Annotated in this window: 119 protein-coding genes and 7 tRNA genes (2 of these 126 cut by a window edge); 122 read left to right on the forward strand and 4 right to left on the reverse strand. The window is 43.0% G+C overall.

Going from position 1 to position 115343, the window contains the following annotated elements; genetic code table 11:
• The 8 genes from PHG87_01725 to PHG87_01760 all read left to right on the forward strand — a co-directional run.
• Window positions 1-400, forward strand: the 3' end of a protein-coding gene (locus tag PHG87_01725; GenBank protein ID MDD5476919.1) for a prephenate dehydrogenase. The gene continues 425 nt to the left of window position 1, outside the view; only the last 400 of its 825 coding nucleotides appear in the window; the start codon falls outside the window, past its left edge; it ends in the stop codon at window positions 398-400.
• Window positions 397-1050, forward strand: coding sequence for a (d)CMP kinase (gene cmk / locus PHG87_01730; protein ID MDD5476920.1), 654 nt, complete (start codon window positions 397-399; stop codon window positions 1048-1050). The genes PHG87_01725 and cmk overlap by 4 nt, the downstream gene beginning before the upstream one ends.
• Window positions 1051-2850, forward strand: coding sequence for a translation elongation factor 4 (lepA, locus tag PHG87_01735; GenBank protein MDD5476921.1), 1800 nt, complete (start codon window positions 1051-1053; stop codon window positions 2848-2850).
• Entirely contained in the window at window positions 2847-3422 is a 576-nt protein-coding gene (gene lepB / locus PHG87_01740) for a signal peptidase I (protein ID MDD5476922.1), read from the forward strand. The genes lepA and lepB overlap by 4 nt, the downstream gene beginning before the upstream one ends.
• On the forward strand, window positions 3419-3982 hold the full coding sequence (locus PHG87_01745; GenBank protein MDD5476923.1) for a CDP-alcohol phosphatidyltransferase family protein: 564 nt from the start codon (window positions 3419-3421) through the stop codon (window positions 3980-3982). The genes lepB and PHG87_01745 overlap by 4 nt, the downstream gene beginning before the upstream one ends.
• The gene (gene plsY / locus PHG87_01750; protein MDD5476924.1) at window positions 3951-4574 is read left to right on the forward strand and encodes a glycerol-3-phosphate 1-O-acyltransferase PlsY; all 624 of its coding nucleotides are present in this window, start codon (window positions 3951-3953) and stop codon (window positions 4572-4574) included. Before PHG87_01745 ends, plsY begins: the two co-directional genes overlap by 32 nt.
• Before the next feature lie 94 nt (window positions 4575-4668).
• Complete coding sequence (locus tag PHG87_01755) at window positions 4669-5007, forward strand: hypothetical protein (protein ID MDD5476925.1); 339 nt, start codon at window positions 4669-4671, stop codon at window positions 5005-5007.
• A 43-nt stretch (window positions 5008-5050) separates the two neighbouring features.
• Window positions 5051-7780, forward strand: coding sequence for a tetratricopeptide repeat protein (locus PHG87_01760; protein ID MDD5476926.1), 2730 nt, complete (start codon window positions 5051-5053; stop codon window positions 7778-7780).
• Window positions 7781-7848: 68 nt separating this feature from the next.
• On the opposite strand, the gene PHG87_01765 is transcribed toward PHG87_01760, so the two are convergent.
• On the reverse strand, window positions 7849-11049 hold the full coding sequence (locus tag PHG87_01765; protein MDD5476927.1) for a cellobiose phosphorylase: 3201 nt from the start codon (window positions 11047-11049) through the stop codon (window positions 7849-7851).
• A 257-nt stretch (window positions 11050-11306) separates the two neighbouring features.
• Between PHG87_01765 and gatC the strand changes: the two genes are divergently transcribed.
• The 17 genes from gatC (at window position 11307) to PHG87_01850 (ending at window position 26228) form a co-directional block, all read left to right on the forward strand.
• Window positions 11307-11594, forward strand: a complete 288-nt coding sequence (gatC, locus tag PHG87_01770; protein ID MDD5476928.1) for an Asp-tRNA(Asn)/Glu-tRNA(Gln) amidotransferase subunit GatC — start codon at window positions 11307-11309, stop codon at window positions 11592-11594.
• A 2-nt stretch (window positions 11595-11596) separates the two neighbouring features.
• Window positions 11597-13024, forward strand: coding sequence for an Asp-tRNA(Asn)/Glu-tRNA(Gln) amidotransferase subunit GatA (gene gatA, locus PHG87_01775; protein ID MDD5476929.1), 1428 nt, complete (start codon window positions 11597-11599; stop codon window positions 13022-13024).
• Window positions 13021-14454, forward strand: a complete 1434-nt coding sequence (gene gatB / locus PHG87_01780; protein MDD5476930.1) for an Asp-tRNA(Asn)/Glu-tRNA(Gln) amidotransferase subunit GatB — start codon at window positions 13021-13023, stop codon at window positions 14452-14454. The genes gatA and gatB overlap by 4 nt, the downstream gene beginning before the upstream one ends.
• Window positions 14454-15734, forward strand: coding sequence for a S41 family peptidase (locus tag PHG87_01785; GenBank protein ID MDD5476931.1), 1281 nt, complete (start codon window positions 14454-14456; stop codon window positions 15732-15734). Before gatB ends, PHG87_01785 begins: the two co-directional genes overlap by 1 nt.
• A 24-nt stretch (window positions 15735-15758) precedes the next feature.
• Window positions 15759-16526, forward strand: coding sequence for a divergent polysaccharide deacetylase family protein (locus tag PHG87_01790; protein MDD5476932.1), 768 nt, complete (start codon window positions 15759-15761; stop codon window positions 16524-16526).
• Window positions 16523-17506: a tRNA (adenosine(37)-N6)-threonylcarbamoyltransferase complex transferase subunit TsaD gene (gene tsaD / locus PHG87_01795; GenBank protein ID MDD5476933.1), complete on the forward strand. Its 984-nt coding sequence runs from the start codon at window positions 16523-16525 to the stop codon at window positions 17504-17506. The genes PHG87_01790 and tsaD overlap by 4 nt, the downstream gene beginning before the upstream one ends.
• A 105-nt stretch (window positions 17507-17611) precedes the next feature.
• Window positions 17612-18058 (forward strand): MgtC/SapB family protein, encoded by a 447-nt coding sequence (locus PHG87_01800; GenBank protein ID MDD5476934.1) that lies wholly within the window; start codon window positions 17612-17614, stop codon window positions 18056-18058.
• A complete protein-coding gene (locus tag PHG87_01805; protein MDD5476935.1) occupies window positions 18048-18551 on the forward strand; it encodes a polymer-forming cytoskeletal protein in 504 nt (167 codons plus the stop codon). Before PHG87_01800 ends, PHG87_01805 begins: the two co-directional genes overlap by 11 nt.
• 13 nt (window positions 18552-18564) lie before the next feature.
• On the forward strand, window positions 18565-18876 hold the full coding sequence (locus PHG87_01810; protein MDD5476936.1) for a helix-turn-helix domain-containing protein: 312 nt from the start codon (window positions 18565-18567) through the stop codon (window positions 18874-18876).
• A gap of 11 nt (window positions 18877-18887) precedes the next feature.
• On the forward strand, window positions 18888-19553 hold the full coding sequence (gene larB, locus PHG87_01815; GenBank protein MDD5476937.1) for a nickel pincer cofactor biosynthesis protein LarB: 666 nt from the start codon (window positions 18888-18890) through the stop codon (window positions 19551-19553).
• A gap of 2 nt (window positions 19554-19555) precedes the next feature.
• On the forward strand, window positions 19556-20887 hold the full coding sequence (gene acsC / locus PHG87_01820; protein MDD5476938.1) for an acetyl-CoA decarbonylase/synthase complex subunit gamma: 1332 nt from the start codon (window positions 19556-19558) through the stop codon (window positions 20885-20887).
• Window positions 20887-22812 carry an ASKHA domain-containing protein gene (locus tag PHG87_01825; GenBank protein MDD5476939.1) on the forward strand — a complete coding sequence of 642 codons (1926 nt, stop codon included), beginning with the start codon at window positions 20887-20889 and terminating at the stop codon, window positions 22810-22812. The genes acsC and PHG87_01825 overlap by 1 nt, the downstream gene beginning before the upstream one ends.
• Entirely contained in the window at window positions 22813-23565 is a 753-nt protein-coding gene (locus tag PHG87_01830) for an AAA family ATPase (protein MDD5476940.1), read from the forward strand. It abuts the gene before it with no gap.
• Window positions 23550-24485 carry an acetyl-CoA decarbonylase/synthase complex subunit delta gene (locus PHG87_01835; protein ID MDD5476941.1) on the forward strand — a complete coding sequence of 312 codons (936 nt, stop codon included), beginning with the start codon at window positions 23550-23552 and terminating at the stop codon, window positions 24483-24485. Before PHG87_01830 ends, PHG87_01835 begins: the two co-directional genes overlap by 16 nt.
• 2 nt (window positions 24486-24487) lie before the next feature.
• On the forward strand, window positions 24488-25285 hold the full coding sequence (locus PHG87_01840) for a dihydropteroate synthase (GenBank protein MDD5476942.1): 798 nt from the start codon (window positions 24488-24490) through the stop codon (window positions 25283-25285).
• 7 nt (window positions 25286-25292) lie between these two features.
• Window positions 25293-25369, forward strand: a tRNA-Met gene (locus tag PHG87_01845).
• Window positions 25370-25664: 295 nt separating this feature from the next.
• Entirely contained in the window at window positions 25665-26228 is a 564-nt protein-coding gene (locus tag PHG87_01850; protein ID MDD5476943.1) for a lytic transglycosylase domain-containing protein, read from the forward strand.
• Window positions 26229-26240: 12 nt separating this feature from the next.
• On the opposite strand, the gene PHG87_01855 is transcribed toward PHG87_01850, so the two are convergent.
• Window positions 26241-27521: a flippase gene (locus PHG87_01855; protein ID MDD5476944.1), complete on the reverse strand. Its 1281-nt coding sequence runs from the start codon at window positions 27519-27521 to the stop codon at window positions 26241-26243.
• 110 nt (window positions 27522-27631) lie between these two features.
• On the opposite strand from PHG87_01855, the gene tilS reads away from it, so the two are divergent.
• The 67 genes from tilS to aroB all read left to right on the forward strand — a co-directional run bounded on the left by tilS (window position 27632) and on the right by aroB (window position 82325).
• Window positions 27632-28591, forward strand: coding sequence for a tRNA lysidine(34) synthetase TilS (gene tilS / locus PHG87_01860; GenBank protein ID MDD5476945.1), 960 nt, complete (start codon window positions 27632-27634; stop codon window positions 28589-28591).
• Between the two features lie 123 nt (window positions 28592-28714).
• Window positions 28715-30571, forward strand: coding sequence for an ATP-dependent zinc metalloprotease FtsH (gene ftsH, locus PHG87_01865; protein ID MDD5476946.1), 1857 nt, complete (start codon window positions 28715-28717; stop codon window positions 30569-30571).
• 2 nt (window positions 30572-30573) lie between these two features.
• Complete coding sequence (folP, locus tag PHG87_01870) at window positions 30574-31782, forward strand: dihydropteroate synthase (GenBank protein ID MDD5476947.1); 1209 nt, start codon at window positions 30574-30576, stop codon at window positions 31780-31782.
• Window positions 31769-32527 (forward strand): diadenylate cyclase CdaA, encoded by a 759-nt coding sequence (gene cdaA, locus PHG87_01875; GenBank protein ID MDD5476948.1) that lies wholly within the window; start codon window positions 31769-31771, stop codon window positions 32525-32527. The genes folP and cdaA overlap by 14 nt, the downstream gene beginning before the upstream one ends.
• Window positions 32520-32642, forward strand: coding sequence for a hypothetical protein (locus tag PHG87_01880; GenBank protein MDD5476949.1), 123 nt, complete (start codon window positions 32520-32522; stop codon window positions 32640-32642). The genes cdaA and PHG87_01880 overlap by 8 nt, the downstream gene beginning before the upstream one ends.
• Window positions 32643-32650: 8 nt before the next feature.
• A complete protein-coding gene (locus PHG87_01885) occupies window positions 32651-33364 on the forward strand; it encodes a pyridoxine 5'-phosphate synthase (GenBank protein MDD5476950.1) in 714 nt (237 codons plus the stop codon).
• Window positions 33364-33720, forward strand: coding sequence for a holo-ACP synthase (gene acpS, locus PHG87_01890; GenBank protein MDD5476951.1), 357 nt, complete (start codon window positions 33364-33366; stop codon window positions 33718-33720). The genes PHG87_01885 and acpS overlap by 1 nt, the downstream gene beginning before the upstream one ends.
• Window positions 33683-34537 (forward strand): NAD(P)H-hydrate dehydratase, encoded by an 855-nt coding sequence (locus tag PHG87_01895; protein ID MDD5476952.1) that lies wholly within the window; start codon window positions 33683-33685, stop codon window positions 34535-34537. Before acpS ends, PHG87_01895 begins: the two co-directional genes overlap by 38 nt.
• Window position 34538: 1 nt before the next feature.
• Window positions 34539-34611 (forward strand) — tRNA-Thr (locus PHG87_01900).
• Between the two features lie 16 nt (window positions 34612-34627).
• Window positions 34628-34714, forward strand: a tRNA-Tyr gene (locus tag PHG87_01905).
• A 60-nt stretch (window positions 34715-34774) separates the two neighbouring features.
• Window positions 34775-34845 (forward strand) — tRNA-Gly (locus PHG87_01910).
• Window positions 34846-34860: 15 nt separating this feature from the next.
• A complete protein-coding gene (locus PHG87_01915; protein MDD5476953.1) occupies window positions 34861-36309 on the forward strand; it encodes a PAS domain S-box protein in 1449 nt (482 codons plus the stop codon).
• Window positions 36310-36321: 12 nt separating this feature from the next.
• A complete protein-coding gene (locus tag PHG87_01920) occupies window positions 36322-36708 on the forward strand; it encodes a response regulator (GenBank protein ID MDD5476954.1) in 387 nt (128 codons plus the stop codon).
• On the forward strand, window positions 36708-37454 hold the full coding sequence (locus PHG87_01925; GenBank protein ID MDD5476955.1) for a thymidylate synthase: 747 nt from the start codon (window positions 36708-36710) through the stop codon (window positions 37452-37454). The genes PHG87_01920 and PHG87_01925 overlap by 1 nt, the downstream gene beginning before the upstream one ends.
• The gene (locus tag PHG87_01930; GenBank protein MDD5476956.1) at window positions 37455-38453 is read left to right on the forward strand and encodes an NAD(P)-dependent glycerol-3-phosphate dehydrogenase; all 999 of its coding nucleotides are present in this window, start codon (window positions 37455-37457) and stop codon (window positions 38451-38453) included.
• A gap of 12 nt (window positions 38454-38465) precedes the next feature.
• A tRNA-Pro gene (locus tag PHG87_01935) sits at window positions 38466-38542 on the forward strand.
• Window positions 38543-38576: 34 nt separating this feature from the next.
• The gene (locus PHG87_01940) at window positions 38577-39929 is read left to right on the forward strand and encodes a hypothetical protein (protein MDD5476957.1); all 1353 of its coding nucleotides are present in this window, start codon (window positions 38577-38579) and stop codon (window positions 39927-39929) included.
• A gap of 40 nt (window positions 39930-39969) precedes the next feature.
• The gene (locus PHG87_01945) at window positions 39970-40329 is read left to right on the forward strand and encodes a PilZ domain-containing protein (GenBank protein MDD5476958.1); all 360 of its coding nucleotides are present in this window, start codon (window positions 39970-39972) and stop codon (window positions 40327-40329) included.
• Between the two features lie 3 nt (window positions 40330-40332).
• Window positions 40333-41628 carry a homoserine dehydrogenase gene (locus PHG87_01950; protein ID MDD5476959.1) on the forward strand — a complete coding sequence of 432 codons (1296 nt, stop codon included), beginning with the start codon at window positions 40333-40335 and terminating at the stop codon, window positions 41626-41628.
• 1 nt (window position 41629) lies between these two features.
• On the forward strand, window positions 41630-42709 hold the full coding sequence (gene thrC / locus PHG87_01955; GenBank protein ID MDD5476960.1) for a threonine synthase: 1080 nt from the start codon (window positions 41630-41632) through the stop codon (window positions 42707-42709).
• Complete coding sequence (locus tag PHG87_01960; GenBank protein MDD5476961.1) at window positions 42699-43331, forward strand: phosphopantothenoylcysteine decarboxylase; 633 nt, start codon at window positions 42699-42701, stop codon at window positions 43329-43331. The genes thrC and PHG87_01960 overlap by 11 nt, the downstream gene beginning before the upstream one ends.
• The gene (locus PHG87_01965; GenBank protein ID MDD5476962.1) at window positions 43328-44542 is read left to right on the forward strand and encodes a cofactor-independent phosphoglycerate mutase; all 1215 of its coding nucleotides are present in this window, start codon (window positions 43328-43330) and stop codon (window positions 44540-44542) included. Before PHG87_01960 ends, PHG87_01965 begins: the two co-directional genes overlap by 4 nt.
• A complete protein-coding gene (locus tag PHG87_01970; GenBank protein ID MDD5476963.1) occupies window positions 44535-45755 on the forward strand; it encodes an aspartate kinase in 1221 nt (406 codons plus the stop codon). The genes PHG87_01965 and PHG87_01970 overlap by 8 nt, the downstream gene beginning before the upstream one ends.
• Before the next feature lie 61 nt (window positions 45756-45816).
• Window positions 45817-47379, forward strand: a complete 1563-nt coding sequence (gene cimA / locus PHG87_01975) for a citramalate synthase (protein MDD5476964.1) — start codon at window positions 45817-45819, stop codon at window positions 47377-47379.
• Window positions 47379-50033: a valine--tRNA ligase gene (locus PHG87_01980; protein ID MDD5476965.1), complete on the forward strand. Its 2655-nt coding sequence runs from the start codon at window positions 47379-47381 to the stop codon at window positions 50031-50033. Before cimA ends, PHG87_01980 begins: the two co-directional genes overlap by 1 nt.
• Entirely contained in the window at window positions 50020-50895 is an 876-nt protein-coding gene (gene nadC, locus PHG87_01985; protein ID MDD5476966.1) for a carboxylating nicotinate-nucleotide diphosphorylase, read from the forward strand. The genes PHG87_01980 and nadC overlap by 14 nt, the downstream gene beginning before the upstream one ends.
• Window positions 50896-50918: 23 nt before the next feature.
• A complete protein-coding gene (gene uvrB / locus PHG87_01990; protein MDD5476967.1) occupies window positions 50919-52892 on the forward strand; it encodes an excinuclease ABC subunit UvrB in 1974 nt (657 codons plus the stop codon).
• The gene (locus tag PHG87_01995) at window positions 52876-53613 is read left to right on the forward strand and encodes a type III pantothenate kinase (protein ID MDD5476968.1); all 738 of its coding nucleotides are present in this window, start codon (window positions 52876-52878) and stop codon (window positions 53611-53613) included. Before uvrB ends, PHG87_01995 begins: the two co-directional genes overlap by 17 nt.
• Window positions 53597-54214 carry a hypothetical protein gene (locus tag PHG87_02000; GenBank protein MDD5476969.1) on the forward strand — a complete coding sequence of 206 codons (618 nt, stop codon included), beginning with the start codon at window positions 53597-53599 and terminating at the stop codon, window positions 54212-54214. The genes PHG87_01995 and PHG87_02000 overlap by 17 nt, the downstream gene beginning before the upstream one ends.
• Before the next feature lie 101 nt (window positions 54215-54315).
• Complete coding sequence (gene groES, locus PHG87_02005; protein ID MDD5476970.1) at window positions 54316-54606, forward strand: co-chaperone GroES; 291 nt, start codon at window positions 54316-54318, stop codon at window positions 54604-54606.
• A 36-nt stretch (window positions 54607-54642) separates the two neighbouring features.
• Window positions 54643-56289 (forward strand): chaperonin GroEL, encoded by a 1647-nt coding sequence (groL, locus tag PHG87_02010; protein MDD5476971.1) that lies wholly within the window; start codon window positions 54643-54645, stop codon window positions 56287-56289.
• A 172-nt stretch (window positions 56290-56461) separates the two neighbouring features.
• A complete protein-coding gene (locus PHG87_02015) occupies window positions 56462-57166 on the forward strand; it encodes a hypothetical protein (protein ID MDD5476972.1) in 705 nt (234 codons plus the stop codon).
• Window positions 57167-57293: 127 nt separating this feature from the next.
• Complete coding sequence (locus PHG87_02020; GenBank protein ID MDD5476973.1) at window positions 57294-57680, forward strand: response regulator; 387 nt, start codon at window positions 57294-57296, stop codon at window positions 57678-57680.
• A gap of 32 nt (window positions 57681-57712) precedes the next feature.
• Window positions 57713-58978, forward strand: a complete 1266-nt coding sequence (locus tag PHG87_02025; GenBank protein ID MDD5476974.1) for a hypothetical protein — start codon at window positions 57713-57715, stop codon at window positions 58976-58978.
• Between the two features lie 6 nt (window positions 58979-58984).
• A complete protein-coding gene (locus PHG87_02030; protein MDD5476975.1) occupies window positions 58985-59986 on the forward strand; it encodes an FAD:protein FMN transferase in 1002 nt (333 codons plus the stop codon).
• The gene (locus tag PHG87_02035; GenBank protein MDD5476976.1) at window positions 59976-60569 is read left to right on the forward strand and encodes an FMN-binding protein; all 594 of its coding nucleotides are present in this window, start codon (window positions 59976-59978) and stop codon (window positions 60567-60569) included. The genes PHG87_02030 and PHG87_02035 overlap by 11 nt, the downstream gene beginning before the upstream one ends.
• Window positions 60570-60574: 5 nt before the next feature.
• Window positions 60575-62185, forward strand: a complete 1611-nt coding sequence (locus tag PHG87_02040) for an ATP-binding protein (protein MDD5476977.1) — start codon at window positions 60575-60577, stop codon at window positions 62183-62185.
• A 31-nt stretch (window positions 62186-62216) separates the two neighbouring features.
• A complete protein-coding gene (locus PHG87_02045) occupies window positions 62217-62597 on the forward strand; it encodes a response regulator (GenBank protein MDD5476978.1) in 381 nt (126 codons plus the stop codon).
• A gap of 46 nt (window positions 62598-62643) precedes the next feature.
• The gene (rpsU, locus tag PHG87_02050; protein ID MDD5476979.1) at window positions 62644-62805 is read left to right on the forward strand and encodes a 30S ribosomal protein S21; all 162 of its coding nucleotides are present in this window, start codon (window positions 62644-62646) and stop codon (window positions 62803-62805) included.
• Window positions 62806-62807: 2 nt separating this feature from the next.
• Window positions 62808-63632, forward strand: coding sequence for an AmmeMemoRadiSam system protein B (gene amrB, locus PHG87_02055; protein MDD5476980.1), 825 nt, complete (start codon window positions 62808-62810; stop codon window positions 63630-63632).
• A 3-nt stretch (window positions 63633-63635) separates the two neighbouring features.
• Window positions 63636-63977, forward strand: coding sequence for a DUF1844 domain-containing protein (locus PHG87_02060; GenBank protein MDD5476981.1), 342 nt, complete (start codon window positions 63636-63638; stop codon window positions 63975-63977).
• Window positions 63974-64141 (forward strand): Trm112 family protein, encoded by a 168-nt coding sequence (locus PHG87_02065; protein ID MDD5476982.1) that lies wholly within the window; start codon window positions 63974-63976, stop codon window positions 64139-64141. Before PHG87_02060 ends, PHG87_02065 begins: the two co-directional genes overlap by 4 nt.
• Window positions 64141-64584, forward strand: coding sequence for a type II 3-dehydroquinate dehydratase (aroQ, locus tag PHG87_02070; GenBank protein ID MDD5476983.1), 444 nt, complete (start codon window positions 64141-64143; stop codon window positions 64582-64584). Before PHG87_02065 ends, aroQ begins: the two co-directional genes overlap by 1 nt.
• Window positions 64581-65624 (forward strand): aminopeptidase P family protein, encoded by a 1044-nt coding sequence (locus PHG87_02075; protein ID MDD5476984.1) that lies wholly within the window; start codon window positions 64581-64583, stop codon window positions 65622-65624. Before aroQ ends, PHG87_02075 begins: the two co-directional genes overlap by 4 nt.
• On the forward strand, window positions 65624-66190 hold the full coding sequence (efp, locus tag PHG87_02080; protein ID MDD5476985.1) for an elongation factor P: 567 nt from the start codon (window positions 65624-65626) through the stop codon (window positions 66188-66190). The genes PHG87_02075 and efp overlap by 1 nt, the downstream gene beginning before the upstream one ends.
• A gap of 104 nt (window positions 66191-66294) precedes the next feature.
• Entirely contained in the window at window positions 66295-66750 is a 456-nt protein-coding gene (gene accB, locus PHG87_02085) for an acetyl-CoA carboxylase biotin carboxyl carrier protein (protein MDD5476986.1), read from the forward strand.
• Window positions 66751-66760: 10 nt separating this feature from the next.
• A complete protein-coding gene (gene accC, locus PHG87_02090; protein MDD5476987.1) occupies window positions 66761-68122 on the forward strand; it encodes an acetyl-CoA carboxylase biotin carboxylase subunit in 1362 nt (453 codons plus the stop codon).
• Complete coding sequence (locus PHG87_02095; protein MDD5476988.1) at window positions 68123-68476, forward strand: Asp23/Gls24 family envelope stress response protein; 354 nt, start codon at window positions 68123-68125, stop codon at window positions 68474-68476.
• A 2-nt stretch (window positions 68477-68478) separates the two neighbouring features.
• Window positions 68479-69087 carry an alkaline shock response membrane anchor protein AmaP gene (amaP, locus tag PHG87_02100; protein ID MDD5476989.1) on the forward strand — a complete coding sequence of 203 codons (609 nt, stop codon included), beginning with the start codon at window positions 68479-68481 and terminating at the stop codon, window positions 69085-69087.
• A 17-nt stretch (window positions 69088-69104) separates the two neighbouring features.
• Window positions 69105-70136: a 6-phosphofructokinase gene (locus PHG87_02105; GenBank protein MDD5476990.1), complete on the forward strand. Its 1032-nt coding sequence runs from the start codon at window positions 69105-69107 to the stop codon at window positions 70134-70136.
• Between the two features lie 58 nt (window positions 70137-70194).
• On the forward strand, window positions 70195-70773 hold the full coding sequence (locus PHG87_02110) for a D-sedoheptulose 7-phosphate isomerase (GenBank protein MDD5476991.1): 579 nt from the start codon (window positions 70195-70197) through the stop codon (window positions 70771-70773).
• Complete coding sequence (gene rfaE2 / locus PHG87_02115; GenBank protein ID MDD5476992.1) at window positions 70755-71243, forward strand: D-glycero-beta-D-manno-heptose 1-phosphate adenylyltransferase; 489 nt, start codon at window positions 70755-70757, stop codon at window positions 71241-71243. The genes PHG87_02110 and rfaE2 overlap by 19 nt, the downstream gene beginning before the upstream one ends.
• 13 nt (window positions 71244-71256) lie before the next feature.
• Complete coding sequence (locus PHG87_02120; GenBank protein ID MDD5476993.1) at window positions 71257-71718, forward strand: thiamine-phosphate pyrophosphorylase; 462 nt, start codon at window positions 71257-71259, stop codon at window positions 71716-71718.
• Window positions 71663-72331: a thiamine phosphate synthase gene (gene thiE, locus PHG87_02125; protein MDD5476994.1), complete on the forward strand. Its 669-nt coding sequence runs from the start codon at window positions 71663-71665 to the stop codon at window positions 72329-72331. The genes PHG87_02120 and thiE overlap by 56 nt, the downstream gene beginning before the upstream one ends.
• Entirely contained in the window at window positions 72332-73615 is a 1284-nt protein-coding gene (gene thiC, locus PHG87_02130) for a phosphomethylpyrimidine synthase ThiC (protein ID MDD5476995.1), read from the forward strand.
• Window positions 73606-73676, forward strand: a tRNA-Gly gene (locus PHG87_02135). Before thiC ends, PHG87_02135 begins: the two co-directional genes overlap by 10 nt.
• Before the next feature lie 11 nt (window positions 73677-73687).
• Window positions 73688-74347 carry a LysM peptidoglycan-binding domain-containing M23 family metallopeptidase gene (locus tag PHG87_02140; protein ID MDD5476996.1) on the forward strand — a complete coding sequence of 220 codons (660 nt, stop codon included), beginning with the start codon at window positions 73688-73690 and terminating at the stop codon, window positions 74345-74347.
• Entirely contained in the window at window positions 74344-75939 is a 1596-nt protein-coding gene (locus tag PHG87_02145; GenBank protein MDD5476997.1) for an ATP-binding protein, read from the forward strand. The genes PHG87_02140 and PHG87_02145 overlap by 4 nt, the downstream gene beginning before the upstream one ends.
• Window positions 75936-76442, forward strand: coding sequence for a metallophosphoesterase (locus tag PHG87_02150; protein MDD5476998.1), 507 nt, complete (start codon window positions 75936-75938; stop codon window positions 76440-76442). Before PHG87_02145 ends, PHG87_02150 begins: the two co-directional genes overlap by 4 nt.
• Before the next feature lie 2 nt (window positions 76443-76444).
• Window positions 76445-76915 (forward strand): HIT domain-containing protein, encoded by a 471-nt coding sequence (locus PHG87_02155; GenBank protein MDD5476999.1) that lies wholly within the window; start codon window positions 76445-76447, stop codon window positions 76913-76915.
• Window positions 76908-78053: a deoxyguanosinetriphosphate triphosphohydrolase gene (locus PHG87_02160; protein ID MDD5477000.1), complete on the forward strand. Its 1146-nt coding sequence runs from the start codon at window positions 76908-76910 to the stop codon at window positions 78051-78053. Before PHG87_02155 ends, PHG87_02160 begins: the two co-directional genes overlap by 8 nt.
• Window positions 78013-79086, forward strand: coding sequence for an HD domain-containing protein (locus tag PHG87_02165; protein ID MDD5477001.1), 1074 nt, complete (start codon window positions 78013-78015; stop codon window positions 79084-79086). The genes PHG87_02160 and PHG87_02165 overlap by 41 nt, the downstream gene beginning before the upstream one ends.
• Window positions 79087-79095: 9 nt before the next feature.
• On the forward strand, window positions 79096-79539 hold the full coding sequence (locus PHG87_02170; GenBank protein MDD5477002.1) for an SPOR domain-containing protein: 444 nt from the start codon (window positions 79096-79098) through the stop codon (window positions 79537-79539).
• A gap of 3 nt (window positions 79540-79542) precedes the next feature.
• A complete protein-coding gene (locus PHG87_02175; protein MDD5477003.1) occupies window positions 79543-79845 on the forward strand; it encodes a small basic protein in 303 nt (100 codons plus the stop codon).
• Complete coding sequence (locus PHG87_02180; protein ID MDD5477004.1) at window positions 79842-80612, forward strand: SH3 domain-containing protein; 771 nt, start codon at window positions 79842-79844, stop codon at window positions 80610-80612. Before PHG87_02175 ends, PHG87_02180 begins: the two co-directional genes overlap by 4 nt.
• Window positions 80609-81238, forward strand: a complete 630-nt coding sequence (locus PHG87_02185) for a site-2 protease family protein (protein ID MDD5477005.1) — start codon at window positions 80609-80611, stop codon at window positions 81236-81238. Before PHG87_02180 ends, PHG87_02185 begins: the two co-directional genes overlap by 4 nt.
• A 1-nt stretch (window position 81239) precedes the next feature.
• Window positions 81240-82325 (forward strand): 3-dehydroquinate synthase, encoded by a 1086-nt coding sequence (gene aroB, locus PHG87_02190; protein ID MDD5477006.1) that lies wholly within the window; start codon window positions 81240-81242, stop codon window positions 82323-82325.
• Window positions 82326-82340: 15 nt separating this feature from the next.
• Here aroB and PHG87_02195 read toward each other — a convergent pair whose 3' ends face one another.
• Window positions 82341-82811 (reverse strand): hypothetical protein, encoded by a 471-nt coding sequence (locus tag PHG87_02195; GenBank protein ID MDD5477007.1) that lies wholly within the window; start codon window positions 82809-82811, stop codon window positions 82341-82343.
• A complete protein-coding gene (locus tag PHG87_02200; protein ID MDD5477008.1) occupies window positions 82808-83638 on the reverse strand; it encodes a tRNA (adenosine(37)-N6)-threonylcarbamoyltransferase complex ATPase subunit type 1 TsaE in 831 nt (276 codons plus the stop codon). The genes PHG87_02195 and PHG87_02200 overlap by 4 nt, the downstream gene beginning before the upstream one ends.
• A 232-nt stretch (window positions 83639-83870) precedes the next feature.
• On the opposite strand from PHG87_02200, the gene PHG87_02205 reads away from it, so the two are divergent.
• The 30 genes from PHG87_02205 to PHG87_02350 all read left to right on the forward strand — a co-directional run.
• Window positions 83871-85031 carry a GuaB3 family IMP dehydrogenase-related protein gene (locus PHG87_02205; GenBank protein ID MDD5477009.1) on the forward strand — a complete coding sequence of 387 codons (1161 nt, stop codon included), beginning with the start codon at window positions 83871-83873 and terminating at the stop codon, window positions 85029-85031.
• Window positions 85028-86569 carry a glutamine-hydrolyzing GMP synthase gene (guaA, locus tag PHG87_02210; protein ID MDD5477010.1) on the forward strand — a complete coding sequence of 514 codons (1542 nt, stop codon included), beginning with the start codon at window positions 85028-85030 and terminating at the stop codon, window positions 86567-86569. The genes PHG87_02205 and guaA overlap by 4 nt, the downstream gene beginning before the upstream one ends.
• 26 nt (window positions 86570-86595) lie before the next feature.
• A complete protein-coding gene (locus PHG87_02215; GenBank protein ID MDD5477011.1) occupies window positions 86596-90048 on the forward strand; it encodes a DNA polymerase III subunit alpha in 3453 nt (1150 codons plus the stop codon).
• Window positions 90049-90348: 300 nt separating this feature from the next.
• Window positions 90349-90621, forward strand: coding sequence for an integration host factor subunit beta (locus tag PHG87_02220; GenBank protein ID MDD5477012.1), 273 nt, complete (start codon window positions 90349-90351; stop codon window positions 90619-90621).
• Window positions 90621-91859, forward strand: coding sequence for a histidine--tRNA ligase (gene hisS / locus PHG87_02225; protein ID MDD5477013.1), 1239 nt, complete (start codon window positions 90621-90623; stop codon window positions 91857-91859). Before PHG87_02220 ends, hisS begins: the two co-directional genes overlap by 1 nt.
• A complete protein-coding gene (aspS, locus tag PHG87_02230) occupies window positions 91853-93247 on the forward strand; it encodes an aspartate--tRNA ligase (GenBank protein ID MDD5477014.1) in 1395 nt (464 codons plus the stop codon). The genes hisS and aspS overlap by 7 nt, the downstream gene beginning before the upstream one ends.
• A gap of 45 nt (window positions 93248-93292) precedes the next feature.
• Complete coding sequence (locus tag PHG87_02235; GenBank protein ID MDD5477015.1) at window positions 93293-93832, forward strand: LysM peptidoglycan-binding domain-containing protein; 540 nt, start codon at window positions 93293-93295, stop codon at window positions 93830-93832.
• A 12-nt stretch (window positions 93833-93844) separates the two neighbouring features.
• Window positions 93845-94795: a PhoH family protein gene (locus PHG87_02240; protein ID MDD5477016.1), complete on the forward strand. Its 951-nt coding sequence runs from the start codon at window positions 93845-93847 to the stop codon at window positions 94793-94795.
• Complete coding sequence (locus tag PHG87_02245) at window positions 94776-96086, forward strand: HDIG domain-containing protein (GenBank protein ID MDD5477017.1); 1311 nt, start codon at window positions 94776-94778, stop codon at window positions 96084-96086. Before PHG87_02240 ends, PHG87_02245 begins: the two co-directional genes overlap by 20 nt.
• Window positions 96083-96496, forward strand: a complete 414-nt coding sequence (gene ybeY, locus PHG87_02250) for an rRNA maturation RNase YbeY (protein MDD5477018.1) — start codon at window positions 96083-96085, stop codon at window positions 96494-96496. Before PHG87_02245 ends, ybeY begins: the two co-directional genes overlap by 4 nt.
• Complete coding sequence (gene recO / locus PHG87_02255; protein MDD5477019.1) at window positions 96483-97241, forward strand: DNA repair protein RecO; 759 nt, start codon at window positions 96483-96485, stop codon at window positions 97239-97241. The genes ybeY and recO overlap by 14 nt, the downstream gene beginning before the upstream one ends.
• Before the next feature lie 15 nt (window positions 97242-97256).
• A complete protein-coding gene (locus tag PHG87_02260) occupies window positions 97257-98183 on the forward strand; it encodes a 2-dehydropantoate 2-reductase (GenBank protein MDD5477020.1) in 927 nt (308 codons plus the stop codon).
• 102 nt (window positions 98184-98285) lie between these two features.
• Window positions 98286-99110, forward strand: coding sequence for a 3-methyl-2-oxobutanoate hydroxymethyltransferase (panB, locus tag PHG87_02265; protein MDD5477021.1), 825 nt, complete (start codon window positions 98286-98288; stop codon window positions 99108-99110).
• A complete protein-coding gene (locus tag PHG87_02270; protein MDD5477022.1) occupies window positions 99100-99828 on the forward strand; it encodes a hypothetical protein in 729 nt (242 codons plus the stop codon). Before panB ends, PHG87_02270 begins: the two co-directional genes overlap by 11 nt.
• A gap of 29 nt (window positions 99829-99857) precedes the next feature.
• Window positions 99858-102440, forward strand: a complete 2583-nt coding sequence (gene mgtA, locus PHG87_02275; protein MDD5477023.1) for a magnesium-translocating P-type ATPase — start codon at window positions 99858-99860, stop codon at window positions 102438-102440.
• 133 nt (window positions 102441-102573) lie between these two features.
• Complete coding sequence (locus tag PHG87_02280) at window positions 102574-103878, forward strand: glycine--tRNA ligase (protein MDD5477024.1); 1305 nt, start codon at window positions 102574-102576, stop codon at window positions 103876-103878.
• Between the two features lie 26 nt (window positions 103879-103904).
• A complete protein-coding gene (gene ppdK, locus PHG87_02285) occupies window positions 103905-106637 on the forward strand; it encodes a pyruvate, phosphate dikinase (GenBank protein ID MDD5477025.1) in 2733 nt (910 codons plus the stop codon).
• A gap of 46 nt (window positions 106638-106683) precedes the next feature.
• On the forward strand, window positions 106684-107499 hold the full coding sequence (locus tag PHG87_02290) for a sigma-70 family RNA polymerase sigma factor (GenBank protein ID MDD5477026.1): 816 nt from the start codon (window positions 106684-106686) through the stop codon (window positions 107497-107499).
• Window positions 107500-108030, forward strand: coding sequence for an adenine phosphoribosyltransferase (gene apt, locus PHG87_02295; protein MDD5477027.1), 531 nt, complete (start codon window positions 107500-107502; stop codon window positions 108028-108030). It begins immediately after the preceding gene.
• Between the two features lie 3 nt (window positions 108031-108033).
• Window positions 108034-108107: transfer RNA gene (locus PHG87_02300), tRNA-Arg, on the forward strand.
• A gap of 9 nt (window positions 108108-108116) precedes the next feature.
• Window positions 108117-108770: a histidinol phosphate phosphatase domain-containing protein gene (locus PHG87_02305; GenBank protein MDD5477028.1), complete on the forward strand. Its 654-nt coding sequence runs from the start codon at window positions 108117-108119 to the stop codon at window positions 108768-108770.
• Complete coding sequence (locus PHG87_02310; GenBank protein MDD5477029.1) at window positions 108767-109231, forward strand: hypothetical protein; 465 nt, start codon at window positions 108767-108769, stop codon at window positions 109229-109231. The genes PHG87_02305 and PHG87_02310 overlap by 4 nt, the downstream gene beginning before the upstream one ends.
• 150 nt (window positions 109232-109381) lie before the next feature.
• A complete protein-coding gene (locus tag PHG87_02315; protein ID MDD5477030.1) occupies window positions 109382-110713 on the forward strand; it encodes an alginate export family protein in 1332 nt (443 codons plus the stop codon).
• Between the two features lie 73 nt (window positions 110714-110786).
• Window positions 110787-112334, forward strand: coding sequence for a glycoside hydrolase family 57 protein (locus tag PHG87_02320; protein ID MDD5477031.1), 1548 nt, complete (start codon window positions 110787-110789; stop codon window positions 112332-112334).
• 35 nt (window positions 112335-112369) lie between these two features.
• On the forward strand, window positions 112370-112942 hold the full coding sequence (locus tag PHG87_02325) for a hypothetical protein (protein ID MDD5477032.1): 573 nt from the start codon (window positions 112370-112372) through the stop codon (window positions 112940-112942).
• 15 nt (window positions 112943-112957) lie between these two features.
• Window positions 112958-114052: an AAA family ATPase gene (locus PHG87_02330; protein MDD5477033.1), complete on the forward strand. Its 1095-nt coding sequence runs from the start codon at window positions 112958-112960 to the stop codon at window positions 114050-114052.
• A 24-nt stretch (window positions 114053-114076) separates the two neighbouring features.
• Window positions 114077-114403: a hypothetical protein gene (locus PHG87_02335; GenBank protein MDD5477034.1), complete on the forward strand. Its 327-nt coding sequence runs from the start codon at window positions 114077-114079 to the stop codon at window positions 114401-114403.
• 17 nt (window positions 114404-114420) lie between these two features.
• The gene (locus PHG87_02340) at window positions 114421-114825 is read left to right on the forward strand and encodes a hypothetical protein (protein MDD5477035.1); all 405 of its coding nucleotides are present in this window, start codon (window positions 114421-114423) and stop codon (window positions 114823-114825) included.
• Window positions 114826-114927: 102 nt separating this feature from the next.
• Window positions 114928-115254: a DUF134 domain-containing protein gene (locus tag PHG87_02345; GenBank protein ID MDD5477036.1), complete on the forward strand. Its 327-nt coding sequence runs from the start codon at window positions 114928-114930 to the stop codon at window positions 115252-115254.
• On the forward strand, window positions 115238-115343 hold the beginning of the coding sequence (locus PHG87_02350) for an LAGLIDADG family homing endonuclease (GenBank protein ID MDD5477037.1). 737 nt of this gene lie beyond the right edge of the window; only the first 106 of its 843 coding nucleotides appear in the window; the start codon lies at window positions 115238-115240; its stop codon lies off the right edge, out of view. The genes PHG87_02345 and PHG87_02350 overlap by 17 nt, the downstream gene beginning before the upstream one ends.

The raw sequence follows: 115343 nt of genomic DNA on the forward strand, positions 1-115343 counted from the left end.
CCCCACCCCTAAAACCGTCAAAAAAACATTAGAGAAAATCAAACTGCTTTGGCAAAAATTAGGATCTAGCGTGGTTATTCTTTCTGCGAAGAAACACGATCGGATTTTAGCTTCTACCAGCCACCTGCCGCATACGATAGCTTTTTCATTGATCGGCTCAGTCCCGAATCAATTCTTAAACTTAAGTTCGGGGGGGCTAAAGGATACTACGCGAATCGCTTCTTCCGATGCCCGCCTTTGGAGCCAGATTTTCCTAAGTAACCGCGGTAATTTATTGGCCGCGCTTTCCTCCTTCCAGGTTAAACTCAACGCTTTAAAGCTTGCCTTAAAAAATAAGAATAAAAAACTTTTAACAAAAATTCTTGCATCTGCACAGAAAAAACGAAAGAAACTAAGATGATTATTGCTGTTGACGGCCCATCCGGGGCGGGAAAAAGCACGGTCGCCAGGATCTTAGCTAAGAAATTGGGATTTCTATATATTGATACCGGAGCAATGTATCGGGCCTTAACCTTAAAAGCGTTAGAAAATAATGTGCCCATTAATGACCAGTCGCGGATTTTTAAGCTCGCCGAAGGAGCGAGGATAGGTTTACATAATAATCCCGATGGATCATTAAGTGTTATTTTAGACGGCAAAGACGTTTCTTTAGATATTCGCAGGCCCAGAATCACCCAAGTAGTTTCTGATCTGGCTAAGATTAAAGAGGTGCGCCAGGTATTGGTCAAGCTGCAGAGAGAACTTGGCCAAAAAGGGGATTGCGTTTTAGACGGCAGGGATATTGGCACGGTAGTTTTTCCTGACGCGGCGAAGAAATTTTTTATCGATGCATCCCCGGAGGAGCGGGTAAACCGGCGCTTTAAAGAATTAAAAGGCTTAGGGCAGAATGTTTCAGAAAATGATGTTGCCAAAGATTTAGCCAATCGCGATAAGATCGATTCTACCCGCAAGGCTTCTCCATTACGTAAGGCAGAGGATGCAATTTATATTGATACTACCAAACTTTCTATAGAGCAGGTAGTAGGTAAAATGATGGAATGTATAAGGTAAATGGATAAATCTCTCTTAAGGAATTTTTCGATTATCGCCCATATTGATCATGGTAAATCTACTTTGGCTGACCGGATATTGGAGATAACCGGAGCGGTTGATCTGCGCCATAAAGGGGATCAACTGCTTGATGATATGGAACTGGAAAAGGAACGAGGAATTACCATTAAAGCTTCAATGGTCAGGTTGAATTATTTTTCTAAAAAATTCAATCAAGAGTATACTCTAAATCTTATTGATACTCCGGGGCATGTTGATTTTACTTATGAAGTATCTAAATCTTTGGCTGCCTGTGAAGGCGCTATCCTGGTGGTTGATGCCGGGCAGGGGATTGAGGCCCAAACCGTCGGCAATTACTATCTGGCATTAGAAAATAACCTGCAGGTTATTCCGGTAATCAATAAAATTGATTTGATTTCCGCGGATATCCCTAAGGTAAAATCGCAGGTGGAAACCGTTTTAGGTTTTAAGGAGGAGGAAATTATCCTGGCATCAGCAAAGGAAGGGCGCGGTATTATTGAAATTTTAGATAGAATTGTGGAAACGATTCCGGCTCCCGCAGGACAGGCGGATAATCCGCTTAAAGCATTAATTTTTGACTGCCGTTTTGATCCTTTTAAAGGCGTGGTAGTCTTTGTAAAAGTAATTGACGGGCAAATTTTCCCTAAAACCCAATTAAAAATGTTTAATGCCGGCAAAATTTATAAGATTGAAGAACTGGGGGTCTTTAAGGATTTAAAATATTCTGCGGTGGACTCCTTAACCTGCGGAGAGGTCGGTTATTTTACGGCTAACCTGCGTGACCCGCGAGAGGTGGTTATCGGAGACACAATTACCGACCCTAAAAATCCCTGCGCTCAAGCTTTACCGGGTTACCGTAAAGTAAAGCCCCTGGTTTTTTGCGGAATTTATCCGGTTAATCCGGCGGATTTTCCGGAATTACGCGATGCTATGGATAAGTTAAAACTTTCCGATGCTTCTTTTGTGTTTGAGCCGGAAAATTCCCAATCATTCGGGACAGGTTTTCGCTGCGGCTTCCTGGGGCTCTTGCATATGGAGATTGTCCAGGAAAGGCTGGAGCGGGAGTATAACTTAAACCTTATCCTCACCGTGCCCAATGTAGTCTACCGCATAAAAACAAAATCCGGAGAAGTTATCGAAGTAGATACGCCGGCCAAGCTTTGCGCTCCACAGGATATCGATGAGGCTCTTGAACCATATGCCAGTTTGCTAATGATCGTGCCGGTTGATTCTATCGAAGCGGTTTGCGATTTTAGCAAATCCCGCCGGGGAATTTTTATTTCAAATGAATATTTAGGCGAGGACCGCGTAAAGGTGGTGTTTTCTATACCTCTTTCTGAAATAATTGTCGATTTTTATGACCGGATAAAATCGATTACCCGCGGCTATGGCTCAATGGATTACGAAGTTAAAGAATATTTATCGACAAAATTAGTGAAACTGGATATACTGTTAAACGGCCAGATTTGCGACGCTTTTTCTTCCTTAATGTTTAAAGAAAAGGCCACCTCAAGGGCCCATCTTTTAGTAAGTAAATTGAAAGACCTGATTCCCCGGCAGCTGTTTGAAGTATCGATCCAGGCAGCGGTAGGAAGCCAGATTTTAGCTTCTGAGAAAATACGTTCAGTAGGCAAGCATGCCACAAGTAAGTGTTCTGGAGGGGATATTACGCGTAAGCGCAAACTCTGGGAAACCCAGAAAAAAGGCAAAAAAAGGCTAAAGCAATTCGGTAAGGTCGAGATCCCGCAAGAAGCATTTTTGGAGGTATTAAAAATATGAGTTTAAAAAAGAAATCGGTTTTGCGCGATTGGGTTGAATCAATTATCGTTGCCTTTATTTTGGCTATGGTGATCCGGACCTTTGTCGTCCAGGCTTTTAAGATTCCCACTGGGTCAATGCGCATGACCTTGTTGGAAGGAGACCTTATACTGGTAAATAAGTTTATTTACGGGGCAAAAGTCCCTTTTACTAGCCATCGCCTGCCCGCGGTACGCCAGCCAAAGCGGGGGGATGTGGTTGTTTTTATTTATCCCGAAGATAAGAAAAAAGATTTTATTAAAAGACTGGTTGGCCTGCCGGGAGAAACCATTGAGATTAAAGGCGGTTCAATTTATGTAAATGATAAACCGGCACCCGAGCCGATCTTTAATCAAATTTATTATTATAATCGGGGCGATTTTGCTTCCGAAGGCCAGAAGATCCGCGTGCCCGCTAACAGTTATTTTGTTTTAGGAGATAACTCTGTTTCTTCAAAAGACAGCCGTTATTGGGGTTTTGTGCCTAAAGACGACCTGTTGGGCCAGGCCTTGATTGTTTACTGGCCGCCGCAGCGGATCAGGTTGATTAAATGAATATAGCCAATAAAATTTCGACATTTCGTATTTTAAGCGTGCCATTTTTTATTGCCTGCTTGCTATACTATGCGCCAGAAAGGGCCTATCTAAAAGACTTGGCCTTAGTCATATTTATCCTAGGAGTAATCTCTGACGGCTTAGACGGTTTTATCGCCAGAAAAGCCAAAATACAATCAAAGGCCGGATTGATTTTAGACCCGTTAGGGGACAAGTTTTTATTAATGAGCGCATTTATATTCCTGTCTCCGATAAGCAGATTAGAGTTGAAGTTTCCGCTTTGGGTTAGTTTTATCGTGATTTCGCGGGACCTGATCATAATTATGGGGGCAGTGGTTATTTATATGGTCAAACAGTGTATTGATGTTTATCCTACAAAATGGGGGAAACTTACAACTACATTCCAGATGCTTTCGGTTATTTGTATTTTATTACAATGGAGGCTGGTTGCCTTGATTTGGTGGTTGGCGGTGATTTTTACCGTTATTTCGGGGATAGATTACGTAAAGAGAGGATTTAAAATTCTATATGCTTTGGACAATCGCCGCGTTACTGCTTAGTTATTTATTAGGCTCTATACCGACAGCTTATCTTTTTGGCAAGGCCCTGAAAGGGATCGATATCCGTAAAGTCGGTTCAGGTAATGTGGGAGCAACCAATGCCTTGCGCGTTTTGGGAAAAAGGGCTGGGATTACAGTTCTGTTTCTAGATATATTAAAGGGTTTTGTCGCCATTATTTTACTGGGAGATTTTTTTGCGGATAAACCTCATTTATTGCAAGCACAGAACTTACGTATTTTCATGGGGTTATGTTGTATTTGCGGCCATAACTGGACGATATTTTTACAGTTTAAAGGAGGAAAAGGAATTGCCACTTCTTTTGGGGTATTGCTTGGCCTCTCAATGAGAGTGCCTGGATTAAACATAGTAATGGGATTAATAATTTTAACTTGGTTTCTCGTTTTTTTTAGCTTCAGAATGGTCTCGTTAGCTTCGATCATGGCAGCCTTAGCCCTGCCAATTTTCTGCCTCTTTTTCAAACAGCCGTTTTCGCTCACATCCTTGAGCTTATTGCTTTGTATTTTCGTCATCATTCGACATTCAACAAATCTAACCAGGATATTCCAAGGTAAAGAACCCCGCCTTTATTAAAGCAAACGCTTTCTTTTTTCGGCAAAATCGTATTGATTCGGCCGAGTTTTACCTGCATACTTTTCTTACCCATCAGCCACAGAGGGAAGCAAATATGCAGGCTCTGCTTTACAAAAACCTAACTTCTTCCGACCGCAGCCGTAAAATCATTACCAGTTCAGAGGTAACTGATAAAGAAGGCATCCACAGCGTGGTGCGCCGGCATTTTGCCTGTATGGTAAAGCAATTAGAAAACGAAAAAGCGGAAAAACAACAGCCTTATCTTTATGTCTTAAAAGAAAGGAATACCAAACAGAAGCGGGAGCATTTCTTTTGCAAGATAAAGGGGGGCCTTCTGGCGGAAAACAAGGGAAAATTACTGCATATTGCATTCGTCCACACCTTAAGCGTTGAGCTTACCGCCTCGGAAAAATTAAGCGGACAAATCAGCTGATTTTTGTTGACATAAATTTCAAGTTGTATATAATAATAGCAATATGAAAAAGCTATTATTCAAATACAGTGGCAGAGCGCTAGCAAGTTTGGCGCTTTTATCTTTATCGGCTGGTTTGGTTTTTGCCCAAAGCCAGGCGGCAGATTATCTTTGTGAATTGGGTAAAACTTTCTATTCTTTAGGCAAGGTTGACGATGCCCTTTCCGAATTTCATAAGGCCCTTCTGGCGGATCCTGCCAATGAAACTGCCAAATTGTATATTAATAAAATTTTTAATCAAAACTTGAATTCTTCTTCTGAAAATATGGCCCCCGTAAGCGCTCCTGTCTTAGAAGCTAACAATTCAACTGAACCCAAAAAATATATGAGTAAAGAACAGGCTATGGATGAGGCGATGCTTAAGATGGAACCCAATACTGCCTCAAAAAAAGAGAGCAAAGGAATAAAGGCCGGGCCGCTTACCATAAGCGGACAGATGCAATTAAGCTTTGGCGTAACTGCCGATGATTTTATCTGGAAAAGGGCTAATTTTGATTTAAATGAAAAATCGAAAAGCTGGCGGATGAGTTCAGAGGCGGGTTTTAATAACCGGTTCAATACTTTTGATCCCCGGATCTACGATGGCTTAGCTGTTAATTTAGATACGGAAAATAAAGAAGGCTTCAATCTTCATTCCAATCTTACGGTTGACCCCTGGAGTTTTACCGGTAAGAGCAGTAAAACTACCATTACCAACGGTGGAGACCCCGCCGAAGTAGAATTATTATATTGGTCAAACACCGGGCTTGTGGTAAATCACACTGTTTACGGGGCGCTGAAAGGAACCACTCTTAATATTCCGGAGCTAAAGGTTGTTGATGAAAAAACTACCGCGACCACGATTAATGGCTTTAATATCCCGAGCATGAAGATCCAGCGCCAGTTTCAGCCGGTGCGTGAATTATGGATGGATTACGCAAATGACCAGATAAAATTCCGCGCTTTCCCCATGGGCCTGCAGGATCAGGCTTACAGTTCCGATGATCCTATGGGAATCAGCAATCACCATATCTGGTGGAAGGATAGCAGCTGGCTGCGTAGTTATACCCCCGGAGCGGCCCATTCCGGAAACACTCCCGTTGATTTTACCAAAGGCATTTGGGATGATTCCCTTTCATTTCTGACCAAAGATTCTACCGGCAAATACCTTACGGCTTTAAGGGGCTTTTCTTTTAGCTTTTTACCGGATGAAAAATCTTCATTCGATACAACCTTTGCCACTCCTAAGCATCTCTGGCAGGATTACGGACAAGCGGATAACGTGATTAATGCCAGCCGTCTTAAACATTATTTCACTGATAATTTTATGGCTGGGGCAACCTTTACCAGCCGCACGGGCTTTATCACTGAACCTAACCAGAAGCTAGACAGCCAGAATTATGTTGGCGGAGTAGATATTGGTTATGAAATGACCGAAGGATTAAAAGCACAGGCTGAAGTTTTATCCTCCCAATCTTTTTATGATATGAGTAATTCCGTTTTTAAGACACAGGCCCGCGGCAACGCCTATTATTTTTCATTTATCAGCCGTTACCCCCAGAAAAGTTTAATGGATTTAAAATACGGTTACGATGAGATAGCTTTGGATAAAGATGAAGATTACCTGCTGAAATCCAAATTTTACTTAAGCAGGATGGACCGCGGATTTGATTCTTCTCTTTCCAGTTACCATGAAACCCGCCAGGATACCTTTTGGTCAAGGCATATTCATTTTCGTAAACCAATGGATTATTATTCCGCAGGATTATACGATTCTACTACTAATTGGGGGGAGCTTAATTCAACACGGATTGGTGATGGCATTGATGCCGGCAGAAATACCATTGGTTTTCGCGTTGAATCATCCCTGAAAGATAAAGTCTATAACCTTTTCGACGTACGCAATGTCCATAATGTTAACGGTAAATTTATCGAGAATGTGGTGCGCGATGAAGCAACGGTAGGAGTTACGGATAAATTAAGCGCCAAAATTCTGGGTATTTACCAGAAACTTCCGCGTACCCTTGGCGGGACCGATCCGTTTATCTATGACGGCAATACCGGTAATTTTTTTCTCAATGCCGCTGTCCCCGATGGGAATAACCCGTCGATTATCACCGGATCCTTTGGCCTTAATTATGATTTCTTTGATTGGTTAAGTTTAAACGGTATTTACGAACGCACCAATGATTATTATCTGGCTTATGATGGTTTTCCGGCCAATACTTTACGCGACGATACCAATTTATTCGGTAGATTTCATCAAAATGATAACCTTTACTCATTTAAACAGCCGTTTCTTTATAGCCAAGGCGGGTTTCCTCAAGCCCCATACGAATATTATAATGTTTTTAAGACCGGCCTAAGAATAATGCCGATTAATAACCTGGAGCTTTACCTTGATTATACGCGTAATCAATTCGAGAGTGCCGCCCAAAACTCGGATGGGATGAACCATGTTGGCATTGAAATGACTTATATGCCAACTAAGAAGTTCGGAATGGCTTTAAAATATACTTACTCCCGGTGGCAGGATACTGACCGGCTGGTTGCCGGCAACACTAACCCGCTTGGCCACCATAATTTCTTCGGTGAATTTAGATATCTGCCTTCCAGGGATGATGAATTTATCCTGCAATACGGAGAGGGCAATACCAGTAATTTAGGTAACTTTTCCCTTGATCCTTACGGAGGCACCTCCCTCACCATTGATACTGCGCATATCTTGCGCGCCTATTACCGCAGAAAGTTTTAAAACTAGGGAGCGCTTCTATTTTTCTTTCAGAACTATGTAACAAAAAAAATAGAAACGGTCCCTAGTTTTTATTCAAGATAAATATCGATTTGCTTAATTTGGCGTGATCTTACTTTTTGGGCATAAAGCGGGCCAAGCGTTGCGGATTTTATTTCTATAGGGTGATCGTTTTCAAAAATGATTATTTTGGAAATTTTTGCCGCGTTTTTTCCAAAAGTATTTTTTCTTTTCGGATTATGGTAAGTTACCCGGATTTGGCTTAAGAAATTAAAAGCATATTTTCCATTCCTATCGAATAACCAGCCGGCCAGGTTTGGTTTAAATGTTAAATTAAGCTCTCCGTTATTATCTAAAGAAAATGGGCAGGCCCCGGCATTCATGATCAACCAGATATTCAGGAATTCCGCGGTTGAGCCGGAGAGCCTGGCGACAAATCCGTTTCCGTGCAATTTTTTATCGGCAAACACGCTGCTTACCAGAAAAGAGGAATTTTCAAGTATGCTGCGCCCGTATCTTTGCGGGTCCTGGAAAGGGATGAGCACGTTTTTAAATTCCGCGTAAAATTCATCAATCAACCCGCCTTTAAGCAGCTCCAGGATATATTTATACTCCATATGCAGCCAGATGGATTCATTTTCCAGCCAACCGGGAGTGAATACCCGACATCTGCCGATTTCTTCCGGCATAGAACCAAGGTTGGAAGTCACTTTATACATTCTAAGTTTTTTATCAAAAAGCGCGCTTTTCTTGGTTGATTTATGCAAAGACAAGAGATGTTTTTTGTCTTCGGTAAGCCTTAAGGCATGCATTTGGCCTTCAAGAAAGAGAGGGACTGTTTTTTGGGTAAATTTTTTCGGTTTTATACGGTGATCATCAATCAAATCATATTCGGTAATCTCATTAATAAAATATGAATTATAAATCCCTTGCCTGCTGTTAAAAGCTTTGCTTAATCCCAACTCAACTTTCTTTAATGCCGCGTCCACAAAACTAATAAGCTTGGCAACGGCCAAATTTACCGAAATCCCGGAAAAACCAAGGCGTATATTAGAACGGTATGTTTCTTTTAGCGCATTGCTCTTATCCCAATAAGTAAAATCATCCTCAGAGAACAAGAGAGAGAGCCCCTCGATAAAATTAGAGATTTCATCGGCAAGTTCAATTTCATTAATCTTTGAATTTTCTAACGCCCCTTTGATCATCTTAAGCAGGCGTTTTAGTTCAAAGGTTTCACAACTGGAGGAACCCAAAAGCGCCGGCAGCCCGTTAAGAGAATCAAACCAGTTAGGTTTATTGGCTTCCATCTCGATACCGGTACCAAAAGGGTCAAGGGAGGCCAATTTATTCGCCGCCAGGCACAGAAGTTTAGCGATAAGGGTAGTGTAATAGATTTGGCCGCTGCCGGACTGTGCCCTTAAAAGATGCGGATTATCCAAACGTTTGCGCAGTATTTCTTTTTTGGTGGCATCAAGCACAAGGGAGTGCAATTGGCGCGGCAGGCCGTTATAAAGGACGTATCTTTCGCTGCGCGGCCTGACTAATTCGGCGTTATCATAGAAGGAAAAAACTTTTCGGTGAAAGAATAATTCATTAAATCTTTCAGGGTAAATCCCCAGGTAACTGTCGATTAAGTCCAGGTTATAGGTCCAGTGGTCAGTCCAAAAGCCTTCAGCATGCTCAGCTTCCTGTGATTTTAGCGCGGAAGAGAGTATCAGATTTAGAAAATCATCATAAGAACATTTAAGTTTTATTTTATTATCTTCAATAAAGATAATTAACTCACCTGGGGTGAAGGTTTTTTTAAAAAAGGCGCTAAGTTTATCGATATCATTTTTTTCAGCCACGGCTGCCAGCAGCCTGTAAAGATCCAGGTTGTCTTTGAGCAGGAAACTTTCGCCTTTTACGATCAGGGGATTAAAACCGTCAGCCTGGATTAGATTCATGAAGAAGACAATATTTTCATCGTTTATCTCAGGATTAAACCAGGGATCATTGCGCCGGTTTTGGTTTGTATCGCGGTAATTACCGTTGCCTTGGGAAAAATAAGTCGGCTGGAGCACAAACTTATTGTAATCCCTTTCCAGGTCACCGTGTTTACGTGAATAAAGATAAAAAACCACCCCGGATTTAAAAACTTCCGGGTAGCCGCCGCGCATAATGTTATCCAGGTAAGTCTGTCCGGCGTATAAATCAAAAGCTTTAGAGCTGCTTTGAGTTAAAATATCATCTTTTAATTCCCGGATTAGTTTGGAACTTTCCTTCATTTTGGTTTCTATGTAACCGAATTTCATAATTTTTCCAACCGAACTATTTAAAGTTTTGGTGTCGCGGACCTGGCCGATTACCGAATAAAATGTTTTTTGCTCTTTGGCCCCCAGCTCAAGGCTCATTAAAAGCAAAGCGCTGGGAGTTTTACTTTTGGTCATTTGCTGGGCAGGATATTGAAATTTATGCTTGGCCAGGAATTGGGCAGGGTAAGAGAAATCGGTTACTGCCCCAAAAACAGCTTCAGGGTCGACTATTGGCCGGATAAGTTGGGATTTGGTACCATTAAAATGAAAACCCATATAAAAATTCCCGTGCTCAATATGCACTACCTCCGGCCGGTCCGAAGGGTCAACTGCTAATTTATAAAAAGGGACATCATTATTCAGGTTATCGGTATTCATCCAGGCTTCGATAGTGCGGCCGAGTTTCTTCAGGAAAAAATTGTTCGTGCCAAAAGGGACAATCTGCGGCAGACCGTCAATAATCTCCATGGACCTGGGTTTAGGCGACGTATTTTCAATAGAAACGGTCCGGCTTAAGCCGGCGTAGGTATCATTAGGAATATTAAAATATTCTACGCGTGTTTTTATCCCTAATGTCCGGTTTTCTTCTTCCAAAATGAGTTTATCCGAATCTATACGCATAGAGTTGGTTATCTGGTACTTTAAATTCAGGCAGCCGTTGTGAAACGGCTCGTAATAGAGAAGTTTTTTTGCGGATTTAATTTTAATGAAGGTGCGGAATCCTTGGGCAGAAACAAACTGCCAGGATTTATTCGCCGGAAAGAATTCTAAAATCGACTGGTCTTTATCCTTGGTGCCGAAGCTGCTGATACACTGGCCGCGGTTAACGTAGAAGACCCACATGGGGATCCCGTATTTTCCGGCAATCCCCGGAAAAAAGTTAGCGAAAGGTTTGGCGTAATTGTAATTTTGGATAACAAATTCGCCCTGTTTATTTAAATAATACTTTACTTTTGCTTGCTTAGATTTTATTTCCATTTTGGTTTAAGTTAATTAGTAGTATTTTACACATTTTAATGGATTTGTCAATCTCAAGATGTTAATACGACCCTATTTCCCGATTGGTTAGGAAATAGGGTCGTTTGATGGAATCCAGGATGTTGACTTTTAATAAAAGGGTGTTAGAATATTAAGAAATAACACCCCGCGCTACCTGGCGTTTAATTGAATTGCGCCAGTATCCGCCTCGTGGCGGATTATAATGCGGGTGTGCCCTTGTGGGCAAGGAGGTTCTGATGCCAATAGATCAAGAAACGGTTAAACATATCGCGCATTTATCGCGTATCGAATTGCAGCCTAATGAGTTAGAAAAATTATCCGGACAGTTGGATGGCATACTGGGTTTCATCGATAAAATAAGTAATTTGAATATAGACAGGGTTAACCCTACAAGCCATATCTTACCAATCAGCAATGTGTTGCGGGAGGATACGCCCCGCGCTTCTTTATCCCCGGAAAAAGCTCTGGAAAATGCACCGAGCAAAAAAGGGAGCTTCTTTAGTGTCCCAAAGATAATCGAATAATCATGGAATTAAATCAGCTGACTGCCCACGAATTATTGGATAAACTCGCAAGTAAAAAGGCTACCCCGGAAGCCCTTTATGATTCTCTTTATGGCCGCATTCAAAAGACTGAAAGCCTGGTTAAGGCCTACGTCAGGGCCGAAGTTGACAGGCAGACAATTTTTAGCTCACCGGGTGCACTCAAGGGTTTGCCGATTACCATTAAGGATAATATCTGCACCGAGGGGCTAAAAACCGAATGTTGCTCAAAAATCCTCAAAGATTTTCGTCCGCCATATGATGCCACGGTTATTGCCAAATTAAAAAAATCCGGGGCCGGGATCTTTCCTCTAAAAGCGAATATGGATGAATTCGCTTTTGGTTCATCAACGGAAAATTCATTTTTCGGGCCCACGGCCAATCCCTGGAATTTAGCATCTGTGCCCGGAGGTTCTTCCGGAGGTTCAGCGGCTGCCGTGGCCAGCGATGAAGCGATCTGGGCTTTAGGCTCGGATACGGGCGGATCAATCCGCCAGCCGGCATCTTTCTGCGGTGTGGTAGGGTTAAAACCTACTTATGGCCGCGTTTCACGTTTCGGGTTAATCGCTTTTGCTTCCAGCCTTGATCAAATCGGGCCGATTACTAAAGATGTGGAAGACGCGGCAATCCTGACTAAAATTATTTCCGGTTACGATCCTAATGATTCAACATCGGTTAATCTGGATGTTCCGGATTACACGCAAAGCCTGACTAATGATATTAAGGGTTTAAAGATCGGCATACCCAAAGAGTATTTTGTTGAAGGCATAGACCAGGAGGTTAAAGCCGTTATCGAAGAAGCTATTAATAAACTTAAAAGCTTGGGCGCTGTTTCCAGGCCGGTTTCATTGCCGCACACAGAGTACGCGGTGCCGGTTTATTATATTGTTGCTACTGCCGAAGCCAGCTCAAACCTGGCAAGGTTTGACGGTGTCCAATACGGATACCGGGCAAAGTCGGATAATTTAATCCAGATGTATAAGTTAACCCGCGCCCAGGGTTTTGGAGATGAGGCCAAGCGCAGGATACTTTTAGGTACATTTGTCTTGTCGCATGGATATTATGACGCCTATTATTTACGGGCTTTAAAAGTGCGGACATTGATCAAGCAGGATTTTGACCGGGCCTTTAGCGATTTCGACTGTATCGTTGCTCCGGTATCTCCGACTGCGGCTTTTAAAATCGGCGAAAGAACAGAGGATCCCCTAAAAATGTATCTTTCTGATATCTATACCATATCAGTAAACCTGGCCGGAATTCCGGCAATATCTGTTCCCTGCGGGTTTACCAAAAAAGGCTTACCCGTAGGCCTGCAGATTATGGCCAAGCCATTTGATGAAGAGATGCTTTTCAGGGTAGCACATGCTTTTGAACAGAACACGCAATGGCATAAACTTAAACCAAAATTATGAACTACCAGACAGTCATCGGTTTAGAAGTCCACCTGCAATTAAAAACTAAAACCAAAGCGTTCTGCGGTTGCGCCATTGATTTTGGAAAAGCCCCTAATTCCGGCACTTGTCCGGTATGCCTGGGATTCCCCGGATCGCTTCCGGTTTATAATAAGGAGGCGTTAAATTCGGCAATCAAAGTGGCTTTGGCTTTTAATTGCCAGATACAGGAACACACGAAATTTGACCGCAAAAATTATTTTTATCCGGATTTACCGAAGAACTACCAGATTTCGCAATTCGACTTGCCTTTATCGCGCAACGGCCAGCTGATTATTTTCGACCAGGATCATCAGCCCAAGCGTATCGGCATTACCAGGATACATTTAGAGGAGGATGCCGGCAAGCTTATCCACGAAGCGGATTCCAGCCTGGTAGATTTTAACCGCACCGGAATCCCCCTGCTTGAAATTGTCAGTGAACCGGATTTAAACAGCCCCCAGGAAGCTTTTGATTATTTGAGCAGTTTAAAAAGCATCCTTGAATACCTGGATGTATCTGATTGCGATATGGAAAAGGGCTCTTTGCGCTGCGATGCCAATATATCTTTGCGGCCGCAAGGCGCCAAGGAATTAGGGGTCAAAACGGAATTAAAAAACATGAACTCTTTTAAAGGGGTTAAGGATGCTTTAACTTTTGAAGTCAAGCGTCAGACGGAATTGCTACAATCAGGGCAAAGTTGGCAGCAGGAAACCCGGCTTTGGGACGCGCAGAAAGGACTGACCGTATCTATGCGCAGCAAAGAAGGGGCAAAAGATTACCGGTATTTTCCTGATCCGGACCTGGCAGTTTTTATCATCGATGCGCCGATGATTTCCCGAATAAAAGCCGGACTGCCGGAATTGCCTCAGGAAAAAATGCGGCGGTTTATGCAGGAGTATGCGTTATCCGAATATGACGCTAAAATTTTAACTTCTTCCAAGAAATTCGCCGACTACGCAGAAGAGTGCATGAAGATTTTCCCGGATAAAGACAAAAAGCCGATTGCGAATTGGTTGATTGGCCCGTTTACATCTGTTATATCCAATCTTGCCGATCAAGCCAAACAAGAATACATCCAATCAAAAAATCTTGTCGAATTGGTTGAACTGGTTGAAAAAAAACAAATTATTTCTAATCTTACCGGTAAAATTGTTTTAGAAGAGATGTTCGCAACCGGGAACACGGCAAGGGCAATAATAACCGAAAAAAACCTGGCGCAGATTTCAGATACAGGCAGTCTTGAGATAATTGTGCAGGAAGTCATTAATGAAAACCCTAAGTCGGTGAGTGATTACAGCGCGGGAAAAACAAACGCGCTGATGTTCTTAGTCGGACAGGTGATGAAAAAGAGTGCCGGTAAGGCTAATCCTAAGGTGGTCACAGATCTGATAAAGAGGAGGCTGTCTTGATGCATAAAAAAATATTCATTGGGTTTTTATTTATTGTTCTTGTGCTTATCGGTACCAGGATCTCTTTTTCCGACAACAAGAATAAAAATAACGATGCGCTGTACAAACAGGTGGAACTATTTTCCGATACCCTGGCAATTATCCAAAAGGAATATGTTGATGATACAAAACCCAAAGATTTGATTTATGGTTCATTAAAAGGCATGCTTTCTTCCCTTGATCCGCACAGCCAATTTATGGATCCGGATACTTACAATGAATTAAAGGTGGATACCGAAGGAAAATTCGGCGGTCTGGGCATTGAAATTACCATCAAAGACGGTTTGCTCACCATAATTACCCCGATTGAAGATACCCCTGCCTGGAAAGCGGGAATAAAAGCTGGCGACCATATTGTAAAGATCAATGATGCCTTGACCCGCGAGATGACCCTTACCGACGCGGTTAAGAAGATGCGCGGTGCGCCCGGAGAAACAGTTAATCTTACGATATTGCGGGATTCCGAAAATAAACTCCTGGATTTTAAAATTACCAGGGCAGTCATTAAAATTGAAGATATAAAATATGCGCGTATTTTGGAGGATGGGATCGGTTATATCCGTTTGATTGAATTCCGCGAAAATACCTTGCAGGAATTCAATAATGCTTTAAGTTCTCTTGTCAAACAGGGAATGCAGGGTTTAATAATAGACTTGCGTAATAATCCCGGAGGGCTTCTGGATGTCGCGGTGAAAATCACCGGCCGGTTCATCGCACCCAATAAAATGATTGTTAATACCAAAGGCAGGCATAAAGAGCAGAATCTGGAGTTTTATTCTGACGCCAAAAACGCGCTTTTAGATTTACCTATGGTGATCCTGATTAATGGAGGCTCAGCTTCCGGCAGCGAAATTATGGCCGGGGCCCTTCAGGATTATAAACGCGCCATAATTATCGGAACTAAATCTTTTGGCAAGGGCTCGGTTCAGACCGTTATACCTCTGGGGGATGGTTCAGCCTTACGCCTGACTACCAGCCACTATTTTACGCCATCCGGTAAGATTATTAATGGTAAAGGGGTTACTCCGGATATTCTGGTGGAAGAGAATAAAGAGCCGGATCTTCTTAAAGACCAGGATGCAAAAGTTAAGAAACCAAATGAACTATTTAATGAGATTGAAAGTAAACAGCCTAAAAATAAGCCGATAGGAGAGGTTTTTAATTATAAGGATGATCTCCAGTTGATTCGCGCTCTGAATACCTTAAAAGCCATAGTAATTTATAAACAGTCAAAGTTGTAAAAGTATCTGTAAATATTGCGGTCAATGAAAAATAAGCCTCTGATTGTTATCGCGGTAATTTTAGTTTTACTTTTATTCATTGCCCTTATTCTGACACCGATTTATAAAAAAGTGCCGGGCAAGAAAGTCTTTGCAAAGGCAAGAATCGCCATCGTAATTGATGATTGGGGTTATCATTTGGATAATCTGGCAATCATCAAAAAAATAAAGGTGCCTTTGACCTGCGCGATTTTACCGAACTTAAAAAATTCAAGCCTTGTCGCCCAAAAATTGAATGGTTTTGGTTTTGAAATAATCCTCCACCTGCCAATGGAGCCTAAAGAAAAAATCAGGTTGGAAAGCAATACCATCACCTCCGTTATGGATGCCGGCCAGATTCATGATATCCTGGATAAAGATTTAGCCTCGGTTATCTTTGCCAAAGGAATTTCTAACCACATGGGATCACGGATTACCGAGGATAGAAAGATCAGCGCAATAGTAATGGCCGAAGTAAAAAAACGTAAGCTATATTTCCTGGATAGTTTTGTAACCGCTAAATCCGTCTGCCGGGAAATTTCCGCAAAGATAAAAGTAAGATTCGCCAGAAGAGATGTATTTCTGGATAATCAGGATGATCCGGTATATATAAGAGACCAGTTGATGAAATTAATGAACCTGGCCAGAAGGCAAAAAACTGTAATTGCTATCGGCCATGATCGTAAAAACACTTTAACGGTATTAAATGAAATGCTTCCAACAATGAAAAAAGAAGGCTATAAATTTGTTTTTGTTTCGGAGATAGCTAGATGATTGTCTTAGGGGTTGAGAGTTCTTGCGATGAGACCGGGGTTGCCGTAGTCAGGGACGGGAAGAAAATCCTGTCTAACGTAGTTGCCAGCAGCCTCAAGATACACAGTAAACACGGTGGAGTAGTTCCGGAGATTGCCTCGCGTATGCAGCTGGAAAGCATCGCCGGAGTTTTCTCTGAAGCAATTAAGATCGCCAAGATAAGACCGGAGCAAATAGATTTGATATCCGTAACCGCCGGCCCCGGATTGCCGGGATCACTGCTGGTGGGGATTTCTTTTGCTAAAGCATTGGCATTAAGTTTGGACAGGCCGATACTGGGCATTAATCACATCCATAGCCATGTTTATGCCAATCTGCTTTGTCATCATAATATCAAAACGCCCTGCGTAGCTTTAGTTGTTTCCGGCGGCCACACAACTCTTTTTTATATAGAAGATTTCAGTAAAATTAAAATCTTGGGGCAAACTTGCGATGATGCCTGCGGCGAAGCTTTTGATAAAGTGGCAAAAATTATGGGAATGGGTTATCCCGGAGGCCCGCTGATTGAAAAATTAGCCAAGGGCGCAGATGGCCGTAAAATTAAGTTTGCCTGCTGCGGGACGGACAATGAGCTGGATTTTAGTTTTAGCGGCATAAAAACCGCGGTCTTATATTATTTAAAGGATAAAAAAGCAGGAAAAAAAATAAAAAAGGATCTGGCTGCTTCTTTCCAGGAAAGCGCAGTCAATGCTTTGATCAGAAAATCGCTCCTTGCCTGCAAACGTAAAGGTGTTAAAAATCTTTTAATTGGCGGAGGCGTAGTTGCCAACAGTTGTTTGCGTCAAAAATTCGCGCAGAGCTCTAAAAAAAACGGGATTAATTGTTTTTTTCCAAGCATCAATTTATGCCTGGATAATGCGGCTATGGTTGCCGGCCTAGCGGATTATCTCTATAAACAAGGTTTGAGAAGCAGTCTTAACCTGAATATGGAATTTAACTAACTAATACCCCGCGCTAAAGACACCCGACGCTAAGAGGTATTGTGTAGGTGTGCGCTAAGTAGCGCAAATTGCGCGGGTGTGCGCTTTCTGCGCAAGGAGGAGAAAATGCCTACTGATTTAGAAATGGTTACGCGTTTATTATTGACTTTAACCTTAAGCGGATTAATTGGCCTTGAGCGGCAGGTCCACCGCAGGGATGCCGGCTTGCGCACGCATATACTGGTAGCTTTAGGTTCATGTCTTATAATGTTGACATCTATATATGTTTTTGATATATATAAAGACAGTGCTTCGCTGGATCCGGCCCGTATTGCCGCCGGGGTAATCACCGGTATTGGATTTCTGGGCGCTGGCGCCATAATCCGTGAACCTGAACGGATCCGGGGGCTGACTACCGCTGCCAGTTTATGGGTAGTTGCCGGCATTGGTTTAGCGGTAGGAATCGGTTTTAATAAAGTAGCAATCTATACCACAATTTTGGTATTAATCGTTTTGCATTTCTTGCGTTACGTGGAAGGATCGCTCACCAAGGAGGATAAACATGGCATTTAAAAAGAAACTGGAGGAAAAAACTCTGGATGTGGACGCGGCAATGCAGGGGACTTTAAGCTTCAAAGATCCGGTTAATCTGCGTATTAATGGAAAATTCGAAGGAAATCTGGATACCCGCGGCAACCTTACGGTCGGACCTACCGCCATAATTAATGCCGATATTATCGGGGATAATATTATTATCGGAGGCAAGGTTAAAGGTAAAATTACCGCCCGCGAACGGCTGACTCTCTTGCCGCAAGCCGTAGTTGAGGGCCATATTTATCCGGCAAAACTTAATGTTGCCGAAGGCGCTATTCTTGAAGGCCAATGTTCGATGCTCCATGATTTTCTTAACTCCGAGCAGCTGGCAAAATACCTGGAAGTAGAATTAAGCTCGATCATGGAGTGGGCTAATTCGGGAAAGGTCCCGGCGAATAAAGAGAATGATGATTGGAAATTCGAACGTAAAGCCATAGACAGCTGGGTGGCTGCGGGTAAAATAGGAAAATAAACTTACGATAAAAATGAGCGAAGAAAAAATGCTGACAGTCAGGGATGTCTCGATTATACTGGGCATATCGGAGAAGGATGTTTTAGATCTAACTGAAAACGGAACGATTCCCGGTTATAAAATAGGAGGCGTATACTTAAGGTTTAAAAAAGAACAGGTTGAGCAGTATAAAAAAACCCAGCATCACCTGCACCCAAACGCGCTCAAACAGGAATCCGCAGGTTTTGGCAGCAAGATTTCCGATTTTTTCTATTTCCACGATTTCTATATCCTGGCCGCAATTCTTATAATCCTTTTAGGATATCTTGTTTACCGGGGCCTATAGTTTAAATGTCTGTGAAAAAAGGTTTTTGCGATTTAGGGTTTGCCAAGTTTGACATCGATAGAATAAAACGTAAAGGGTTTGCCGAAGTTATTTATTGTCCGGGTAAGGACCGGGCGCACTTAAAAGAAATTGCCAAAAAAATAACTAAGTCCAAACAAGACCTGTTGTTAACCAAGCTGGACAAAGCCACGTTTTCTTTTTTAAAGAAAGTTATTCCCGCGTTAAAATATAACCCTCTGGCAAAAATCGGCTATCTCTTAGCAAAACCTAAAATCCTCTCTAGAGGTTCGATTTTAGTGGTTTCCGCGGGCACCAGCGACATTCCTATAGCTGAAGAAGCGGCGCAAACCTTGGAAATTATGGGTAATCGCGTTGAAAGATTATACGATGTCGGCGTAGCCGGCGTACACCGCCTGATGGATAATATTGAGAAATTAAAACTAGCTCAGGTAATCATTGTTGTGGCGGGAATGGAAGGGGCTTTACCAAGTTTAGTCAGCGGGTTGGTCAAGGCGCCGATTATCGCGGTTCCGACCAGCTGCGGCTATGGCTCCAGTTTTTCCGGTCTGGCCGCGCTGCTGACGATGTTAAACGGATGCTCGCCGGGGGTCACAGTGGTAAATATAGATAACGGGTTCGGGGCGGGTTATTTTGCCAGTTTGATCAACAGGGGATAATCATGGCGTTATCGGGTTTAGATATTTATAAGTTATTACCTAAAACAAACTGCCGCCAGTGCGGATTTGCTACTTGCCTGGCTTTTGCCATGCAGCTGGCTAAAAAAGCGGTCACAATTGAAAAATGCCCTTTTATTTCGCCGGAAGCTAAAATGATTTTAGAGGCGCAAGCCCAGCCTCCGATTAAACCAATTATTTTAGGCAATAAGGAATCAAATTTTGAGGTCGGCAATGAAACAGTAATGTTCAGGCATGAAGAAAAATTCCGTAATCCGGCAGGAATCGGTTTTATTATCGAAGATAATCTAAGTGAGGCGGAAATAAAAGCCAGGCTTAAAGAAATCAATCAGTTAAAATTTGAACGGGTAGGCCAGCTGCTGGAAGTTAATCTGTTGGCTTTAAAACAAAATAAGGACGCTAAAAGTTTTCTTGAGGCGACTAAATTGTTCCTGGACAATACTCCTTTACCGCTAATGTTGATGAGCGGCGACTTAGCAGCTTTAAGGCAGGCAGCGGAAATCGCCAAAGACCGTAAACCCCTGCTTTATTGCGCCACCAAGGATAATTTCGCCCAAATTGGAGCGATTGCCAAAGAGTTTGGGCTGCCGCTGGTAGCAACCGCGCAGAATTTTGATAATCTCTCTGAACTTACCAAAGAACTTAACGCCTTAGGGGTACATAACCTGATTTTAGATACCGGGAAGAAATCCGTGACTGATAAAATCTGGGACTTAACGCAATTACGCCGCCAGGCGCTTAAAAAATCCAACCGGACATTGGGATATCCTGCTTTGGCGATCGTCGATAAAACCGATCCTTACGAAGAAGCTGTCGAGGCAACCGCTTATATCGCTAAATACGCCGGGATTGTTTTGATCAAAGGCACCGCGGCCTGGGAAATCATCTCTATTTTGACCTTAAGGCAGAATATTTATACCGACCCGCAGAAACCCCTGCAGATCGAATCCAAGCTTTATCCGATAGGGCAAGTCAATCCGGATTCCCCGGTTTTAATCACGACTAACTTTTCCTTAAGCTATTTTACTGTTTTAGGAGAAGTGGAGGCCAGCAAAATACCGGCTTATATTTTAAGCGTGGATACTCAAGGCATGTCTGTGCTTACCGCCTGGGCCGCAGAAAAATTCAACGCCGAATGTATCACTAAATCCCTGGCTGACCATGGCGTTAAAAACGCGATCAAACACAAGAATTTGATTATCCCAGGGTATGTGGCGATAATCAGCGGCGACCTTGCGGACAAGTCGGGTTTTGAAATAATCGTCGGCCCTAAAGAAGCGGCGGGGATCCCTGCGTTTCTAAAAAACCTAAACTGATGCAAAAATTCAAAGTTACATTCTTACCGGATAATAAAACTGTTTCTGTCGATAAAGACTCAACCGTACTTTCGGCGGCAATCTCGGCAGGAGTCTATATCAATTCTACCTGCGGCGGAGATGGGATTTGCGGAAGGTGCAAAGTTGTCGTAAAAGGACAGGTTACCAGCCAGCCCAATGGGATAATTACTCCCGAGGAACGCAAGAATAATATCTATTTAGCCTGCCTGACAAATGTCCATGGAGACTTAGAGGTCCAGGTTCCCGATAGTTCACGGCTTAATTTTGATAAGCTTACTCCTGAAGAATTAGAGGAGCGTTTAAACGGGTTTTATTCAAAAGCAGAAGAGATCTCTCCGGTAAAAGCAAAATTTGAAGACCGGGTTTTTAAGCATTCTCCATTTGCCACAAAATTATATCTTGAACTGCCTAAACCGACGATTAATGACAGTATCAGCGATCTGGAAAGGCTATACCGGGCCCTGAGGAATTTTGAAGAATTTCCCGTAATCCAGGCCGGCTTATTTAATATCCGCCAGCTGGGTGAATTATTGCGCGATTATGAATGGAAAGTTACCGTAACGCTGGGTAAACGCAATAATACGGTTGAGATCGTGCTCATTGAGCCCGGCGATACAACGCAGAAGAACTTCGGGCTTTGTTTTGATATCGGCACAACTACAATTTCCGGCCAACTGGTAAATCTAAATTCAAAAAAAATCCTGGGAACAAAAGCCGCTTATAATCAACAGGCGGCTTTCGGCAGCGATGTAATTACGCGCATAATTCACGCGGCAAAAAGCGATGGCTTGGAACAGTTGCATAATGCCGTTTGCGACACAATAAACCAGATTATCAAAGACCTGGTTTTAGAACACAAGGTGGATTTAAACACGGTTAACTGCATTGTCTGCTCGGGGAACACTACAATGATACATCTGCTTTTAAATATGGATCCTTCCCATATCCACAGGGAACCGTATGTTCCGACGGCAAACTTCCTGCCGGTAGTGCGGGCCGCAGAAGCCGGAATAAATATTAACCCCAGAGGCCTGCTGGCTTGCGTTTCGGGGGTCTCTAGTTTCGTCGGCGGGGATACTACCGCCGGAGTTCTATCCAGCGGGTTATACCAAAAAGAAAAACCCTGCATATTAATTGATATTGGCACAAACGGGGAAATTGTTTTAGGTAATCAAGAATTCCTGGTTGCCTGCGCGGCATCCGCCGGCCCGGCTTTTGAAGGCAGCGGGGTCACCAGCGGGATGCGGGCAAGCAGCGGGGCGATCCAAAAAGTGCGCATCGATAGAAAAGATTTTAATGTTAAATATTCCGTGATCCAGGATAAAAAACCCAAGGGGATTTGCGGCTCGGGTTATATCGACCTGCTCAGTGAAATGCTAGAGGCAAGGATAATTGATAAGAGCGGAAAAATCAAAGCCCAAAACCATCGGCGTATCCGCCAAACCGATCTTGGTTATGAATTTGTGGTTTGTTTTAAAGAAGAAACCGCTGCCGGCTCGGATATTGTGATTAACGAAGCCGACATTGAAAACCTTAAACGCTCTAAAGGAGCGATATATTCAGCCACCTCGATTTTAGTTAAACATTTGGGTTTGGAATTTGCGGCAATCCATAAGTTTTATATTGCCGGAGGGTTTGGAACCTACCTGGACATTGAAAAAGCAATCAGGATAGGGTTATTACCGGATTTGGAACGCGCAAAGTTTGTTTTTATCGGGAACAGTTCCCTGGCAGGGGCAAGAGAGATACTTTTATCAAGCCAAGCGATGGAGATGGGGGATAATCTTGCCTCGAAAATCACTTATTTTGAATTATCGGTTGAACCCGGATATATGGAGGAGTATAGCCAGGCTTTATTCTTTCCGCATACGGATTTAACCAAATTCCCAACGGTGAAATTTTAAATGGGTAAAATCATCGCGCTAGCCGGAAAAGGCGGGACCGGAAAAACCACGCTGAGCGCTTTAATTATCCGTTTGATTAAAGAAAAAAAATTGGGTTCGGTTTTAGCTATTGATGCTGACCCGAATAGTAATTTAGGGGAGGCGCTGGGGGTAAAATCCGAGGAGAGCATCGGTAAAATACTTGATCTTATATGCACTGACCCGGATAAAGTTCCAACCGGTATGACCAAGGAGCGTTTTATTCAGCATCAAGTGCAATCGGCAATCCAGGAAGAGCAAGGTTTTGACATCTTAAGCATGGGTAAGCCGGAAGGCCCGGGTTGTTATTGTTACGTCAATAATGTCCTGCGCGGAGTAATCACCAAGCTGATTCATGACTACGATTACATCGTAATCGATAATGAGGCCGGGTTAGAGCATTTGTCCCGGCGCACCACTCGCTTTGCCGACATACTCATTGTTGTTTCAGATGCCTCCAGCGTCGGCTTAAAGTCGGCCAAAAGAATCATCGACTTAGTAAAGCAGCTGAAATTTGAAGTAAAAAAAAGTTTTCTTTTGATTAACCGTTTTAACAAAAACATCGATAATGAAAAAATCAAGGCAACCGGCCTGAATTATTTAGGCAATCTGCCCAATGATCTGGAAATCGAAAATTTAAGCCTTGAAGGAAAATCAATTTTTGAATTGAAATCAAACGCGCCGGTATTTAAGGCGCTTAATTTACTGGGAGAGCAAATATGGGAACGCAATTAGTGCTCGAGAAATGGCCGGGAATTATCTCCACCGTAATCATCGGGGCCACCAAAGATGAAGGAGGTTCCCGGGCAAATACCGTAAAGATCGGCGGACAAAACAGTTTGCCTTTGTTATTTAAAGAAGGGGATCTTCCCAATAAACCCAAAATCGCTTTTGAAATCTGGGACATTGCCCCGCAAGACTGGCAGGAGGAGTTAATTTCTGCCTACGGAAAAGCGGTAAATGATCCTTTTGCCTGGGCGGAAAAATGCGTCAATGAGTTTAAAGCGGAAATACTCTGCCTAAAATTGCAGGGAACGCATCCTGATTGCGGCAACAAAACTCCTCAGGAGTCAGCTAAATTCGTCTCGGCTTTATTAAATAAGGTCAAACTCCCTTTAATAATTATCGGAAGCGGCGACGATACCAAGGATAACCTGGTTATGCCTGTAGTTTCAGAAGCGGCTAAGAAAGAACGCTGTTTGATTGGCTGCGCGGCACAGGATAATTATAAAACCTTAGTTGCCAGCGGATTAGCCGACGGCCACAGCATTATTGCCGAAAGCCCCATCGATATCAATATTGCCAAACAATTGAATATATTGATTTCCGATATGGGATTAAGCTTAGAGCGCATCGTGATTAATCCGACTATCGGAGCATTGGGCTATGGCCTTGAATATGCCTACTCGATTATGGAACGGGCAAGATTGGCCGCTCTATCCGGCGATAAAACCCTAGCTTCACCGTTTATTTGTTTTGTGGGGCAGGAGGCCTGGAGGACTAAAGAAGCCAAAGTCAGCCTGGAACAGGGAATTATGTGGGAGACAATTACTGCCACCAGCCTCATTCAATCGGGAGCGGATCTTTTGGTTATGCGCCACCCCAAAGCAGTGCAGAAAGTGCACAATTTCATTGAAACATTATATCGAGGATAAGTATGCTTGTTATTGGTGAACTGATTAATGGGATGTATCCGGAAATTGCTCTGGCAATTAAAGAGCGCGATAAGAAAATAGTGCAAAAATACGCGCTCCAACAGGTTGACTGCGGCGCCGATGCCCTCGATGTCAACTGCGGTCCGGCTTCGGCTAAACCATTATTGGATATGCCCTGGCTGGTTGAAATAATTCAAGAGGTAACCGATAAACCGCTGAGCCTTGATTCCAGTAAGCCTGAGGCCATTAAAGAAGGCTTAAAAGCCGCCAGGAATAAAACAATTATCAATTCTACCACAGCGGATCCGGAAAAGCTGGACATTCTTGTTCCTTTAGCCAAACAGTATAATTCCAAATTAATCGGGATCACTATCAACTTAAAAGGAATCCCCCAAAACAAAGACCAGCGCGTGGAATTAGCGGCAATAATCGTCGCCTATTGCCAAGAAAATGAATTCCCCATCGAAGATCTTTATTTAGACCCGATACTGTTGCCGATTAATGTCGCTCAGGGGCAAATGATTGATATTTTAGAATCTATCCGCGAATTCAAGATAATCTCCGAGCCAAGCCCCAAGACCATTCTGGGCTTAAGCAATGTTTCCCAGGGCACGCACACTCATAATACACATAGCCTGATCAACCGCACATTTTTAACAATGGCAGTTGCGTATGGCTTGGATTCTGCTATACTTAATCCTGAAGATAAAGAGCTGATGGACAGCTTGATTACCGCAGAGCTTATTTTGAATAAAAATATTTACTGTAATTCGTATCTAGAGGCTTACAGAAAAAAGTGATAGATTTGGCGGAGTAGCTCAGCCTGATAGAGCACGCGGCTCATACCCGCTTGGTCGGTGGTTTAAATCCACTCTCCGCCACCATTTTTTAGCGATTGTGTTTTGAAGTAAATCTCAGCAGTAAAATTAAATACCTAACTGTGTCACACTATCTATCAACATAAACTCTCTCGTTTGGCCTGTGGTTAGGACCCAATAGGGAAGGAACCATAAAAAATCAATATAAATTAACTTATAACTTTTTGCAGTACAATAAGTTATAATCCTCAAAAAAGATAAATTCACCCCCCACTTGAAAAGCCCTCCAGGATATGTTATATTCCTTTTAATGTGCTTTTACACTCAGCAATACAAAATAAATAGCGCAAGGAGAGCGTGTATGCAAAAAACCCTATTATTGTCGCAAATTACTAAACACTTTATAAAAGTGTCTAAGTTAGTTTTGCTGATACTGCCTATTTTCTTTGTCTCTATCTTTATTTACCAGCTGTCTTTTGCCTTTATAGATTACAAGGCAATACTGCCGGCTGCGCCTGGATATGCGACCATCGAGGTTACGCCGGAATTGCTCGAAGCTCTTATTCAGGTAGAAAGCTCAAATAACCCCAGCGCATACAACCACTACACCAAAGCCAGGGGGCTTACCCAGATTACGCCGATTGCCTGGAGAGAATTGCGTAAACATTACGGCTCTAAATACGCTAATCTTAACTTTTGGGAGGATATGTGTAAATCGCAGGTAGCCAGAGAAGCCGGAACAGACTATCTTTACCACCTGCAGAAGATTTTAAAAGCAAAACGCATTCCGGTAACCCTGGATAATTTACTTGCCGCTTATGTCTGGGGGCCCAACAACCTGGAAAAAAACGGCATACATAACGCCCCCCGTGTAGTCAAAAATTACGTATCGAAGGTTAAAAAATTGGCCCAAGCCAGCGATTAAACCGGCTGAATCTTAACTACTACTTGAGATTTCTTTGGCGAGTTTTTCAATAATCAGTGAAGTAAGAATAAATACACCTGCCTCAGTGAAGACCGTAGCTAATGCTGCCCCCACGTAAGAGAATTGATGTATAAGTATGAATATCAGCGGCAAACCGATAAGCGCGGCGGCAACATGAATCTTAGCGTATAAATCCTGTTTACCGCAGACAAGCAAAAACTGTACCTTAAAGTTATTCGCGCCGACAAAAAATACCGCAGCCAACAGCAATCTTAAAGCAAGCACTACTTCTTTATAAGCAACCCCGCAGGTAATCTGGATAATCCAGGGAGCGATAAAATAGGCAATCGGCAGGCTGACTACAAAGCCTAAGGTTATGCCGTCCTGGATCCGAAACATTATCGCTACCGCCCGCTGTTTATTTTTCGCGAACACATTGCTGATCCTGGGGAATACCGCCCGGGTAAATGAATCCATGGGGAAGGTCTGGATAATATTGGCGATCCTTTCGGCAATAGAATAGTATCCGGTAATCACGTTATTGGTAAGTAACCCCACCGCAAAAACCCGGGTAGTCGTATAGGCGTTAACCGCCAGGATAGAAATAAAAATATCCCAGCCGGTTTTAAGTTCTTGTTTTATATGAACATATTTCAGGAAAACAAATTCCAGGCGGAATTTCCTAAAAGCGATATAGAGGCCAAGAATTCCGCTGATTATGGATAGCAGAGAGTTTAATAACGGCACCAAAAGGAAATCACCGGGGCCCTTTATAAAAACAAAAATACAAATTGCGTATACTATACCGCTGATCACGTTAACTGTGGCAATATAGCTCATTTTTTCTTTGCCCTGAAAAAACCAGACTGGAAATAAAGTGCTGCCGATTACGGCGCCGAAGCTTAAAGTATAAACCAACCAATCATTCCTGAATCTAGGCACAAAATAGAGGATCGCGCAGAGGATTATAAAGCTCAATCCCGCGAATATCAGTTTTACGGTCATTACCGATGAAAATACCTTGCTGGTCTTTTCCTTATGTTCTCCGATAAGCGCGATTGTTTTAGTCGCTGAAAGGCTGAAACCGTAGTCGGTTAAAATCAGGAAATATTGCACCAGGCTCTGGGCAAAAGCGATCAGGCCGAATTTTTCCATTCCAATTACCCGGATAAGATAGGGAAGGACGACTAAAGGAAGGATATAGCTGATACCTTGAAGGGTGGTCAGGGAAATGAAATTTCCCAGGACGATTTTTCTTTCTTTATGTGTTACGATTTTTTTACGCACCATCATCCATAATTTACACTTTAAGATCCATAAAGTCAATATTTTTAATAGGGACAGCGACCATTTTTTTAAAAAAAATGGTCGCTGTCCCTATTTTCTATGGTAAAATAAGTTTTATGAATAAATTCAAGGAAACAATCAAAAAATACAACCTGATCCAAAAAGGCGATAAAATCCTGGTTGGAGTTTCCGGCGGGCCGGATTCACTGACCCTGCTTTTGCAACTCTTTAACCTAAAATCAAAATTGGGATTGGCTTTACATATTGCCCATCTTGATCACGGCTTACGGAAAAATTCCGGCGCGGATGCTCTTTTTGTAAAGAAATGGGCTAAGCGGCTCAATATCCCCATGAGCATAAAACAAATTGACCCCAAGCTCCTTAAGGAAAAAGGCTCTCTTGAGGAGCTTTGCCGAAACGCAAGGTTAGATTTTTTTATTAAAACCGCAAAGAAAATCAAAGTAAACAAGGTTGCTTTGGGGCATAACCTTGATGACCAGGCCGAAACAGTCTTAATGCGCCTGTTGCGGGGAACAGGTTTATCCGGATTAAGCGGAATATCTTTACAGCGGAAAATCAATGGGGTCACTTTTATCCGTCCGCTTTTGGAAACTTCCCGTTATGAAATTAATAAATATCTAAAACGCAGGGGAATAAAACCGCGCATCGATTCAACGAATAAGGAAGAGGTATTCTTGCGTAATAAGATCCGCCACAATTTAATTCCCTTATTAAAAAGTAAGTACAATCAAAATATCGTTAGCGTCTTGGCAAATCTGGCGGAAAGTGTTTCTTATGATTATGAATACCTTGATCAGGCCGCCCGGCGCAGCCTAAAAGGTAATACCAGCCATCTCAATATTAAGAAAATCCTTAAATTGCACCCGGCAATTTTACGCCTTAAAATCAGGCAGAGTATCGGCTATCTTCAGGGGAATACGCGCCGGATAGGATTTGTGCACATCAAAGAAATAGAGGATTTACTAAATAGCCGGCCAAAAGGATCAATTGTCGATTTGCCTAAAGGAATCTCGGTACAAAAAACCCGCGCTTACCTGCGATTTTATAAGCGTTAGAATCAGGGACCGTTTCTAGTTTTTTGGGGAAAAATAGAAACGTTCCCTAGTTTTTCCTTGATTTTACCTCCTTTAACCGCTATAATAAAAAATCTATTAACCATTTAACCTTGGAGAATTAAGATGCCCCCGCAAAATAAACCTAAATCTAATAAGAACAATAAGTTTAAACGCTTCCCTTTTGGCTGGTTGCTGGCTTTTTTCCTGTTCATCATCCTGATGAACTTTTTCAGCAATATTCCGATTACCGGCGTCCCCAAAGAAATCACCTACAGTCAGTTTTATAAAATTTTAAAGGATAATCCTGACCGCATAAAACATCTCGTTAAAACCGAAACCATTTTACAGGGCGATTACGCGGATAACTCAAAATTCTTTCTGAATATCCCGGAGAATGACCCGGAATTACTCGGCCTGATGCGGCAAAATTTAAAAAATTTTGAAGTTAAGCCGGCGCGCACATTCTGGGTTACTTTACTTTTCAATTTAGGGCCGATACTATTACTTATTTTCTTCTGGTGGATGATGGCCGCCCGGGGAGAACAATTGGGCAGTAAAATTATGACTTTTGGAAAAGTTAGATCTAAAATCCAAAGTAATAATGAGAAGGCTACTTTTGATGATGTTGCCGGAGTTGATGAAGCAAAAGAAGAACTAAAAGAAGTAATTGAATTCCTTAAAGATCCTAAGAAATTCCAAAAGCTGGGAGGCAAGATTCCAAAAGGGGTACTTTTGGTCGGGCCTCCGGGATGCGGAAAAACATTGATTGCCCGGGCAGTTGCCGGTGAAGCCAATGTGCCTTTTTTCAGTATATCCGGCTCTGATTTTGTCGAGATGTTCGTGGGAGTAGGGGCAAGCCGGGTAAGGGATTTATTCGACCAGGGCCGTAAAGCCGGGATCGTTTCCGGTAAAGGGGCGATAATCTTTATCGATGAAATTGACGCGGTTGGCCGCTTGCGTTTTTCCGGAATCGGCGGAGGCAATGATGAACGCGAACAAACCCTTAACCAGTTACTGGTTGAAATGGATGGCTTTGACAGCCAGCAGGGTTTGATCCTGATTGCCGCGACTAACCGTCCGGATACATTGGACCCGGCGCTTTTGCGTCCGGGAAGATTTGACCGGACAATTATCGTCAACCTTCCGGATATAAAAGGGCGCGAAGAAATACTCAAAGTGCATACCCGTAAGATCAAACTGGCTCCTTCAGTTAATTTAAAATCCGTGGCCAGCCAGACTCCGGGTTTCTCCGGCGCGGATTTGGCCAATCTCTGCAATGAGGCGGCGCTGGTGGCTGCGCGTAATAATAAAGAAGCGGTGGAAGAAATCGACCTGGATAAATCCGTCGAAAGAGTGTTGATGGGGCCGGAGAAAAAGAGCCATATTATGTCTAAGAAGGAAAAGGAGATAACTTCTTTCCATGAATCCGGGCACGCTTTGCTTTCTTTGCTGCTGCCCGAAGTTAATCCTTTAAAGAAGGTCTCGATAATCCCTAGAGGCTTGGCCGGAGGATATACTTTTACACCTCCGTTAGAAGACCGGCATTATTGGACCAAGGCGGAATTAATCGCCGAGATTACGATGATGCTTGGGGGCAGGGCTTCGGAAGAGTTAAACCTAAACGGGGTCACTACCGGCGCGCAGAACGATCTGGAGGTGGCCACAGCTATGGCCAGGCGAATGGTTACGCAATTTGGAATGTCGGAAAAGCTGGGAAATTTAACCTTAGGTAAAAGAGAAGGGCTGGTATTTTTGGGCCGCGATATTATGGAGGAGAGGAACTACAGCGAACAAACCGCCCATATCATTGACGAAGAGGTAAAAAAAATAATTGATGATGCTTATGGAAAAGCAATCGAGCTATTAAAAAATAATCTGGATAAGCTTAAGCTTCTGGCAAGTAACCTTTTAGAGAAAGAAGTTTTAGGGGCAGAGGATGTAAAAAAATTACTGGGGATTGAAAAAAGCGACTTAGTTTAAAAATGCGTATTTTCCGGTTTACCGACCAAAACGAAGTAAGGAAGTCTATGCAGAATATCGGAGTTGATCCGTATGGTATCAAGATCATGCTGCCCAAGGCTCTTGCCTTTACAATTCGCTTAAATGCCATAAACAATGTTACGGCTAATATCCTTAAGCAGGAGATGCTTTCTTTGGGAGGGGATGCGGCGGTTGCCAGAGGGTCGCTTACCGGAAAAACTAAAAAAACCGATATTCTTCTTTTCGGCCAGCTCCGGCAGCTTAAATCCCTGGCGGATAAATTAAAATTCCAGCCTTTTGGCCTGCGTAAACTTGGAGTTGAGCTGGATGAAAATATTGAAAATTACACCCGGGATAATTTTATTTTAGGATTAAGAGAACACACTTTGAATCTTAGCCAAAAAACCCAGATTATGGGCATTATTAACTTAACTCCGGATTCATTTAGCGGGGATGGTTTATATAAGGCAAACCGCAAAGAACATCTCAAGCTGGTTTTAGAAAAAGCGCAAAAAATGTCCGCTGATGGGGCAGATATAATTGACCTTGGAGGACAATCCAGCCGTCCGGGCGCAAAAGCAATCAGCACTAAAGAAGAACTGCTGCGTACTGCGCCCGCGGTAAAGCTATTGGCAAAAAAAATTACTACTCCTATTTCTATCGATACTACCAAGCCGGAGGTTGCCGAGGCTGCCTTAGAAGCCGGGGCGCAGATAATTAATGATATCTCGGGATTAAGAAATAAGCGCATGATTAAAGTAGCCGCCAAATATAAGGCTGCTGTAGTGATTATGCATATGCTTGGGTTACCGGTAAATATGCAGAAAAAAATCGCCTACCATTCCTTAATTGATGACATTACCGCCTATTTAAAAACCGCGATTGAGTCTGCCTGCTCCGGTGGAATAAATCCGGATAAAATCATTATCGATCCAGGGCTGGGATTTGGGAAAACCAAAGAACATAATCTTGCAATAATGCGGCATCTGGCGGATTTTAAAGTCTTAGGAAAACCTATCCTGATCGGGCCATCCCGAAAATCTTTTATCGGTAAAGTCTTAGGCACTGACGTTAAAAAAAGGACCGCCGGTTCACTGGCCGCCTCGGTAATGGCAGCTCTAAACGGAGCAAATATACTCCGCGTGCATGATGTTAAAGAAACAAACCAATCCTTAAAAATTGTCGAGGCGATAAAAAATGCTGACGCATAACCTGATTTTATACTGGAAACCGGTAGTTGAAATTTTAATCCTGTGGTTCTTTATTTACCACATCCTGCTTTTTTTCGTAGGGACACGGGCAATACAAGCTTTACGGGGAATAATCATACTGTTACTTGCTTTCTTAATTTTCCAAAAATTTGATTTTTTCGTATTAAATAGGTTATTCAAAGAACTCTTTGGCATATCGGTGATTGCGATCTTAATTATTTTTCATCCTGAGATCCGGCAAGGTTTAGCCTCCATAGGCAAAGGGCAGGTTTTCAAAACCAACCAGAAAGATGAGGGCATCGACTTTATTATCAGCCAAATTACGCAGGCCTGTGAAAATTTAGCGCAAAATAAACTCGGCGCTCTGATTGCTATTGAAAAAAACGACTCCTTATCGGCATATATCCAAAGCGGCGAGATCATCGACTCGCGCATTTGCGCCGATTTAATCGAAGCGATCTTTACCCCGAATAACCCGCTTCACGACGGCGCAATGATCATCCAAAAAAGAAGGATCGCCGCCGCCGGATGTTTTTTCCCCCTTACGGCAAACCAGCAACTAAGCCGGATTTTTGGGACACGCCACCGCGCGGCCTTAGGTTTAAGCGAAGAGAATGACGCGGTATTAATTATTGTCTCCGAAGAAAGGCACGACATATCCATAATTTTCCGCAAGAAATTTTATAAGGATTTGGGCGGAAAACAACTGGAAGCAAAAATAAAGGAGTTGCTTTTAAATGAATAAAACAGGTATTTTTTCCCGCATAGCCTCATTCTTTATCACCCACCCCTGGTTAAAACTTATCTCCTTGCTGCTGGCGGTTATTGTCTGGTTTTACGTAAAAGGGGAGAAGATTTAAAGTCAAATATGCCTAAATTGGGAGTAAACATTGATCATGTAGCTACTCTTCGCCAGGCGCGCAGGGGAATCTTTCCGGATCCCGTATACGCGGCATTTTTATGCGAAGAAGCCGGCGCCGATAGTATCGTGGCGCATTTAAGGGAAGACCGCAGGCACATTCAGGATGAGGATATCCGCCTTCTGCGTAAAAAAATCAGGACTAAACTTAATCTGGAGATGTCCATTGCTCCGCAGATTCTAAAGATTGCCTGTAAAATTAAGCCCTACCAGGCTACTCTGGTACCCGAGAATAGAAAAGAACTGACTACTGAAGGCGGGCTGGACGTGATCGGCAACCTTAAAAAAATTACCTCTGCTTTAAAAAAATTGAAAAACTGCGGGATTCGGGTAAGTTTATTTATTGACCCGGATAAAGATCAGGTTGATGCGGCAAAAAAATCCGGGGCCAAGATTATTGAATTGCATACAGGCGGCTATGCCGATGCAAAAAAAATAAAGCGGAAAAGAAAACTGCTTAATCAGATAAAAAATACTGTTAAATACGCAAAAGCCAAAGGCCTGATAGTTAATGCCGGCCATGGCCTGGATTACGCCAACGTCACAAATATTGCTAAAATTAAAGGAATAGAGGAGCTTAATATTGGCTATTCGCTTATCTGCAAGGGGTTATACGTTGGTTTATTTAAAGCGGTTAAAGAGATGCGGAGGTTGATAAAGTAATGTTTATCGGCACCGGCGTAGATATTACCGAGGTCCGGCGGATCCGCCAGGCGATTGAAAAATGGGGAAATGATTTTTTGCGCCGTGTTTTCACGGAAAGCGAGATTGAAAACGCCAAAACCAAAACTTCTTTCTATCAGCATTTAGCTGGAAGATTCGCGGCCAAAGAAGCAATTTTTAAAGCAGCGGGGGACAAAAAAATATCCTGGCAGGATATACAAATATTGAATAACCGTGAAGGTAAACCGGTCTGCCAGTTTTTAAATGGCCGGGGAAAGAATATTGCCGTGCATATTTCTATTTCACATGTTAAAACCTATGCGGTTGCCAACGCGGTTATTACGAAGAAAAGCTGATTCCCATAAAGTCAGCTATGGGCATATCTTGATTTTGGCCGGCTCAAGCAGGTTTTCCGGAGCCGGTTTGCTTTGCGCGGAATCAGCTTTACGTTCCGGAGCAGGATTAGTAACATTAGCTATACCCAAAAGTATTAACCTGGCGTTAATTAAAAATAAGGCAAATGAAATTATGACCTTACCATTACCGGAAACTAAAGAAGGAACATTGAGCCTTAAAGCTTTTACGAAGATAATTTCTTTTCTTAAAAACGCCGATGTGTTGATCATCGGCCCTGGGCTTGGAAAGAACGCGTCGACTTACGCGCTAATCAGAAAAATTATCAGAAAAACTAAACTGCCCATGGTCCTGGATGCTGATGCGCTCAACGCTCTCAATAATCACTTAGAGATACTTAAAACCCACAAAGACAGCCTTATTTTGACACCGCACGAGAGAGAGATGTCTTTGCTCTTTGGGATAGATCTTGATTTTATAAAGAAAAACAGGAAATTGGTTGCCAAAAAGTATTCAAAACATTATAATAATATAATTATCCTTAAAGGGCACAATAGCATTGTAAGTAACGGCAGCGGTCAGTGTTATATAAACAGGACCGGTAATCCCGGAATGGCAACTGCCGGAAGCGGGGACGTATTAAGCGGCATAGTTGGCGCATTCCTGGCTCAAGGCTTGGATGCGTTTAAGGCGGCAAAATTTGCAACTTATATTCACGGCTTAGCCGGTGACTTGGCAGCAAAAGATAAAACGCAAATGGGATTAATTGCCTCGGATATTATCATTAGGATTCCGGATGCGATTAAAAGATGCAGTTAGTGCCGGCGTAGCTCAGTTGGCAGAGCGGCTGTTTTGTAAACAGCGGGTCGGGGGTTCAATTCCTCTCGCCGGCTTTTGATAAATAAAATCGGGCAGGTACCCAAGTTGGTCAAAGGGGACAGACTGTAAATCTGTTGCACTTGTGCTTCAGAGGTTCGAATCCTCTCCTGCCCACCATTTTAATACTTTCGCAGCACCCGGCGCTAATAGGTATTGCGTCGGTGCGCGCTAGGTAGCGCGGGAGTAGTTCAGTGGTAGAACAATAGCCTTCCAAGCTATATATGGGGGTTCGATTCCCCTCTCCCGCTAAAAAACCATCTATTATGGATAGTGCTATAAAAGAGGTTCTGCCTAAATTAATTGAAGATGCCGACGTAATAGTGCTTTATTTAGACAACCAAGAAAATATTCTTCTCTGTAATAAAAAAGTCCGGGAATTAACCGGCCTCAAAGATACTGATATTATAGGCAAAAACTGGCTTAAGGTATTATTCAGGCATTCAGATAATAACATTAAGAGAGCTATGTTTAAAGCAGTAATGGATGATTCTCTAACTTATAAAAGGCCAAAAGATTTTGAATGCCACATTTTAGATAATTCCGGTAAAAATCGCCTCATCTCCTGGAGTATTAACCCAATCTTGGACAAAGACAATAAAGTTGAAGCAAGCACGCTCTTTGGACAGGATATTACGGAAATAAAAGGAAGAGGGGCTGCGATAAAAAATATCGATGACTCCTTAAAAAATATCTTCTCCAGCATAAAAGAATATGCTTTATATGTGATTAATCTTGACGGGAAAATAACTTATGTCGGGATGGGATGCCTTGCCATGCTGGGTTGGGATAAGAAAGATATTATCTTTAAACATGCCAACATCCTGCATAATATTGAAGGAGAACTGCCTAATTTGGATTTCATCCTAAAACAGGTACGCTTATTGGGTAAGTACGAAACAGAAACTGAACTGGTTACTAAGGATGAAAAAATTATTCCGGTTATATTGACCGTCAACCAGTTTTTGGACCCTTCAGGTAAGCTTTCAGGCTTTATTTTTATCGCTAAGGACATGACCGAAAGAAAAAAACTGGAATACCAAATCTTCCAGGCTGAAAAGCTGGCGGCCCTGGGGCAGCTCTCCGCAGGGATGGCCCATGAGATCAATAACCCTCTTTTTGTTATTTCCGGCAGGTTGGAAATGCTCAAACAGGAAGAAGTCAATCAAAAGGTTAAAGATGCCCTTAGCTTAATCGGTTCTCAAACCGACCGTATCCGTAATCTCGTTGACAGGATCCTGAGGTTTTCCCGTAAATCAACCACAACTTTGGAACCAATTGACATCAATGAGGCTATTGAAGCTGTCCTACCCTGGGTCCAATATAATAAATTGCCAAGCGCTGAAGTTGTCCTTGAGAAATCTTTTACAAAAAATATGCCTAAAATCAAAGGAGACCTCCATCAGCTGCAAGAAGTTTTTCTGAATCTCCTGATTAACGCTTATCAATCAATGCCTAACGGAGGAAAAATTAAAATTATTACCAGTAAATTCGATGACCATTATGCCCAAATCCAGATTATCGATTCAGGGGTGGGAATCCCAGCGCATCATCTCAAAAATATTTTCATGCCTTTTTTTACAACCAAAAAAGAAGGCTTAGGCTTAGGGTTATCCATTTGCCATAATATTATTAAAAACCATAACGGTTCAATTGAGTTAACGAGTAAAATTAATCAAGGGGCGTCTTTTACCATTAAACTGCCTTTTATTTAAAAGGAGGTTGGCATGCTCTATAAAATCCTGGTGGTTGATGACGAAGCACCGGTAAGAGAACTATTTGTAGATTTATTTAAAAAAGAGGATTGCCAATCTGTCGCCTGCGCAACCGGAGAAGAAGCTTTGGAAATACTTAAAAAAGAAACTTTCGATGTCGTGTTGCTGGATATCAAGCTTCCCGGGATGAGCGGCCTGGAGGTACTTAAAAATATCAGGGAGACTCATGTGGACCTTCCGGTGGTTATGATCACGGGGTTTGGGTTCGATGAGGAGCTGATCGCTAAAACCAAACAATTTGGCTGTGCCGGATATATCGGTAAGAATATGCCTGTGTCCCAAATTATAGTTACTTTCAAACAATTCGTTAAAACCGCCAAAGAAAAAGGCTGCCTCTAATGGGTGAAGAATTCTTAAAACTGGTTTCCATAGATGCCTTTGACCTGGATGATGCCTGGTTTCAATGCCTATCAGCAATATTGGATAAGGGCCATGTTTATACCATTACCCGCGGAAGCTATGAAGGACAGAAGCGCCTGGAGTTTGATTTTATTTCAGTGCGGGTGCGCAAACCCGCGCATCAGATCATTCCGATAATCCCTGAAGGCATGAATATTCCGGCTCCTACCGACATGGATTATATCCAAGGTTATTTAAGCTACCTGCTTACCGGGGCAAAAACCGAAACCGAAGATTATACTTATGGAGAAAGGTTAGTTGACCCTAAAGTCAAGATTAAACAAAACCGGGATGGCCAAGAATTGATCTTTGAGATGCCTTTAAATGTAAACCAGATTGAAGAAGTTATCAAGATGTATAAAGAAAAAGGGCATGGTACAAATCAGGCGGTTATGGAGATCGGCATGCCATCGGATATAAAATTGGCGGACCCGCCGTGTTTGAGGCTCATTGATACGCGGATACGTTACGGTAAACTGCATTTCATACTTTATTTTCGTTCCTGGGATCTCTGGGGTGGATTTCCATCTAACCTGGGAGGCCTGCAACTGGTAAAACAATATATGGCCGAAGAGATCGGGGTTGGTGATGGAGAAATTATTGCCGTAAGCAAAGGCCTGCATCTCTATGATTATGTATGGGATTTAGCCAAGTTAAGGACAAACAAAACCAAAGATTTAAAATAAATGATGAATAAATTACGCATTGGGATATTAGGCGACGGAGGATGGGGAACAACACTGGCAATCTTACTTTCTAATAAGGGGTATCCGGTTACTCTTTGGAGCGCTTTTGAAAATTACGCCAAAGAGATGGCTAAAACCAGGCTTAATCCTAAATTTTTACCGGGAATAAAGATCCCGCAAGAAATTAATATTACCGGAGACATCAAATCAGCGGTTAGCGATAAGGAGATTATTGTACTGGCAATCCCTTCACAATATAGCCAGTCGGTATTAAAAAAGGCCAAGCCCTGCTTTTCTAAAAAATCTATTTTTTTAAGCGTGACCAAGGGGATTGAAATCGGTTCACTAAAAAGAATCTCGGAAGTAATTTACGCAGAACTCGGGCAGGTCAAGCTGGCGGTGTTAAGCGGCCCGACTATCGCCCAGGAGGTAGCCAAAGGAATCCCGACTACCGCGGTAGTAGCTTGCGCTAATAAAAAAATACGCAAAACAATTCAGTCGGTATTTAGCAGTGAAAAATTCAGGGTATATACCAACCCGGACCTGGTTGGTGTGGAGTTGGGCGGCAGCTTAAAAAACGTAATTGCGATCGCCTGCGGAGTTTCCGACGGATTAGGATTTGGGACAAACACCAAAGCGGCGATCCTTACCCGGGGGCTTGCCGAGATGTCCCGGCTGGGCGAGGCGATGGGGGCAAAATTAAAGACTTTTAGCGGAATTAGTGGGTTAGGGGACCTAGTTACCACCTGCATAAGCCGCCAGAGCCGCAATCGGATGGTCGGAGAACTGATCGGGCAAGGTAAAAGCTTAAAAGAAATTTACCGGCATATGCAAATGGTTGCCGAAGGAGTACCTACGGCAAAATCCGCTTACGCGTTAAGCAAAAAATACAAGATCGATATGCCGATCACCAAAGAAGTGTATCGGCTGCTTTATATGCATAAATCTCCTCGCAAAGCGGTAAAAGATTTAATGACGAGGAAAAACAAAGAAGAATAAATTACGGCAATACGGGGCGTGGCTCAGCTTGGTAGAGCGCTTGAATGGGGTTCAAGAGGTCACAGGTTCAAGTCCTGTCGCCCCGACCAAATTTAATATTGTAATTTAAAGAAATAAATTTTAATGAACAAAAAAATCATAACCTTAATCCTGATTACGGGTACAATTCTTGTTACTGGGCTCTCTCTTCGGGCATCGGCAAAAGAATCCACTAAAAATGAAGCTCAGAAAAGGCTTTCCCGGGTTAAGGTCGCCTCGCTTTATGAAAATATAACCGATGGGGTTGCCATTAGCAGAAGCATAGACGATACGGTTGGCATTCTCAAAGATACAAAAACCGATTTAATATTCCGCGGATTTTGGAAATGGACACCGGTTGTTGATTCTCCGGACAATATCCCTGCGGAGTTACTTAAGCTGTCCGGGGATAAAAATCTTAACCCAAAGCAGATTTCTGAAAATCTTAGAAGAAACGGTCATTATTACCAAGAGCTAAAAAGATGGATTTCCGCGATAAAGAATAAACTGCCTGACATTATCTTTGTTGGAGCAATTCCAGCGCAGACCCTCGGTAGAATCGAATACAATCCGGTTACGGGTAAAGTCTATCCTATGGAAGAGACCTGGAGGATGGCGCTTAACCCTGCCAAATGGGAAATAGAACAAAATGGTAAACTGGTAACCAAAGAGCAGTTCCAGGAATGGTTTTATGGTGTCCATCCCTACGGGGGAAAAGCAGAATCTGGCTATGATTGGCGCAAAGCGCCGGCGTTTTTTCCCGATATAACCAATCCCGATTTTCAGGGGCTGCTTTTAAGTTGGGCAAAAAAACAAATAGACTGCGGCGCGGATGCCATTTGGGTTGACATGCTTTATTACCAGGCCTCCCGCCTTGCCCAAATCGCAAGAGACCTGAACCATCCTTCAGTAAAAGAATCTGTTTATGCCGCTTCAAAAATCGTGGATGAAATCCATAATTACGGAAAGTCCAGGGGAAAATACATCTACGTAGGAAGCTGGCCCGGACCTTTTGTTTTAGCGGAATTTAAAGGTCGCAAATTTCCTTATCCTCTGCCTGATCTGGATTTTATCACCATATCCCCATTGAACAAGGAGGTTACGGACAAAAAACTGGATAATGCAAGATGGGAAAAAGGGATTTCCATCATCAGAAAGAAATTTGGCGATATTCCAATTTTTGCCTTTATAGACTGGGCATTTGATGAATCACAAACGGTAATTTTCTCTCAAAAATTAAGCAAAGAGGAGCAAAGGGAAACACTAAAGACATTTGATGAGTCCTTTGCAAAAATGGGGGTGAATTTTATTTATCCTATTCATGGCGGCTATATGGGCAGGGGAAAAATTACCACCAATCTTGCCTGGGATAAATACAGGATTTACGATGCCTTAGCTCCGGAATTTGATACCTATGCGACAATAAAGGAACTTGCCCAAAAGAAAACAGAAAAATAAAAAATGGCGGGCTTCTAACTAAAAACATAAGGGAGGACATATGACAAAGAAATATGAAGGCGCGGAAAGAAGAAAATTTCCGCGGGTAGAGGGAAGGTTCATTGTTTCATATAGGATCATCCCGACTAATGATAACGCCGATATAACCCAAACTAAGAACTTAAGCCTGGGCGGAATGCTCCTGACCACCAATTGCCAGTTTCCGGTCGGAACAAACCTGGCCCTTGAAATCCGCCTGCCTTTTGATCCGGACCCGATTATGATTATCGCCAATGTCCTGGAGTCAAAAGAGATAACCAAGAATATAATCTATGATACCCGGCTGGTTTTTTTGGCAGTGGATGAAAAACACCGTAAAGTAATCGCCGAAACCGTCGGCTATTATCTTAAGAAAGGGTAATTTATGAAGAAAATTAATCTTGGCCTGATTGGTTTCGGCAATATCGGCTGCGGAGTCGTAAAAATCCTGCAGCAAAGAAGATTATTTTTAACTCAAAAAATAGGGGTTGAAATCGTAATTAAAAAAATATGCGATAAGGATATTGCCAGAAAAAGAGATGTCCGGGTAGATAAAAATTTACTTACCCGTGATGCCAATGAAATAATCAATGATCCCCAGATTGATATCGTAGTCGAATTAATGGGCGGAATCAACCCGGCAAAAGAATTTATTCTGGCGGCTTTAAAAAAGGGCAAACATATAGTAACCGCCAATAAAGCCCTGCTTGCCGAGTGCGGAAACGAGTTGTTCAGGGAAGCTGCCGAACGGGGGAAAAATATTTATTTTGAGGCTTCCGTAGGCGCGGGAATCCCCATTATAAAATCAATAAAGGAAGGGCTGGTAGCTAATAAATTCAGCTGCATTTTTGGTATTGTCAACGGCACGTCTAATTATGTGCTGACGCAGATGTCTAAAGAAGGCTGTTCTTTTGCCAACGCCATTGGCGCGGCTAAAGCTAAAGGTTTTGCCGAAAAGGATCCTACCCTGGATATTGAAGGGATTGACTCGGCGCATAAACTGGTATTACTTACTTATCTGGCCTATGGCAGGATTGTCAGCGTAAAAGATATTTTTATCGAAGGAATCTCCCAGGTCTCCGCTGCCGATATCGCTTACGCCAAAGAGTTGGGGTACGCGATAAAATTATTGGCGATTGCTAAAAAGAAGGTTGATGAATTGGAAGTGCGGGTGCATCCGACTTTTTTACCGGTAAACCATTTACTTTCATCTGTGGACGGAGTTTTTAACGCCATTTATGTTTCCAGTGACCTGGCAGGAAACCTTATGTTTTATGGGCCCGGAGCAGGGCAATTGCCCGCGGCTTCGGCGGTTGTCTCGGATATCGTTGATCTTACCCAGGATATCAAAGCGGGCCTGTTCCGGCCGACTTTAAATTCCATTGAAGACAACTCGATTAAAAGCTTGCGTAAGATAGATGAATTTGAAAATAAATATTATATCCGCATTGCGGCTGTAGATAAACCGGGGGTATTGGCTAAGGTATCGGGGATCCTGGCAAAATTTGGCATCAGTATCGCTTCAGTAACTCAAAAAGAAAAATTAAGGGCTCAGGTTGTACCGGTAGTCATGGTTACGCATGAAGTAAAAGAAAAAAATCTGCGTAACGCTTTAAAGATGATCGATCAATTAAAGGATATCAAAGAAAAATCCATTGCCATAAGAATTGAGGACGTTTAAAGTGTGTGAACAAGGCTATAAAGGGATAATCCAAAAGTACAAACGTTTCTTACCGGTCAATGACCAGACACCGGTAATTACGCTAAACGAAGGGAATACTCCCTTAATTTATGCCGGTTATTTAAGTAAATTGGCCGGTGATAATATTGAAGTTTACTTAAAATACGAAGGGCTTAATCCTACCGGTTCATTCAAAGACAGGGGGATGACCCTGGCCATATCCAAGGCCTGCCAGGAGAAGGCTAGCGCGGTTATGTGCGCTTCCACCGGAAATACATCCGCATCCGCGGCTGCCTATGCGGCACGGGCAGGAATAAAATGCATTGTACTTATTCCCAGCGGTGCGATTGCGCTGGGAAAACTTAGCCAAGCGTTAATTCATGGGGCAAAAGTCCTGGCGATTAAAGGTAATTTTGATGCGGCGCTGGATCTGGTAAAAGAAATTACTAAAAAATACCCCATCGTATTGGTAAACTCTTTGAACCCTTACCGCATCGAAGGGCAAAAAACCGCCAGCTTTGAAATATGCGACTATTTAGGCGATGCGCCGGATTTCCAAATCATGCCGGTAGGAAATGCGGGTAATATTACTGCCTACTGGAAAGGATACAAAGAATATAAAACACAAAACTTAAGCAAAAAGCTTCCGGTTATGCTAGGCTTCCAGGCAGAAGGAGCCGCGCCCATTGTCAGAGGCAAACCAATCAAGAATCCGCAGACTATTGCTACTGCCATTCGTATCGGAAACCCGGCAAGCTGGAAAAGCGCGGTCGAGGCGCGTGATGAATCCGCGGGGTTAATTGACCTGGTTTCGGATGCCCAAATTCTTGAGGCTTATAGAATACTGGCTGAAAAAGAAGGGGTATTCGCTGAACCGGCTTCGGCAGCTTCGGTCGCCGGGCTTTTAAAATTAATCAATAACGGATATTTTAAAAAAACCGGCCTGAATAATAAATACCGGATCGTCTGCGTATTAACCGGGCACGGCTTAAAAGACCCTGAGCGGGCGATTAAAACAATTAAGCATCCGAAGGTTATCCGGGCGGATTTAAAAACAATAATTAAAGAAATTGGCTACTAAAAAGATTCTTATTACTGCCGGGCCTAGCTGGGTGGCCATTGACAAAATCAGGGTAATCAGCAATATTGCTTCCGGTGAAACCGGATTTATCCTGGCAGAAAAATTTAAAAAACTTGGAGCCAAAGTTACTTTGTTATTGGGGCCGGGTTACTTTTGCGGGTCTCAAACCGGAATAAAAATAATCCGTTTTAAGTATTTTTCGCAGCTGGCGCGACTTTTGAAAAACGAATTAAAAAAAGGAAAATACGCCGCAGTTATCCATGCGGCGGCAGTTGCGGATTATACGCCCAAAAAGGTAATCCGGCATAAAGTGAGTTCGCATCGGGCTAACTGGAGGATTGATCTGGTCCCAACTAAAAAACTGATTAATGACTTGAAAAATTACGGAAAAGGATTATTTACCGTGGGTTTTAAGTTTGAACCGGATAAAGATGATGCCGGGCTTATTGAAAAAGGCAAAAAATTGCTTAAACAGGCAAGGCTGGATCTAGTAGTTGCCAATTCCAATAAAAATGCGGTTTACCGCGCTTTTATACTTGATAGTAGAAATAAATACGGCCCTTTCCCAAGTAAAATAAAAATGGCTGCTTATTTATCCAGGCTGGTGGAGAAAAAAATATGACAAAATTCATTGTACTGGTTGGAGACGGAATGGCGGATTATCCTATACAGGAGCTGGGAATGCGCACGCCTTTAGAGGCAGCGCGCATTCCCAATATGGACTTTATTGCCAAGAACGGATGCCTCGGTCAGGCCAAAACTATCCCGGATAAAATGACCCCGGCATCAGATGTAGCTAATCTTTCGATATTGGGATATGACCCCAAAAAATACTATACGGGAAGAGGGCCGCTGGAAGCGGCAAACCTGGGCATTGAATTAGAAGAAGATGATGTTGCTTTCCGCTGCAATTTGATTACGGCAACCGGCGATACCCTGCTTGATTACAGCGCCGGGCATATCAAATCGACGGAAGCTGAAAAATTGATTAAATTTCTCGATCAAAAAATAGGAACCAATAAAATGCGTTTTTATCCCGGAATAAGTTACCGCCATCTCCTTTTAGCCAAAGGCGCGGCCCAATTAAAACTCCATAATTTAAAATGCCTGCCCCCGCATGATATTGCCGGCCAAAGTATCAGCAAAAACCTGCCCAAAGGCGATAACGCGGATTTAATCATTAAACTGATGCAGGATTCCCGGGAGCTTCTGGATAACCATGAAATTAATCATGTGCGCCTGGACTTAAAAGAGAACCCGGCAAATATGATCTGGCTCTGGGGGCAGGGCAGAAAGCCGGATATGCCTAAATTTATGGATAAATTCGGCCTATCCGGAAGCGTGATTTCAGCGGTAGACCTGATTAAAGGTTTAGGGCGCATCCTGGGCTTAGAGGTAATCAATGTCCCGGGAGCAACCGGTTATTATGATACCGATTATCTGGCTAAAGCAAAAGCGGCGATTAAATCCCTGAAGAAAAACGATTTTATTTTTGTGCATGTGGAGGCCCCTGATGAAGCCGGGCATAACGGTGATCTACGGGAAAAACTTACCGCGATTGAGAGGTTTGACCAATTAGTGGTCGGCCCTCTTTTAGAATATTGTAAAACCAAGGATGATTTCCGGATAATGGTCTTACCGGACCACGCTACTCCGGTTGCCCTAAAAACGCACACTGCCGAAATTATTCCCTTTGCGATTTACGGCAAAGATATACCCGCAAAGGATTTTCTTAATTACAGCGAAAAAGAAGCGCAGAAATCCGAATTATATTTTGAAAATGGATATCAACTTATGGAATATTTTATTCAAGGGAGAATAAGCAATGCATAAGGGTTTAGTTGTTCAGAAATACGGCGGATCATCGGTTGCCAACGTCCAACGCATTCAAAAAGTCGCCCAAAGGGTGGTCGGTTACAGCAAAAAAGGTTATCAACTGGTAATTGTTGTTTCAGCCTTGGGAGATACTACCGATGAATTAATTGCATTGGCGGATAAAATCAATCCCAATCCTTCGCAGCGGGAAATGGATATGTTGTTATCAACCGGAGAGCAGATCTCTGTGGCTCTTCTAGCCATGGCAATTCATAAATTAGGAGCCCGGGCGATTTCGTTTACCGGTTCGCAAGTCGGGATCATTACCGACACCAGCCACACCCAGGCCAGGATTATCAAAATAAACGGGAATAAAATTAAAGAAGAGCTAAGAAAAGGCAATATCGTTATTGTCGCCGGTTTCCAGGGGGTAACTTTAAATCAAGATATTACTACTTTGGGCAGGGGAGGATCGGATTTAACTGCCGTAGCCCTGGCTAAAGAACTCAAAGCCGATTCTTGCGAAATTTACACGGATGTCGAAGGAATTTATACTACCGATCCGCGGATTGAACCCCGGGCTAGAAAAATAAAAGAGATTACTTATGATGAGATGCTGGAAATGGCCTCACTCGGGGCCCAGGTAATGCAGGCGCGGTCCATCGAAGTAGCAAAAAAATTTGATGTGCCCTTGCATGTGCGTTCATCATTTAGCGATAAAAGCGGAACGATGATCATTAAGGAGGTAAAAAAGATGGAAGATGTGGTGGTCAACGGCGTAACTCTAAATAAAAATGAGGCAAAAATCACTCTTTGCGGGGTTCTGGATAAGCCGGGGGTTGCGGTAAAATTATTCAAGAACCTGGCAGACGCGGGGGTAAGCGTCGATATGATCGTCCAAAATGTAAGCCATACCCGCTCAACGGATATATCATTTACGATTGCCAAATCCGAAAGCGCCAAAGCCGCTAAAATCACTAAAATGGTAGCCAGGAAAATCAGAGCAGGAGAGGTCCTGCTGGATGAAGATATTGCCCAGGTTTCTATCGTCGGAGTAGGTATGAAATCGCACCGTGGTGTCGCGGCTAAAATGTTCGGGATACTGGCAGATAATAAAATTAACATTGAGATGATCTCTACTTCCGACATCAGCATATCCTGTATTATCAAAAAAAAGAACGCCGAGATAGCGGTAAGAAAATTACATCAGGAGTTCGGGTTAAATAAATAGGTAAGGCACCCCGCGCTTAGCGGAATTGTGCGGGTGTTGTCTCCGTAGACAAGGGGTAACCATGCTTAAGGTAAAATTATACGATACCACGCTTCGTGACGGCTCACAGGCCGAAGGAATATCTTATTCGGTAATGGATAAGGTCCGGATTGCCGAAGAACTGGATAAATTCGGTATTCATTTCATTGAAGGAGGCTGGCCCGGTTCAAACCCCAAAGACCGGGAATTCTTTGAAAAGATAAGCAAGGCCAAACTTAAAAATTCCAAGATTGCCGCTTTTAGCATGACCCGCAGGCCAAATATCAAAGCTTCGCAGGATAGCAACATCGGTGCCCTTTTAAAATCAGAAGCCCAAGTAATTACTATCGTCGGTAAAACCTGGGATTTTCATGTGGTTGAAGTTTTAAAAACTACGCTGGATGAAAACTTGGAGATGATCAAAGATACCATCAGCTTTTTGATTAAAAAGGGTTTTGTCGTTTTTTATGACGCGGAGCATTTTTTCGACGCTTACCAGGCAAACAAAGATTACGCTTTAAAAACCTTGATTGCCGCCCAAGACGCAGGGGCTTCTGCCATCTGCCTTTGCGATACTAACGGCGGTTCCTTGCCAAACCAGATAACAACTACAATCAGTGAAATCAAGCATAGGATTAAAGTTGATTTGGGTATCCACTGCCATAATGACGCCGGCGTTGCCATTGCCAATTCTTTAGCGGCCATCGAAGCCGGAGCAACCATCGTTCAAGGAACGATAAACGGCTACGGAGAACGCTGCGGAAATGCCGATCTGATCCCGATCATCGCGAATTTAAAGCTTAAACTAAAAAATAACTGCATTCCTGACCTGCAGCTAAAACAATTAACCCGCCTTTCGCATTTTGTCAGCGAAATCAGTAATATGCGCGTAAAAAATGAACAGCCTTTTGTCGGGGATTCAGCCTTCGCGCATAAAGGCGGGATGCATATTAACGCCATAATGAAAAATCCCTTAACTTATGAACATATCGACCCGTCCTTGGTCGGAAACCACCGCAGGATCCTGGTTTCCGAACTGGGCGGCAAAACCGGTATTTTGTTAAGGGCAAAAGATTTGAATTATGATTTAAGCAAAGGGGACCCGCAAACCAAAAAAATCCTGGAATTAGTCCAAGACTTAGAGCATAAAGGATTCCAGTTTGAGGCTGCCGAAGCGTCCTTCCAGATATTGATGCAGAAGCATTTGAAAAAATTTAAGGGTTTCTTTGAACTTGAAGGATTTAAAGTAGTCATTGAAAAACGCCAAGATAAAAAGATCACATCGGAAGCGATTATAAAATTAAAGGTCAACGGAATCAAGGAACACACTGCTGCCGAAGGCGATGGCCCGGTAAACGCATTAGACAATGCCCTGCGCAAAGCGCTTAAAGACTTTTATCCGGCTTTGGCCAAAATGCACTTATCCGATTTTAAGGTGCGCGTTTTGGATGAAAAGGCCGGCACCGCGGCAAAAGTGCGGGTTTTAATCCAATCGCAGGATGAAAAAGACACCTGGAACACCATCGGTGTCCATGAAAACATAATTGAAGCCAGCTGGCAGGCCTTAGTCGACAGCGTTGAATATAAACTTTTAAAAGATCAATAATGGCCGAAGCGCTCTCCAAGCAATATAATCCTAAAGAAACCGAGGATAAGTGGTATAAAATCTGGGAGGAGAATAATCTTTTCAGCGCCAAAGTTTCCCCGGATAAATCACCCTACTGCGTAGTTATCCCGCCGCCCAATGTCACCGGTATCCTGCATATGGGCCACGCCCTGAATAACAGCATCCAGGACATTTTAATCCGTTATAAAAGAATGAAAGGATTTGAGGCTTTATGGATGCCGGGTACCGACCATGCCGGAATCGCCACGCAAAACGTAGTGGAAAAAGCCCTGGCAAAAGAAGGATTGAAGCGTCAGGATCTAGGCAGGGAAAAATTCATTGAACGGGTCTGGCAATGGAAAGAACAATACGGCTCAACCATAATTCATCAATTAAAAAAACTGGGCTGCTCATGCGACTGGAAACGGCTGCGTTTCACTATGGATCAGGATTATTCGGCGGCAGTCACCGAAGTTTTTGTCAGACTCTATAATAAAAAATTGGTTTATCAGGGGAACTATATTATCAACTGGTGCCCCCGATGCCAGACGGCATTAAGCGACGAAGAGGCAGCGCATGCGGAATTACAAGGAAGCCTTTACTACCTCAAATACCCGTTAAAAGATAATCCGCTTGAATTTATCAGTGTGGCCACAACCCGGCCGGAAACTATGCTCGGTGACACTGCCGTAGCCGTAAACCCGAAAGACAAACGCTATAAGAAATATATCGGCAAAACTTTGCTCCTTCCGCTAATTAAACGGGAAATAAAAATTATTGCCGACTCAGCCGTGGATATGGAATTTGGAACAGGAGCCGTAAAAGTCACTCCTGCCCATGATCCCAATGATTATGCTTTAGGCAAAAAACATAACCTGGAATTCATTAACGTAATGCGGACTGACGGCTCGATGAATGAATCGGCCAAAAAATACTCCGGCCTTGACCGCTTTAAAGCCAGAGAAGCGGTATTGGAAGATTTAAAACAATTGGGTTTGCTTGAAAAAATCGCTCCCCATACCCTTTCTGCCGGCCACTGTTACCGCTGCCACACAATAGTTGAGCCGTATTTATCCAAACAATGGTTTGTAAAAATGAAACCGCTGGCAAGGCCGGCGATTGAGGCGGTAAAAAAAGGAAAAATAAAATTTTACCCCGAGCGCTGGACCAAGGTCTATTTAAACTGGATGGAGGATATCCAAGACTGGTGCATCTCCCGGCAGATCTGGTGGGGCCACCGCATTCCGGTTTATTACTGTAAAAATTGCCACGGGAAAAACTCCAAACACGGCATCATTGTATCGCTAACCAAGCCTTCTCAATGCCCCAGGTGTAAATCAACTGATCTGGTTCAGGAGGAGGATGTCTTGGACACCTGGTTTTCCAGCTGGCTTTGGCCGTTTGCGACATTCTATTGGCCTAAAGAAAGTAAAGAACTAGAATATTTTTATCCAACATCAACTTTAGTTACCGCTCCGGAGATTATTTTCTTTTGGGTAGCGCGGATGATTATGGCTGGGTTTGAATTTAAAAAACAGGCCCCATTTAAAGACGTTTATATCCATGGCACGGTCCGCGATGTCGAAGGCAAGAAGATGTCCAAATCCCTGGGCAATGTTATTGATCCCCTGGAGATTATCGCTGAATACGGCACCGACGCTTTACGTTTTAGCCTTATCTCGATAACCTCCCAAGGCCAGGATGTATTTCTTTCCAAAGAGAGGTTTGAGCAGGGCAGGAACTTTGCCAATAAGATTTGGAACGCTTCGCGTTTTGTTTTAGCCAACCTTAAACCGGAAGAAGTAAATCTGGATCTCTGTGTTTTTTTCAAAAAAGAGCAGTTAGATATCGTTAATCGCTGGATATTAAGCAGGTTCTATTCGACTCTGGATAAAGCGGCCAAAGAACTGGATAGCTATAAATTTAATGAAGCTGCTAATAGCCTGTATTCATTTTTCTGGCATGAATTCTGCGACTGGTACCTGGAATTAATCAAACCGCAAATAGGCCAAAAACAAACCCAGGTAGTCATGTATAAAATTTTAGAGAAAACCCTAAGAATAATCCATCCTTTTATGCCTTTTATAACGGAAGAAATCTGGCAGCGCCTGCCAGGAGCAAAAAATTCAATTATGCAGCAGAGCTGGCCGCATCTACAGAAGGATTTGATCAATATTGAAGATGAGCAACAAATGCAGGCGGCTTTTGATATTATCAATACCATAAGAAATATGCGCGCGGAGCTGGAGGTTAACCCGCAAAGCCGGATTAATATCAAACTAACCTTTGCCAATAAGTTTGCCCAAAATTTAATGGAACCGCTTTTTGGCCACATAAGGAACTTAGCAAGAATCGACACCTTAAGCGTAAATGAAAAATATACCGTCCAGAATAACGAATATGTGATCGTGCTAAAGGATATGCACATAGCGATGCCGCTTGCCGGAATAGCCGAGGTTAGCGAACAAATTAAGAAAAACCGCTCAAAAATCGAAAAATTGGAATCAGAGGTTAAGAATAAAGAAGCCATGCTTTCCAATAAGAACTTTACTGGGCGTGCTCCCAAAGAAATTGTCGAAGCTGAAAAGGCTAAGCTGGATGAAATGCGCGCGCAAATTGCCAAGTTAGAGGTAATCATAAATGGCCTACGCTAAATATTTTTTATCCGAAAATAAGCCCAGGATCAACCCTAAAAGGTTAAAATCGATAATTGAACAGGCGTTGGCTGAGGATACGGGCAAAAGAGATATCACCACCGAGCTTATCATTCCTAAAAATAAAAAAATAAAAGCTAAAATTATTGCTAAGGAAGATTTCTTGCTTTGCGGTATTGACGCTGCCAGGCAAGTTTTTAAAACCGTGGATCCGCGTTTAAGTTTCATTCAAAAAATCAAAGAAGGCAAACAGGCGCATAACCAGGAGGTTATTGCCGTTATATCCGGAAAAGCAAAGAGTATCCTCAGGGCCGAACGCGTAGCCTTAAATTTATTAGCGTTACTTTCCGGGATAGCCACAAAAACTAATCAATTTGTCAGAAAAATAAGGCCCTATAAAACAAAAATTACCGATACCCGTAAGACCCTGGCCGGCTTAAGAGAATTACAGAAATACGCGGTAAGGATCGGGGGAGGCTACAATCACAGGATACGCCTGGATGAGATGGTTTTGATTAAAGATAACCATCTTAAAATACTCGCAGGGCTCACCGAGTTTCCTAAAACTCCTAAGGGCTGTAAAGTTGAGATCGAAACACAGGACCTAAAAGAATTCAGGCATGTTTTAAGCCTCAAGCCGGACGTCATTATGCTTGATAATATGCGGATCAAAGATATTAAAAAAGCGGTAAGGATCCGGAATAATACTAAATTTAAAAAGCATAAAACTCTGCTGGAGGCAAGCGGAGGCATACGTCTTGGCAACATAAGAAAATACGCCGCAACCGGAGTTGAAATCGTTTCAGTAGGAGAGCTTACGGATTCCTTAAAATCCGTTGATCTCAGCTTGGAAGTTATCTAATCAGCCGGCCAAAATTTAAGCCCATGGGTAAATTTAAACTAATTTCCGTTTTTAAGCCCTGCGGCGACCAGCCCAAAGCAATAGCGGAACTCTCCAAGTCTATCCTGGATAAAAAACCTTACTCTACTTTGCTGGGAGTTACCGGCAGCGGTAAAACTTTTACCCTAGCCAACGTAATCGCCAAAGTCGGCTTACCCACCCTGGTAATTTCACATAATAAAACATTGGCCGCCCAGCTTTATTCGGAATTTAAACAATTCTTTCCGCATAACGCGGTTGAATATTTTGTAAGTTATTACGATTATTACCAGCCAGAAGCCTACATCCCTTCCACGGATACCTACATAGAAAAAGACTCATCCATCAATGAGCGGCTGGACCGCCTGAGGCTGTCGGCAACAACCTCATTAATGAGCCGCAAGGATGTAATTATCGTGGCCTCGGTTTCCTGTATCTATAACCTGGGTTCTCCCCAAGATTACCAAAAGATGCTGGTGATCTTAAATACGAAGGAAAAAATCCAGAGGGATGAATTAATTACCCGGCTCATCCAGATCCAATATGAGCGCAATGATTATGAATTCAAACGCGGAAAATTACGGGTGCGCGGGGACGTAATTGAAATATTCCCTTCCTACAGCGAACAAGCGCTGCGTATAGAAATGGCCGGTGATTTAATCAACAAAATCTCGGTAATTGAACCGGTATCCGCAAAGACAATCAGCGTTATCGACAAAGTCGCCATTTATCCGGCAAAACATTTTATTGTCTCAAGGAACAGGATCGATACGGCGATTAAGTCTATAAGGGAAGAACTGACTGTGCAGTTAAAAAACCTGAAAGAAAAAAATAAATTACTGGAAGCCCAGCGCCTCCAGTCCCGCACAAACTACGACCTGGAAATGCTTAAAGAAATAGGCTACTGCCACGGGATAGAGAACTATTCCCGGCATTTGAATGCGCTACCCGCCGGTAGCCGGCCATATTCGATGATCGATTATTTCCAGGGGGATTTCTTAACCGTAATCGATGAGTCCCACGCAACTATCCCGCAGATAAGAGGTATGTATGCCGGAGACAGGGCAAGGAAGGAGACGCTGGTAAATTACGGCTTCCGCCTTCCGTCATGCCTGGATAACCGGCCGTTGAAATTTGAAGAATTCAACCGGCTGGTAAAACAACTGGTTTTTGTTTCAGCCACGCCTGATGAATATGAGTTAAAATTAAGCGCAAATAAAATTATTGAGCAGATTATCCGGCCTACCGGTTTAATCGACCCGGAAATTATCGTTAAGCCTTCCAAAGGGCAAATCCAGGATTTAATCCTGCAGATAAAAAAACGGGCTAAAAATAACCAAAGGGTGCTGGTAACCACCCTGACCAAAAGAAGCTCCGAAGACCTGGCTAATTATCTGGCTGAAAACGGGATAAAAGTAAAATACCTGCATTCCGAAATACAGACCATTAGCCGTTCGGTAATCCTCAAAGAACTGCGCCAGAAGAAATTTGATTGCCTAGTGGGGATTAATCTGCTGCGCGAAGGGCTGGATTTACCAGAGGTTTCATTGGTTGCCATCATCGACGCGGATAAAGAAGGGTTTCTGCGTTCAGCGACCAGCTTAATTCAGGTAGCCGGAAGGGCTGCGCGCAATATCGACGGAACAGTAATTATGTACGCCGATACTATCACCGGTTCGATGAAAAAAGCAATCAACGAAAGCAACCGCAGGAGAAAAATCCAGATGGAATACAACCGCAGGAACAAAATTACTCCCCGCTCAATTCAAAGGTCGATCAAAGAAGGAATAGAGGACCTGGAGGATACCTCTGAATTTGTGCAGAGCCTAACCGGTGAGCCAAAAGAGCAATACCAGTTGCATAAATATATATCCGAGTTAGAATATGAAATGGAGCTGGCGGCGCGGAATTTGCAATTTGAAAAAGCAGCCGGCTTAAGGGACAAGATCAAGGAGCTGCGTAATGCTACTGGCCATTGATATCGGAAATACCAACATAAAAAGCGCGCTATTTAAAGGCAAAAAAATCATCAAAAAATTCAATATCCCCGTAAAAACCTATTCCCGGAGTAAATTCGCAAAAAAACTTGCCGGTAGCCAACCAATATCGGCTGCCGCCATTTGCAGCGTTGTGCCTAAACTAACCGCCATCCTTAAGCATGACCTAAAACTCTTAACCGGAAAAACCCCCTATATAATAGGTAAAGACATAATTGTTCCCATGAAAAATTTTTACCGTAATCCTAAACAATTAGGCCAGGACCGGCTGGTGGGGGCTTACGCTGCCTGCAATCTTTATCCAACCCCTTTAATCGTCATAAATTCCGGCACCGCGATTACTTTTGATGTAGTTTCCAGGAAAAAAGCCTACCTGGGCGGATTAATATTTCCCGGAATACGGATTTCCTTGGAAGCCTTAAGCGCAAAGACCGCGCTCCTGCCAAAGATAAAATTACAGCAGCCAATAACCCTTATCGGAACCGATACTAAAAACAGCATATTAAGCGGGATTGTTTTTGGCATTGCTTCCCTGGCTAAAGAACTGGTAAATAAAATTAAACAGCGTATCGGTAAAGACGCGCTGGTTATCGGCGCCGGCGGAAATATCCATTTAATCAAGAAGTATTCCGGAATGGGAATTAAAATTGATACGAATTTAACCTTAAAAGGTATTAATCTTGTCTATGGAAATAAAATTTAAAACTGCATTTATTTTGGCAGCCGCATTCCTTGGGGCGGGGATTTTTCCCGCTTCTTATGCCGAAGAAAACAACAAACCCGCGGCTAAAGCTGAAACCGGGGTGGTTATTGAACAGGCACTCAAAAATTATGAGACGTATAAACAAAAAGAACAGGATGAATTGGCTAAAAAACTAAATTTTAGTTTAAACCAAATAATCCAAAACTGGATAGCTTCGGCTAAAGCAAATAAAGAAAACGCCCTGGGCAGCCGCCTCGAACAAAGCTGGGAGAAATTATCTTCACTCTATCCGGTCTCCCCGGTGCCTTATGAATATTATTTACGGGGATACAAGTACAGCCTGATTAAAAGTGACGTGGCTAAAACCGACTCTATTTTTGCTCCTTATAAAGCCACAGTTACCATAAATGAGGATCTTTATGTCGAAAAAAATCATTCTCCGGATATCAGCGATGCCAATCCTTATTTTTATACGGTTACTACGGCCTACAACTTAAATCTTGAATACCGGCAGGATAAATTCGTATTAATCAATAGCGATAGTAAAATCGTGGGCATAATAAATGACGCCCCCAGCGAAATAAAAAAATTCCGGTTTTAAAAAAACTCTTGACAAGAAATTTTTTTTATCTATAATTAGCACTCTGGGAAAAAGAGTGCTAGTTGTAACCAATAACTTCATATTTTTAGGGAGGTGACAAGATGGAAATTAAACCATTGGGCGACCGGATCGTAGTTAAACCTTTAGAAGCGGAGAATAAAACCAAAGGCGGTATAGTCCTGCCTGACACTGCCAAGGAAAAACCCCAAGAGGCCAAAGTTGTGGCGGTAGGCAAAGGTAAGGTGCTTGAGAATGGAACAGTGCAAGCCCCTGAAGTGAAAGTCGGGGACAAGGTGTTATACGGAAAATATTCCGGTAATGAAATTACGACCAAAGAAGGCGAAGAATTGCTAATTCTGCGCGAAGAAGATATCTTAGCAATCCTTAAATAACAAAAAAAACAGGCTTATAGACTTAAAGGAGGATTTATGGCAAAACAATTGTTGTATAGTGACGATGCCCGCCGCAAAATTTTAAGCGGCGTAGAACAGCTGGCTGCTGCGGTAAAGGTAACCTTGGGGCCGAAGGGCCGTAACGTCGTAATCGACAAAAAATTCGGCTCACCCACCATCACCAAGGACGGGGTAACCGTAGCCAAAGAGATCGATTTAGAGGATGCTTTTGAAAATATGGGCGCCCAGATGGTCAAGGAAGTGGCCGAGAAAACCTCGGATATCGCCGGCGACGGTACTACTACTGCCACAGTCTTAGCGGAATCGATTTACCGCGAAGGATTAAAAAATGTTACCGCCGGTTCAAATCCGATGGCCCTAAAACGCGGAATCGAGAAAGCGGTCACAAAAATAGTAGAGGAATTAGGTAAACTTTCCACTCCGATCAAAGATAAAAAAGAGATCGCTCAGGTTGCCAGTATTGCCGCTAACTCCGATACCAATATCGGTGAATTAATCGCCGAGGCGATGGACAAGGTAGGCAAAGACGGGGTAATCACGGTTGAAGAAGCAAAATCCACCGCCACTACCCTGGATGTAGTGGAAGGTATGCAGTTTGACCAAGGATATCTTTCTCCGTACTTTGTAACCGATGCCGAGAGAATGGAAGTACTCTTGGAAGATGCTTATATTCTTATCTACGAAAAGAAGATATCCTCAATCAAAGATATTCTTCCTCTACTGGAAAAAATTGCCCGCGTCGGCAAACCATTATTGATTATCGCCGAAGAGGTTGACGGCGAAGCTTTAGCCACCTTAGTAGTTAATAAGATCCGCGGGACTTTTGTTGCCTGCGCGGTAAAGGCTCCGGGATATGGCGACAGGCGTAAAGCCATGCTTGAAGATATCGCTATTCTTACCGGCGGTAAAGCCTTGACTGAAGACTTGGGTATCAAGCTGGAAAATGTTGATATTGAGGACCTTGGCCGCGCTAAAAAGGTGAAAATCGATAAAGAAAATTCCACGATTGTCGAAGGCGCGGGGAAAAATCAGGCAATCAATGCCCGAATCAGCCAAATCAAAAAACAAATCGAAGATACTGACTCTGATTATGATAAAGAAAAACTGCAGGAACGCCTGGCGAAATTAGCCGGCGGTGTCGCGGTAATCAACGTTGGGGCGGCCACCGAAACCGAAATGAAAGAAAAGAAGGCCCGCGTAGAGGATGCGCTGCACGCAACCCGCGCAGCTACTCAGGAAGGTATTGTTCCCGGCGGCGGCGTGGCGCTTATCCGCACCATTGCTGCTTTAGATAAACTAAAGCTGGAAGGGGATGAAAAAATCGGCGCAAATATTGTCAAGCGCGCCATCGAAGAGCCTTTAAGGCAGATTGCCCAAAATGCCGGCCTGGAAGGTTCGGTAGTCGTGCAAAGAATAAAAGAAGAAAAAACTAATATCGGATATGATGTCAGCCAGGATGCCTATGTCGATATGATTGAAGCCGGAGTAATTGATCCTACCAAAGTTACCCGCTCGGCTTTACAAAATGCCTCCAGTATTGCCGCGTTATTACTGACAACCGAGACATTAATTGTGGATAAACCGGAAAAAGATGAAAAGATGCCCGCAATGCCCGGCGGCGGAATGGGCGGTATGGGCGGTATGGGCGGAGGAATGTATTAAAAATAAGGTTTAAAAACAGGAAATAATATAGTAAAACGGCTGATCTTGATTACAGGATCAGCCGTTTTACTATTAAAACAAACCAAACACGACCTTGTTTCCCGATTGATTAGGAAACAGGGTCGTGCCCCTAAGCTCTTGCAAGAGTAGTTTTTTATGTTAATATATTTTTATGCGTTCTGATCGGCTTTTTCGGGTCACTTTTACTATTTCCCTGCTTACTCACGGGGTAATCCTGCTACAGGCCCCCAGCTTTAATCCTTTTTCTCCTCCACCCAAAAAACAAAAGATAGAAGTACGTTATATTAAAGAGAATCCGCAGGCTAAATCATTGTCCAAGGCTTCTTTCAAACCGGATTCACAAAATCCATTACCTAAGCCTGAGCCTTTTCTGAAACTTGATTCCAAAGTTATTACCGGGACTAAAGTTCCCCCGCCTTATGTTGAACAGGATAATCCATCTAAAACGGAAAAACTCCTGCCCAACAGAATGCTAGGTTTCCCCAAGCCGACTTTTGCCGCACCACAGCTAACGGCGATAAAGAGAAAAATCAGCTTGCCTCCCATCGAGATGGCTAAGATGAATAACCCAAGTTATATAAATTACTATCAGATTGTCCGGGAAAAGATCCGCCGCAGCGCTTATCAAAATTATACCCATAATGAAACCGGGGAAGTCTATATTTCATTTATTATCTCCTGCGACGGCTATATTAAAGATGCGCGTTTAGTCGAAGAGAAAACAACTGCCGGTGATTATCTAAAAAACATCGCCCTAAAGAGCGTTAGAGATGCTTCTCCCTTCCCGGATTTTCCCAAAGAGTTGGACTATTTGCAGCTTTCTTTTAATATTATAATCTCTTTTGAGGTAGAATGAACCGTTAAATTTAAATTCCTTGAAATAGAATTTAGCGCATGTTAGTATAATCTGTAATTAGAAGCGGCGACTAGCGTTAAAAGAGATCTTACATATAACTAATAATTTAAAACAGGAGTTAAATAATATGGCCGAGAAAAAGCGGATATTGATCGCTGATGACGACGAGATAGTTTTGACCAGCCTGAAGAAATTACTGGTTATGTCGGATTTTGAAGTATATGCGACAACAAATGCTAAAGAGGTCTCATCAATAGTTAAATCTTTTAAACCCCATCTCATACTTCTGGATTTACTCTTACCGGATCTAGGCGGTTTAGAAATTTGTGATATTTTAAACAAAGATGAAGAAACCCAGGGGATACCGATAATTATCCTGTCAGCCGTAGGCAACTATACCGATATACGCAAAGCCTATACCTTAGGGGTAATTGGCTATATTACCAAGCCCTATGAATTCCCGCGGTTATTAAAAGAGATCCAAAAGGCAATTGATTCTAAAGAAAAGATTTAATCCCCTTAATCTTTGGCTAACAGGAGAAAGTAATGAAGAGAAAAATAATTACTAGTATAATTATCTTTGGCTTTGTGTGTTTGCCTGCCACTCTGGTAAAGGCCGGCAATGACCTGGAAGATTTAAAAGAGCAAATTAAGCAATTGCAGTCAACCATCGAGGCCTTAAAGGTAAAAGTAGAGGATCTAGAGAAAAAACAAACAAGTGCGTCCAGCCAAGTAGCTAAAATCCCCGAAATCTCAGAATCTGTAAAACAGCTCAAAGAAGATAAGCCAAAGGGATTTTCTATCGAAGGCGCCAGGGTTGGCGGGCATCTCAAGTTGTTCCTGTTTGACCAGGCGCAAGGAAAACGTAACGGCGTAAAACAAAGCACAAATACTTCAGCCGGAATTTCCCACTTCTATCTGTATATTGATAAAGACTTAAACGATACTACAAGCATAAGCGTCCAACCGGATATTACCGTAACCGCTTCGGCCACTCCCGCGCTGGGTTCCGATATTAGCCGCGCCAAGAGCGCTACAACCACTGCTTCTATTTACCAGGCTTTTATCAAAACGCGCCTGAATAATGGCTTAGAGATAAAAGCCGGGGTGATTAATCCTTATTTTTCTGAAGAGTATGCTTCCGAGGTCTGGTGGGATGAACAATACCATTTGAATAAAGGAATCGGCGACATTGAATCCTGGCATGATGCGGGAGTGGAACTTTATAAAAACTTTGATTTTAAAAACTGGTCTCTTCCGGCTTACTTTTATTTACTCAACGGGAATGTTACCAATACCAACGGTAAGTTCGTGGATAATAATAACGGCAAAACCATACTGCTGCATATTGCCCCGGAGGTCTCCAACTTCAGATTTTTTGGTTCTTTTGGGTACGGCAAATGGGATGACGGTAATGATTATGATAGCTGGCGTTATGCCTCGGGACTTGAATACAAATATAAGAAATTTACCTTAAGAAGCGAGTATTTGTTTAATAAATTCGACAGTACGCCACTAACCGGAGGAGGTAATGTCGATACCGAAAAAAAGGGTTACTACCTAAAAGGCCTTTACCGTTTTAATCCCAAATGGCGCGCTTATATCAATTATAGCCAGGTGAGCCTTCCGTATACCGGCGGCAGCAGTTTGTTAAAGGATACTTATAAAGCGACAACTTTAGGATTGAATTATTTTTTTACCAATAGCTCTATAATTATGGGAGAAATTTCCCGTGTTGATGGAGACAGGTCTGATCGATCCGAGAAACTTGATTATTACCGTTCCACAATCGGCTGGAGGACCACCTTTTAATTTATTATGAGAAAAACATTATTATTGATCCTTATAATCGCAATGATAGTGGGCGCGGCTTTCTGGATTATACGGGGACCCGCAGCTAGTTTAGAGCAGCAGCGCAGGGTAATGATGACTACTTATGTAACCATTTATGCTTACGGCAAGAAACCGGCTGTTTCTAAAGCTATCGACCGCGCTTTTGAACGCATGCAGGAGGTTACGGATAAGTTTAACGCCCATAATCCCAATAGCCCCCTATATGCGTTTAATCAAAACGGCACTCCGATTAAAGACGAGGAGATCCTTAAGGTTATAAAAATAGCCCTGGATATCAGCAAGCAGTCAGAAGGCGCCTTTGATATTACGGTTTATCCCCTGGTAAAACTCTGGGGATTTTACGGTGAGAATTCAGACCAGATACCTGCGCCTGATAAAATCACCGAAGCTTTAAGCCACATCGGCTATCAGCATCTTATTCTTAGTAACGGTGAATTGAAAAGAGATAACGAAAATATATTGATTGACCTGGGCGGTATTGCCAAGGGGTATGTCGTAGACCAAGGCATCCAGGCATTAAAAAAGGCCGGAGTCAATTCGGCAATAATCCAGGCCGGAGGAGATGTCTATGCTCTGGGGTATAAAAATAAGAAACCTTGGAAAATAGGTATTCGCCATCCGCGTAAAGAAGGGATCCTGGGTTATATAGAAGTGGTTGATCAGGCAGTTATGGGCTCAGGTGACTACGAAAGGTTTTTTATCAAAGGCAGAAAAAGATATAGCCATATTATTGATCCTAAAACCGGCTATCCTGCTAAAGAAGCTATTGGAGTGACGGTGATTTATCCTGATCCGGCTATTGCCGATGCCTGGGGGCCGGCCCTTTCGATACTGGGCCCTGCCGGCCTTAAAATCGTCGAAAAGATCCCCGGCATGGAAGCGATAATCGTGACCGATTCCGGTAAGCTTTTATACACTTCAGGATTAGCAAGGTTACTCAATGGTTACAATAAAAATGAAAAATGATATTCTGAAAAAAATCTTGTTAATTATATTTTTTCTCCTGATCTGCGCTGATTTTTGCTTTGCCATTACGCTTTTGACTGAACAAGAAGCTTTAGACCGCTTGCTTCCGCAGGCTGATGAAATAATCACTCAAAAAATAACTGTTTCTCAAGAACAGCTGGATATGATTAAAAAAAAGCTGGGAGGCAATTTGGTCCATGAGACCGCAAGTAAAAGCGCCAAAGAACTGAATCAACAAAGAGAATTTACTTTCTATTTTGCAAAAAATCAAAACAAGACAATCGGCGTTGCTCTTATTTTGGATGAGCCGGGAAAATGGGGTCCGATTAAATTTATTGTCTGCCTGGGGCCACAGGGGGAGATTCGCAATTCCGCGGTAATGAAATATACCGAAACCCGCGGCCGGCCCGTTGCTTCAGGAAGCTTCTTAAGGCAATTTTCCGGAAAAACCCTTAATGATCCGATAAGCTTAGGTGAGGATATACAAGGAATATCCGGAGCGACGATCTCTTCCAGTGCCGCCTGTTTTACGATGAAGAAAACAATAATTTTATATAAAATACTGGTACTGGGCCAAAATTAGAAAAGATGAAAAAGTTTAGAGATATCACGGTAAGAAATAAAATTTTACTGGGTTATTTCTGCATCATAGTATTCTTTATTGGGCTGGGGGTATACTATGTTAATGCGACAAGGAAGATAAGCCAGGTAAGCCGTAAGATTGAATTGCATAATTTTACCGGAGTAGAATTGATCACTGAAATCCAAAGGAATGTGTTAATCGTCAAGAATTTACAGAGCGGTATCTACTATGCCCAAAAAGATAAGCAGTTGCTGGAAATTAAAAAACACCTGGATATCTATGCTTCCAAAATTGCGCAGCTTATATCAGAATTAGAAGAGCTGGGAAAGGATGAACCGGTTACCTTAAGAATGCTATCCAGTATTAAGGGGCTGTTCCAAGAATACCGTGATTTGATTTACAAAGAAATCCGGGCAGGGATAAAAGAAAAAGTTTATTGGGAATTCAGTGAACCGGCTGTTTTAAAGCAATTAGAAGAACAGTTGAGTGATCTGCACAATGAAGATGTTTCTATTTTTTCCTTGGCTTTAGGAAATATTGACAACCTGGCAAGGAGAATTCGTGATAGCTATATCTGGACGCTTTTAATATTGATTTTTCTTTCGATCTGGATTGCCTGTTGGATCGCCGGAATTATCGTTAAACCGATCATGAATTTAATGGCGGGAATGCGTAAACTCGGTAACGGTAACCTTGATTATAAAATAGGGATAAAAAATAATGATGAAATCGGCGCGTTGCAAACCGGTTTTATGGCCATGGCCAGCCGCTTAAAATCGGCGCACGAAGCTCTACAAAAAGAAAGAGATGGCCTGGAGATCAAGGTCAGGGAACGGACAAAAGATCTAGAACAGAGCCAAACGCATTTAATCCAGATAAATAAAGAGTTAAAACAGATTCAGGTCCAGCTCATTCAATCGGTAAAAATGGCAGCGATTGGATCGCTTGCCGGAGGAGTGGCTCATGAAATAAACAATCCGCTTACCGGAGTATTAAATAACGTGGAGTTGATAAAAATGGAAATGGCGGCAAAAAATAATTTTGCCCCTTCTGATTTTAAAGGGCTTTTGGATATTATTGAAGAATCCGCCTTACGTTGCAAGCGGATTGTCCAGGAGCTCCTGGAATTCTCCCATATCGGAAAAGGAGTGCCCGAACCTGCCTTGATCAATGAAGTTTTGGAAAAAACCATTTCTTTAGCCGATAATGAAATAAAGCTTGAAAATATCAGAATTGTCAAAGAATTAGCTAACGACTGTCCTTTGGTCCGGATTGATGTTAATCGTTTCCGGCAGGTCCTTTTAGATATCATCAATAATGCCAGATGGGCTTTACGTAACAAGCCTGAAGCGAAATTAAAGATAAAGACTTTACTCTCGGAAGATAAAAAATTTGTAATAATTGAAATCTCCGATAACGGCTGCGGTATTGAAAAAGAGGACCTATCCTATATCTTTGAGCCGTTTTTTACCACTAAAAAAGTCGGAGAAGGCAATGGGCTGGGTTTATCTATTTCTTATCAGATTATTAAAGATCTTAATGGTATCCTGGAAGCAGAGTCTGAAGGCAAAAATAAAGGGGCGACATTCAGGATTAAATTACCCGCGATAACCTAAATTAATAAAAGATTTGATTAGGGGGTGCTTGATGAATGGGAAAAAACCTCGCGCTTTGATCGTGGATGATGAAAAAATCATCCGGGATTTTTTAAACGACCTATTATCCCTGCATGGGCTGGAAGTAGTTAAAGCTGAAGATGGATACAAAGCGGTAGAGCTATCCCGCTCAGGAAGATTCGATCTTTTCTTTATCGACTACCGGCTGCCGGGTTTAAACGGTTTAGAGACTTTTCGCCAGATCCGCCAGATTGATCAGGATGCCTCAGTAGTAATGATGACCGGCTATACGATAGAAGGTATCCTCGAGCAGGCAGTGAGCGAAGGGGCGTACGGTTTAATCCGCAAACCGTTTAATATCGGCGAAATAAAATGTTTGGTCGATAAAATCCTGGTAGAAAAGAAAAAATAATGCTATACTAAATTTTCCAAATTCAGAAGGAAAGGAGATGATTATATTGACACAAGTTGAAGTAAAGAAAGATGAGTCTTTTGAATCCGCTTTGCGCCGGTTTAAGAAGAAAATTGAGCAGGAGGGGATTTTGCGGGAAGTCCGCGATCGCAAACATTACGAAAAACCAAGCGAACGCAAAAGAAAAAAAGCTAAAGCCAGAAAATAAGTATGCTGCCTCAAAATAGTATCCGTAAACCTGCTGTGGCCGGACAATTTTATCCTTCAAACGCAAAAGATATTAACGCAATGATTTCTTCTTTTGCCGATAAGGGAGCGCAAAAGAATGATGTTATCGGATGCGTTTTGCCTCATGCCGGATATGTTTATTCCGGAAAAGTAGCCGTAGCCACAATCTCAAGGGTAAATATCAAAAACACAGTGGTTCTTTTGGGCCCCAATCACACGGGCTTAGGGGCTGATTTTAGTATAATGCCGCAGGGAACCTGGCAAACTCCCCTGGGTAATGTTGAAATTAATTCGGAACTGGCAAATTCATTCTTAAGTAAATCCGCTTATCTGGAAGCTGATACCATCGCCCATCTGGATGAACACTCCCTAGAGGTAGAACTGCCCATATTACAGTATTTTAGGCGCGATTTTAAAATCGTCCCCATCGCGATTAAAATCGGCGATTTATCCGCGCTTAATGAAATTGCGCAAAGCCTGGCCGGTGGAATTAACGAAATAGGCCTTAAAAGCTCGGTTATCTTTATTGCCAGTTCGGATATGACGCATTATGAGCCGCAGAAAAGCGCGGAGAAAAAAGATAACCTGGCGATTGAAGCAATATGCGCCTTAGATGAACAAAGGCTGGAGTCGACAATTAAAAAATTTGATATTTCCATGTGCGGTTTTGCCCCGGTTGCGGTTTTGATTAAAGCCGCAAAGATCCTTGGGGCAAAAGCGGGAAAGCTGATTAAATATCAAACCAGCGCTGATGCCACCAAAGATACCAGCAGTGTTGTGGGCTATGCCGGAATCACAATCTATTAAACTATGGATGAAAAGAAGGTTGACCAAAATTGGAAAGAAAACATAGAAAAAGAAAAACAGGAGCCCAAAACTGAACAGGGGTTTGTTCCTCCGGAAGCGGATTTTAAATTTTTCATCACCACCCTCTCTCTGCAGGCCTCTATTGCTTTGGGGCATATGGAAAATCCTTCAACCGGTAAAATTCAGAAAGATCCGGCCCAGGCAAAATTCCTTATTGATACATTAGCTATGCTGCAGGAAAAAACCAAGGGCAATCTTACCAAGGAAGAAACGGATCTATTAGAGAATTTACTTTATGAATTAAGAATAGCCTACCTGGCTAAAAGCGAGGATAAACCGAAATGATCGATAAAGAACTGCTGGATATATTAGCCTGTCCTGCCTGCAAAGCCGACGTGGAATTAATCAATAATAAAATTGTTTGCAAGAAATGCGGAAAAAAATATCCGGTGCGCGATGGAATCCCGGTTATGCTAATTGACGAGGCAGAACAAGGAAACCACTCTTAATGAAGAAGATACTGGTTATCCATGGGCCTAACCTGAATCTTCTGGGGACAAGAGAACCGGCAATCTATGGCCGCCTGACTTTAGCCAAAATTAACCAGATGCTTAAAACCCAGGCCAAAAAAGCTAAGGCAGCTTTAGTTATTAAACAATCTAACCATGAAGGTGCGATCGTAGATTTAATTGGAGGAGCCAAAAAAAATAAATTTCAAGGTATTTTGATTAACCCGGCAGCCTATACGCATACCAGTGTGGCTGTGCGCGATGCGCTCGCTGCCTGCGGATTAATCGTGGTTGAAGTACACCTTTCTAATATTTATTCCCGCGAGGAGTTCAGGCATAAGTCCCTGATTAGCCCGGTTGCTTGCGGCACGATCCTGGGTTTTGGGGCAAAAAGTTATACCTTAGGATTGGCTGCCCTGCTTGATTTAATCCCAACAAAATGAATCGTCGCTTAAGAAACATACATTCTGTGCTCAAACAGAGAAAGCTTGATGCCCTGCTTGTTTGTTGGCCGGCCAATATCTCTTATCTGACGCAATCCCAAAGCCGTGATTCCTATTTCCTGGTTTCCCGCAAAGGCAACATCTATTTTACCGATTCCCGCTATACCGAAGAAGCAAAAAAATTTTTAAAAGGTAACGTCCGGCTTAAAGAATGCAACGGTTCTGTATTTAAACGGATCGCCCAAACTATACTTGAATTTAAACTAAAGAAGGTGGGTATCGAGGAGAGATACCTGCCGTTTGCCGAATTTGCCAAGATTAAAGAGTATGCAAAAGGGAATTTTGATTTAATCCCTACGCACAGCATAATTGAGGATAAAAGGCAGGTTAAAGATAGCCAGGAACTTCTAAAACTTAAAAAGGCCACCCGGATCACGGCTTTAGCTTTAGAATACGTTAAACAGTTTCTTATCCCGGGGGCTAAAGAGGTCGAGATTGTAGCAGAGCTTGAGCGTTTTATAAGGTATCAGGGGGCCAGAGCCTCAGCTTTTGACATCATTGTGGCTTCCGGGCCAAATTCCAGCCAGCCGCATCATCTTTCCGGAGAACGAAAACTTAAAGACAATGAACCGGTGCTCATTGATTTAGGAGTTGATTATCAAGGGTATAAATCTGACTTGACAAGGGTTTTCTTTTTGGGTAAAATAAACGTTCTTGAGCGTAAGGTTTATAATATTGTCCTTAAAGCCCAGGAGCTGGCGATCAAAAGAATTCGGCCCGGCGCAGAAATGGCTGAAATTGATAGGGTTGCACGGGATTACATCGCCAAAAAAGGGTACGCCAAGAATTTTACCCATAACCTCGGCCATGGTTTTGGCCTGGAGGTGCATGAGGATCCGCGGATCTCCGGTAATGAAGCCAGCGCAGTCAAACCGGGAATGACTTTTACGGTAGAACCGGGGATATATTTACCGGGAAAATTTGGCATAAGGATCGAGGATATGATTTTAGTAACAAGCAAAGGTTGCGAGGTGCTTTAGTGGCTCTATCCATAAATGAAATCAAATCAGGGGTAACGATTTTAGTCGATAACAATGTTTACGTGTGTCTTGACGCCCAGCACATCAAACCCGGCAAGGGCGCGGCTTTTGTGCGGGCAAGGCTGCGCAACATGAAAAACAATAATATCCAGGAAAAAACTTTTCGCGGTGACGATAAAATAGAGCAGGCTTTTATCGAAGAACGTAAATTACAATACCAGTATTCAAGCGCCGGTATATTCCATTTTATGGATACAGATAACTTCGAAGAAATTGCTATCTCGCAAGAGAGCGTCGGAGATAATGCCAAACTCTTAAAGGATAACCTGGAGATCCAGGGCTACTTCTTTAAGGGGGAAACCTTGTCTATAACTTTGCCTAATTTTATTGAATTTAACATTGTTGAAACCGAGCCGGGCATAAAAGGCGATTCATCCAAAAGCGGGACTAAACCTGCCACGGTTGATACCGGGGCAATTATCCAGGTTCCTTTGTTTATTAATGTCGGGGATAAAATTAAAGTTGACACGCGTACCGGCGGCACCTATGTTGAAAGAGTCAACTAAGTAACACCCCGCAGATAAGGCACCTGGCGCTTATTTGAATTGCGCCAGTGTTCGCCTTGTGGCGAAAATTACGCGGGTATGGCCTTCTGGCCAAGGAGCTTTCAATGAATATTAAAGAGATTAAGGAAATGATTAATCTGATGAATGAAAACGGCCTCTCTGAGCTGGAAGTAGAGAAGGATGATATGCGTATTCGCCTTAAAAAAACAGCTAACGGCATCGAAGGCTTTGATGGAACGGTTGTTCTGCAGGGGCAAGGTGGAGCCGCTCAACCTAAAGTTCAAAGCATACAGCAGACAGAAGAAAAGAATGTGGTTAAAACAGTGGAGATCAAGTCTCCGATGGTCGGAACATTCTATCGGGCGCCTAATCCTGAGGCTCCTGCTTATGTAGAAGTTGGCCAAACCATTGAACCGGGCCAGGTAATTTGTATCATTGAAGCGATGAAATTAATGAACGAAATAAAATCAGAAATAAAAGGTAAGATCCTTGAGATATTGGTTGATAACGCTGAGCCGGTAGAATTCGGCCAGCCATTATTCCTTATTGAACCGCTCTAAGTAATCTAAGATGTTCTCTAAAGTTCTTATTGCTAATCGAGGCGAAATCGCCTTAAGAATAATCCGCGCTTGCCATGAGATGGGCATACGTACCGTAGCCGTTTACTCCCAGGCAGACCGCAACAGCCTGCACGTACGTTTTGCTGATGAAGCAATCTGTATCGGCCAGGCATCCTCCAGCAATAGTTATCTAAACATCCCCGCGATCATCAGCGCAGCTGAAATTACCGATGTTGAGGCCATTCATCCAGGCTATGGGTTTTTGGCTGAAAACGCGCATTTTGCTGAAATATGTCAATCCTGTAAAATCACTTTTATCGGCCCTACTCCGGAGAATATGCGCCTGATGGGCGATAAAATGGCCGCCCGCACCACGATGCAGAAAGCAGGCCTGCCGATTGTTCCCGGAAGCCGCGCGATTATAAAAAACAAGGAGGAGGCGCTCAAGACCGCCAAGACAATCGGTTATCCGGTAATTATCAAAGCAGCTGCCGGAGGCGGCGGCAAAGGAATGCGTATTTGCCATAATGATTTAACTCTGGTATCCAGTTTATTGACCGCCCAGACCGAAGCAGAAGCAAATTTTGGCAATTCCAGCGTCTACATTGAAAAATATATTGAGAGGCCGCGCCATATTGAAGTGCAGATTATTGCCGACTCTTCCGGTCATATTGTGCAGCTTGGAGAAAGAGACTGCAGCATCCAGAGGAGGCATCAGAAATTGCTTGAAGAATCTCCTTCTCCGGTAGTCGATAGCAAGATGCGCCGTAAATTAGGAGAGATGGTTTTAAAAGGAATGAAATCCATCGGCTATGTCAGTTGCGGCACGATTGAGTTTTTGCTTGATGAAAAAACCGGAAATTTCTATTTTATGGAGATGAATACCCGGATTCAGGTAGAGCATCCGGTTACGGAAATGGTTACCGGTATTGATTTGATTAAAGAGCAGATCCGGGTGGCTTCCGGTGAAAAACTTAAATTCAATCAAGACAATATTCAACTGAGAGGGGCGGCGATTGAATGCCGGATTAACGCCGAAGATCCGGATAATAACTTTATGCCCTGCCCCGGAAAGATCGATTCATTAATCCTGCCCGGCGGCCCCAATGTCCGGGTAGATACGCATATTTACGCCGGATACGAAATATCACCTTATTATGATTCTTTAGTGGCTAAACTCATTGTCTACGGAAATAACCGCCAGGAGGCAATCAAAACTATGCGCCGGGCTTTAAGCGAATTTTACATTGCCCCAATTAAAACCACCATACCTTTTCATCTTAAGCTAATGGACAATCCGTTATTTAAAAAGAGCGATATCTCCACGCATTTTGTGCAGGATCTTCTGGCAAATGAAGGGAAGGCAGAGTAAATGGACCGCGATGAATCAAGGAACGAATTAGGGCTGGTCAAGATTCATAAGAATGTGATTTCATCCATATCTTCCATTGCGGCCATGGAGATTGAAGGGGTTAAATCCGTCAGCAAGGATTTAAAAAGCGGGCTGCTTGAATTTTTCGGTCAGAAATATTTTTCGGCAATAAAAGTGGATATTTCTAAAAACGAAGAAGTAAAGGTGGAAATACCTTTGGTTATCAAATACGGTTATAATATTCCGGATGTCGCCAGCCGCGTCCAGGAGAATGTACACCAGGCGTTAGAAAAAATGAGTAATCTTTCCATAAAAGATATCAATATAAATGTACGGGGAATAGAAAGGGGCTAACTATGAGATTTTTTTCCGTATTAGGGATTGTATTTTACGCGGTAATTATTATCGGAATTGGCCTGGCGATGATTGTATTTTCATTAAACCTGTTATTGCCCCAGGATATCAATAATTTGCTTATTTTTGCCCAAAGCAGCCAAAATTCCCGGATAATTATCGGGTTCTCCGGAGCGCTTTTAATCCTGATTAGTTTTTCCTTTGCCCAGATTATCTTAGGTAAATTTCAGCGGGAAAGGACAATTGCTTTTGCAACATCCAGCGGCCAGGTTACTATTTCCCTCTCAGCTGTCGAAGACTTGATCCGCAGGTTGTCCGGGATAATCCCGGAGGTAAAGGAATTAAGGCCAAATGTCGTGGCTAATAAAAAAGGAATTATTGTCGATATGCGGGTGGTCTTGCGTTCTGAAGCCAATATCCCTGAGCTTACCAGCCGCCTGCAGGATATCACCAAATCTAAAATTCAGGAGGTTTTGGGGGTTGAAGAACAGATTATTATCAGGATCCATGTAGCCAAGATCGTTCACGATGAAAAAGATAACCGCAAGAAAAAAGACTTTGAGAAAGATGACTATTCAACAATACCGTTTAGCGGTTACGGACGGGTTTAGAGGAGGAAAATAAAGAAATGGCAAGAATTGGCATTTTAACAGGCGGGGGTGATTGTCCAGGATTAAATCCGGTAATTCGGGCAGTTGTGCGTAAAGGGCTGCTTGAAGGATATGAAATCGTAGGTATTAAAAATGGTTGGAAGGGTTTAGTTGAAAACGATACCCTGCGCTTAGATATTAATGCTGTCTCCGGGATATTGCCCAAAGGCGGGACTATTTTAGGGACCAGCCGCACTAATCCATATAAAAAAGAAGGCGACTTGCAAAAGGTTAAGGATAATTTCAAGAAAATGGGATTGGATGCTTTGGTTGCCGTAGGCGGTGAAGACACTCTTGGTGTTGCTTCCAAGCTGGTTAAAGACGGCCTGCCTAATATCGTGGGAGTTCCTAAGACTATTGACAATGACCTCTCCGCTACTGATTATACTTTTGGTTTTGATACTGCTTTAAACGTGGCAATGGAATGCATTGACCGTTTGCATACTACGGCTGAAAGCCATCATCGGATCATGGTTGCCGAAGTCATGGGCAGGCACGCGGGCTGGATTGCCCTTGAGGCAGGTATTGCCGGAGGAGCGGATGTGATCCTAATCCCTGAAATCCCTATTGATCTAGATGAAGTTTGTAACGTGATCGAGAAAAGGCATGCCCGGGGAAAAACTTTTAGTATCGTCGTGGTTTCCGAGGGCGCTCAATTTAAGGACGGGTCTATGGTTACTCAGGAAAAAAAGCTGGATGCCTTTGGGCATGTAAGGCTCGGCGGTATCGGCGAAGAATTAGCCGCGCAGATTGAGAAAAAAACCGGCTATGAAACCAGGGTCAGCGTCTTAGGCCATATACAAAGAGGTGGCTCACCAACTGCCTTTGACCGTGTATTGGGCACGCGCTTAGGGGTGAAAGCAGTGGAGTTGATTAAAAATAAGAAATTCGGGAAAATGGTAGCCTTGGCCGGTATCAAGATTATTGATGTGCCTTTAGAAGAAGCAGTGAAGGCTTTAAAAACCGTGGATATGGAACTTTATGATATCGCGAAAGTTTTTTTTGGATAAGGTGTAGGCATCCCGCGCTCAATGGTATTGCGCGGGTGTCCTCCACGTGGAGGAAAAAATGCGCGAAAGAATAAAAGATATACTTTTAGAAAGTATTCAGGTTAAAGAAGAAATCTTACGCAACCAGGTTGATTCTATTCTCCAGATTGCCGTGCTGATGATTGATTGCTTAAAAAAAGACGGTAAGGTTATTGTCTTTGGCAATGGCGGTTCAGCCAGCGACAGCCAGCATATTGCCGCCGAGCTTGTCGGCCGTTTCAAAAAAGACCGTTCAGCCTTAGCCGGTATCGCCCTAACCACCAATACATCGATACTTACTTCTTTGGCCAATGATTATGGTTATGATGTAGTTTTTTCCCGCCAGGTTGAAGCCTTGGGCAAGAAAAATGACGTGGTTTTAGGGATATCTACCAGCGGAAAAGCAAAAAGCGTAGCTTTAGGGATTAAACAAGCTAAAAAGATGGGGATTAAAACCGTAGCTTTAAGCGGCGGAGACGGAGGGGATATCGTAAAGTTAGCCGACGTATCTTTAGTAGTCCCTTCTAAAGTAACCGCCAGAATCCAAGAAGCACACATTACTATTGCCCACATAATATGCGAAATGATCGAGCAAGAACTTTGCCAGGAACAAAAATAATTCCACTTTCCAGTCTTATACGTAAAGTCAAGGCTCTTAAACAAAAAGGGAAACGGATAGTCTTTACTAACGGCTGCTTTGACATTTTACATTTCGGCCATGTCAAATACCTTCAGGATGCCAAAGCTAAAGGTGATTATTTGGTGGTGGCGGTCAATAGCGATTCATCAATTAAAAAAATTAAGGCCAAAAACCGGCCGGTAATCGGACAAAACGACCGTTTAAAAACAATCGCCGCGTTGGCAAGCGTGGATTTTGTGGTTTTATTTAATGAAGATAATCCACTTAAGTTAATCAAGGCACTTTCGCCGGATATCCTGATTAAGGGCGCGGATTGGAGCAAAGAAAAAATAGTCGGGGCGGATTTTGTAGAAAGTTACGGCGGAAAGGCCGCGACCGTTAATTTAGTTAAGGGCCGCTCAACCAGTGCAATCATTGAAAAAATCGTTAGGGATTTCGCAAAAAAATAATCCTTGTCCACCTATGGCGGCCAAGGATTTCACTAAATCAAAGCATAAGGTGCTCAATATTTACCGCATAATTGATGCCAATCTTAACCGGGTTAAGGAAGGCTTGCGCGTTTGCGAAGAGATAACCCGGTTTATCCTGGATGACCAAAAATTGTCGGCGCTATTTAAAAAAGTCAGGCATCAGATCGATACTTTAGCCAGGAAAATTTACCCCGCTTCATTGTTACTTAGAGAGCGCCGCAGTAACGGCGATGTAGGGAGATTTAATTCTTATGGAGAATTCAAACGCAATAACTGTAAAGATATTTTCTGGGCGAATATCCAGAGGATCAAGGAATCTTTACGGGTACTTGAAGAATTCAGTAAATTAGTGGATGTAAAAACCTCAGCAAGTTTTAAACAGCTCCGGTATAAAGTTTATGAAATTGAAAAAAAGTCTTTTAAAAACATCGCGGCTTTACCTGATTCTAGATAGGTCAACTATTGGGAATTGTTCTTTAAAGAATATCTGTTCTATTGTTTCTAGCCGCTATGTCGATGTTGTTCAGTTACGGGATAAAAAGTCTGCTAAATCAGATGTATTAGATTTAGCAATCAAGCTTTCAAAGTGGTTAAAAAACCGGCCGCAAAGCCGTGGTTTGGCTACAGATAGCCAAAGCCAGCTCTTTATAGTTAATGATTATGTTGATGTGGCTGTAGCCAGCGGCGCAGATGGCCTGCATTTAGGCCAAAACGATTTATCCTTAAAGCAGGCCAGAAAGATTTTAGGAAAAGATAGGATTATCGGGATTTCTTGCCACAATTTGTCCCAGGCATTGCGAGCCCAAAATGAAGGAGCAGATTACCTTGGCATTGGACCGATATTTGCCACTGCCACCAAGCCCGAATATAAGCCTATAGGCTTAGAAGTCCTAGGTAAGCTAAAAGATAAAATAAAAATTCCTTATTTTGCTATCGGGGATATTCACGCGGGCAATATTAAGGAAATCACCGCTTCCGGTGCCAGGCGGGTTGCGGTTTGCCGGGCAATTTTAAAAGCGGATAATCCTAAAGAAGCAGTAAGACAATTGTATAAAATTTTAAAATAAATGACACAGTTAGAATTCGCCAAAAAAAATATCGTTACACCGCTTATGCGCAGAGTCGCCTCTCTTGAAGGATTGCATCCTTCTTTGCTTACGCGCCTTATGCGTGAAGGTAAAGCGGTTATACCCTTAAATATAAATCATAAAATAAAAAAACCCTGCGCCATAGGCAGCAGCCTGTCGACCAAGGTCAATGCCAATATCGGCACTTCAACGGATGAATCCCGGATTAGCGATGAAATAGAAAAACTTAAAGTTGCCATAAATCACGGAGCCGACGCCTTAATGGACCTAAGCGTAGGAGGAGATCTTGACAAATTAAGGCGCCAGGTCCTGAAACATTCCAGCGTTCCTGTGGGCACTGTCCCGGTTTATGAGGTGGCTGTCCGGGCCCAGGAAAAAAAAGGAAATTTCCTAAAATTTGGCGCCGATGATGTCTTAGCTGTATTGGACAGGCAGGCAAAGCAAGGGGTGGATTTTTTTACCGTGCATAGCGGAGTAACAACCAATACCCTTAAAGTTTTAGAAAAAAATAAAAGGCTGATGGGGGTTGTTTCACGCGGCGGGGCAATTATTGCCAGTTGGATTAAATATCATAAGGAAGAAAATCCTTTTTACGCGCATTTTGACCGGATTTTAGATATTGCCTATAAATATGACGTTACTTTAAGCTTAGGAGACGGGTTAAGGCCGGGTTCAATTTTAGACGCAACGGACAAAGCCCAGATTGCTGAATTAAAAATACTCGGCAGCTTAGCCAAGCGTGCCTGGAATAGGGGTATTCAAGTCATGATCGAAGGCCCGGGCCATGTACCTATGGATCAGATAGAAAAAAACATTGCTTTAGAGAAGAAATTTTGTCACGGTGCTCCTTTTTATGTATTGGGGCCTTTGGTTACGGATATTGCCCCGGGTTATGATCATATTACCTCGGCCATCGGCGGGGCAATGGCGGCAAGCTTTGGAGCAGACTTCCTTTGTTACGTGACCCCTGCGGAACATCTACGTCATCCAACAGCCAGTGATGTGGCTGAAGGGGTAATTGCCAGCCGCATCGCCGCTCACGCCGGAGATTTAGTGAAGCGCAGAAAGATTGCCCTAAAATGGGATAGAAATATTTCTATTGCCAGGAAGGCACGGGATTGGAAGAAACAAATTCGCTTGGCTATTAATCCTCACAAAGCAAAGGAATATCGATTAAGCAGCAAACCCAAGCTTTCTAAGGTCTGCACGATGTGCGGAAAGTACTGTTCTATCAAATTAATGGATGATTGCACGCGGGTGTAATTCAGTGGTAGAATGGCAGCTTCCCAAGCTGCATATGGCGGTCCGATTCCGCTCACCCGCTTATAGATTAATATGAAAAATATTATTTTGATATTTTTAGTTTTACTGATTGCCGGCTGCGCGTCTGTTCCTCCATATACAGGGCCGGCTTTACCGCCTTTAGCTCAAGGAGTTAGCGGAATTGCCCACCGCGTAGAAGCAGGCCAAACACTCTGGAAGATATCCAAACTTTATGATGTAGATATGGATGATATCCTGCGTATAAATCATCTCTCAGAGGATGCGGCTATCGAGACAGGCCAGGTACTTTTAATCCCTAACCGCAGCAGGCCGCAAAATTTTGCGGTTAGATCCAGCGGTGATGATTTTATCTGGCCGCTTAAAGGCAGGGTGATTGCGGGTTTTGGTTCAAATTACCGTAACTTAATCAATAAAGGCATTAATATCCAGGCTTCCATGGGAGAGGACATTCTGGCTACCCGAAGCGGCCGCGTAGTTTTTTATGCCGATCATTTCGGAAATTTCGGAAAAACTATAATTATCGACCATGGAGACGGTTTACGTTCTATTTACTCCAGGGTCCTGCAGGTACTGGTGCGCCCGGGAGACAATGTGCAGAAGGGTGCCCTGATTGGGCGTATCGGAACAAGCGCAAGAGACAGAAATATCTATTTACATTTTGAGATCCGCAAAAGGGCGCTGGCGCAAAATCCGCTGTTCTATTTACCATGATCAAAGAGAAATTTTTTGACCGGAAAAATTATATTCAGATACTGGAAAAACGCATCAGCAGCCTGAAGGAAGGTTACCGGCAGAATATCGCCATTATCGGCGAAGAAAACGTCGGCAAAACCAGTATCGTTTCCAAATTTTTAGCCAACTATTATGACCCTCGGATTATTACGGTATTTTTGGAGGTGCGCCCTGAATCACTGGATGGGTTTGTCAAAAGATTTATCGGGGCGCTGCTTTATAATTTCCTCTTAAATAGCGGGTTAACTTTAGAAGAAGACCTGGATTATCTGATTAATAAATCTTCCAAATATATCCCCGGTACAACTCAAAAGATAAATTCCATACTTAATGATCTTTTAAAAAGAAGAAAAACAAATATTATCACCGAGCTTTTTAGTCTGCCTGAATCCATCAATCAGGAGACGGGAAAGTTTACGGTACTTTTTTTGGACGAATTCCATAATTTGGAAAGTACCGGCGTTAAGAATTTATACCGGCAATGGAGTAAACTGCTTATCGTGCAGAAAAATACGCTGTATTGTCTTACCAGCTCAATGATGTTTAAAACCCGGGTTATCCTTTCCAAACAGCTGTCTTTACTGTTTGGCAATTTCGAGATCGTTACCGTTGAGCCTTTTGATATCCACACCAGCCACCGTTATCTTGATCAGCATCTGCCTGCTTTAAAGGCAAACCCGGGATTAAAAGATTTTATCATTAACTTTACCGGTGGTTACCCTCTTTACCTTGAGTTGATCGCCGATGCTTTGTCTAAGGCGGATACCAGCGTTGGTTTGCCGGACATCTTAGAGGACCTGTTATTCAATTCTTCGGGAATTCTTAATCAGAGATTCTCTAATTATATTAAGCGTTTCCTGGATGTCCCGGCCTGCAATGATTATATTTCCATACTCTATTTAATCGCTAGCGGCCGCAACCGCATTAAAGATATCGCCCATATTTTACATAAACAAAAAAAGGAACTCACCGCAAGGATTAATTACTTGCTGGAGCTGGATGCGATTACCCGCAGCGCGGATTTTCTCAAGGTCAGCGACCGGTTATTCGCCTACTGGATGCGTTTTGTTTACCAGGAAAAAATGCGTTCCTTATCATTCGACGCTAAAAATCAGAAGGAAAAATTCCGCGATAATATCCAGGAACTTATCCAGGAATTTTCCAGCCAATCCGTCAAGCCGCTGGCTAACCGCGTTAGCGAGCTGCTACAGCTTTTTGAAGATGACCTTATGCAGATCGAACGTAAAAAGGTCCGGCTTAATCATTTCCGCGAAGTAAAACCACTGGTATTTAATCATCGTTTTTTAAAAGAAGGCCTGCTGGGCCGTTCCAGCGACTCCCTTTGGATTATGGCGATTAAATCCGACGCCCTTACCGAGCAGGATATTACTGAATTTGCCAAAGAATGCAAAAGATACCATCATAAATCGCAGCGAAAGATTATGGTTACTTTAAAAGAAGTTGATCCAAACGCGCGCTTAAGAGCGCTGGAAGAAAAAATCTGGACCTGGGATTTAAACAACCTGAATCAGATCTTGGATTTATTTTCTAAACCCCGGGTAATCGCATGAAAATAGGCGTAATCGCAGACACGCATATTCCGGATAAATGCGAGCATATTCCCGAAACAATCTTGAATGCCTTTAAGCATGTAGATATGGTTGTGCATGCCGGAGATATGGTAGATCTGGGCGCAATTGATGAATTAAAGGTAATCTGCCCAAAAATAGTTGCCGTAGCAGGAAATATGGATTCTCAAGCGGTGACGAAAAAGTTCCCGGTAAAACAAATTTTTGAAATTTCAGGCCGTAAGGTTGGCATTATGCACGGCTACGGAGCGCCGTCGAATCTTATAAAAATCCTCAAGAATGCTTTTAAAAATGAGCACCCCGATGTAATTATTTTCGGGCATTCGCATAAATCCATGAATGAGGTTATTGATGGAATATTGTTTTTTAATCCGGGAAGCGCAACTGATCATTCCCTGGGATACGCTTCGTATGGTATAATCGAAATAAAAGATAAGCTGCAAGGCCATGGTTTGGCTATTGACGCTAAAATAATTAAAATTTAGATATGGATAGGCTTTGGGCGCCATGGAGGATTAATTACGTAGGTAAAAAGAAAGAACAGAAGGGCTGTATTTTTTGCCAGGCAAAAAAGAGCGCCCTTAATGATTACGTGATTTTTAAGACGGCAAAATCCATTTGTTTGCTCAACAGGTATCCGTACAATAACGGCCATATAATGATTTGTCCGCTAAGGCATGTTCCGGACATATCCAGGCTTAAGGAGGATGAACTCCTTGATATTTTTAAATCTTTGGAGAAGGCAAAAGCATTGTTGCAAAAAGTTTTAAAACCCCGGGGTTATAATATCGGCCTTAACTTAGGCAGAGCTGCCGGAGCCGGAATCACCGGGCACCTGCATTTACATATTGTGCCTCGCTGGTTTGGGGATACCAATTTCATGCCCGCAGTTTCCGGCAACAGGGTGATTTCCCAATCCCTGGATGAGTTGGCTAAACGTTTAAAGAAGCATGCATAAAATTAACGAATACGAAGAAAAATTTCTTGCTCCTTACGCCAGCAAGAGCTTTAATTCACGGGGCCGGGTGCATAAAGAAGAGGAGCATCCTTACCGCTCATGCTATCAGCGCGACCGGGACCGGATTATCCACTCCGCGGCGTTTAGAAGATTGGAATATAAAACCCAGGTCTTTGTCAATCATGAAGGCGACTATTACCGGACCCGCCTGACCCACAGCATCGAGGTCTCCCAGATTGCCCGCACGATTGCCTACGCCTTAGGTTTGAATATGGACCTGACCGAAGCCATTGCTTTGGCGCATGATTTAGGGCACACTCCTTTTGGCCACTCCGGGGAAGAAATACTCAATGAATTAATGGCTAAATCCGGAGGTTTCAACCATAATCTCCAGGGCTTAAGAGTAGTGGATTACCTGGAGGAGCGTTATCCGGAATTCCCGGGATTAAATTTAAGCTGGGAGGTAAGGGAAGGAATAGTAAAACATTCATCCGTTTTTGATATTGCGGTAAAGATTAAAGAGTTTTTACCCCGCTTGATGCCTTCACTGGAAACCCAGGTGGTTGATATAGCCGATGAGATAGCCTACGATAACCATGATCTTGATGACGGCCTGACTTCAGGGCTGATAAAAGAAAGCGACCTTGAGGGTCTTGGGATCTGGAAAAAAATAAATCGCAAAATCGACCAGAAATATGCTAAAATTAATTCCAATTACCGTAAGTACCTGATTATCCGCGGCCTAATTGATTTACAGGTTACCGATCTTATCCAGCACACGCAATCAGAGCTTACCCGGCTTAAGATTAAAAAATACACCGATCCGTATAAGGTGGGTTTTAAAATAGTAAATTTCAGCAAAGAGGTCAAAGAGCTAAGAAAACCGCTTCGGCAGTTTCTCATGCAAAAGCTTTATCACCATTACCGGGTAATGCGCATGAGCATAAAAGCCAAACGTTTTATCCGGGAGTTGTTCAATGAATACATTAAACGCCCGCAGCAGATGCCCGCTGAAATACAGCTTAAGATCCCTAAAGAGGGGGTAAAACGGGTAGTTTGTGATTATATCGCCGGAATGACTGACCGGTACGCCTTGGATGAATATAAAAAACTATTCAACCCCTACGAAAAAGTATAGGTTTTTAATCTCGGCGGTGCACAGTATTTACCGCCTGCTCAATTCTACTTATACTGTTAATGATTTGATCTGCCGCATGGGCCGCTTGTTTTGCCAATTTTTTAACGCCCAATATTGCCAGGTTATCCTATTAGATTCTAATAAGAAATATTCTATTGTTAAATGCACAATTGTCGATAATAAGAAATGCGATGTCCTTAAAAAGACCAGGGTCAGCGGCAGGGTCGAAGAAAAAATCCTTAAGCGCGCATCCGTAGTCAGGGAGAGCAACCTTTTGGGTATCCCGCTTATCTGCGAAGACCTGATCGGGCTGATTATTATAAAACGCTCCAAAACCAGCCAGCCGTTTGACATATTCGATCAAGAGATGCTGATGACCATGGCCGAACAGGCGGTTGTCGGGATCAAGAATCTGCAGCTTTATGAAGAGCAGCAAAGAATAGTTTTTGGCAGTATCAAATCGTTAGTTACGCTTTTGGATACCCGGGTTTCCAGGGAATACACGCATTCGCCGCATTTTAGCAAGTTGGTTTGTTCCCTGGGCTGCGAAATTCATTTGAATGAAAAACAGTTGGAAAGCCTTAAATATGCCAGCCTTTTGCACGATGCCGGAAAAGCGGGCATACCAGCTGAAATTTTAACCAAGACCACCAAACTTACAGCTGAAGAATATGATATTATTAAAAAACATCCGGTTAAGGGAGCGCAGATTTTAAGGCCTTTACAGGTTTTACGCCCGGTTATTCCGATTATTATGTATCATCATGAAAAATATAACGGAACAGGTTATCCGTCGCGCCTCAAAGGAAACCAGATTCCGCTTGGGGCCCGCATTATGGCGGTAGCCGATGCTTTTGAAGCCATGGTTTACGGACGGCCTTACCGGCAAAGAATGAACATCCAAGCGGCGATAAGGGAAATAAAGAAAAAGAGCGGAACGCAATTTGACCCTAAAATCGTTGATGCTTTTTTGAAGGTAATCAAAAAGTTTAACAAAAGAATCTACTTGAAACAGGATAACCCTAAGTTATAATATTAGGTTATGGCAGAAAAACAGGATTACTCGCAATCCGAACTTTTTACCCAGTCTTTAGATAACGGGCATTATAAGCCGCATATCCCAAAGAACCCTTTTTTTTTACGTATCCGAGGGTATGAAAAAGCTATGCTTTTGATAATGGGGCTGGTTTTAGTAAGCATTATTTCTTTTTCCATGGGAGTAGAAAACGGGAAAAGGGCGGCTTTTGCTAAAAACAGCGGGCAGGATCAAAACGGTTACACGATTCAGGTAGCATCTTTTAAAAACAAAGAACTTGCTTTGCGCTACGCCCAGTCATTAAAAAGTGACGGGTTGGCTCCGATGGTTTTTGCTAAAGGAAATTACATTATTTTGTGCGTAGGCAAATTTTCTAATCAAGAGAACGCGCAACCTTTACTCATTCAGCTGCAGAGGACCTACGCTGGTTGCCGCATAAGGAGGTTATAAAACATGTCAATACATCCGTCGTTAACTATTTCGGAAAAGGACAAAAAGGTCCGCTCAGTATTATCGCGCACCGAGCGCATAAGACAGATGCAGGAAAAGAGCAAATGGAAACAAGGGGATTCAGTCTACGGCTTACCGAAACTTAAAACCCTGAGGATTAAAATTAAAAAGGAGAAGGTCGAGAAAGCTGAGACTGCAGCAACTCCCGCAGCCGGAGGAGCAGCGCCGGCGGCAGGTGGCGGAACAAAAGAAGCTTCTAAGGCCGCTGCCCCTAAGGCCGCTGCTAAAGGACAGGAGAAAAAATGAGGATAGCCAAGCTAATATCCACTTTCCTGATGGTAAGTTTGATTTTCTGCGCGCCTGTTTTTGCAGCTGCCTTTAGCGGGCAAATCAATGCGGACAATATAAACGCGCGGGTAGACGCGACAGTAGGTTCGGCTGTGATTTGCAGCCTTCCCAAAGGCCAATTGGTTGAAGTCGTCTCAGAAGCTTATGATTGGTACAAGATCCGCCTGCCGAAAGAAGCGCCATCATATGTAAAAAAAGATCTGGTCGAATGTATCAATCCCGATCCTGTAACCAGCCCGGGAAAATGCCTTACTGCCAAGGTAATTAAAGACCGGATAAATATCCGGCTGGGGCCCAGTGAATCCACCTGGATCCTGGGGAAAGCGGATAAACTGACCGTAGTTAATATTTTGGCTCAAGAAAGCGGCTGGTATAAAATCCAGCCGATTTATCAAAGCTATGGCTGGGTAAATAAAAAATTTATCAGCAAAGAAATAACGCTGCCTAAAAAGCAAAAAGCTGCGGAATTATCTGCCAAAGATATTCCATCCCATGGGGATCTTCTGGTTGTCGAAGGCACGGTTACTCCATATGGGGTAATTTTATGGCGCAAGGCAACGCATAAATTGGTTACTTCCGATAACAAGATTTATTTCCTAAAGGGTAACCGTAAAAGCTTAGACAGCCTTAATTATCATAAGGTTAAAGTTACCGGAAAACTGATTAGCCCGGCCGCAAGCAAATACCCGATTATCCAGATCGACATTATCGAGGCATTAAGTTGAGTTTTTTAAGCCTGATTATCTCTTTTATCATATCCTTCGCGCTTTTGTTAATCGCGATGACTGTGCATGAATTCGCCCACGGTCTGGTTGCCTATAAGCGCGGGGATTCTACGGCCAGGTTAAGCGGACGGCTGACCCTGAATCCGCTGGCCCATATCGATCCGTTCTGGACGCTTCTTTTGCCGCTTATACTTTTCTTATCCACAGCCGGGCGTTTTGTTTTTGGCGCGGCCAAACCTGTTCCCATAAATTACTGGGCGCTGAAGAATCCCAAGAAAGACATTATTTGGATTGGTTTAAGCGGCCCGCTGGCTAACCTTATTTTAGCCTGGATTATTGCCGGCGTATTAAAATTTATCCCGCTCTCCGGTATCTTAGCCTACCTGCTGTTCCATTTGCTCACCATTAATGTCATTTTGGCAATATTCAACCTTATACCGATTCCTCCTCTTGACGGTTCGCGCGTTTTAATGGGCCTGTTACCGCCCGATCTTTCAGAGCAATACGCCAATTTAGAGCGTTATGGCTTTATTATTCTTTTTGCGCTTATCTGGCTGGGCATCTTTGACCGCATACTCTGGCCGCTGGTGGGACTGGTGATCAGAATGATGGGAGCGGGTTCTTAATATGCCGAAAGTAAAAGTTAATTTAGGTAAACGGTCTTACGCGATAATTATCGGATGCGGCGTCCTCAATCAGCTTGGCGAAAATTTAGGTAAATTAAATCTCGGCACAGACGCCTTTATTATTACCAATAATTTCTTAAAAGATAAATACGGGGCAAAGTTATCCTGCGTTTTATCAAACGCCGGGTTTAATTGGCGTTTTAAGATTGTCGCGGATAGCGAGAAAAGCAAATCCATCCAAACAGCAAGCTCGGTAATTAAAGATCTAGCTAAATTCGACCGGAAGAAAAAAGTTTTTATTATAGCCTTCGGCGGGGGAGTAGTTGGGGACCTAGCCGGTTTTGTGGCTTCGGTTTATAAGCGGGGAACCAGTTACGTTCAGGTACCGACGACCCTGCTGGCTCAGGTAGATTCAGCTATCGGCGGAAAAACAGCGGTTGACCTGGATTCAGGCAAAAATTTAGTCGGCGCCTTTTATCAGCCAAGGCTTGTTTTTAGCGACATTGATTTTTTAAAAAGTTTAAATAAAGAACAGCTTTGTTCGGGAATGGCGGAGGTCATCAAATACGCGGTAATCAAAGATAAGGGGCTTTTTAATTTCCTGGAGAACAAACATAAGGAAGTAATTGCGGGCAAGGCATCCGCTCTTGAAACGATAATTTGTTCCTGCAGTAAGATCAAGGCAAAGATAACCAGCAGCGATGAAAAAGAAACTTTGGGGATAAGGACTATTCTTAACTTTGGGCATACGATAGGGCATGCAATCGAAGCCGCAGGCGGCTATCGCGGCTGTAATCACGGCCAGGCAGTTGGGTTAGGCATGATTGTTGCTGTCGATCTAAGCAGCAAACTTAACCTGATTGACGCCAAATCCGCCGCCCGCATTGAAAATTTAATTAAACTTTACGGCTTGCCTGCCAAAATTAAAGGCCTGTCCACGGATAAGATTATTCAAGCCCATTATCACGATAAGAAATTTTCGGGTAAAGAAAATAAATTTGTGCTTATCCGCGGAATTGGCATACCTAAAATTATCCGTAATATTAGACTGGATTTAATAAAAGAGGCAATCGCAAGGATAGTTTAGAACCTCACCTGTGGTTTATCTGCGGGTGGAAAGGGTAATAAGCTTTTCTTGGTTGTTAAGTTCTACGGTATTTGCAGCAATCTTCATTACTTTGGCCCCGTCTACCGAATCATTCTCCCGGACAATTTGGTTGTTGATTAAAGCGTAGCCGTCGTTATCGGAAAAGAAAATTCCGTTTAAAACAAAAGCAGCTTCCGGGATATTCTTTTCTTCTTTTTTAGCTAAGGCAGGTTCTTCGGGCAGGGGAGCCAAAACAACGGGTTGCTGGAGGGCGATTGCAGTTTTATTTGGCGCCTGCGCGGTTTTTATTTTATCTCCCAACAGGCTAAAAATAAAGCTGCTCAAGGAAATTCCTAAGAGTAGAATTAAGATATAGAGCAAGAATGGCCTGGGACCGGATTTTTTATCCAGAAATGAATTCTTTTTCGCTTCATTTTGCTGGATGTACTGCTCGGTTTTCTTTAATGCTTCATTAATAATGCTCATATATTTTGGGCTACCGAGTAGCTATCCAATTCTTCAACACATTTTTTGATAATATTAAAATCTATCTGGCTGGTTTCGCTGACAAATCCGGCTAAAAGCGCGCGATCACAGATCATATTAATTAATCGGGGGGTGCCCCCGGAAAAACGGCTGATCATATCCACAGCTTCAGCGCTAAATTCAATTTGCGGCCTATTGTCTGCGCCGGCAATCTCAAGGCGCCAGTTAATATAACTGCTTATCTCAGCGTTATCTAGCGGCCCAATATGGTATCTGACCATGATTCTTTGGCGCAATTGCCTTAAATCGTAGAGATTAAGGCGTTGGTTTAATTCCGGCTGCCCCACTAAAATCACCTGCAATAGTTTATCTTTTTCGGTTTCTAGATTTGATAGCAGGCGTATCTGTTCGAGCAAACCGGGCTTCAGGTTCTGAGCTTCATCAACGATTAATACCAGGTTATTGCCGGCGGCGGATTCTCTAAGCAGGAAGTTATTTAGCTCCAGCACCATGCCTAATTTAGTTTTATCCTTAGTGTTTATTCCGAAATCCCTGATGATCGATTCTAACAGTTGGACTTCAGAAAAGGTGGGATTTAGAATGAAAGCGGTTTTAACGTTTTTACCGACCTGATTCAGGAAAAAACGGCAGATCGTTGTTTTACCTGTGCCGATTTCTCCGGTTAAGACGATAATTCCTTTTCTCTGGGAGACTCCGTAGAGCAAGTGAGAGATAGCTTCTTTATGTTTTTTACTGGAAAAAAAGAAAGCCGGATCGCTGGTAACATTAAATGGCCTTTCTTTTAATCCATAGTATTTACAGTACATTTTTCACCCGCCATTATTATAACACAGAATCAGGGAACGTTTCTATTTTTTTTCAAAAAAAATAGAAAAAAAATAGAAACGTTCCTGGTTTCTCGTTTTTAAAATATTTATTGACAAATTGACAGTATTATTATAAAATTTATAATCCTTTCATTAGTTTTCCCAAAGCGGGCGAAATATTCATAACTTATTACAAAACAACGGGTTAATACTATAATAAGGAGAATTTAAGATGGCGGAGTGGATCGGTATAAACAGGCGCGCAAGAAGGTGCTATGGCTTTGATGAGGTTGCCCTGGTTCCCGGAGCGCAAACTGTAAATCCTAATGAAGTCGATACGAGCTTTGAATTTAACGGGAAAAAGTTTAAAATACCCATCCTGGCGGCGGCTATGGATGGAGTGGTCAACGTTAAGTTTGCAATTGAAATGTCCCGCTTAGGCGGAATCGCGGTCTTAAACCTCGATGGGATCCAAACCCGTTACGAAAATCCGGATGAAGTACTGGAAGAAATTGCCAAAGCTACACCGCAAAAAGCTACCGAATTAATCCAAGTAGTTTATACTACTCCCATAAAAGAGAAACTGGTTACCAAAAGGGTAGCCGAAATTAAAAAAGCCAAAGCTATGGCTGTGGTCAGCTGCATCCCGGCTAATGCCGAAAAATTCTCAAAATTAGCGGTTAGCGCTGGAGCGGACATCTTTATCATCCAATCCACAGTCACTACGATTAAACACGTCTCTACGCAATATAAAACGCTGAATTTAATAAAATTCTGTAAATCCATGAAAATCCCCGTGCTCCTGGGAAACTGCGTAACCTATGAGACAACTTTAGAGCTTATGCAAACCGGAGCCAGCGGCTTACTTATTGGCGTGGGCCCGGGGGCGGCTTGTACAACGCGCGGGGTATTGGGTATCGGAGTTCCTCAGGTCACCGCTACTGTTGATGCTTCCGGCGCGCGCGATTTTCATTATAAACGCACGGGAAAATACGTCTCCATTATTACTGACGGCGGAATGAACCGGGGAGGGGATATCTGCAAGGCATTTGCCTGCGGGGCCGACGCGGTGATGATCGGTTCGAGTTTTGCCCGCGCCCAAGAAGCTCCCGGCAGAGGATTTCACTGGGGGATGGCCACTTCACATGTTAACCTGCCCCGCGGAACCCGGATTCAAGTCGGCACAACCGGCTCATTAAAAGAAATTTTACTCGGTCCCGCAAAAGTAGATGATGGCTCACAAAACCTTTTAGGCGCTTTAAAAACCTCCATGGGTTCATTGGGTGCCTCAAACTTAAAAGAAATGCATGACGTAGAAATCATTATCGCTCCTTCAATCCAGACCGAAGGGAAAATATTCCAAGTAGGCCAAAGAGTGGGAATGGGAAAATGACCAGACAAACAATTTTAATCTTGGATTTCGGCTCACAATACACGCAATTAATCGCCCGCCGGGTACGGGAAAACAAAGTTTTTTCAATAATTATTCCTTACAATACCCCGGCAAAAGAGATCGCCGCCCTAAACCCCAAAGGTTTAATCCTTTCCGGCGGTCCGGCTTCGGTAGTGAATAAAAAATCTCCTTATCCTGACCCGGGAATCTTTAAACTTGGGGTACCTATTCTAGGCATCTGCTATGGAATGCAGGTTATTTGCGAGCTCTTGGGAGGAAAAGTAAAACATACCCGTGAGCGCGAATATGGAAAAGTAGAATTATTTATTGATGACAACCGCGACCTTTTCAGCCACCTGCCGGGTAATTTTACCTGCTGGGCCAGCCACGGGGATTATGTAACGAAAATGCCGGCGGGTTTTCACACCTCAAGCCACACTACCAATACGCCGATTGCCGCAATATCCAATCAAAAAAGAAAAATATACGCGGTACAATTCCACCCTGAAGTGACCCACACGGAAAAAGGCAATCAAATATTAAGTAACTTTTTATTCAAAATTTGCGGTGCTTCGGGAAGATGGAACATGCAGTCATTTATTAAAGAATCCGTCGAACATATTAAAAAAACTATCGGTCGTGATAAGGTCGTGCTGGGGCTAAGCGGAGGGGTGGATTCTTCGGTTGCCGCTCTATTAATCCATAAAGCGATCGGTAAAAACCTGCGTTGTATTTTTATCGATAACGGCCTGCTGCGCAAAGGCGAAGCTGAACAGGTTAAAAGCGTTTTTAAAGATATGTACCATCTCAATCTCAGTTATGTCGACAGGAGCAAAAGATTCCTTGAGCGCCTGAAGGGAATAACTGACCCGGAAGAAAAAAGAAAAATAATCGGTGATGAATTCATCAAAGTATTCGAAGAAGAAGCAAAAAAGACAAAAGGGGCAAAGTTTTTAGGACAGGGGACCCTTTATCCGGATGTTATTGAATCTGTTTCACCCACCGGAGGCCCCAGCAGAAAGATCAAAAGCCACCATAATGTCGGAGGGCTTCCGGCGCAAATGAAGCTTAAACTTATTGAGCCCTTAAGGGAATTATTCAAAGATGAAGCGCGCGAAATCGGAAGGCAGTTGGGATTACCTGAAAATATCATCCAGCGCCAGCCATTTCCCGGCCCGGGCCTGGCCGTCAGGATCATCGGAGAGATAGATATCCAACGCTTAAATCTTTTACGTGAAGCGGATAAACGGGTAATCGAAGAAATTTCAAAAGCCGGCCTATATGAACAAATCTGGCAATCCTTTGCCGTATTATTACCGATAAAAAGCGTGGGAATAATGGGTGATGAACGCACATATGAAAATGTCGCAGCACTTCGCTGCGTCTCCAGCTTTGACGGTATGACCGCCGACTGGGTAAAACTTCCTTATGAAGTTATGGAAAAAATCTCCAATCGGATCATTAACGAAGTGAAGGGGATCAACCGGGTTGTTTACGATATCAGTTCCAAACCTCCTGCAACCATCGAGTGGGAATAAATAAAGGGAACGCTCCCTAGTTTCCTATGTCTTCTGAATTCGTTCACCTGCATTTACACACGCAATACAGCCTGCTTGACGGGGCCTGCCGTATACCTGAAATACTGTCCATCGCCAAAAGTTTCAAAATGGATTCTCTGGCCATCACCGACCATGGCAGTATGTTCGGGGCAATCGAATTCTACCTGGAAGCGCAAAAAACAGGAATCAAGCCAATTATCGGTTGTGAAGTTTACGTTGCTCCGCAAAGCCGGCTGGATAAAGGCGGAAGCGGTATTGAAGACGTGGCGAATCATTTAATCCTCTTGGCCCGCGATGAAGAGGGCTACCGCAACTTAATGAAACTGGTCTCCATCGGTTACTTGGAAGGTTTCTATTACCGTCCGCGCATCGACAAAGAGGTATTAGCTACGCACGCCAAAGGATTAATCGCATCAAGTGCCTGCCTTAAAGGAGAGATCCCATCCCTTATATTGCAAAAACGTTTCAATGACGCGCTCAAAGCAGCTGATACTTATCAGAATATCCTGGGAAAAGGGAACTTCTACTTAGAGATCCAAAGCAATTCTATTGCCGAGCAACTTGTTGTAAATGAAGGGATGTTTAAAATTTCCAAGGAACTGGGGATATCCTTGGTCGCCACTAACGACGTACATTACCCCACCAGGGATAAAGCCGCCGCTCATGAGGCATTACTTTGCATCCAAACACAATCCACCCTTGACGATCCCAAGCATATGCGTTTTCAAACGGATGAATTTTATTTCCGTTCCCCCGAAGAGATGAAAAAATTATTTAAGGACTGCCCGCAGGCCTTACAAAATACCGTTGAGATTGCCCGGCGCTGTAATCTGGAACTGGATTTTAGCAAAATGCACCTGCCTAAATACGTGCCTCCGGAAGGAAAAGATAAGGAAAAGTTCCTGTTTGAGCTTTGCGAAAAAGGGTTAACTGCTAAAAATTTAAAAAATAACCCCGAAGTGCAAAAACGACTGGATCATGAATTAAAAATTATCCAGGATATGGGTTTTATCAGCTACTTCCTGATTGTCTGGGATTTCATCCACTATGCCAAAAGCCAGGGGATCCCGGTGGGCCCGGGAAGAGGCTCAGCCGCCGGAAGCCTGGTCAGTTTTCTTTTGGGAATTACCGATTTAGATCCGTTAAAATACGGGCTGCTTTTCGAAAGGTTCCTTAATCCGCAGCGTATGGGGCTGCCGGATATTGATATCGACTTTTGTTATGAACGCCGGCAAGAGGTCATCGATTATGTTACCAATAAATACGGGCAGGATAATGTCGCCCAGATTATTACCTTTGGAACAATGCAGGCTCGCGCCGTAATCAGGGACGTCGGCCGGGTCATGGGCGTTGCTTACGCGGATGTTGACCGGCTGGCTAAAATGATCCCGGCTGAACTGGACATAACCCTTAAAAAAGCCCTGGAGAGTGAACCGGAATTAAACAACCTTTACCAGAATGACCCGCAAATAACCAAACTGATCAATATCGCTTTGTCCTTAGAGGGATTAAACCGCCATGCCTCGGTACACGCCGCCGGCGTAATTATCACGGACAAGCCGTTAAATAACTACATGCCCATATTTAAAACCGCGGATGACCAGATTACCACCGGCTATAGCATGGGAACCCTGGAAAAAATCGGTTTACTTAAAGTTGATTTTCTGGGTTTAAGAACACTTACTGTAATCGATGAAACCCTAAAACTCATCAAGCAAACCCGGAGCATCCAAATTGATATTGAAAAAATACCGTTGGATGATCAAAACACTTACGCGCTGTTATCTTCAAGCCATACTATTGGAATATTCCAGGTAGAAAGTTCAGGGATGCGCGATTTACTTAAAAAACTTATGCCTGAACGCTTTGAGGATTTAATCGCCCTTCTTGCGCTTTACCGGCCCGGGCCAATTGGCTCAGGAATGCTGGATGACTTTATGAAACGTAAACACGGAACAATTCCGATTAAATACGAACACGCAAAACTTGAGCCCATCCTCAAAGAAACTTACGGAATTATGGTTTATCAGGAACAGATTATGCAGATTGCCTCAAGCCTTGCAGGATTTTCTCTTGCCCAGGCGGATATTCTGCGTAAAGCTATGGGTAAAAAGATCCCGGAAGTAATGGAGAAGGAGCGAAAAAATTTCATCAACGGCTGCATTAAAAACGGGATAAAAGAGAGCACCGCCAGTAAAATATTCGATCTGATTGAATATTTCTCCGGATACGGATTTAATAAGTCGCATTCAACCGCTTATGCCTTAATTTCATACCGCACCGCTTATTTAAAAGCGAATTATCCGGTGGAATTCATGACTGCCCTGCTTACCTCCGAACGTGATAACACGGATAAAATCGTCGAATATGTTAATGAATCAGCCCGCATGGGTTTAAAAGTGCAGCCACCGGATATAAATGAGAGCGAAGTGCTTTTTAAAGTCGAGAATGAACAGACAATCCGTTTTGGCCTAATCGCCATAAAAAATGTGGGCCGAGGCGCTGCTGAATCGATCGTCAAGGCCAGGGAAAGCCTGAAGTTTAAAACCTTAGATGAACTCTGCCAACACGTAGATTTAAGATTGGCCAACCGTAAAGTCCTGGAAAGCCTGATCAAATGCGGGGCGCTGGATTGCTTCGGGGCATCCCGAGCCGGAATGTTTGCCAGCCTGGATATAATTTTAGAAGGGGCACAAAGAAGCCAGAAGGAAAAATCCAGCGGCCAGCTTTCATTCTTCGACCAAGCCCAGAAAGAGAATGGGTTTAAGAAAACTGAAAATAATCTACCCGTTGTGAAGGAGTGGCCGGAACCCCAGCTGCTTGCTTTTGAAAAAGATATGCTGGGCTTCTATGTCAGCGGCCATCCTTTGGCCCGTTATGCCAAGCAACTTAAACGTTTTGTTTCCTGCTCAACCTCTAATCTTCATGAATATAAAGATCAAGATACGGTCAAAATGGTCGGGTTAATCGTGAAAATCAAGCATACGGTTACCCGGGCAAAGCAAGAGAAAATGGCAATATTAAAACTGGAGGACCTAGAGGGAGCAGTGGAGATCCTGGTCTTTCCGCGCGCTTTTGCCAGAATAAGCAGCTATATCCAGATGAATTCCATAGTCCATATTCGCGGCATATTGGACCTCAAAGAAGAGACACCTAAAATAATCGTAGAAGACCTTTTTCCGTTTGAGGAGATTTACAAGTTAATCACGGCGATGAATATTAATTTATCCGGGATAAAAGAAAATATCTTTGAATCCTTAAAAACCCTGCTTAGCGATTACCGCGGGAATATTCCTGTTTATTTACACCTGGACAGCGGGCTTACCGGCAAACAGGCGCAGGCGCGCTCCCGCGTGCAGTTAGTTGTCGGCGAAGGGCTCTATGTTTCGCCTAATGAAAAACTCATTCAGGACCTAGATGAATTATTAGGGGAAGAGCGTTTATCTCTTGTAATCTAGTATTAAGATTTCCGGCTTTTGCTAGAGGCACAATTAGAAGATTTTCGGCAAAAGTGTGCGAGGAATTACGTTGAGCGCAGGCAATATTATTACGCGTAAGGAAACTGCGCTGCCGGAGCGAGACGTAAGCCGAAGCAAAAGACGGAAAGCTTGTTTCCTTGCGCTTCGCGCAAGGATTTCGCTAGATCAAACTTTAAAGGTGCTTAATTTTTCTTGACACTGTAACGTTTTGCTGTTATTATACTTAGCAAATACACCCGCGTTGCGCGGGTACGCCCTTGTGGGCTAGGAGGATTTAAAATGACCAAAAAGGATATTGTCTTAAAAGTATCTGACGACAGCAATTTAAAACAAATAGACGTCAAGGAAGTAGTGCAAAAGACCTTCGATTGTATCGTTGAGGCTTTAGTCAGGGGCGAAAAGATTGAATTACGTAATTTCGGTGTTTTTAAAGTAAAACAAAGAAAAAGCCGCACTGGCAGAAATCCGCGCACTAATCAGGTTATCCCTGTCCCGCCAAGAAAAGTTGTCATCTTCAAAGCTGGCTTGGAAATGAAACAAAAAATAAAATAATGTTCAAAAGAGTAGCAGGTACTAAAGATATTCTGCCTGAAGAAACGCCTTCCTGGCAAAGAATCGAACAAACAGCGCATAAGATATTCTCACTTTACAATTATCGGGAAATGCGCACCCCCATAATCGAAGAAGCATCGCTTTTTAACCGCACCCTGGGCATAACTGCCGAAATTGTACAAAAACAGATGTTTCTCATCCATAACCAGGATGAGACTTACGCCCTGCGTCCGGAAGGCACCGCCTCAATCGTGCGCAGCTATCTGGAAAATAATTTAGATAAGGCCGCCGGTTTTACAAAGTTATATTATATCGGCCCGATGTTCCGCCTGGAGCGGCCGCAAAAAGGAAGATTACGCCAATTCCATCATGTCGGCTGCGAAGCAATCGGCTCCCAGGAGGCCGCACTTGACGTAGAGATAATCGCCTTAGCGGACCAGATGCTTAAGGCTTTTGGCATCATCGGTTATGAAATTAAGGCCAACAGCCTGGGTTGTTCCAAAGATAAAGAGGCTTTAGCTTTAAGTTTAAAAGAATGTTTGCAGAAAAAAACAAAAGAACTTTGCGCCGACTGCCAGCAGAGATTAAAAAATAACGTATTAAGGGTATTGGACTGTAAAAACGAAACTTGCCAGAAAATCGTTAGAACCGTCTGCCCGGATCAAGGGCACCTTTGCCCGGATTGCCTGGCGCATTTTGAAGAAGTAAAAAATGGATTAAATAACCTGGATATACCGTTTCAGGTCCACCCGCTTTTGGTGCGCGGACTGGATTACTACAACCGCACGGTATTTGAAATCACCCATGCCGGTTTAGGCAGCCAAGATGCTATTGGAGCAGGCGGCCGTTATAATAACTTAGTCCACCAGTTAGGCGGCCCGGATCTGGGAGGGATAGGTTTTGCTTTCGGCGTTGAAAGGCTGCTTTTGGCATCGCAAAACCTGGCCGAAAAATCGCAGAAAAAATTAGTATACTTGATCACCCTCGGAAAAGCCGCCAAATTAGCCGGCCTAAAATTACTAAACCAGCTGCGCAAATCCGAAATTACCTGCGACACGGATTACCTGAACAAATCATTAAAAGGAGCAATGCGCGCCGCCAATGACGCGGGGGCAAATTTGGTTTTGATTTTAGGAGACGATGAATTAAAAAAGAATGTTGTCACCGTTAAAAACATGTCTGAAAGCACCCAAAAAGAAATTTCGCTGGATAAGTTGATCGGAGAATTAAAATGTTAAGGACTCATACCTGCGCCCAGCTCAATGCCGCTGATACTGGAAAACTGGTTACGCTTTGCGGCTGGGTTGCCAATCGGCGCGACCACGGCAAGTTAATCTTTATTGATATCCGCGACCGCTACGGCCTCACCCAGGCCGTCTTTATCCCCAAAGAATCAGGGGAAGCTCATAAATTGGCGCAAGAACTAAGGAGTGAATTCGTAATTAAATTAAGCGGCCTGGTAAATAAGCGGCCGGCCGGAACCATTAATCCAAAATTAGCAACCGGAGAAGTAGAAATTTTAGCTAAAGAGCTGGAAATATTGAATCCCAGCAATACCCCGCCGTTTGAAATCCAGGATGATATTGAAATAACCGAAGAGATCCGCCTTAAATACCGCTACCTTGATTTAAGAAGAAGTAAAGTTTTTAAAAACCTGCTCTTACGAAGCAATCTCTATAAAGTTATCCGCTCTTATTTAGGAAACAAAGATTTCATCGAGTGCGAAACTCCGATACTGACCAAATCCACCCCTGAAGGCGCCCGGGATTATCTGGTCCCTTCACGATTAAGCATCGGCCAATTTTTTGCCCTTCCTCAATCTCCGCAATTATTCAAACAGATCCTGATGGTTGCCGGAATTGAAAAGTACTATCAGATTGCCAAATGTTTCCGCGATGAAGACCTGCGCGCCGACCGCCAGCCGGAATTTACCCAGCTGGATATCGAAATGTCCTTTATCAACCAGGAAGATATCTTTTCTTTAACTGAAGGATTAATGAAAATTATTTTCAAGGAATTAAAAAACATAGATCTACCCGCTCCATTTACCCGAATAAGCTATAAAGATGCCCTGGAAAAATATAAATCGGATAAACCTGACTTACGGCCTGAAACAAAAACAGAATTCGCTTTCTGCTGGATAGTGGATTTTCCGCTTTTCAAATTCAACGCCGAAGAAAAACGCTGGGAAAGCGAACATCATCCTTTTACCGCACCGAACGCCCAAGACCTTCCAAACCTGAAAGAATCCCCGGATAAAGTAAGATCCTGCTCATATGATTTGGTTTTAAACGGTATGGAACTGGGTTCAGGATCAATAAGGATCCACCGTCCGGAGCTTCAAGAAAAAATCTTTAAGATTATCGGTATAGACAAGGAAGAGGCCGCTAAACGTTTCGGCTTCCTGCTGGAGGCTTTTACATTCGGGGCGCCTCCCCATGGAGGGGTCGCTTTTGGGCTAGACAGGCTCTTAGCCATACTTTGTGCGGAATCAAGTATACGTGAAGTCATTACTTTTCCTAAAACCTCGGCCGCGTTCTGCCCGTTAACTAACGCGCCTTCGGATGTTGCAGATAAGCAATTAAAAGAACTGGGTATAACCATTATTAACACCCCGCGCTCATAAGGAATTGCGCGGGTACGCCCTTGTGGGCGAAAGGAGGGAAGTAAAATGGACGGATTTAGATTAGCAGGAATTTGCGTATTGGCATCGACAATGGCACTATCAGGATGCGTGGCCAGGACCTACAACTTAACCCGCGATAGAGTTGACCAGGATTTATCTTCCGCCTCAGGAAACCGCGGTTACCTTACTGGCCAGGCCCCTGAACCAAAAGAAAGAGCAACTACCCGCACCGTCAGAGTCTTTGAGATAGAATTAGGAAAAACTAAAAAATCTAATGTCAGCTGCCCGGCAACTACCCCACTAGGAACTAATATCGAAGAATCGACCGCCGGTCTTCAGGAAACGCTAAGCGAACCGGCCCAGGGCTTTGAGAAATACTCGGTAGCCAAAAACGATACCTTACAAAAAATTTCTAAAAAATTTTATGGCACAACCAAAAAATGGATGAAGATTTATAATGCCAATAAAAATGTTTTATCCGCTCCGGACAAACTTTATCCCGGGCAAACTTTAAATATCCCTTCTGCCCCCGCATCAAAAACTGGAACTGAAAAAACGGCAGAAATAAAAGAAAACCTCAAGTAAGCCAGTCATTAAATGGATAAAATAATTAAGCTGCAGTCCCAGGCAGAAGCGCAGAGCCTGATTGGGACCCAGGATACCAATATTAAAATCATCGAAAAAGAATTTAAGGTCAGGCTTATCCTGCGCGGCGAACACCTAAAATTAAGCGGCTCAGCCAGCAATATTAAGAAAGCAAACCAGCTGATTGAACATCTACTTACAGGGATCCGCTCGAAAACCCCGGAGATCAGCCAGAGCGATTTAAATTATTTAATTGCCAATCTAAAAAAAGGCAAAAAATCATCGCCAATAGCGCAATTAGATACCGGAATCACGCGTTCCTGCGCGGGTAAACAGATCGGGCCAAAAACTACCGGGCAAAGAGAATACGTCCAGGCAATCCAGGAACATGATATTGTTTTTGGCATTGGCCCGGCCGGAACAGGGAAAACTTACCTGGCGATGGCCTGCGCGGTGGAAGAGTTAAAAAAACAGCAGGTACGCCGGATTATCCTGACCCGGCCGGCGATTGAAGCAGGGGAGTCGCTGGGATTTCTTCCCGGAGATATGCAAGCCAAAATCTCACCCTATTTACGCCCGCTTTATGACGCCTTATACGATATGATGGAAGGCCAACGCATTGAAAAATATATCGAAACCGGGATTATTGAAGTTGCCCCGCTTGCCTATATGCGCGGCAGGACCTTAAACGATGCCTTTATTATCCTTGATGAAGCTCAAAATTGCACTGCCGAACAAATGAAAATGTTTTTGACCCGCCTGGGTTTTGATTCCAAAGCGGTAATTACCGGCGATATTACTCAAAGCGACTTGCCGGGGGCTAATCCTATCGGCCTGCTTCAGGCGCAAGATATACTTAAAGAAATCCAAGGTATAAAATTTATTTACTTCAGCGGAGCCGATGTTGTCCGGCACTCGCTGGTGCAAAGGATAATCGAAGCTTATGAAAAAACTATTCGCTAAAATAGGAATAGGTATTTTTATATTTTTATTCAGCTACTACATCATCGGCCTGAATCCGGCAATACCATTCCTTTTAATCATCCTTTATTTGTGTTTTTATGAAAATTTTTCTAAGATAAAAAGCGCGACCCTGGCTAATTTAAGCTTACTTTATCTGGTTTCTTTCTCAATCGGCTATACTCTGCTCAAAAACGGAATAACCATTTACCTTATTCCGATCACGATTATCCCGATGCTGGGGGTTCTTTTATTCAATAATCTGGCGATAGCTTACTTTTTATCATTAGGCACCTGCCTATCCCTGGCAATCCTAAGTCCGGAGCCATTTAAGGCGGGGTTTGTTTTAATGACCTCATGCGTAGGCGCAATACTCTGGGTAAAAGGAGCCCGTAAACGCACAAAGGTAATCCAGGCAGGGGCAATTGCCGGGATCCTGCAGTTGGCCAGCTTAATCCTTCTTGAACACTTGTGGATCAATCAACCGCAGCGGTATTTAATAATTTTAATTAACGGCCTGCTTTGCGGAGTGGTTACCTTGGGCGTTCTTCCGCTATTTGAATATCTCCTGCAGAGAGTAACCAACATCAGCTTGCTGGAACTGGCTGATTTTAACCAACCGCTCTTACAACGCATGATCCTTGAAGCACCCGGTACTTATCACCACAGCCTGGTTGTCGGTAATCTTGCAGATACCGCTTCCGTCGCCATCGGGGCCAACGGCTTGTTGGCCAGAATCGGAGCATATTATCACGATATAGGAAAATTGCAGAAACCGGAATATTTTATCGAAAACCAAGATATAAGAAAAAACGCGCATGATACTCTTTCTCCGACCATGAGTAAATTAATTATTATGAACCATGTCAAAGAAGGGCTGGAACTTGCCAAAAAATACTCATTAACCCCTGTACTACGGGATTTTATCCAACAGCATCACGGCAGCAGCCTGGTTTATTATTTTTACCGCCGGGCCCTGGAAGGCAAAGAAGAGGACCAGGAGGTAACCGAAGAGGGATTCCGATATCCGGGCCCAAAACCGGAAACTTTAGAAACGGCAATCGTGCTATTAGCCGACTCCGTAGAGGCGGCCACCCGCTCCCTGAAAGACCCCGCTCCGGATAAAATCGAAGAGATGGTGCATAAAATAATAAATAATAAATTTATTGACGGCCAGCTTGATGAATGCGAATTGACCTTAAAAGATATCGAGAAGATATCCAGCGTTTTTACTAAAATATTAAGCGGCATATACCACAGCCGGCTAAATTACCCTCAAGAACCAGAGAAATGAAAATAACCATAAAAAACCTGCAGAATAAAATAGCTGTTCATCCGAAAAAAATAAAAAATTTAATCCATAAGGTCCTTAAGGGAGAACGGGTAAAAGAATCGGGCTGGATAAATATTTGTTTTGTAAATAATTCGCTGATTAAAAAATTCAACGCAAAATTCCTGAAAACCAACAGCGCAACCGATGTTTTGGCCTTTAACTTAGGATATGGAAAAAAAATTATCTTAGCCGATATTATGATCTCTACCGATACCGCAATAGAACAGGCCGCTGTTTTTAAAACCACTCCTGATTATGAATTACTGCTCTACATAGTCCACGGCATATTGCATATATTAGGTTACAACGACCGCACTCAACCCCAGACCAAGCTGATGCGCAAAAAAGAAAGCCAATATGTCGATAGATAAAGCCCAGGGCATCGTATTGAACAAGCGTGATTTACGGGAAACCTCGATAATTGCCGATTTTTATACCAAAGAATTCGGAAAAATAAGCGGGATACTCAAAGGGATCCGGACTGAGCCGGAAAAATTTGCCTCAAACTTAGAACCATTTTCTTTGAATGAAATCATCTTCTACAGAAAAACTAATTCCAACTTACATTTGATAAGCCAGGCGGATAAACTAGATAACTTTACCTGTGCCCGGCAAAGTATCGACCGGACAACCACCGCCGGCTTTATGGTCGAACTGATCAATTCCATAATGCAACCTGAGGACAAAAATGAGGAGATCTTTAATCTGGCCCTGGCCAGCCTTAAAGAACTGGAAACCAACTATAACCCGGAAAAAATCGCAACTATTTTTAAAATAAAGATACTGAGCCTTTCCGGGTTTAAACCGCATTTTGACTCCTGTGTTTGCTGCATGGATAAAATAATGGGCCAATCCAAGTTCAGCCTTTCTTTAGGCGGGCTGCTTTGCCCGCGCTGCATGCCAAAAGATCCTAGCAGCCGTGCGATCTTCCGGGGAACCATCGCCACAGTTTTACATATCGAAAGAAACAGCTTTACCAGCAGCCTTAGCCTGGGAATGAACCCGCAGATAAAAAAGGAGCTGGATTTAATCCTGAATTCATTCTTAAACTTTCATCTTGGCCGTGAACTGAAATCGCAGAAACTGATTAATAAATTAGAGGTCGCCGTAGGATAAACAAGGATAAAGCATATGAAAATTGTCGTTGTCGGTTCAGGAGCAATGGGATCACTTTTTGCCGCCTTTTTAACCAAGTCAAAAGAGGAACTCTGGCTCCTGGATAAAAATAAAGAGAGTGCCGCCAAAATAAACGCGTCCGGGATCTCTTTAGAAGGGGTGTCGGGATCCTGGCAGGCAAAAGTAAAAACTACAGCCAATACCGAAGATATCGGCAAGGCCGATTTAGTGCTGATCTGCGTAAAGGCATTCAATACCAAATCCGCGGTTGAACAAATCAAGCCCATCCTTGGCCAAAATACCAAAATCTTAACCTTGCAAAACGGGATTGGAAATGTCGAAATTATTTCCGAAATAGCCGGAGAACAAAGGGTGATTGCCGGAATAACCAGCCAAGGCGCAACCCTGATTGAAACCGGAAAAATCCGCCACGCCGGAAGCGGTGAGACCATCATCGGGGCAATCGACGGCAAAACCCCGGTTGAACTGCGGGCAATCCGCGAAATATTTAATAAGGTTGGCCTTGAAACTAAAATGTCCCGCGATATAAAAAGCCTGATCTGGTCGAAATTAATTATTAACGTAGGCATTAATGCCCTCACGGCAATTACCCGGCTGCCCAATGGGAAGCTGCCTGAATACGAAGGGACAAAAAGAATCCTAAGAGACGCGGTCACCGAAGCCGCGCGCATCGCTAAAAGAAAACGCATAAAATTAATCTTTGATGACCCCCTGGCAAAAGTTGAAGCTGTTTGCGAGGGCACATCGGATAATCTTTCATCGATGCTCCAGGATGTATTAAGAAAAAAACGTACCGAGATTGACTTTATTAACGGAGTAATCGTGCGTTTAGGGCAAGAGATGGGCATCAGCGTGCCAACCAATAAACTCCTGCTGGATTTAATAAAGACTATTGAATCAAGCTACGAGTATTCAGCATAGATCTTAAGATGGCTTTTAGTTCAAAAACCCGCAAGTATTTAGTAGTTTTTTTAATAACCGGCTGGCTGGTCAGTTTAATTTATTTTATTTTTAAGAACAAATATGGACATTAAAGATATCCTGGAATTAAAAAATAAACGTAAAATTACCATGCTCACTGCTTACGACTATCCTACCGCTAATCTAGTCGATAAGGCGGGAATAGACATGGTCCTGGTCGGAGACTCACTGGCTAATGTTGTGCTTGGCCTGGAATCAACTACCCAAGTGGGCATGGCTGAAATGCTGCATCATACCAAAGCCGTAAGGCGCGCTGTTAAAAGCGCCCTGCTTATCGCGGATATGCCTTTTGACTCTTATCAGGCTAATCCGCAAGATGCGGTAAAAAACGCAAAACGATTTATTGAAGAAACCGGAGCTCAGGCAGTTAAATTAGAATGGTTTGCGCTCTGCCCGGAAATAACCAAACAGATCATTAACGCGGGTATACCGGTTATGGGCCATATCGGCTTGACTCCCCAGACTGCGGATAAAATCGGAGGATTTAAAGTGCAAGGCAAGGACGCCCAAGCCGCCCAAAAGCTGATTGATCAAGCTGTGGCATTAGAAAAATTGGGGTGCTTTGCTGTTGTTTTAGAGTGCGTGCCTGATAAAATATCCGAGTTGATTACTAAAAAAATTAAAATACCGACTATCGGAATTGGAGCAGGGGTACATTGCGATGGGCAGGTCCTGGTTATTAACGATATGCTGGGCCTCTTTGAACGCTATACCCCGAAATTTGTCAAAAAATACGCTCATCTTTCTGAGATAATTCTAAAAGCTGTTGAGGATTTTAAAGACGAAGTTATCCGAGAAAAATTCCCGGATTTAGAGCATTCTTTTACGATCAAAGAAGAGGAATTTAAAAAACTACATGGCAACTAAACGGTTTTTCAAATATTTAATCGGTATAATTGTGCTTAGTTTAAGTTTGGCTTTTGTAATCAAGTTTGCCGGGCCAAATATCCTAAAGCAGTATATCTCCTACGGCATAGGAAATTGTAAAAACATCCCTATTCTCTGCATGCAGCCGCAAGATACTACCTTTAAGCCTGAAATTAATAAAGAATATCTGGACACCTTAATTCCGCAGAATTTCCCGAAAATGTCGGTTGCGGTACCCAGGGGCTTTACCCTGGTGCAGGAATTAATCAAACGGGTCTACTACAAAAAAAATCATTTTAATAATCACACCAATAATAAAGCGGTTATTTATCTTTTGTTCCAGGAACCGGGGGCATTTATCAAGCTTTACCCGGACGTGCGAAAACAGGGGATAAAGGATAATGCCGAATTCCTCCGCCGCCTTATGCGTGCCAATCTTGACCAAGTTAATAATATCACCGACGCCTTCTTTGTGATTATGAAAAGCGTATTTACTCCTGATATCGGAAACCAAAGCACGGCTAAAATGATCAAATTCGAATTAGGCCAGATTAAAGGTTTCATCAATTACACAATGGCAAAACCGGATAATTATTTTGATTGCAATGTCCTTGATGAAAAAGACAACTTTTTTAAAGTATATATAAAAGATGGCGGAGCGCGCCTGGACCTAAACAACGTATTTGCAATAATCTCAACGCTAAAGCCGATTAAATAATTATAAAATTGACCAAAGAACAATTAACCATGGATATTTTTAAAACAAAAAATAATGTAATAAATATCGGCCCAAAAAACCAGATATTGGATTTTGATTATCTGGGATGCGCTAAAGAGGTCCTTTTTGATAAATTAAAAACTTCGCAAAAAGGGATTACGGAACAAGAGGCCAAAAAACGGCTTCTGGAGTATGGGCTCAATGAGCCAGCCAAGAAAAAGAAACGCAACATACTTAAAGAAATTTTTTCCAAGTTCCTTAACCCTCTGGTTATAGTATTGCTGGTTATTTGCGCTTTTTCGTTGTTTTTCGGCGAGAAAATCAGCGCCCTGATCGTTTTCCTTATGGCGGTGATGAGCGTGATGCTTGCTTTTATCCAAGAGCACCGCGCCAGTAAAGCCGCCGAAAAACTCAGCGAAATGGTGCGCACTACCGCCACGGTGCTGCGTAACGGAAAATCCAAAGAAATAAGCATCCGGGAAATCGTCCCCGGGGATATAGTTGACCTTTTCGCAGGAGACATGATCCCTGCCGACTTAAGGATCATATCCTGCAAAGACCTGTTCATCAATCAGGCTTCTTTGACCGGCGAATCCTTCCCAATCGAAAAAATATGCGTACCCATTACGCCAAAAAATAATTCCATAACCGAATTGACCAATATCGCTTTTATGGGCTCAAGCGTGGTCAGCGGGACCGCCCTGGCGGTAGTCATCAAAACCGGTATCGCTACTCAATTCGGCGAACTTTCCCGCAAACTGGCAACCATGCGCATTGAAACCAGTTTTGATAAAGGTGTAAACAAATTTACCATGCTCATGGTCAAAGCAATGGTTTGTATGGTGGTATTTATTTTTGCGATCATCGCCTTGCGGCACGGAAATTTTATCGAAGCCCTGCTTTTTTCATTGGGCGTGGCCGTCGGGCTTGCCCCGGAGATGCTGCCGATGATCGTAACCTTAAATCTTTCTAAAGGCGCTATCGCCATGTCCAAAAAAGATGTGATCGTTAAACGCCTTAATTCCATCCAGAATTTCGGCGCCATGGATGTCTTATGCACGGATAAGACCGGCACCCTGACCATGGATAAGATTATCTTAGAAAAACATTGCGATGTGGTCAGAAAAGAAGACGCCGATACCTTACGTTACGCTTATATTAATAGTTTTTATCAGACCGGACTGAAAAACCTCTTAGACCGGGCAATCCTTAAACATGAAAAATTACTGGTTCAGGAATATACAAAAATAGATGAGATACCTTTTGATTTCTCCAGGAAAATCATGTCGGTAGTGGTGGCGGCAGAAGACAAGCACAAAATTATTTCCAAGGGCGCTCCGGAAGAGATTTTCAAAAGATGCCTGCAATATGAATTGGACGGAGAAATTTTTGACATCGACCCGCTGATTATTTCGGATTTAAAGGAAGAATTCGATTCTTTAAGCGCCGACGGTTTCCGGGTTTTGGCCATTGCCTATAAAAATTTCGAAAATAATAAAGAGGCCTATTCAAAAGACGATGAAAAAGAATTGATCCTTAAAGGCTATATCGCTTTTCTTGACCCTCCCAAACCCAGCGCCAGAAGGGCAATCCAAGCGCTTAAAAAGTTAGGAATAGATTTTAAGGTCTTAACCGGAGACAACGAACTGGTTACCAAAAAAATATGCAGTGAGGTTGGCTTGGACGTTAAGGGGCTGGTTACCGGGGAGCGGGTCGAAAAATCAGATGATCTCCAATTGCGGGAATTAGTAAAAACAACCAATATTTTTGCCCGGCTGTCGCCGATGCAAAAGGAAAGAGTGATTGCCGCTCTCCATGTAAACGGCCACATTGTGGGGTATCTGGGTGACGGCATAAACGACGCTCCGGCTTTAAAAACTTCGGATGTCGGCATTTCGGTGAATAACGCCGTAGATATCGCCAAAGAATCAGCGGATATCATCCTGCTTAAAAAGAGCCTGATGGTCTTAGAGGACGGGGTAATCGAAGGCAGGAAAACATTCGGAAATATCGTTAAGTACATTAAAATGGGCTCGAGCTCCAACTTCGGCAATATGTTCAGTATGACCGGCGGCAGCCTGTTTCTGCCTTTCTTGCCGATGCTGCCGATCCAGATACTTCTCAATAATTTCCTTTATGATGTGTCGCAGATAGCCATACCTACGGATCAGGTTGATAAAGAATACGTGATTAAACCCCGGCCCTGGAATATTAAGTATATCCGGAATTTTATGGTAATTATCGGGCCAATCAGCTCGATATATGACTTTCTTACTTACGGGGTGATGTTATTTATTTTTCACGCCCAAGCCGAGCTTTTTCATACCGGGTGGTTTATCGAATCATTGTGCACCCAGACCTTGGTGATCCATATAATCCGGACGGGAAAAATCCCTTTTATCGAGAGCCGGCCAAGCCGGTTCTTAATGTTCATGTCGGTGATCATCGTTTCCATAGGCATGGCCATACCGTTTACTCCGCTGGCTAAACCTTTTGGATTTGTCAAACCGCCTCCGATGTACTTCCTAGCCTTATTCATTATGGTAGTTACGTATTTATTTTTTGTGCAAGCAGTCAAAAAATGGTTTATCCGAAAATACGGTTATGAATAATGTACGCTCTTATAGCGGGTGACGATGACTGGATTCGACGACGCTTCAGGCGGAGGAGAAACAGTCATCGGCAGGACCCGCGCATATAATCTCACTTGACTTTTAACTTAATTTAAGTTAAAAATAAAAGACTATGGCAGAAAACTTAATGGATAAGATTGCTTCCCTGTGCAAACGCAGGGGATTTATTTTCCAGGGAAGCGAAATTTACGGCGGCTTAAGCAATACCTGGGATTACGGCCCCTACGGCGTAGAATTAAAAAATAGCCTTAAACGCGCCTGGTGGAAGGCTTGCGTCTATGAGAGAAATGATGTCTTAGGCATGGATGCCGCCATTCTTATGCACCCTAAGGTCTGGGAAGCCAGCGGACATGTTGAAAATTTCTTTGATTTAAAAAGCGACTGCAAGGTATGTAAAAAACGTTTTAAGACCGCGGATTTAAAAGATAGATCTATTTGCCCCGAATGTTCCGGTGAACTTACCGAATCCCGCCCGTTTAATTTAATGTTTAAGACTCACCAGGGCCCGATAGAAGATGCCTCTAACTCAATCCACCTGCGTCCGGAAACTGCCCAGGGTATGTTTGTAAATTTCCAGAATATCCTGGATTCAAAACACCCCAAACTCCCTTTTGGCTTAGCCCAAATCGGAAAATCTTTTCGCAATGAAATCACTCCGGGAAACTTTACCTTCCGCACCCGCGAATTTGAACAGATGGAGATTGAATATTTTGTTAAACCGGCTGATGCCGAAAAAGCTCATCAAGAATGGGTCAAAAACCGCTTCGACTGGTATCTGGGGCTGGGAATTAAAAAAGAAAACTTGCGGCTGCGCCAGCATGGTAAAGATGAACTAGCGCATTATGCCCATGCCTGCCTGGATATTGAATATAATTTTCCTTTTGGCTGGTCGGAGCTGGAGGGGATCGCCAACCGCTCGGATTTTGATTTAAAGCAGCACGCCCGATACAGCGGCAAAGACCTGCAATTCTTCGATGACTCCACAAAAGAAAAATTTTATCCTTATATAATCGAGCCTTCCGGCGGCGTTGACCGGGCAGTCTTGGCTTTTCTAATTGACGCTTATCATGAAGAAAAAGTCAGGGAAGATACCCGGGTGGTCTTAAAATTAAACAAAGAACTTTCACCTGTTAAAGTCGCGGTGCTGCCGCTTCTGAGAAACCGGCCGGAGATTGTTGAGCTGGCTAAAAAAATCACCCAGGAGCTGAAAAAAATTACGATTGCAGTTTATGATGATACCGGCTCAATCGGCAAGCTTTACCGCCGGCAGGATGAAGTAGGCACTCTTTACTGCCTAACTGTGGATGTGCAAACACTGGAAGATAAACAGGTAACCGTGCGCGATCGCGACACTATGCAGCAAGTAAGGATTTCAATCGATAAATTAAAAGAATATTTGATCAACCAACTAACTTAATTAGGAAAGGAAGGGTTTAAAAAGTAATGGCAAAGAAATATGTTTACTCTTTCGGGGGCGGTAAAGCAGACGGTAATGAGAGCATGAAGAATCTTTTGGGTGGCAAAGGCGCCAACCTCGCGGAGATGGCCGGAAATAAAGATTTATTGCTGCCTGTGCCTCCAGGTTTTACCTGCACCACTGAAGTCTGCACATATTATTATCAGAATAAAAAGAAATACCCCAAAGAATTAAAAGCTCAAGTTATGGCCGCCCTGGAAAAGGTGGAGAAACTAATGGGCAGAAAATTCGGAGATGCCAATAATCCGCTTCTATTTTCAGTGCGCTCCGGAGCAAGAAAATCCATGCCCGGAATGATGGAGACAGTTTTAAATGTCGGCCTGACTGAAAAAACTATACCCGGCCTGGTTAAACAAAGCGGCTCAAACAGCCGTTTTGTTTATGATGCTTACCGCCGGCTGATTATGATGTACTCTGATGTCGTTATGGAAAAAGCCGCCGGTATCGAACCTAAAGGAGAAGAGGGAATCCGTAAGCAGTTGGAAGTTATTATGGCCCAGCTTAAAAAATCCAAAAACTATACCAGCGATACGGATTTAAATGTCGACGACCTCAAAAAACTCTGCGGACAGTTTAAAATCAGGATCAAAGAAGTCCTGGGCAAAGAATTCCCCGATGAACCTGTGGAGCAATTGTGGGGCGGGATTGGCGCGGTATTTTCTTCCTGGAACGGAAAACGCGCGATCAGCTATCGCCGCATCGAAAATATCCCGGATGAATGGGGCACAGCCGTAAACGTGCAGACCATGGTCTTCGGAAATATGGGAGATGATTCGGCAACCGGAGTTGCCTTTACGCGTAACCCGGGAAATGGAGAAAATAATTTCTACGGTGAATATTTAATTAACGCGCAGGGTGAAGACGTAGTTGCCGGTATCCGCACTCCTGCTCCGATCAATGAATATTCAACCTCAAGCCACAATAAAGAACTGCTTACTTTGGAAAAAGCAATGCCCAGGATTTACCAAGAACTGTATTCCATCCAGAACCGGCTGGAAAAACATTACCATGATATGCAGGATATTGAGTTTACCATTGAAAAAGGCAGGCTCTTTATGCTCCAATGCCGCGTGGGTAAACGCAACGGCCCGGCAGCCGTACGCATGGCAGTAGATATGGTCAAAGAAAAAATGATTAAAAAGGAACAGGCGGTAATGCGGGTAACTCCATCACAGCTTGATGAATTACTGCACCCGATTATCGACCCTAAAACAGAATTAACGGTCAAGCCTTTTGCCAAAGGATTGCCGGCAGGACCGGGAGGAGCAAGCGGACAGATTGTCTTTTCATCCAATGACGCGGTAGAATGGGCTAAAGCCGGAAAAAAAGTAATCCTGGTGCGCGAAGAGACCAATCCTGAAGATGTTGAAGGAATGCGGGCATCCCAGGCGATCCTTACCGCCCGGGGAGGAATGACCAGCCACGCGGCTTTAGTTGCCCGCGGTTGGGGCAAATGCTGTATTGTCGGCTGCAACGCGATGCATGTTGATACCGAAAATAAATTGGTGCATATGGATAATAAAACCCTTAAAGAAGGGGACTGGGTTACCTTAAACGGAACCAAAGGCAATGTTTATGAAGGCAAGCTGCCGATGATGGATGCCTCCGAAGAAAATATGATTCTTTCGGCGTTTTTAAAGCTGTGCGACGGAGTAAGAAAATTAGGTGTTCGTACCAATGCGGATACCCCGGATGATGCCAAAAAAGCATTGCAGTTTGGAGCCGAAGGTATCGGGCTTTTCCGCACCGAACATATGTTCTACGGCCGTGGCGCTGATCAACCATTATTCCTGCTGCGTAAAATGATTGTTTCCAATACGCTTGAGGAACGGCAAAAAGCCTTGGATGAATTATTCCCGTTTGTGAAAAAAGATATTAAGGGAACGATCGAAGCCATGGATGGATATCCTGTGGTTATCCGTTTGCTTGACCCGCCGCTGCATGAATTTGTGCCGCGCGAGCAGGCAAAGCTTGAGCAGCTGGCAGCCGACTTAAAGATCAGTATGCAGGAGTTATCCAAGAGGGCCGAAGGCCTGCATGAATCCAACCCGATGATGGGGCATCGCGGAGTGCGCCTGGGAATTACCTATCCGGAAGTAAGCGCTATGCAGATCCGCGCGATTTTAGAAGCAGCCGCGGAATTAGTTAAAGAAGGCAAAGATCCGTATCCGGAAATTATGATCCCGGTGGTCTGCGATGTAAAAGAACTGGAGGATCAATTTGCCATTGCCGAAAAGATTTATAAGGAAGTGCTGGCAAAATACGGATTGAAGAAATTGAAATTTCTACTGGGAACCATGATTGAGATCCCCCGCGCGGCTTTTGTCGCCGATAAACTGGCAAGTATCGCCAAATTCTTCTCCTTTGGGACCAATGATATGACCCAGATGGGTTTTGGTTTTTCAAGAGACGATATCGGCGGTTTTCTGCCGGAATACCTTAAAAAAGAAATCTTGCCTGAAGACCCGTTCCAAAGCATCGATCAGGAAGGCATCGGCGAGCTGATTAAATTAGGTATCAAGCGCGGACGCTTAACCAATAAAAAATTAGAAGTGGGAATCTGCGGGGAACACGGCGGTGAGCCTAAATCCGTGGAGTTCTGCCATAATATAGGTATGGATTATGTCAGCTGCTCGCCTTTTAGGGTCCCGATCGCAAAATTAGCCGCAGCGCAAGCTGTATTGAAAAACAAAAAGTAAATAACAGGGGACGGTTCTCTAAAGAGAACCGTCCCCAATAAAAACGATGGAAGCGTTAAAAACATATCTTAAAGAAGTCCGGCAGATACCTCTTTTGACTGCCAAGCAGGAGATCGAGTTAAATAAGCGGATCCGCAAGGGGGATGAAATGGCGCGCAAAGAAATGATTCGCGCCAATCTGCGTTTAGTAATTAATATCGCCAAGAGATACATGCGCCTGGGGACACCTTTTCTTGATCTGATCGAAGAAGGGAACCTAGGGCTGATGAAGGCGGTTGAAAAATTCGATCACCGTAAGGGTTTTCGTTTCTCAACTTACGCTGCCTGGTGGATCAAACAGGGAATTACCCGCTCAATCAGCGAACAAGGAAAGATGATTCGCGTCCCGGTGTATATGAACGACTTGATCACCAAATGGAAAAAGAACAAAGAGAGCTTAAGCCAAAAATTAAAACGCGTCCCTTCAAATGAAGAGATCGCCAAGAAATTAAAACTTTCCCCTGAAAAAATGGACCAGATTAATTTCTGGATGTCCAGCACCACTTCCTCCTTGGAAGCGCCAATCGGGGAAACCGATGAAAATCAGATATCGGACTTAGTGGAAGATAAAAATGCCGTGCCGCCGGACGCCGGCATCCAACGGCTGCTTAACCGGGAAAGGCTGGATAACCTTTTAGAAATTATGTCAGAGCGGGAAAAGGAAATTTTAAACCTGCGTTTTGGCCTGGCTAACGATAAACCGCAGACCTTGGCTGAGGTTGCCAAAAAACTGGGAGTTTCCCGCGAGAGGATCCGCCAGATTGAAGAGACGGCTTTAAGGAAACTAAGGAAATTCGTCGTCAGCCAGGAAAAGGAGCTTTAGATGAATAATTCTCTGTTGGAAAAATCCATAAGAAACATTCCTGATTTCCCTAAACCGGGAATTCTTTTCCGCGATGTCACTACTTTAATTCAAAATAAAGAAGCTTTTAAAAAAGCCGTTGATTTGTTAGCCAAGAGGTACAAAGCAAAGGGGTTTGATAAAGTCGTCGGGGTGGAGGCGCGGGGATTTATTTTTGGAGCCGCAGTCGCCTATAAAATCGGCGCGGGGTTTGTGCCGGTGCGCAAAAAAGGAAAACTCCCCTCTAAGACAATTTCTACGACTTACCAGCTGGAATACGGCACGGATACTTTGGAAATCCACCAAGACGCGATTGCTCCCGGTGAAAAAGTTTTAATTATCGATGACCTTTTGGCTACCGGCGGAACGGTTAAGGCGGCAACTGAGCTGGTCAGCCAGTTGGGAGGAAATATCGCAGAAATTGCTTTTGTCATAGAGTTGGTGGATTTAAAAGGAAAAGATAAGCTCAAAGAGTATCCGGTGTATTCTTTGATTAAGTTTAAAGGAGAATAATCTGCCCCTGTAGCTCATAAGGATAGAGCAGCAGTTTCCTAAACTGCGTGCGGCAGGTTCGATTCCTGCCAGGGGCACTTAACTTTATGTATAACTTACACGCGCACACATTTTTAAGCGACGGTGACCTGCTCCCGTCAGAGGTAGCGGTACGCTATCAGGATAAAGGTTATAAGGTGATCGCCATCACCGACCATGCCGACTATAGCAACATCAAACAAACCGCAAAAGCAATTGTGGAATTTTGTAAACGCTGGCCGAAGAATTCCGGAATTAAAGTTTTACCGGGAATCGAATTAACCCACCTGCCTCCTGAACAGTTTAAACCGCTGGCATCCCTGGCCAGAAAAGAAGGAATTAAAATTATTATTGCTCACGGAGAAACTCCGGTTGAGCCTGTTGCAAAAGATACTAATCATTTAGCCTTAATGGCTGATATTGATATTTTGGCCCACCCCGGATTAATTACTGATGAAGATACAAAACTTGCCAAAGAACGCGGGGTGTTTCTGGAAATCACCAGCCGCCGCGGCCATAAAGAAACAAATACCCACGTAATCAATCAGGCCAGAAAATTCGGGGCAAAATTAATTTTAAACAACGACAGCCATACTCCGGAAGATATTATTACCCCGGGCCAATTAATCAAGGAAGGCTTGGATTCCGGATTAACCCAAACTGAAATTAACACAATTTATCAAAATATAAAAGAACTCTTAGCCAAAAAGGAGGTAAAATGAAGTTTGCAAAACCTTTTTCCTTTATCTCTATAAGCTGCCTGCTGGCTATTGCCCTGTTAGGCTGCTCGACTTTTTCCGATAATCCAAAATCCCTAAACTCGGGAGCGCTTGAACCTCAGGCAATTTTAAAATTCAGCGATGTGCCGGTGCCTGTAGGCTTAAAATCCCTGCCCCAGGCATCATATTCTTTTGAAAGCTCGGGGGTGCGCGTAGGAGTTTTAAAATACCAGGGCAAAGCCAATGCCGACCAGGTAATTGGTTTCTATAAGGAGCAAATGGCGATATACAACTGGAACCTGGTAAACATCGTCGAGTACGGGCAGAGGTTGATCAACTTCGAACGTGAAAATGAAACCTGTATTATCACTATAGAACCCAAAGGTAATACCGTAATTTTAACTATTTCTCTTGGCCCAAAATCACAAAATTTGGCTAAAAAGGCCAGGGCGCCGGTAAAATAAACTAAACCGGACCCTGTTTTAAAAAAACTCTTGACAAATATAGAGTTATGTGCAAAAATTATTCAAATGAAATTATCCTAGGCAATAAGATTATTAGCCTAGTTAACCATATATCCATAAACAGTTAACAAAAAAAGGAGGAGTAAAAAAATGGGTAAACGCTTGATTTTAGTATTAGCGCTTGCTTTACTAGTCGGCCTGACATTTAGCGCCGCCTACGCAGAAGTGCAGAATGTAAAGGTATCCGGAGACATTTTAGTAAGTGGCGTAGACAGAAATCACTTTAACTTAATTAATTCAAATCCGGGAGACAAAAGTGTTCTAAAGCAGAACTTTTTAATGTCTCAGGTCAGATTACGTATTGACGCAGATCTTACAGATAACGTCATCGCGACAGTAAGACTGATCAATGAAAGAATCTGGAACGGACAGATGGATTCCGGAGCTGCTAGTACCAATAACCAAAATATTGATGTCGACCTCGCTTATGCTACTATGAAAGAATTTTTGTATTCGCCTTTAACTCTAACTGTCGGCCGCCAGGAAATTAAATTCGGCAACGGTTTGGTTATTGGTAATTCAAAAATTGCCGGTAGTTCATCAAGCATTCCTAATGACTTAACGGAACAAAAAGCTTTTGATGCAATCCGCGCAACCTTAAACTATGATCCATTAATTGTGGACTTAGTTTATGCTCAAGTCAAACAAAGTAATTCAGTTGACAGAAACACTGTCAGCCTAACTGGTATGAATGCCGCATATGCTTTAAACAAGAAGACTGATGTTTCTGTCTATTATTGGCTTAAGGATAATAACAACAATGCTGCTATCGGTACCAGCAGAGATGATAAACTCTCTACAGTTGGCGCTTTAATTTCCAACTCTTCGATTGAGAATTTAGCCGCTTCTTTAGAAGCTGCCTATCAGTTTGGCAAAAATACTGAAATGGCTAGCGCAAAAAGGCATGATGCCTGGGCTTTACAAGCAATGGCAGATTATACTTTTGCCAAAGTTAAGACAACTCCTAAGATCGGTGCTTCTTATACTTTTCTTTCCGGATCTAACACCGGTGGCACCAGAAATCAGGGTTGGGATCCTATGTTCTACGATCAAAAACTCAACAGTATAGTTTACACGCTGCTACCTTTTTCAAATATGAATGCTTATAATTTAAGAGGCAGCATGAAACCGGTTGATGATGTTACAGTATCCTTAGTTTATGGATACTATGATGTAGCACAAAAGAATAGCGCGGCATTTACTGCTCCATTCACCTATGATAATGGAATTGCATACCTAGGATCTACAGCATATACCGGAAAAAGACATCTGGGTAGTGCGCTGGACGGGTCTATAACTTATGATTACACTGAAGATGTCCAGTTTGGTTTAACCGGCGGTTATTTTACAGCAGGTGACGCGCTCACCACTAAAACAGCCAATGCAACCCAGTTAATCGGATCAATGAAAGTAATATTCTAATACAACTTATGTAGAAACACTTGAAACCCTCGGGGGAGAAATCCTCCGAGGGTTTTTTCTTGATACTTAAATCATGTTAAATCTTGCCTTTATCTTTCATATGCACCAGCCGTATTATAAGGACCTCTTAACGCAAGAGAGTGATCTTCCCTGGGTCAGGTTACACGGCGTTAAGGATTACCTGGATATGGTACAGATCCTGGAAAAATTCCCTAAGATCAAACAAACCTTTAATGTTGTGCCGTCTTTATTCGAGCAGGTCGAAGATTATAATAATGGAAAAGTAAGCGATAAATATCTTGAGTTAAGTAAAAAACCGGCAGCGGAATTATCCAAACATGATCAGGAATTTGTCCTGCAGAATTTCTTTTCCATAAACAACGAAAAAGTGATCTCCACTTTTCCGCGTTATTACCAACTCCACTTCAAAAAACACCATCGCCTGGAATTCTTGACCCAGGATTACCTGGACTTGCAGCTTTTGTTTAATCTGGCCTGGATCGATCCGTCTTTCCGGCAGAATATCCCTGAACTTAAAAAAATAGTCTTAAAGGAAAGATTCTTTAATGAACAGGATAAGGCAACTGTCCTGGATAAACAGTTAAGCATCTTAAAAGAAATTATCCCTGCCTACTGCCTTTTTAAACAGAATAACCAGATTGAGATCAGCGTTACTCCTTATTATCATCCCATCTTGCCGCTTCTTTGCTCGACGAACACCGCCAAAGAAGCAAACCATAAAACAATCTTGCCCAAAGAAGAGTTTCGCTATCCGCAAGACGCAAAAGATCAAATTGACAGCGCAGTAAAATATTATCGGGAGAGGTTTGGCTGTCCGCCGCACGGTATGTGGCCGTCGGAAGAAGGAGTAAGCGAAGAGATCCTGCCGTTTATTATTAAATCCGGGATAAAGTGGGTAGTTACCGACGAGGCAATTTTATTTAAATCTTTAAAGATAAAAAAACGTGACACTAAGCTCCTTTATCAGCCTCACCTGTTAAAAAGGAAGGAGGGGGAGCTGAATATTGTTTTTCGCGACCGCAACCTCTCGGATTTAATCGGTTTCTCTTATCACAAGATGAAAGAAACTGAGGCGGTAAATAACTTTATGGCGCATTTGGAAAATATCCACAAAACCTTCAAAAACAAGGATATCCTGGTAACCGTAGCCATGGACGGAGAAAACGCCTGGGAATATTTCCGCAATGACGGCCATGATTTCCTGGAATTATTTTATAAACATCTATCCGAAGCGCCTTTTGTAAAAACTACCACCGTCAGCGAATATTTAAAAAATAACCCGCCGGAAAAATCAGAAATAAAACACTTAAGCGCGGGCAGCTGGATCTATGGAGAATTCGGCAAATGGATCGGCAGCCCCTATAAAGTAAAAGCCTGGGAGTGGCTGACGCAGGCGCGCAAAGCAATAAAAGAAACTAAAGAACCAGGCGAGCTGGCCTGGAAGCAAATGTATATCTTAGAGGGCAGTGATTGGTTCTGGTGGGCAGGAGAAGACCCGGATGGCTCATTTGACCGGCTGTTCAGGCTGCACCTGACTAACTTTTATAAGCTAATTGACAAAGAGCCGCCGGCATATCTCTCCAAGCCCTTAACCCCTTGACATAGATAGGGTTTTGTGTTATAAGATATATTCAAATGAATAAGAAAGAAATCTACGAACATCTGGCGAATATTTATCTGGATGCCTCTTCTAAATCATCAAAGAAAAAAAATAAATTCAGCCCTTATCCTAAAGCAATATGGGGCATCGTAATTTTGGGATTGGTAACCGCCTTAGGTTTAGGCAGCGCGGTTACTTATTTCCATATTAATAACCGCAGTCCCAAAGGGCAAATCGCCTTATTTTTATATCAAGATTCGGCTAAAATAAATTTTAACTTTGATCCCGCCAAAAGAGAAACTTTTTCCATCAACCTTAAACAATTAAATTTATCCAAATATAAAGCCTTGGCCTTTAGCGTAAGAAAAACTAACTCTAAAGATATAATTTCATTAAGGGTGGAATTTATTAACCGCTTTAATGAAAAATCCGAAGTTTACGTGAAAGATATTTCCGGTAAATGGACGCAGGAAAACTTGGATTTTAGCCGTTTTGCTAAAATGAACGACTGGACCCAGATGAAGGCATTGGCTTTTAGCATTGAAGAATGGAACGCCCGCGAAAAATCAGGCATAGTTTATCTTGATAATATAAAGGTAATCAAATAATAAGAAGGAGGATGAATGCGCATAATTTCAATTGCTAATCAAAAAGGCGGCTGCGGCAAAACAACTACATCCATAAATTTAGCTGCCTCACTGGCATCCAATAGCCGCCGCGTCCTGCTTATTGATCTTGACCCGCAAGCCCATGCCACCAGCGGCTTAAACATCAAAGCGGAATTAAGTATCTACAATGTCCTTTCTAAAATCACGCATAAAAAAGCAAGGATTGACGAAATTATCCAGAACATCGGAGTTAATTTTGATATCGCCCCATCTTCGATTATTTTAAGCACGCTGGAACAGGAGTTAAGCGGTGAAATCGGAAGAGAGAGCCGCCTTTGGGATATCTTAAAAAGTTTTCAGAACAACTACGATTACATTTTAATCGATTGCCCTCCAAACCTGGGGATCCTGACCATTAACGCCTTGCGGGCGGCAAACGAAATTATTATTCCGGTTGAAGCCAGCAGGTTCTCCTTAGAAGGGGTAAGCCAGTTAACCAGCATTATTAACCTGGTCAAAGAAAGGTTAAACCATAGCGTGGATTTCCGGATCCTGGTAACCAACTTTGATTCCCGGCTGCAGCATTCGTTTAAAATGCTTGAGAAAATCAAGACTGACTACAAAAACAGAATGTTCTCTAACATTATCCACGTGAATGTAAAATTAAAGGAAGCCCAAAACGAAGGCCTGCATATACATGTTTACGATAAATACTGCCGGGGGGCAAAAGATTATTTCTCGCTTTCCCGTGAAATTATCACCCAGGAAAATACGCCTCCTGCGCCTGTTCCGCCAACAGAAAAAAACCTGGAAAAACGCATGCAAGATATCCTTAAGGAGAACCTGCCAAAATTAAATGAAACTGTTCTTTCGGTTAAAGCTCCTGATGCAAAAGAAGTTTATTTGGCGGGAGAATTCAACAACTGGAAGCTTGATGAACACAGCCGCATGGAGCAGAATAACGGCTGTTGGACCAAACACCTGGCCTTAAATAAGGGTAAATACCGTTACCGTTTCGTAATCGATGGAAATTGGGCCGAAGACCCGGAGAACCCATCAAGGCAAATGAATGCTTACGGCACCATGGATTCGTTGATTGAAATTAATTAGCAGGTAAAAAATAGGAGAGTTAGTATGTCTGCTCTGGAAAATGAACAAGAGATACGTGATGGAAAATTTTTTGCCATAATTTCGTACGTTTCTTTTCTGTGCATCATTACTTTAATCTTAAAAAAAGACAATAAATTCGCCCTTTATCATGCTAAGCAGGGGCTGGTGCTTTTTGTAATGGAAGTTGTGGCATTTATACTTTCGATTATACCTTTATTAGGCTGGTTAATCGGAGTTCTTGGGTATGCGTTATTCCTGCTGGTTTCTCTATGGGGAATTATGCAGGCTTTTCTGGGTATTTACTGCCGGATCCCGGTTATAACTAAGATATCTGAGAAAGTCGTCATCTAAGCAAGGAGGGCTTGTCAATGGCTTTAAAAAAGTTGAGCACCAATAAAAAAATAGCGAAATCCTCGCGCTTAGCGCGAGGAAAAAAGAAAATTACCAAAAAAGCTGTTAAAAAAACCAAAAAGAAACTGATCAAGAAGATGCCTGTAGCCAAGAAAAAACCGGCTGCTAAGAAAAAAGAAGGCAACCTTATCGGCACAGTCACGCATTATTTTCCCCATGTGCAAGCCGCGGTAATCAAATTAAAAGGGCCTCTGGCAATGGGAGATACGGTAAAAATAAAAGGGCACACCACCGACCTTACCCAGGCGGTAACTTCAATGCAAATCGACCGGGTAGTGATTTCAAATGCCAAAAAAGGGGATGAAATCGGGCTGCAGGTAAATTCCCGGGTCAGGCAAGGCGATAAAACTTATAAATTATAACTTCTAAGGGCCTGTTAAGCACAAAGCAGGCCCTAAAAAACGCCTATTTATAAGTAGGTACTCATAATAAATACGGCGTTAAACTTGGGTAAATCTAGGTAAATGCGCTTGCGAGGAAGGCCGAAAAAATACAGGATAGTCAAAGTTGACCCTAAAATCAGCTATTTTAGCCCTAGAGGCCGGCCGGGAAGGCCTGATGAAGTCCAGATAAAAATGGATGAATTTGAGGCCTTAAGGCTGGCTGATTACCAAGGATTAGGCCAAAAAGAATCAGCCAAGTCTATGCGCATATCCCAGCAAACCTTTAGCCGGATATTAAAGAAGGCGCGCAAGCAAGTAGCTAAGGGAATTACTACCGGATCAACCATAAGAATCCAGGGTGGCCAATACGTGTTGCTTCCCGGGAGCAGAAATGAGAAAATTAGCTGACTTAACTAAGGAAAAGTTAATCGATTTATATCTAAATGAAAGAAAATCCTTGGGTGATATAGCTAAAATCTATAGCGTTTCCCGGACAG

It is taken from the genome of Candidatus Omnitrophota bacterium (assembly GCA_028716245.1).
Classification (GTDB): Bacteria; Omnitrophota; Gorgyraeia; order Gygaellales; family Profunditerraquicolaceae; genus UBA6249.

Bases quoted from the DNA above. Each gene is read 5' to 3' on its own strand.
- cmk (MDD5476920.1), top strand. From the start codon at position 397: ATGATTATTGCTGTTGACGGCCCATCCGGGGCGGGAAAAAGCACGGTC.
- lepA (MDD5476921.1), top strand. From the start codon at position 1,051: ATGGATAAATCTCTCTTAAGGAATTTTTCGATTATCGCCCATATTGAT.
- lepB (MDD5476922.1), top strand. From the start codon at position 2,847: ATGAGTTTAAAAAAGAAATCGGTTTTGCGCGATTGGGTTGAATCAATT.
- PHG87_01745 (MDD5476923.1), top strand. From the start codon at position 3,419: ATGAATATAGCCAATAAAATTTCGACATTTCGTATTTTAAGCGTGCCA.
- plsY (MDD5476924.1), top strand. From the start codon at position 3,951: ATGCTTTGGACAATCGCCGCGTTACTGCTTAGTTATTTATTAGGCTCT.
- PHG87_01755 (MDD5476925.1), top strand. From the start codon at position 4,669: ATGCAGGCTCTGCTTTACAAAAACCTAACTTCTTCCGACCGCAGCCGT.
- PHG87_01760 (MDD5476926.1), top strand. From the start codon at position 5,051: ATGAAAAAGCTATTATTCAAATACAGTGGCAGAGCGCTAGCAAGTTTG.
- PHG87_01765 (MDD5476927.1), bottom strand. From the start codon at position 11,049: ATGGAAATAAAATCTAAGCAAGCAAAAGTAAAGTATTATTTAAATAAA.
- gatC (MDD5476928.1), top strand. From the start codon at position 11,307: ATGCCAATAGATCAAGAAACGGTTAAACATATCGCGCATTTATCGCGT.
- gatA (MDD5476929.1), top strand. From the start codon at position 11,597: ATGGAATTAAATCAGCTGACTGCCCACGAATTATTGGATAAACTCGCA.
- gatB (MDD5476930.1), top strand. From the start codon at position 13,021: ATGAACTACCAGACAGTCATCGGTTTAGAAGTCCACCTGCAATTAAAA.
- PHG87_01785 (MDD5476931.1), top strand. From the start codon at position 14,454: ATGCATAAAAAAATATTCATTGGGTTTTTATTTATTGTTCTTGTGCTT.
- PHG87_01790 (MDD5476932.1), top strand. From the start codon at position 15,759: ATGAAAAATAAGCCTCTGATTGTTATCGCGGTAATTTTAGTTTTACTT.
- tsaD (MDD5476933.1), top strand. From the start codon at position 16,523: ATGATTGTCTTAGGGGTTGAGAGTTCTTGCGATGAGACCGGGGTTGCC.
- PHG87_01800 (MDD5476934.1), top strand. From the start codon at position 17,612: ATGCCTACTGATTTAGAAATGGTTACGCGTTTATTATTGACTTTAACC.
- PHG87_01805 (MDD5476935.1), top strand. From the start codon at position 18,048: ATGGCATTTAAAAAGAAACTGGAGGAAAAAACTCTGGATGTGGACGCG.
- PHG87_01810 (MDD5476936.1), top strand. From the start codon at position 18,565: ATGAGCGAAGAAAAAATGCTGACAGTCAGGGATGTCTCGATTATACTG.
- acsC (MDD5476938.1), top strand. From the start codon at position 19,556: ATGGCGTTATCGGGTTTAGATATTTATAAGTTATTACCTAAAACAAAC.
- PHG87_01825 (MDD5476939.1), top strand. From the start codon at position 20,887: ATGCAAAAATTCAAAGTTACATTCTTACCGGATAATAAAACTGTTTCT.
- PHG87_01830 (MDD5476940.1), top strand. From the start codon at position 22,813: ATGGGTAAAATCATCGCGCTAGCCGGAAAAGGCGGGACCGGAAAAACC.
- PHG87_01835 (MDD5476941.1), top strand. From the start codon at position 23,550: ATGGGAACGCAATTAGTGCTCGAGAAATGGCCGGGAATTATCTCCACC.
- PHG87_01840 (MDD5476942.1), top strand. From the start codon at position 24,488: ATGCTTGTTATTGGTGAACTGATTAATGGGATGTATCCGGAAATTGCT.
- PHG87_01850 (MDD5476943.1), top strand. From the start codon at position 25,665: ATGCAAAAAACCCTATTATTGTCGCAAATTACTAAACACTTTATAAAA.
- PHG87_01855 (MDD5476944.1), bottom strand. From the start codon at position 27,521: ATGATGGTGCGTAAAAAAATCGTAACACATAAAGAAAGAAAAATCGTC.
- tilS (MDD5476945.1), top strand. From the start codon at position 27,632: ATGAATAAATTCAAGGAAACAATCAAAAAATACAACCTGATCCAAAAA.
- ftsH (MDD5476946.1), top strand. From the start codon at position 28,715: ATGCCCCCGCAAAATAAACCTAAATCTAATAAGAACAATAAGTTTAAA.
- folP (MDD5476947.1), top strand. From the start codon at position 30,574: ATGCGTATTTTCCGGTTTACCGACCAAAACGAAGTAAGGAAGTCTATG.
- cdaA (MDD5476948.1), top strand. From the start codon at position 31,769: ATGCTGACGCATAACCTGATTTTATACTGGAAACCGGTAGTTGAAATT.
- PHG87_01880 (MDD5476949.1), top strand. From the start codon at position 32,520: ATGAATAAAACAGGTATTTTTTCCCGCATAGCCTCATTCTTTATCACC.
- PHG87_01885 (MDD5476950.1), top strand. From the start codon at position 32,651: ATGCCTAAATTGGGAGTAAACATTGATCATGTAGCTACTCTTCGCCAG.
- acpS (MDD5476951.1), top strand. From the start codon at position 33,364: ATGTTTATCGGCACCGGCGTAGATATTACCGAGGTCCGGCGGATCCGC.
- PHG87_01895 (MDD5476952.1), top strand. From the start codon at position 33,683: ATGCGGTTGCCAACGCGGTTATTACGAAGAAAAGCTGATTCCCATAAA.
- PHG87_01915 (MDD5476953.1), top strand. From the start codon at position 34,861: ATGGATAGTGCTATAAAAGAGGTTCTGCCTAAATTAATTGAAGATGCC.
- PHG87_01920 (MDD5476954.1), top strand. From the start codon at position 36,322: ATGCTCTATAAAATCCTGGTGGTTGATGACGAAGCACCGGTAAGAGAA.
- PHG87_01925 (MDD5476955.1), top strand. From the start codon at position 36,708: ATGGGTGAAGAATTCTTAAAACTGGTTTCCATAGATGCCTTTGACCTG.
- PHG87_01930 (MDD5476956.1), top strand. From the start codon at position 37,455: ATGATGAATAAATTACGCATTGGGATATTAGGCGACGGAGGATGGGGA.
- PHG87_01940 (MDD5476957.1), top strand. From the start codon at position 38,577: ATGAACAAAAAAATCATAACCTTAATCCTGATTACGGGTACAATTCTT.
- PHG87_01945 (MDD5476958.1), top strand. From the start codon at position 39,970: ATGACAAAGAAATATGAAGGCGCGGAAAGAAGAAAATTTCCGCGGGTA.
- PHG87_01950 (MDD5476959.1), top strand. From the start codon at position 40,333: ATGAAGAAAATTAATCTTGGCCTGATTGGTTTCGGCAATATCGGCTGC.
- PHG87_01965 (MDD5476962.1), top strand. From the start codon at position 43,328: ATGACAAAATTCATTGTACTGGTTGGAGACGGAATGGCGGATTATCCT.
- PHG87_01970 (MDD5476963.1), top strand. From the start codon at position 44,535: ATGCATAAGGGTTTAGTTGTTCAGAAATACGGCGGATCATCGGTTGCC.
- cimA (MDD5476964.1), top strand. From the start codon at position 45,817: ATGCTTAAGGTAAAATTATACGATACCACGCTTCGTGACGGCTCACAG.
- PHG87_01980 (MDD5476965.1), top strand. From the start codon at position 47,379: ATGGCCGAAGCGCTCTCCAAGCAATATAATCCTAAAGAAACCGAGGAT.
- nadC (MDD5476966.1), top strand. From the start codon at position 50,020: ATGGCCTACGCTAAATATTTTTTATCCGAAAATAAGCCCAGGATCAAC.
- uvrB (MDD5476967.1), top strand. From the start codon at position 50,919: ATGGGTAAATTTAAACTAATTTCCGTTTTTAAGCCCTGCGGCGACCAG.
- PHG87_01995 (MDD5476968.1), top strand. From the start codon at position 52,876: ATGCTACTGGCCATTGATATCGGAAATACCAACATAAAAAGCGCGCTA.
- PHG87_02000 (MDD5476969.1), top strand. From the start codon at position 53,597: ATGGAAATAAAATTTAAAACTGCATTTATTTTGGCAGCCGCATTCCTT.
- groES (MDD5476970.1), top strand. From the start codon at position 54,316: ATGGAAATTAAACCATTGGGCGACCGGATCGTAGTTAAACCTTTAGAA.
- groL (MDD5476971.1), top strand. From the start codon at position 54,643: ATGGCAAAACAATTGTTGTATAGTGACGATGCCCGCCGCAAAATTTTA.
- PHG87_02015 (MDD5476972.1), top strand. From the start codon at position 56,462: ATGCGTTCTGATCGGCTTTTTCGGGTCACTTTTACTATTTCCCTGCTT.
- PHG87_02020 (MDD5476973.1), top strand. From the start codon at position 57,294: ATGGCCGAGAAAAAGCGGATATTGATCGCTGATGACGACGAGATAGTT.
- PHG87_02025 (MDD5476974.1), top strand. From the start codon at position 57,713: ATGAAGAGAAAAATAATTACTAGTATAATTATCTTTGGCTTTGTGTGT.
- PHG87_02030 (MDD5476975.1), top strand. From the start codon at position 58,985: ATGAGAAAAACATTATTATTGATCCTTATAATCGCAATGATAGTGGGC.
- PHG87_02035 (MDD5476976.1), top strand. From the start codon at position 59,976: ATGAAAAATGATATTCTGAAAAAAATCTTGTTAATTATATTTTTTCTC.
- PHG87_02040 (MDD5476977.1), top strand. From the start codon at position 60,575: ATGAAAAAGTTTAGAGATATCACGGTAAGAAATAAAATTTTACTGGGT.
- PHG87_02045 (MDD5476978.1), top strand. From the start codon at position 62,217: ATGAATGGGAAAAAACCTCGCGCTTTGATCGTGGATGATGAAAAAATC.
- amrB (MDD5476980.1), top strand. From the start codon at position 62,808: ATGCTGCCTCAAAATAGTATCCGTAAACCTGCTGTGGCCGGACAATTT.
- PHG87_02060 (MDD5476981.1), top strand. From the start codon at position 63,636: ATGGATGAAAAGAAGGTTGACCAAAATTGGAAAGAAAACATAGAAAAA.
- PHG87_02065 (MDD5476982.1), top strand. From the start codon at position 63,974: ATGATCGATAAAGAACTGCTGGATATATTAGCCTGTCCTGCCTGCAAA.
- aroQ (MDD5476983.1), top strand. From the start codon at position 64,141: ATGAAGAAGATACTGGTTATCCATGGGCCTAACCTGAATCTTCTGGGG.
- PHG87_02075 (MDD5476984.1), top strand. From the start codon at position 64,581: ATGAATCGTCGCTTAAGAAACATACATTCTGTGCTCAAACAGAGAAAG.
- accB (MDD5476986.1), top strand. From the start codon at position 66,295: ATGAATATTAAAGAGATTAAGGAAATGATTAATCTGATGAATGAAAAC.
- accC (MDD5476987.1), top strand. From the start codon at position 66,761: ATGTTCTCTAAAGTTCTTATTGCTAATCGAGGCGAAATCGCCTTAAGA.
- PHG87_02095 (MDD5476988.1), top strand. From the start codon at position 68,123: ATGGACCGCGATGAATCAAGGAACGAATTAGGGCTGGTCAAGATTCAT.
- amaP (MDD5476989.1), top strand. From the start codon at position 68,479: ATGAGATTTTTTTCCGTATTAGGGATTGTATTTTACGCGGTAATTATT.
- PHG87_02105 (MDD5476990.1), top strand. From the start codon at position 69,105: ATGGCAAGAATTGGCATTTTAACAGGCGGGGGTGATTGTCCAGGATTA.
- PHG87_02110 (MDD5476991.1), top strand. From the start codon at position 70,195: ATGCGCGAAAGAATAAAAGATATACTTTTAGAAAGTATTCAGGTTAAA.
- PHG87_02120 (MDD5476993.1), top strand. From the start codon at position 71,257: ATGGCGGCCAAGGATTTCACTAAATCAAAGCATAAGGTGCTCAATATT.
- thiE (MDD5476994.1), top strand. From the start codon at position 71,663: ATGAAATTGAAAAAAAGTCTTTTAAAAACATCGCGGCTTTACCTGATT.
- thiC (MDD5476995.1), top strand. From the start codon at position 72,332: ATGACACAGTTAGAATTCGCCAAAAAAAATATCGTTACACCGCTTATG.
- PHG87_02140 (MDD5476996.1), top strand. From the start codon at position 73,688: ATGAAAAATATTATTTTGATATTTTTAGTTTTACTGATTGCCGGCTGC.
- PHG87_02145 (MDD5476997.1), top strand. From the start codon at position 74,344: ATGATCAAAGAGAAATTTTTTGACCGGAAAAATTATATTCAGATACTG.
- PHG87_02150 (MDD5476998.1), top strand. From the start codon at position 75,936: ATGAAAATAGGCGTAATCGCAGACACGCATATTCCGGATAAATGCGAG.
- PHG87_02155 (MDD5476999.1), top strand. From the start codon at position 76,445: ATGGATAGGCTTTGGGCGCCATGGAGGATTAATTACGTAGGTAAAAAG.
- PHG87_02160 (MDD5477000.1), top strand. From the start codon at position 76,908: ATGCATAAAATTAACGAATACGAAGAAAAATTTCTTGCTCCTTACGCC.
- PHG87_02165 (MDD5477001.1), top strand. From the start codon at position 78,013: ATGAATATAAAAAACTATTCAACCCCTACGAAAAAGTATAGGTTTTTA.
- PHG87_02170 (MDD5477002.1), top strand. From the start codon at position 79,096: ATGGCAGAAAAACAGGATTACTCGCAATCCGAACTTTTTACCCAGTCT.
- PHG87_02175 (MDD5477003.1), top strand. From the start codon at position 79,543: ATGTCAATACATCCGTCGTTAACTATTTCGGAAAAGGACAAAAAGGTC.
- PHG87_02180 (MDD5477004.1), top strand. From the start codon at position 79,842: ATGAGGATAGCCAAGCTAATATCCACTTTCCTGATGGTAAGTTTGATT.
- aroB (MDD5477006.1), top strand. From the start codon at position 81,240: ATGCCGAAAGTAAAAGTTAATTTAGGTAAACGGTCTTACGCGATAATT.
- PHG87_02195 (MDD5477007.1), bottom strand. From the start codon at position 82,811: ATGAGCATTATTAATGAAGCATTAAAGAAAACCGAGCAGTACATCCAG.
- PHG87_02200 (MDD5477008.1), bottom strand. From the start codon at position 83,638: ATGTACTGTAAATACTATGGATTAAAAGAAAGGCCATTTAATGTTACC.
- PHG87_02205 (MDD5477009.1), top strand. From the start codon at position 83,871: ATGGCGGAGTGGATCGGTATAAACAGGCGCGCAAGAAGGTGCTATGGC.
- guaA (MDD5477010.1), top strand. From the start codon at position 85,028: ATGACCAGACAAACAATTTTAATCTTGGATTTCGGCTCACAATACACG.
- PHG87_02215 (MDD5477011.1), top strand. From the start codon at position 86,596: ATGTCTTCTGAATTCGTTCACCTGCATTTACACACGCAATACAGCCTG.
- PHG87_02220 (MDD5477012.1), top strand. From the start codon at position 90,349: ATGACCAAAAAGGATATTGTCTTAAAAGTATCTGACGACAGCAATTTA.
- hisS (MDD5477013.1), top strand. From the start codon at position 90,621: ATGTTCAAAAGAGTAGCAGGTACTAAAGATATTCTGCCTGAAGAAACG.
- aspS (MDD5477014.1), top strand. From the start codon at position 91,853: ATGTTAAGGACTCATACCTGCGCCCAGCTCAATGCCGCTGATACTGGA.
- PHG87_02235 (MDD5477015.1), top strand. From the start codon at position 93,293: ATGGACGGATTTAGATTAGCAGGAATTTGCGTATTGGCATCGACAATG.
- PHG87_02240 (MDD5477016.1), top strand. From the start codon at position 93,845: ATGGATAAAATAATTAAGCTGCAGTCCCAGGCAGAAGCGCAGAGCCTG.
- PHG87_02245 (MDD5477017.1), top strand. From the start codon at position 94,776: ATGAAAAAACTATTCGCTAAAATAGGAATAGGTATTTTTATATTTTTA.
- ybeY (MDD5477018.1), top strand. From the start codon at position 96,083: ATGAAAATAACCATAAAAAACCTGCAGAATAAAATAGCTGTTCATCCG.
- recO (MDD5477019.1), top strand. From the start codon at position 96,483: ATGTCGATAGATAAAGCCCAGGGCATCGTATTGAACAAGCGTGATTTA.
- PHG87_02260 (MDD5477020.1), top strand. From the start codon at position 97,257: ATGAAAATTGTCGTTGTCGGTTCAGGAGCAATGGGATCACTTTTTGCC.
- panB (MDD5477021.1), top strand. From the start codon at position 98,286: ATGGACATTAAAGATATCCTGGAATTAAAAAATAAACGTAAAATTACC.
- PHG87_02270 (MDD5477022.1), top strand. From the start codon at position 99,100: ATGGCAACTAAACGGTTTTTCAAATATTTAATCGGTATAATTGTGCTT.
- mgtA (MDD5477023.1), top strand. From the start codon at position 99,858: ATGGATATTTTTAAAACAAAAAATAATGTAATAAATATCGGCCCAAAA.
- PHG87_02280 (MDD5477024.1), top strand. From the start codon at position 102,574: ATGGCAGAAAACTTAATGGATAAGATTGCTTCCCTGTGCAAACGCAGG.
- ppdK (MDD5477025.1), top strand. From the start codon at position 103,905: ATGGCAAAGAAATATGTTTACTCTTTCGGGGGCGGTAAAGCAGACGGT.
- PHG87_02290 (MDD5477026.1), top strand. From the start codon at position 106,684: ATGGAAGCGTTAAAAACATATCTTAAAGAAGTCCGGCAGATACCTCTT.
- apt (MDD5477027.1), top strand. From the start codon at position 107,500: ATGAATAATTCTCTGTTGGAAAAATCCATAAGAAACATTCCTGATTTC.
- PHG87_02305 (MDD5477028.1), top strand. From the start codon at position 108,117: ATGTATAACTTACACGCGCACACATTTTTAAGCGACGGTGACCTGCTC.
- PHG87_02310 (MDD5477029.1), top strand. From the start codon at position 108,767: ATGAAGTTTGCAAAACCTTTTTCCTTTATCTCTATAAGCTGCCTGCTG.
- PHG87_02315 (MDD5477030.1), top strand. From the start codon at position 109,382: ATGGGTAAACGCTTGATTTTAGTATTAGCGCTTGCTTTACTAGTCGGC.
- PHG87_02320 (MDD5477031.1), top strand. From the start codon at position 110,787: ATGTTAAATCTTGCCTTTATCTTTCATATGCACCAGCCGTATTATAAG.
- PHG87_02325 (MDD5477032.1), top strand. From the start codon at position 112,370: ATGAATAAGAAAGAAATCTACGAACATCTGGCGAATATTTATCTGGAT.
- PHG87_02330 (MDD5477033.1), top strand. From the start codon at position 112,958: ATGCGCATAATTTCAATTGCTAATCAAAAAGGCGGCTGCGGCAAAACA.
- PHG87_02335 (MDD5477034.1), top strand. From the start codon at position 114,077: ATGTCTGCTCTGGAAAATGAACAAGAGATACGTGATGGAAAATTTTTT.
- PHG87_02340 (MDD5477035.1), top strand. From the start codon at position 114,421: ATGGCTTTAAAAAAGTTGAGCACCAATAAAAAAATAGCGAAATCCTCG.
- PHG87_02345 (MDD5477036.1), top strand. From the start codon at position 114,928: ATGCGCTTGCGAGGAAGGCCGAAAAAATACAGGATAGTCAAAGTTGAC.